The 113,490-nt window shown below is 71.3% G+C and carries 104 protein-coding genes (2 of these 104 only partly in view); 51 read left to right on the top strand and 53 right to left on the bottom strand.

Annotated features, from left to right (window positions below; genetic code table 11):
- Both DK427_RS02400 and DK427_RS02395 read left to right on the top strand, forming a co-directional pair.
- On the top strand, positions 1–418 hold the end of the coding sequence (locus DK427_RS02400; protein WP_109949865.1) for an ABC transporter ATP-binding protein. The gene continues 599 nt to the left of window position 1, outside the view; the window shows 418 of its 1,017 coding nt (coding positions 600–1,017); its start codon lies off the left edge, out of view; it ends in the stop codon at positions 416–418.
- Positions 415–1,326, top strand: coding sequence for an ABC transporter ATP-binding protein (locus DK427_RS02395; RefSeq protein ID WP_109949864.1), 912 nt, complete (start codon positions 415–417; stop codon positions 1,324–1,326). The genes DK427_RS02400 and DK427_RS02395 overlap by 4 nt, the downstream gene beginning before the upstream one ends.
- An 85-nt stretch (positions 1,327–1,411) precedes the next feature.
- Here the strand turns inward: DK427_RS02395 and katG are convergent, their stop codons facing one another.
- The 11 genes from katG to DK427_RS02340 all read right to left on the bottom strand — a co-directional run bounded on the left by katG (position 1,412) and on the right by DK427_RS02340 (position 13,462).
- On the bottom strand, positions 1,412–3,733 hold the full coding sequence (gene katG / locus DK427_RS02390; RefSeq protein WP_109949863.1) for a catalase/peroxidase HPI: 2,322 nt from the start codon (positions 3,731–3,733) through the stop codon (positions 1,412–1,414).
- Positions 3,734–3,940: 207 nt separating this feature from the next.
- Positions 3,941–4,918 (bottom strand): NAD(P)/FAD-dependent oxidoreductase, encoded by a 978-nt coding sequence (locus DK427_RS02385; RefSeq protein ID WP_109949862.1) that lies wholly within the window; start codon positions 4,916–4,918, stop codon positions 3,941–3,943.
- 214 nt (positions 4,919–5,132) lie between these two features.
- Entirely contained in the window at positions 5,133–6,317 is a 1,185-nt protein-coding gene (locus DK427_RS02380; RefSeq protein ID WP_109949861.1) for a CaiB/BaiF CoA transferase family protein, read from the bottom strand.
- Between the two features lie 127 nt (positions 6,318–6,444).
- On the bottom strand, positions 6,445–7,266 hold the full coding sequence (locus DK427_RS02375; protein WP_245930767.1) for an IclR family transcriptional regulator: 822 nt from the start codon (positions 7,264–7,266) through the stop codon (positions 6,445–6,447).
- A gap of 8 nt (positions 7,267–7,274) precedes the next feature.
- Positions 7,275–8,036: an enoyl-CoA hydratase-related protein gene (locus DK427_RS02370; protein WP_109949859.1), complete on the bottom strand. Its 762-nt coding sequence runs from the start codon at positions 8,034–8,036 to the stop codon at positions 7,275–7,277.
- A 14-nt stretch (positions 8,037–8,050) separates the two neighbouring features.
- On the bottom strand, positions 8,051–9,007 hold the full coding sequence (locus DK427_RS02365; protein ID WP_109949858.1) for an NAD(P)H-dependent flavin oxidoreductase: 957 nt from the start codon (positions 9,005–9,007) through the stop codon (positions 8,051–8,053).
- Positions 9,004–9,714, bottom strand: a complete 711-nt coding sequence (locus DK427_RS02360) for an ABC transporter ATP-binding protein (RefSeq protein ID WP_109949857.1) — start codon at positions 9,712–9,714, stop codon at positions 9,004–9,006. Before DK427_RS02360 ends, DK427_RS02365 begins: the two co-directional genes overlap by 4 nt.
- The gene (locus tag DK427_RS02355; protein ID WP_109949856.1) at positions 9,707–10,417 is read right to left on the bottom strand and encodes an ABC transporter ATP-binding protein; all 711 of its coding nucleotides are present in this window, start codon (positions 10,415–10,417) and stop codon (positions 9,707–9,709) included. The genes DK427_RS02360 and DK427_RS02355 overlap by 8 nt, the downstream gene beginning before the upstream one ends.
- Entirely contained in the window at positions 10,410–11,408 is a 999-nt protein-coding gene (locus DK427_RS02350; RefSeq protein WP_109949855.1) for a branched-chain amino acid ABC transporter permease, read from the bottom strand. The genes DK427_RS02355 and DK427_RS02350 overlap by 8 nt, the downstream gene beginning before the upstream one ends.
- A 10-nt stretch (positions 11,409–11,418) precedes the next feature.
- Positions 11,419–12,291, bottom strand: a complete 873-nt coding sequence (locus DK427_RS02345) for a branched-chain amino acid ABC transporter permease (protein ID WP_109949854.1) — start codon at positions 12,289–12,291, stop codon at positions 11,419–11,421.
- 7 nt (positions 12,292–12,298) lie between these two features.
- Complete coding sequence (locus tag DK427_RS02340; protein WP_109949853.1) at positions 12,299–13,462, bottom strand: ABC transporter substrate-binding protein; 1,164 nt, start codon at positions 13,460–13,462, stop codon at positions 12,299–12,301.
- A gap of 301 nt (positions 13,463–13,763) precedes the next feature.
- Between DK427_RS02340 and DK427_RS02335 the strand changes: the two genes are divergently transcribed.
- The 5 genes from DK427_RS02335 to DK427_RS02315 all read left to right on the top strand — a co-directional run bounded on the left by DK427_RS02335 (position 13,764) and on the right by DK427_RS02315 (position 20,714).
- Positions 13,764–15,833, top strand: coding sequence for a 3-hydroxyacyl-CoA dehydrogenase NAD-binding domain-containing protein (locus DK427_RS02335; protein WP_109949852.1), 2,070 nt, complete (start codon positions 13,764–13,766; stop codon positions 15,831–15,833).
- Between the two features lie 64 nt (positions 15,834–15,897).
- Positions 15,898–17,085 (top strand): acetyl-CoA C-acyltransferase, encoded by a 1,188-nt coding sequence (locus DK427_RS02330; protein ID WP_109949851.1) that lies wholly within the window; start codon positions 15,898–15,900, stop codon positions 17,083–17,085.
- 5 nt (positions 17,086–17,090) lie between these two features.
- Positions 17,091–18,272 (top strand): acyl-CoA dehydrogenase family protein, encoded by a 1,182-nt coding sequence (locus tag DK427_RS02325; protein WP_109949850.1) that lies wholly within the window; start codon positions 17,091–17,093, stop codon positions 18,270–18,272.
- A gap of 33 nt (positions 18,273–18,305) precedes the next feature.
- A complete protein-coding gene (locus tag DK427_RS02320; protein WP_109949849.1) occupies positions 18,306–19,460 on the top strand; it encodes an acyl-CoA dehydrogenase family protein in 1,155 nt (384 codons plus the stop codon).
- Between the two features lie 24 nt (positions 19,461–19,484).
- Positions 19,485–20,714, top strand: coding sequence for an acyl-CoA dehydrogenase (locus DK427_RS02315; RefSeq protein WP_109949848.1), 1,230 nt, complete (start codon positions 19,485–19,487; stop codon positions 20,712–20,714).
- Positions 20,715–20,732: 18 nt separating this feature from the next.
- Here DK427_RS02315 and DK427_RS02310 read toward each other — a convergent pair whose 3' ends face one another.
- Positions 20,733–23,003, bottom strand: a complete 2,271-nt coding sequence (locus tag DK427_RS02310) for a CDC48 family AAA ATPase (RefSeq protein WP_109953949.1) — start codon at positions 23,001–23,003, stop codon at positions 20,733–20,735.
- 322 nt (positions 23,004–23,325) lie between these two features.
- Between DK427_RS02310 and DK427_RS02305 the strand changes: the two genes are divergently transcribed.
- A complete protein-coding gene (locus DK427_RS02305) occupies positions 23,326–24,021 on the top strand; it encodes a GNAT family N-acetyltransferase (RefSeq protein WP_109949847.1) in 696 nt (231 codons plus the stop codon).
- 96 nt (positions 24,022–24,117) lie between these two features.
- Here DK427_RS02305 and DK427_RS02300 read toward each other — a convergent pair whose 3' ends face one another.
- Complete coding sequence (locus DK427_RS02300) at positions 24,118–24,339, bottom strand: hypothetical protein (protein ID WP_109949846.1); 222 nt, start codon at positions 24,337–24,339, stop codon at positions 24,118–24,120.
- Between the two features lie 751 nt (positions 24,340–25,090).
- On the opposite strand from DK427_RS02300, the gene DK427_RS02295 reads away from it, so the two are divergent.
- Both DK427_RS02295 and DK427_RS02290 read left to right on the top strand, forming a co-directional pair.
- Positions 25,091–26,200 (top strand): HlyD family efflux transporter periplasmic adaptor subunit, encoded by a 1,110-nt coding sequence (locus DK427_RS02295; protein WP_245930766.1) that lies wholly within the window; start codon positions 25,091–25,093, stop codon positions 26,198–26,200.
- Positions 26,201–26,205: 5 nt separating this feature from the next.
- On the top strand, positions 26,206–28,359 hold the full coding sequence (locus DK427_RS02290) for a peptidase domain-containing ABC transporter (RefSeq protein ID WP_245930765.1): 2,154 nt from the start codon (positions 26,206–26,208) through the stop codon (positions 28,357–28,359).
- Positions 28,360–28,574: 215 nt separating this feature from the next.
- Here the strand turns inward: DK427_RS02290 and DK427_RS02285 are convergent, their stop codons facing one another.
- Positions 28,575–29,771, bottom strand: a complete 1,197-nt coding sequence (locus DK427_RS02285; RefSeq protein ID WP_109949845.1) for an MFS transporter — start codon at positions 29,769–29,771, stop codon at positions 28,575–28,577.
- 103 nt (positions 29,772–29,874) lie between these two features.
- On the opposite strand from DK427_RS02285, the gene DK427_RS02280 reads away from it, so the two are divergent.
- On the top strand, positions 29,875–30,666 hold the full coding sequence (locus DK427_RS02280) for a helix-turn-helix domain-containing protein (RefSeq protein WP_109953947.1): 792 nt from the start codon (positions 29,875–29,877) through the stop codon (positions 30,664–30,666).
- Positions 30,667–30,876: 210 nt separating this feature from the next.
- Here DK427_RS02280 and DK427_RS02275 read toward each other — a convergent pair whose 3' ends face one another.
- The gene (locus DK427_RS02275) at positions 30,877–31,530 is read right to left on the bottom strand and encodes a PepSY domain-containing protein (RefSeq protein ID WP_109949844.1); all 654 of its coding nucleotides are present in this window, start codon (positions 31,528–31,530) and stop codon (positions 30,877–30,879) included.
- Positions 31,531–31,780: 250 nt separating this feature from the next.
- On the opposite strand from DK427_RS02275, the gene ydiJ reads away from it, so the two are divergent.
- Entirely contained in the window at positions 31,781–34,849 is a 3,069-nt protein-coding gene (gene ydiJ / locus DK427_RS02270; protein ID WP_109949843.1) for a D-2-hydroxyglutarate dehydrogenase YdiJ, read from the top strand.
- An 11-nt stretch (positions 34,850–34,860) separates the two neighbouring features.
- Positions 34,861–35,259, top strand: a complete 399-nt coding sequence (locus DK427_RS02265; protein ID WP_109949842.1) for a VOC family protein — start codon at positions 34,861–34,863, stop codon at positions 35,257–35,259.
- Positions 35,260–35,586: 327 nt separating this feature from the next.
- On the opposite strand, the gene DK427_RS02260 is transcribed toward DK427_RS02265, so the two are convergent.
- Both DK427_RS02260 and DK427_RS02255 read right to left on the bottom strand, forming a co-directional pair.
- Entirely contained in the window at positions 35,587–36,801 is a 1,215-nt protein-coding gene (locus tag DK427_RS02260; RefSeq protein ID WP_109949841.1) for an NADP-dependent isocitrate dehydrogenase, read from the bottom strand.
- Positions 36,802–36,974: 173 nt separating this feature from the next.
- Positions 36,975–37,994 (bottom strand): gamma carbonic anhydrase family protein, encoded by a 1,020-nt coding sequence (locus DK427_RS02255; protein ID WP_109949840.1) that lies wholly within the window; start codon positions 37,992–37,994, stop codon positions 36,975–36,977.
- 168 nt (positions 37,995–38,162) lie between these two features.
- Between DK427_RS02255 and DK427_RS02250 the strand changes: the two genes are divergently transcribed.
- The 10 genes from DK427_RS02250 (at position 38,163) to DK427_RS02205 (ending at position 45,714) form a co-directional block, all read left to right on the top strand.
- On the top strand, positions 38,163–38,660 hold the full coding sequence (locus DK427_RS02250; RefSeq protein WP_109949839.1) for a molybdenum cofactor biosynthesis protein MoaE: 498 nt from the start codon (positions 38,163–38,165) through the stop codon (positions 38,658–38,660).
- A gap of 35 nt (positions 38,661–38,695) precedes the next feature.
- Entirely contained in the window at positions 38,696–39,850 is a 1,155-nt protein-coding gene (locus DK427_RS02245) for an AI-2E family transporter (protein ID WP_109949838.1), read from the top strand.
- A gap of 154 nt (positions 39,851–40,004) precedes the next feature.
- Positions 40,005–40,799, top strand: coding sequence for an inositol monophosphatase family protein (locus tag DK427_RS02240; protein WP_109949837.1), 795 nt, complete (start codon positions 40,005–40,007; stop codon positions 40,797–40,799).
- 81 nt (positions 40,800–40,880) lie between these two features.
- Entirely contained in the window at positions 40,881–41,426 is a 546-nt protein-coding gene (locus DK427_RS02235) for an adenine phosphoribosyltransferase (RefSeq protein WP_109949836.1), read from the top strand.
- Positions 41,427–41,660: 234 nt separating this feature from the next.
- Positions 41,661–41,915 carry a hypothetical protein gene (locus tag DK427_RS02230; RefSeq protein WP_109949835.1) on the top strand — a complete coding sequence of 85 codons (255 nt, stop codon included), beginning with the start codon at positions 41,661–41,663 and terminating at the stop codon, positions 41,913–41,915.
- Between the two features lie 180 nt (positions 41,916–42,095).
- Complete coding sequence (gene rpmH / locus DK427_RS02225) at positions 42,096–42,230, top strand: 50S ribosomal protein L34 (protein ID WP_007558110.1); 135 nt, start codon at positions 42,096–42,098, stop codon at positions 42,228–42,230.
- 67 nt (positions 42,231–42,297) lie between these two features.
- Positions 42,298–42,810 carry a ribonuclease P protein component gene (gene rnpA / locus DK427_RS02220; protein ID WP_109949834.1) on the top strand — a complete coding sequence of 171 codons (513 nt, stop codon included), beginning with the start codon at positions 42,298–42,300 and terminating at the stop codon, positions 42,808–42,810.
- Positions 42,800–44,647: a membrane protein insertase YidC gene (gene yidC, locus DK427_RS02215; protein WP_109949833.1), complete on the top strand. Its 1,848-nt coding sequence runs from the start codon at positions 42,800–42,802 to the stop codon at positions 44,645–44,647. The genes rnpA and yidC overlap by 11 nt, the downstream gene beginning before the upstream one ends.
- Before the next feature lie 42 nt (positions 44,648–44,689).
- Positions 44,690–45,346: a ribosome biogenesis GTP-binding protein YihA/YsxC gene (gene yihA, locus DK427_RS02210; RefSeq protein ID WP_109949832.1), complete on the top strand. Its 657-nt coding sequence runs from the start codon at positions 44,690–44,692 to the stop codon at positions 45,344–45,346.
- Entirely contained in the window at positions 45,343–45,714 is a 372-nt protein-coding gene (locus DK427_RS02205; protein ID WP_109949831.1) for a DUF423 domain-containing protein, read from the top strand. The genes yihA and DK427_RS02205 overlap by 4 nt, the downstream gene beginning before the upstream one ends.
- Here the strand turns inward: DK427_RS02205 and DK427_RS02200 are convergent.
- Both DK427_RS02200 and DK427_RS02195 read right to left on the bottom strand, forming a co-directional pair.
- On the bottom strand, positions 45,695–46,726 hold the full coding sequence (locus DK427_RS02200; protein WP_109949830.1) for a D-cysteine desulfhydrase family protein: 1,032 nt from the start codon (positions 46,724–46,726) through the stop codon (positions 45,695–45,697). The genes DK427_RS02205 and DK427_RS02200 overlap by 20 nt on opposite strands.
- A gap of 46 nt (positions 46,727–46,772) precedes the next feature.
- The gene (locus DK427_RS02195) at positions 46,773–48,614 is read right to left on the bottom strand and encodes an ABC transporter transmembrane domain-containing protein (protein WP_109949829.1); all 1,842 of its coding nucleotides are present in this window, start codon (positions 48,612–48,614) and stop codon (positions 46,773–46,775) included.
- A 244-nt stretch (positions 48,615–48,858) separates the two neighbouring features.
- On the opposite strand from DK427_RS02195, the gene rpmE reads away from it, so the two are divergent.
- Both rpmE and DK427_RS02185 read left to right on the top strand, forming a co-directional pair.
- Positions 48,859–49,110: a 50S ribosomal protein L31 gene (gene rpmE / locus DK427_RS02190; protein WP_066924693.1), complete on the top strand. Its 252-nt coding sequence runs from the start codon at positions 48,859–48,861 to the stop codon at positions 49,108–49,110.
- A 242-nt stretch (positions 49,111–49,352) separates the two neighbouring features.
- Positions 49,353–52,658 (top strand): DEAD/DEAH box helicase, encoded by a 3,306-nt coding sequence (locus DK427_RS02185; protein ID WP_109949828.1) that lies wholly within the window; start codon positions 49,353–49,355, stop codon positions 52,656–52,658.
- Positions 52,659–52,674: 16 nt separating this feature from the next.
- Here the strand turns inward: DK427_RS02185 and DK427_RS02180 are convergent, their stop codons facing one another.
- The 4 genes from DK427_RS02180 to DK427_RS02165 all read right to left on the bottom strand — a co-directional run bounded on the left by DK427_RS02180 (position 52,675) and on the right by DK427_RS02165 (position 55,861).
- Positions 52,675–53,283 carry a nitroreductase family protein gene (locus DK427_RS02180; protein ID WP_109949827.1) on the bottom strand — a complete coding sequence of 203 codons (609 nt, stop codon included), beginning with the start codon at positions 53,281–53,283 and terminating at the stop codon, positions 52,675–52,677.
- 82 nt (positions 53,284–53,365) lie between these two features.
- Positions 53,366–54,289: a penicillin-insensitive murein endopeptidase gene (mepA, locus tag DK427_RS02175; RefSeq protein ID WP_109949826.1), complete on the bottom strand. Its 924-nt coding sequence runs from the start codon at positions 54,287–54,289 to the stop codon at positions 53,366–53,368.
- 125 nt (positions 54,290–54,414) lie between these two features.
- A complete protein-coding gene (locus DK427_RS02170; RefSeq protein ID WP_109949825.1) occupies positions 54,415–55,032 on the bottom strand; it encodes a ParB-like protein in 618 nt (205 codons plus the stop codon).
- A gap of 109 nt (positions 55,033–55,141) precedes the next feature.
- A complete protein-coding gene (locus tag DK427_RS02165) occupies positions 55,142–55,861 on the bottom strand; it encodes a cytochrome c biogenesis CcdA family protein (protein ID WP_109949824.1) in 720 nt (239 codons plus the stop codon).
- A gap of 296 nt (positions 55,862–56,157) precedes the next feature.
- Here DK427_RS02165 and DK427_RS02160 point away from each other — a divergent pair, with 296 nt between their 5' ends.
- Positions 56,158–57,915, top strand: coding sequence for a carbamoyltransferase family protein (locus DK427_RS02160; protein ID WP_109949823.1), 1,758 nt, complete (start codon positions 56,158–56,160; stop codon positions 57,913–57,915).
- Between the two features lie 39 nt (positions 57,916–57,954).
- Here DK427_RS02160 and DK427_RS02155 read toward each other — a convergent pair whose 3' ends face one another.
- The gene (locus DK427_RS02155) at positions 57,955–58,317 is read right to left on the bottom strand and encodes a hypothetical protein (protein ID WP_109949822.1); all 363 of its coding nucleotides are present in this window, start codon (positions 58,315–58,317) and stop codon (positions 57,955–57,957) included.
- 176 nt (positions 58,318–58,493) lie between these two features.
- Positions 58,494–59,237, bottom strand: coding sequence for a sulfite exporter TauE/SafE family protein (locus DK427_RS02150; protein ID WP_109949821.1), 744 nt, complete (start codon positions 59,235–59,237; stop codon positions 58,494–58,496).
- Between the two features lie 388 nt (positions 59,238–59,625).
- Between DK427_RS02150 and DK427_RS02145 the strand changes: the two genes are divergently transcribed.
- The 8 genes from DK427_RS02145 to sorB all read left to right on the top strand — a co-directional run bounded on the left by DK427_RS02145 (position 59,626) and on the right by sorB (position 67,254).
- Entirely contained in the window at positions 59,626–59,943 is a 318-nt protein-coding gene (locus DK427_RS02145) for a UxaA family hydrolase (RefSeq protein WP_109949820.1), read from the top strand.
- A 7-nt stretch (positions 59,944–59,950) separates the two neighbouring features.
- Complete coding sequence (locus DK427_RS02140) at positions 59,951–61,231, top strand: UxaA family hydrolase (RefSeq protein ID WP_109953946.1); 1,281 nt, start codon at positions 59,951–59,953, stop codon at positions 61,229–61,231.
- Positions 61,232–61,369: 138 nt separating this feature from the next.
- A complete protein-coding gene (locus tag DK427_RS02135) occupies positions 61,370–62,725 on the top strand; it encodes a cation:dicarboxylate symporter family transporter (RefSeq protein ID WP_109949819.1) in 1,356 nt (451 codons plus the stop codon).
- Positions 62,726–62,738: 13 nt separating this feature from the next.
- Entirely contained in the window at positions 62,739–63,695 is a 957-nt protein-coding gene (locus DK427_RS02130; protein ID WP_109949818.1) for an NAD(P)-dependent oxidoreductase, read from the top strand.
- A gap of 4 nt (positions 63,696–63,699) precedes the next feature.
- On the top strand, positions 63,700–64,689 hold the full coding sequence (locus DK427_RS02125; RefSeq protein ID WP_109949817.1) for an Ldh family oxidoreductase: 990 nt from the start codon (positions 63,700–63,702) through the stop codon (positions 64,687–64,689).
- A gap of 75 nt (positions 64,690–64,764) precedes the next feature.
- On the top strand, positions 64,765–65,583 hold the full coding sequence (locus DK427_RS02120) for a GntR family transcriptional regulator (RefSeq protein ID WP_109949816.1): 819 nt from the start codon (positions 64,765–64,767) through the stop codon (positions 65,581–65,583).
- 124 nt (positions 65,584–65,707) lie between these two features.
- A complete protein-coding gene (sorA, locus tag DK427_RS02115; protein WP_109949815.1) occupies positions 65,708–66,910 on the top strand; it encodes a SorA family sulfite dehydrogenase catalytic subunit in 1,203 nt (400 codons plus the stop codon).
- 11 nt (positions 66,911–66,921) lie between these two features.
- The gene (sorB, locus tag DK427_RS02110; RefSeq protein ID WP_109949814.1) at positions 66,922–67,254 is read left to right on the top strand and encodes a SorB family sulfite dehydrogenase c-type cytochrome subunit; all 333 of its coding nucleotides are present in this window, start codon (positions 66,922–66,924) and stop codon (positions 67,252–67,254) included.
- Positions 67,255–67,316: 62 nt separating this feature from the next.
- Here the strand turns inward: sorB and DK427_RS02105 are convergent, their stop codons facing one another.
- The gene (locus tag DK427_RS02105; protein ID WP_109949813.1) at positions 67,317–67,556 is read right to left on the bottom strand and encodes a hypothetical protein; all 240 of its coding nucleotides are present in this window, start codon (positions 67,554–67,556) and stop codon (positions 67,317–67,319) included.
- 134 nt (positions 67,557–67,690) lie between these two features.
- On the opposite strand from DK427_RS02105, the gene DK427_RS02100 reads away from it, so the two are divergent.
- Complete coding sequence (locus DK427_RS02100) at positions 67,691–68,776, top strand: YeiH family protein (RefSeq protein WP_109953945.1); 1,086 nt, start codon at positions 67,691–67,693, stop codon at positions 68,774–68,776.
- Between the two features lie 31 nt (positions 68,777–68,807).
- Here the strand turns inward: DK427_RS02100 and DK427_RS02095 are convergent, their stop codons facing one another.
- The 5 genes from DK427_RS02095 to DK427_RS02075 form a co-directional block, all read right to left on the bottom strand.
- Complete coding sequence (locus DK427_RS02095; RefSeq protein WP_109949812.1) at positions 68,808–69,146, bottom strand: hypothetical protein; 339 nt, start codon at positions 69,144–69,146, stop codon at positions 68,808–68,810.
- A gap of 115 nt (positions 69,147–69,261) precedes the next feature.
- Positions 69,262–70,617 (bottom strand): S8 family serine peptidase, encoded by a 1,356-nt coding sequence (locus DK427_RS02090; RefSeq protein WP_109949811.1) that lies wholly within the window; start codon positions 70,615–70,617, stop codon positions 69,262–69,264.
- A 28-nt stretch (positions 70,618–70,645) separates the two neighbouring features.
- Complete coding sequence (locus DK427_RS02085) at positions 70,646–72,226, bottom strand: Dyp-type peroxidase (RefSeq protein WP_109949810.1); 1,581 nt, start codon at positions 72,224–72,226, stop codon at positions 70,646–70,648.
- Positions 72,227–72,230: 4 nt separating this feature from the next.
- Positions 72,231–73,544: a hypothetical protein gene (locus DK427_RS02080; protein WP_109949809.1), complete on the bottom strand. Its 1,314-nt coding sequence runs from the start codon at positions 73,542–73,544 to the stop codon at positions 72,231–72,233.
- A 723-nt stretch (positions 73,545–74,267) separates the two neighbouring features.
- Positions 74,268–75,641: a TAXI family TRAP transporter solute-binding subunit gene (locus DK427_RS02075; protein ID WP_109949808.1), complete on the bottom strand. Its 1,374-nt coding sequence runs from the start codon at positions 75,639–75,641 to the stop codon at positions 74,268–74,270.
- Between the two features lie 211 nt (positions 75,642–75,852).
- Here DK427_RS02075 and DK427_RS02070 point away from each other — a divergent pair, with 211 nt between their 5' ends.
- Positions 75,853–76,140, top strand: coding sequence for a hypothetical protein (locus tag DK427_RS02070; protein WP_245930764.1), 288 nt, complete (start codon positions 75,853–75,855; stop codon positions 76,138–76,140).
- A gap of 164 nt (positions 76,141–76,304) precedes the next feature.
- Here DK427_RS02070 and DK427_RS02065 read toward each other — a convergent pair whose 3' ends face one another.
- Positions 76,305–76,724 carry a tellurite resistance TerB family protein gene (locus DK427_RS02065; RefSeq protein WP_109949806.1) on the bottom strand — a complete coding sequence of 140 codons (420 nt, stop codon included), beginning with the start codon at positions 76,722–76,724 and terminating at the stop codon, positions 76,305–76,307.
- A 375-nt stretch (positions 76,725–77,099) separates the two neighbouring features.
- On the opposite strand from DK427_RS02065, the gene DK427_RS02060 reads away from it, so the two are divergent.
- The 3 genes from DK427_RS02060 to DK427_RS02050 all read left to right on the top strand — a co-directional run bounded on the left by DK427_RS02060 (position 77,100) and on the right by DK427_RS02050 (position 79,578).
- On the top strand, positions 77,100–77,636 hold the full coding sequence (locus DK427_RS02060; protein WP_109949805.1) for an Hsp20 family protein: 537 nt from the start codon (positions 77,100–77,102) through the stop codon (positions 77,634–77,636).
- A gap of 168 nt (positions 77,637–77,804) precedes the next feature.
- A complete protein-coding gene (locus tag DK427_RS02055; protein ID WP_245930763.1) occupies positions 77,805–78,269 on the top strand; it encodes a hypothetical protein in 465 nt (154 codons plus the stop codon).
- Positions 78,270–78,387: 118 nt separating this feature from the next.
- Positions 78,388–79,578 carry an FAD-dependent monooxygenase gene (locus tag DK427_RS02050; RefSeq protein WP_109953943.1) on the top strand — a complete coding sequence of 397 codons (1,191 nt, stop codon included), beginning with the start codon at positions 78,388–78,390 and terminating at the stop codon, positions 79,576–79,578.
- Between the two features lie 14 nt (positions 79,579–79,592).
- On the opposite strand, the gene rutD is transcribed toward DK427_RS02050, so the two are convergent.
- From rutD to DK427_RS02005, 9 genes are all read right to left on the bottom strand, one after another.
- Entirely contained in the window at positions 79,593–80,375 is a 783-nt protein-coding gene (gene rutD, locus DK427_RS02045; RefSeq protein WP_109949804.1) for a pyrimidine utilization protein D, read from the bottom strand.
- A gap of 4 nt (positions 80,376–80,379) precedes the next feature.
- Positions 80,380–80,772, bottom strand: a complete 393-nt coding sequence (gene rutC / locus DK427_RS02040) for a pyrimidine utilization protein C (protein ID WP_109949803.1) — start codon at positions 80,770–80,772, stop codon at positions 80,380–80,382.
- A 19-nt stretch (positions 80,773–80,791) separates the two neighbouring features.
- Entirely contained in the window at positions 80,792–81,541 is a 750-nt protein-coding gene (rutB, locus tag DK427_RS02035; RefSeq protein ID WP_109949802.1) for a pyrimidine utilization protein B, read from the bottom strand.
- Positions 81,541–82,638 carry a pyrimidine utilization protein A gene (rutA, locus tag DK427_RS02030; protein ID WP_109953942.1) on the bottom strand — a complete coding sequence of 366 codons (1,098 nt, stop codon included), beginning with the start codon at positions 82,636–82,638 and terminating at the stop codon, positions 81,541–81,543. The genes rutB and rutA overlap by 1 nt, the downstream gene beginning before the upstream one ends.
- 258 nt (positions 82,639–82,896) lie before the next feature.
- Positions 82,897–83,550 carry an HTH-type transcriptional regulator RutR gene (gene rutR, locus DK427_RS02025; RefSeq protein WP_245930762.1) on the bottom strand — a complete coding sequence of 218 codons (654 nt, stop codon included), beginning with the start codon at positions 83,548–83,550 and terminating at the stop codon, positions 82,897–82,899.
- A 106-nt stretch (positions 83,551–83,656) separates the two neighbouring features.
- Positions 83,657–84,547 carry an ABC transporter permease gene (locus tag DK427_RS02020; protein ID WP_109949801.1) on the bottom strand — a complete coding sequence of 297 codons (891 nt, stop codon included), beginning with the start codon at positions 84,545–84,547 and terminating at the stop codon, positions 83,657–83,659.
- A 19-nt stretch (positions 84,548–84,566) separates the two neighbouring features.
- The gene (locus tag DK427_RS02015; protein WP_109949800.1) at positions 84,567–85,514 is read right to left on the bottom strand and encodes an ABC transporter permease; all 948 of its coding nucleotides are present in this window, start codon (positions 85,512–85,514) and stop codon (positions 84,567–84,569) included.
- 31 nt (positions 85,515–85,545) lie between these two features.
- Positions 85,546–86,820 carry an ABC transporter substrate-binding protein gene (locus DK427_RS02010; protein ID WP_109949799.1) on the bottom strand — a complete coding sequence of 425 codons (1,275 nt, stop codon included), beginning with the start codon at positions 86,818–86,820 and terminating at the stop codon, positions 85,546–85,548.
- Between the two features lie 29 nt (positions 86,821–86,849).
- Positions 86,850–87,842 (bottom strand): ABC transporter ATP-binding protein, encoded by a 993-nt coding sequence (locus tag DK427_RS02005; RefSeq protein WP_109949798.1) that lies wholly within the window; start codon positions 87,840–87,842, stop codon positions 86,850–86,852.
- A 194-nt stretch (positions 87,843–88,036) separates the two neighbouring features.
- On the opposite strand from DK427_RS02005, the gene DK427_RS02000 reads away from it, so the two are divergent.
- On the top strand, positions 88,037–89,098 hold the full coding sequence (locus DK427_RS02000; RefSeq protein WP_109949797.1) for an SDR family oxidoreductase: 1,062 nt from the start codon (positions 88,037–88,039) through the stop codon (positions 89,096–89,098).
- 180 nt (positions 89,099–89,278) lie between these two features.
- On the top strand, positions 89,279–89,437 hold the full coding sequence (locus DK427_RS25950) for a hypothetical protein (RefSeq protein ID WP_162559640.1): 159 nt from the start codon (positions 89,279–89,281) through the stop codon (positions 89,435–89,437).
- 58 nt (positions 89,438–89,495) lie between these two features.
- On the opposite strand, the gene DK427_RS01995 is transcribed toward DK427_RS25950, so the two are convergent.
- Positions 89,496–90,332: an FTR1 family iron permease gene (locus DK427_RS01995; protein WP_109949796.1), complete on the bottom strand. Its 837-nt coding sequence runs from the start codon at positions 90,330–90,332 to the stop codon at positions 89,496–89,498.
- Positions 90,333–90,734: 402 nt separating this feature from the next.
- Between DK427_RS01995 and DK427_RS01990 the strand changes: the two genes are divergently transcribed.
- Positions 90,735–90,977 carry a hypothetical protein gene (locus DK427_RS01990; RefSeq protein WP_109949795.1) on the top strand — a complete coding sequence of 81 codons (243 nt, stop codon included), beginning with the start codon at positions 90,735–90,737 and terminating at the stop codon, positions 90,975–90,977.
- 191 nt (positions 90,978–91,168) lie between these two features.
- Complete coding sequence (locus DK427_RS01985; protein ID WP_109949794.1) at positions 91,169–91,633, top strand: hypothetical protein; 465 nt, start codon at positions 91,169–91,171, stop codon at positions 91,631–91,633.
- Positions 91,634–91,655: 22 nt separating this feature from the next.
- On the opposite strand, the gene DK427_RS01980 is transcribed toward DK427_RS01985, so the two are convergent.
- The gene (locus tag DK427_RS01980; RefSeq protein ID WP_109953940.1) at positions 91,656–92,006 is read right to left on the bottom strand and encodes a hypothetical protein; all 351 of its coding nucleotides are present in this window, start codon (positions 92,004–92,006) and stop codon (positions 91,656–91,658) included.
- Between the two features lie 86 nt (positions 92,007–92,092).
- Here DK427_RS01980 and DK427_RS01975 point away from each other — a divergent pair, with 86 nt between their 5' ends.
- Positions 92,093–92,989, top strand: a complete 897-nt coding sequence (locus tag DK427_RS01975; protein WP_109949793.1) for a diguanylate cyclase — start codon at positions 92,093–92,095, stop codon at positions 92,987–92,989.
- A 208-nt stretch (positions 92,990–93,197) separates the two neighbouring features.
- Positions 93,198–93,833 carry a response regulator transcription factor gene (locus tag DK427_RS01970; protein ID WP_109949792.1) on the top strand — a complete coding sequence of 212 codons (636 nt, stop codon included), beginning with the start codon at positions 93,198–93,200 and terminating at the stop codon, positions 93,831–93,833.
- A gap of 57 nt (positions 93,834–93,890) precedes the next feature.
- Here the strand turns inward: DK427_RS01970 and lpdA are convergent, their stop codons facing one another.
- The 9 genes from lpdA to gloB form a co-directional block, all read right to left on the bottom strand.
- Positions 93,891–95,291, bottom strand: coding sequence for a dihydrolipoyl dehydrogenase (gene lpdA, locus DK427_RS01965; RefSeq protein ID WP_109949791.1), 1,401 nt, complete (start codon positions 95,289–95,291; stop codon positions 93,891–93,893).
- Between the two features lie 195 nt (positions 95,292–95,486).
- Entirely contained in the window at positions 95,487–96,803 is a 1,317-nt protein-coding gene (gene odhB / locus DK427_RS01955; protein WP_109949789.1) for a 2-oxoglutarate dehydrogenase complex dihydrolipoyllysine-residue succinyltransferase, read from the bottom strand.
- Positions 96,804–96,851: 48 nt separating this feature from the next.
- Positions 96,852–97,151: a YciI family protein gene (locus tag DK427_RS01950; RefSeq protein WP_109949788.1), complete on the bottom strand. Its 300-nt coding sequence runs from the start codon at positions 97,149–97,151 to the stop codon at positions 96,852–96,854.
- A 10-nt stretch (positions 97,152–97,161) separates the two neighbouring features.
- Entirely contained in the window at positions 97,162–100,146 is a 2,985-nt protein-coding gene (locus tag DK427_RS01945) for a 2-oxoglutarate dehydrogenase E1 component (protein WP_109949787.1), read from the bottom strand.
- A 185-nt stretch (positions 100,147–100,331) separates the two neighbouring features.
- Entirely contained in the window at positions 100,332–101,216 is an 885-nt protein-coding gene (gene sucD / locus DK427_RS01940) for a succinate--CoA ligase subunit alpha (RefSeq protein WP_109949786.1), read from the bottom strand.
- Between the two features lie 4 nt (positions 101,217–101,220).
- Positions 101,221–102,417 (bottom strand): ADP-forming succinate--CoA ligase subunit beta, encoded by a 1,197-nt coding sequence (sucC, locus tag DK427_RS01935; RefSeq protein ID WP_109949785.1) that lies wholly within the window; start codon positions 102,415–102,417, stop codon positions 101,221–101,223.
- 95 nt (positions 102,418–102,512) lie between these two features.
- Complete coding sequence (gene mdh, locus DK427_RS01930; RefSeq protein WP_109949784.1) at positions 102,513–103,475, bottom strand: malate dehydrogenase; 963 nt, start codon at positions 103,473–103,475, stop codon at positions 102,513–102,515.
- A 383-nt stretch (positions 103,476–103,858) separates the two neighbouring features.
- Positions 103,859–104,434, bottom strand: a complete 576-nt coding sequence (locus DK427_RS01925) for a TetR family transcriptional regulator (protein ID WP_066921490.1) — start codon at positions 104,432–104,434, stop codon at positions 103,859–103,861.
- A gap of 359 nt (positions 104,435–104,793) precedes the next feature.
- Positions 104,794–105,564 carry a hydroxyacylglutathione hydrolase gene (gene gloB / locus DK427_RS01920; RefSeq protein WP_109949783.1) on the bottom strand — a complete coding sequence of 257 codons (771 nt, stop codon included), beginning with the start codon at positions 105,562–105,564 and terminating at the stop codon, positions 104,794–104,796.
- A gap of 172 nt (positions 105,565–105,736) precedes the next feature.
- On the opposite strand from gloB, the gene DK427_RS01915 reads away from it, so the two are divergent.
- Positions 105,737–106,471 (top strand): class I SAM-dependent methyltransferase, encoded by a 735-nt coding sequence (locus tag DK427_RS01915; protein WP_109949782.1) that lies wholly within the window; start codon positions 105,737–105,739, stop codon positions 106,469–106,471.
- 392 nt (positions 106,472–106,863) lie between these two features.
- The gene (locus DK427_RS01910; RefSeq protein ID WP_245930926.1) at positions 106,864–108,786 is read left to right on the top strand and encodes a putative bifunctional diguanylate cyclase/phosphodiesterase; all 1,923 of its coding nucleotides are present in this window, start codon (positions 106,864–106,866) and stop codon (positions 108,784–108,786) included.
- Between the two features lie 13 nt (positions 108,787–108,799).
- On the opposite strand, the gene DK427_RS01905 is transcribed toward DK427_RS01910, so the two are convergent.
- Positions 108,800–110,026, bottom strand: coding sequence for a DNA topoisomerase IB (locus tag DK427_RS01905; protein WP_109949781.1), 1,227 nt, complete (start codon positions 110,024–110,026; stop codon positions 108,800–108,802).
- Positions 110,027–110,169: 143 nt separating this feature from the next.
- Here DK427_RS01905 and DK427_RS01900 point away from each other — a divergent pair, with 143 nt between their 5' ends.
- The 4 genes from DK427_RS01900 to DK427_RS01885 all read left to right on the top strand — a co-directional run.
- Positions 110,170–111,321, top strand: coding sequence for a glycosyltransferase family 4 protein (locus DK427_RS01900; protein ID WP_109949780.1), 1,152 nt, complete (start codon positions 110,170–110,172; stop codon positions 111,319–111,321).
- Positions 111,318–111,992 (top strand): class I SAM-dependent methyltransferase, encoded by a 675-nt coding sequence (locus DK427_RS01895; RefSeq protein WP_109949779.1) that lies wholly within the window; start codon positions 111,318–111,320, stop codon positions 111,990–111,992. Before DK427_RS01900 ends, DK427_RS01895 begins: the two co-directional genes overlap by 4 nt.
- A 208-nt stretch (positions 111,993–112,200) precedes the next feature.
- Positions 112,201–112,785, top strand: coding sequence for an NAD(P)H-dependent oxidoreductase (locus DK427_RS01890; RefSeq protein ID WP_425452525.1), 585 nt, complete (start codon positions 112,201–112,203; stop codon positions 112,783–112,785).
- Positions 112,786–112,888: 103 nt separating this feature from the next.
- Positions 112,889–113,490: the 5' portion of a thioredoxin domain-containing protein gene (locus tag DK427_RS01885; protein WP_109949778.1), read on the top strand. It continues 43 nt past the right edge of the window; 602 of the gene's 645 nt are visible here — the first part of the coding sequence; the start codon lies at positions 112,889–112,891; its stop codon lies off the right edge, out of view.

Raw genomic sequence — 113,490 nt, 5'->3', positions numbered from 1 at the left:
GGAGCTGAAGCGCGAGCTCGGCATGGCGATCATCTGGATCACCCACGATCTCGGCGTGGTCGCCGGCATCAGCGACACCGTGCAGGTGATGTATGCCGGGCGCATCCTGGAGCGGGGACCCGTGGACGACATCTTCGGCGACCCGCGCAACGCCTACACACTCGGCCTGCTGCGCTCCCTGCCGGACCTGAGCAGGGGCCGCGCCGGCCGCCGCCGCCTGCACCAGATCGACGGCAGCCCGCCCGACATGCGCCGCCCGCCCCAGGGCGACCCCTTCGCCCCGCGCAACGCCTACGCCACCGCGCGCTGCCGCGCCGAGATGCCGCCCCTCGTCCAGGCCGCGGGCGCGGCGCCCGGCCATCTCGTGGCCGCCTGGTACGACCTGCCGGCCCGGCTCGCCGAGGAGGGCGCCCGATGAGCGTGTCAGCAGCCCCCATCCTGTCGGTGCGCAACCTCTCGAAGGCCTATCCCCTGCGGGCATGGTGGGGGGGTAAGGCCAACGTGTTCCGTGCCGTCCACGACGTCAGCTTCGACATCGCGCCCGGCGAGACGCTGGGCCTCGTCGGCGAATCCGGCTCCGGCAAGTCCACGATCGGCCGGGCGGTGACGATGCTGAACCCGCCGACCTCCGGCACCGTCGCCTTCGAGGGCACCGACCTCGCCACGCTCCCGCCCCGGGCGATGCGGCGCATGCGCGGGCGCATCCAGACCGTGTTCCAAGACCCCTACGCCGCGCTCAACCCGCGCATGAGCGTGGGCGCCTACGTCGCCGAGGCCTTCCGGCTGCACCGGCCCGGGATGACGAGCGGCGAGCGCCGCGAGGCCGTCGAGCACCTGTTCGAGCGCGTCGGGCTTGATCCCGCCTTCCTGGGGCGGTTCCCGCACCAGTTCTCCGGCGGCCAGCGCCAGCGCATCTGCATCGCCCGCGCCATCGCGCTCAGGCCGAGCTTCATCGTGGCCGACGAGCCGATCGCCGCGCTCGACGTCTCGATCCAGGCGCAGGTGGTGAACCTGCTGCAGGACCTCCAATCCGAACTCGGCCTCTCCTACCTGTTCATCTCCCACGATCTGCGCATGGTGCGCTACCTCTGCCACCGGGTCGCGGTGCTCTGGCGCGGGCGCATCGTGGAGCTTGCCGAGAGCGACCGGCTGTACGAGGACCCGCGCCATCCCTACACCCGGCGCCTGCTCTCGGCGGTGCCGCTGCCCAACCCGGTCGCGGAGCGGGCCCGGCTCGCCGCCGCCGGCCCGCAGATGCCGGAGGAGGGCCAGCCCGGAGACCTCGTCGAGGTCGCCCCCGGCCACTGGGTCGCCGCGGTGACCTGACGCAGGTCTGTATCGCGCCGCAGGGGCTGTTCCCGCCGCGGCCGAGAGGGGACAGGAGCCCGCACCGGGCTCCTGTCGGATGCGCTCAGGCCGCCATGGGGGCGTGGCGCCTGTGGCCCTTCACGTCGAAGCGGTCGAGCATCATCACCTTGTCCCACGCCTTCACGAAGTCACCGACGAAGCGCCGGTGGCCGTCGCTTCCCGCATAGGCGTCGGCGATCGCGCGGAGCTGGGCGTTCGCCCCGAAGACGAGGTCGCTGCGCGTCGCCTCGAACCGCGTCGCCCCGCTCGCCCGGTCCTTCAGCACGAAGGCCATCCCGTCCGCGTCGGCCTTCTCCCAGACGAGGTCCGTGGAGGTCAGGTTGCGGAAGAAGTCGGTCGTCAGCACCCCGACCCGATCCGTGAAGACGCCCCGGCTCGAGCCGTCGTGGTTGACGTTGAGCGCGCGCAGCCCCCCGGTCAGAGCGGTCCATTCCGGCGCGGTCAGCGTCATCAGGTTGGCCCGGTCGAGGAAGAGTTCCTCCGGCGAGACCTGCCGCGTCATCTCCCCGAACCCTTCGTCCACGTAGTTGCGGAAGCCGTCCACGACGGGCTTCAGCCACGTGAACATCTCGATGTCCGTCAGCTCCTGCGTGGTGTCGACGCGGCCGGGCGTGAACGGCACCGCGATCTCGACGCCCGCGTCCCGGGCGGCCTGCTCAACCGCGCTGCACCCGGCCAGCACGATGAGGTCGGCCAGCGAGATCCGCTTCCCGTCGCTCCGCCCATCGTTGAACGCGGACATCACGTCGCCGAGCGCCGCGATCACCGGCGCCGCGCGGCGGTTGACCGCCCAGTCCTTCTGCGGGGCAAGGGCGAGGCGGCCGCCGTTGGCGCCGCCGCGCTTGTCGCTGTCGCGGTAGGTCGAGGCCGCCGAGAAGGCCGTGAAGGCGAGATCGGAGACCGAGAGCCCCGTGGCGGCGATCGTCTGCTTCAGTGCCGCGATCTCCGCCTCGCCGACGAGTTCGTAGTCGCGCTCCGGCAGCGGGTCCTGCCACAGCAGTCCGTCCTCGATCACCGCCTCCGGGCCCAGGTAGCGGTGCTTCGGGCCCATGTCGCGATGGGTGAGCTTGTACCACGCCTTCGAGAAGGCCTGCGTGAAGGCGTCGAAGTCGCCGAGGAACTTCTCGCAGACCTTGCGGTACTCCGGATCGACCTTGAGGGCGATGTCGGAGGTCATCATCATCAGGTCGTGCATCTGCCCGGCCACATGCGCGTCGGGCGTCTTGGGGGCGTCCGCGGCCTTCGGCTTCCATTGCAGCGCGCCCGCGGGGCTCCGCGTCTGCTCCCAGTCGAACCGGAAGAGGTTCTCCAGATAGGCGTTGTCCCACCGGGTCGGATCGGGGGTCCAGCTGCCCTCGATGCCGTTCGTCATCGTGTCCGCCCCAGCGCCCGTGCCCTTCGGGTTGTGCCAGCCGAGGCCCATCGCCTCCATCGGCGCCATCTCGGGCGGCGGCCCGATCTCCTTGGCCGGCACCATGCCGTGGCTCTTGCCGAAGGCGTGGCCGCCCGCGATCAGCGCCACCGTCTCCTCGTCGTTCATCGCCATGCGGGTGAAGGTGATCCGGATGTCGCGCGCCGAGGCCAGCGGGTCGCCGCTGGCGTAGGGGCCCTCCGGGTTCACGTAGATGAGCGCCTGGTGGGAGGCGGCGAGCGGGTTCTCCAGGTCGTACTCGGCCTCGCCGTTCTTCCCCCGCCAGCGCTTGTCGCGGTTGACCATGTCGTCGAAGCTCGACACCGTCCCCATGTCCACGACCTCGGGGCCCCAGTAGGTCGCGTTGTCGGCCTCCCAGGCGTCGAGCCGGCCGGCCGCGAAGCCGTAGGTCGGGAAGCCCATGATCTCGAGCGCGCAATTGCCGCTGAGCACCATGAGGTCTGCCCAGGACAGGGCGTTGCCGTATTTGTGCTTGATCGGCTGCAGCAGGCGGCGCGACTTGTCGGTGTTGCCGTTGTCCCACCAGCTCGAGATCGGGGCGAAGCGCTGCATCCCGGTGCCGGCGCCCCCGCGCCCGTCGGCGATGCGGTACGTGCCGGCCGAGTGCCAGGCCATGCGGATCATCTGCGGGCCGTAATTGCCGTAATCGGACGGCCACCACCCGACCGACGAGGTCAGGAATTCCTTGATGTCGCGCTTGAGCGCCTCGTAGTCGATCGCCGCGAAGGCGGCGGCGTAGTCGAAGTCCGGGCCGAGCGGGTCGGCCGCCAGCCCGTTCTGGTGGAGAAGCTCGACCCTGAGGCGGTGCGGGTACCAGTTCTCCAGGGTCGGCCGGCTGCCGAGGGCGCCGCCGATCCGGTCGCCGCCGAACGGGCAGCGCCCTTCCATCCGGAAGGTCTCGGTGTTGGTCTTGTCCGCCGTCATCCCGCTCATCGTCTTCCCCCCTTCGATGCCCCTGCGACACCGGCCCCGGCCGAGCGCGTCCGGGGATCCTCCTCCTAGGAGTAGCGACCCATCCGCTCGACGCCGGCGACATCTGGCGGTCGGCGCGGAAATCAAGGACCGGCCGGTTCACAGCCATGCGTGGCGGATGCACGCATGGCGGCGCGTCGGCGGCGCGTCGGTTCCCGGGGTGGGCCGTTAGGGTCCCGGCTGGGAGGCCGCGCTGGCCCGCGTCGCGGCCACGGCTGATGCGAGGCGGCGGCCTGACAGCCAAGCATGCTCGGCCCGGGGCCCGAGCAGCCAGTCGCCGCAGGCCCCGATCCCGCGAGTGGGGTCCCACAGGGTGTTGCGGCCGGCCGCGCCCGACGCCGCGTATCGCCAGCGGTGCCCGGCGAGGTGGACGGGCTGCACGGCCGCGACGCCCGCCGCGGCGAAGAAGCGGCCGAGCAGGTCGGCCGCGACATCCGCGGCCGCGCGCTCGAGGTTGCGGCGGGACCAGTCCGGCCCGGCCTGGATCACCCAGGACTCGGGCCCGGAGCGACCGGGCTTGGCCGCCTCGCGCGCAGCCCAAGCGAAAGTGTCGCCTGGCCCACCGCGCTCGGACAGAAGGTCCGGGACGCCGTCCAGCCGCCGCGCGAAGGCGGCCATCGCGGTCCAGCAGGGTGCCGAGGGGAGCGCGGCGGCCACGGCGGCGAGGTCCGGGGCAGCGGGCCGCAGGAGGGTCGCGGTCTGCTCGGCCGGCAGGGCGGTCAGGACGACGTCGAACCCGCCCGCATCGAGGTCCGCCCCCTGAAGGCGCCAGCCCCCGGCCTCGGCCGCGACGGCCTCGACGCGGGTGCTCCAGCGGACCGGGAGCCCGCGGCCCATCGCCCGCAGCGGCGCGTCCATGCCGGGGATGCCGACCCAGGCCCGGGCGCCCGCGGCCGGCCAGCGCGCGACCGTTCCCTCGGCCTGCCAGACGGCGAGCTCGGCGCCGAAAGCCGGGTCGTCGGCGGTGATGAAGGGAGCGCCGAGATCGAAGGCGACGGGTCCGAGCGACGTGTCGGTGCGGCGCGTCGACAGGCGGCCGCCCGGAGCCCGCCCCTTGTCGAAGAGCGCCACCGGGCAGCCCTCGGCGGCCAGCGCCCTGCCGCAGGTCAGCCCCGCCAAGCCCGCCCCGACGATCGCGATCCGCACGATCCTGCCCTCCTGCCCCGCGCCGGCGGACGAGACGGACGGCCTCCGCGCCCGACGACGGCACCCGCGTGCCGGGCCGTGGCCGTCGAAGCGCCCGCGCCGGTGCGGGAGCCCTCCGGGGAGGTTAGCATTGTCGGAAGCGCTTCGGCCAAGAGCATCTTCCCAGGACACCGTACCCGTTTGCCGTGCCCGAGCGCTCCCGTGCCCGGCGCGATCAGGCCGTCCGCGGTGGGGCACGCTCCGGCAGTGCGGACCGGATCTCGGCGCCCGATCCGTCGAGCGGCGGCGGCATCCGCCGCACCGGCAGGCGCTGTCCGTCGAGCCGGTAGGGCGGGGCCAGCACGTGCGCCGCTTCCTCCGCCTCCGCGCCCTGCGGCAGGACGAGGCCGGCGGAGCGGGCGCGCTCCGAGGTCAGGGCCTCGTGCAGGCCCAGCACCTCGCCGCAGGGAATACCGGCAGCCTGGAGACGGACGAGCAGGTCCGCGCGCTTCCACTTGGCGAGTTCAGCCTCCAGCACCGGCACGAAGGCGGCGCGGTTCCGCGAGCGGTCGAGGTTGCTGGCGAAGCGCGGGTCGGTGCAGAGGTCGGGCCGTTCCAGCACCTGCTCGCAGAAGCGCCGGTACTGGGCGTTGTTGCCCACCGTCAGCACGATCGGCCCGTCGCCCGCCTCGAACACGCCGTAGGGCACGATCGAGGGGTGGGCGTTGCCGTAGCGGGGCGGATCGCTCGCCTGCACCATGGCCTCCAGGCCGTAATAGGAGGTCAGCGCCACGCCGCAATCGAACAGGGCGAGTTCCACGAGCCGCCCGCGACCGGTGCGCTCGCGCTGGTAGAGGGCGGCGAGCACGGCTTGGGCGGCGAACTGGCCGGTGAAGAGATCGACCGCCGCGAGCCCGAACTTGAGGGGCGGGCGCCCGGCCTCGCCGTTCAGCGCCATCAGCCCGGCCTCGCCCTGGATCACGAGGTCGTAGCCCGGCCGCGTCGCCTCCGCGCCGTCCGAACTGTACCCCGAGACCGAGCAGTAGATCAGCCGCGGGTTCTCGGCTGAGAGCGCCGCGTAGCCGAGGCCGAGCCGGTCGGCGCCGCCGGTCTTGAAGTTCTGCACCACCACGTCGCTCTGCCGGGCGATGTCGCGCACCAGTGCCAGCCCCTCGGGGTCGGCGAGATCGACGCCGATCGAGCGCTTGTTGCGGTTCACGCTGTCGAAATACGAGGTGTTGCTCGGGCCGGTCCGCAGGCCCCAGTCGCGGGTGTCGTCGCCGCGCTCGGGATGCTCGACCTTGATCACGTCGGCGCCGAGATCGCCCAGCACCTGCGCGCACCAGGGCCCGGCGAGCACGCGGGAGAGATCCAGCACACGGATGCCGGCGAGCGGCAGGTCGTCGGGATCGAACAGCATCGGGTCACTCCTCAATCAGGCCTCGCCGCGTCCTCGCGGCGAGGCCTGCCCGCGCGACGGCGCGGCTGCGGTCGTCCGCCGGACCTCATCGATGCCGGCCATGGGCCGGGATCGATGAGACCAGCAATCAAGCGCCCATGACACCTTCGAGGCCGCGCACGGCCTCGATCAGCTTCGGGCGGGCGACGTCCATCAGGAAGCGGCCGTCGGTGATGATGGTCGGCGCGCCGCAATTGACCGACATCGGCGGCAGTCCGCCGCCGGGGCGGAAGCCCACCGCGATGGCCGAGACCGTGTCCTGCCACTCGCCGAAGGAGGTGCAGCAACCGATCTCGCGGTGCTCCTGCACCGCGTGGTCGAGGCCGGCCCGCAGCGCCGGCCAGGCCAGCGGGTCGTAGGCCTGCAACTCCTCGTAGAGCGCCGCGCGCTCCCGGTCCGAGCAGACCGCGATATAGGCCCGGCCCATCGCCGAGCGGGCGAGCGAGATGCGCGAGCCCGTGTCGAGGTTGAGCGAGATCGCGGCGGGACCGCGCTGGCAGTCGATGTAGCGCATGCTCAGCCGGTCGCGCACGCCGAGACCCACGGAGGCGTTGGCCGCCTGCGCCACGGCCCGCAGCGCCGGCCGGGCGATCTGGCGCACGTCGAGGCCGCCCAGCGCCATCGAGCCCAGCGCAATCGTCTGGGTGCCGAGGCGGTATTTCCCCGATTCCTCGACGAGGTGCAGGTAGCCGAGCTTGGTCAGCGTGTAGGTCAGCCGCGACACGGTGGAGCGCGGCAGGCCGCAGGCCTCGGCGATGTCGTGGTTGGCGAGCATTCGCCGGTCGCGTCCGAAGCAGGCGAGCACCGCGAGGCCGCGGGCGAGCGCCGTGACGAAGTGCCGGTCCTCCTTCGGGCCGGCTCCTTCCTCGGTCTCGGGATCGGCGAGGGGATCGAGGGCGGTCTCGCTCATGATCGCGCTCATCGTGCGAAGAAGGCCGCGAAGGCGGCCTGGGCGGCGGGGCCGCGCCGCAGCGCGTGGAAGGTCTCGGCCTCAGCAGCCAGCGTGCGCGCCACGATCTCGGCGTGGCCCGCCCGCAGCGCCCGCTTGGTGGCGGCGACCGAGACCGGGGGGAGCGCGGCCAGCGCCCGGGCTCGCTCCAGCGCCGCGTTGAGGGCCTCGCCCGCCGGCACCACGGCGTTGACGAGGCCGGCCGCCTCGGCCGTCTCGGGCCCGAAGGGCTCGCCCAGCATCAGCAGCTCGGCGGCGCGCTTCGTGCCGGCGACGAGGGGCAGCAGGTAGCTCGACGCACCCTCGGGGCTGAGGCCGAGGCTGGTGAAGGGCAGCCGGAAGCGGGCGCCCGCCCCCGCATAGGCGAGGTCGCAGTGCAGGAGCAGCGTCGTGCCGATGCCGACCGCGTGACCCTCCACCGCCGCCAGGACGGGCTTCGGGCAGGCGGCGAGCACCTTGAGGAGTGCGAGGCCGGGGCTGTCCTCAAGGGTTTCGGCGGTGTCGCGAAAATCCGCGAGGTCGTTGCCGGCGGTGAAGCAGCCGCCCGCGCCCGTGAGCACCACGGCGCGCACGGCCTCGTCCGTGCCGGCCCGCGCGATCGCCTCCCGGATGGCCCCGTAGGTCGCCCGGTCGAGGGCGTTGCGCCGAGACGTCCGGTCGATGGTGAGGAGGCGCACACCCGCGGCCGGCTCGGAGGTCCGCAGGGTCTCGGTCGAGGCGGTCTCGGTCATGGCTCGGATCCTCCTCAGGCCGCGAGGCCGGCGCGGGCCGCGCGGTACTCCCGTGCCAGCCCCGCCACGATCTCGGCGACCGGCCGCACATCGGGGATCGTGCCGACCCCCTGGCCCGCGCCCCAGACGTCGCGCCAGGGCTTCGCCCGGTCGCTGGCGAAGCTCATCGCGGTCTTGTCGGCGGTCGGCAGGGCGTCCGGATCCAGGCCTGCGGCGCGGATGCTGGGCGCCAGGTAGTTGCCGGGCACGCCGGTGAAGAAGGGCGTGTACAGGATGTCCGCAGCGCTCGCGCCCGCGATCATGTCCTTGTAGGCGGGGGCCGCGTTCGCCTCCGCGGAGGCGATGAAGCGGGTGCCCATATAGGCGAGGTCGGCACCCATCGCCTGCGCGGCCAGGATCGCGGATCCGGTGGTGATTGCCCCCGAGAGGATCAGCGGCCCGTCGTAGAAGCGGCGCACCTCGCCCACCAGCGCGAAGGGCGAGAGCGTGCCCGCGTGTCCGCCCGCCCCGGCGCAGACCAGGATCAGCCCGTCGACGCCCGCCTCGAGCGCCTTCTCGGCGTGGCGCACCGTGGTGACGTCGTGGAAGACGAGGCCGCCGTAGCCGTGCACCGGCCGCACCACGGCGTCGGGCGCGCGCAAGCTGGTGATGACGATCGGCACGCGGTGGCGCGCGCAGGTCTCGACATCCTCCGCCAGCCGGTCGTTCGAGGCGTGGACGATCTGGTTGACCGCGAAGGGCGCGATCCGGGCCGCGGGGTCGGCCGCCCGCGCGGCAGCGAGCTCCTCCGTGATGCGGGTGAGCCAGGTGTCGAGCATCGCGGCGGGCCGCGCGTTCAGCGCCGGGAAGGACCCGACGATGCCGGCGCGGCACTGGGCGATCACCAGGTCCGGCCCCGAGACGATGAACATCGGCGAGGCGATGACCGGCAGGGCGAGGTTGTCGCGCAGGATCGGGGGCAGACGGTTCACGCGCTCTGCGCCTCCCGCGCGAAGTAGAGGTCGTGCAGCCGGTCGAGGTCGACCTGCGCCGCCGGCTCGCTGAGCCGCACCTGCCCGCCGCGCAGGAGGTGCACGTCGTCGGCCACCGAGAGGGCGACGCGGGTGTTCTGCTCGACGAGCAGGATCGTGGTCCCAGCCTCCTTCAGGCGCGCGATGATGTCGAACACCTCGTTGACGATCACCGGCGCGAGGCCGAGGCTCGGCTCGTCGATCAGCAGGATCTTCGGCTGCGACATCAGCCCCCGTCCCATGGCGAGCATCTGCGCCTCGCCGCCGGAGAGCGAGCCCGCCGCCTGGCCGCGCCGCTCGCGCAGGCGCGGGAACAGGCCGTAGACCCGGTCGAGGCCGGAGGAGAGGTCGCCGCGGCAGCGCTTCGGGTAGGCGCCGAGGCAGAGATTCTCCTCCACGCTCATGTCGCGGAAGACGAGGCGGCCTTCCGGCACCATCACGATGCCCTGGCCGGCCAGATCCCAGGTCTTGCCCGCCAGACGCTTCCCGCCGAGGCGGATCTCGCCGCCGTGCGGGATCAGGCCGGTGAGCGCGCGCAGCAGCGTGGTCTTGCCGGCCCCGTTCGGGCCGACGATGGCGGTCAGCGCGCCCTCGCGGAAGGAGAGCGAGAGGTCCCACAGCACCGTGATGTGGCCGTAGCCGGCCCGGAGGTTCTGGGTCTCAAGCATGGGCCGTCCCGGTGTAGCTCTCGATCACGCGCGGATCGCGGAAGACCTGGGCCGGGGTGCCGTCGGCGATGATCTCGCCGAAGTTCAGCACCACGGCGCGCGAGCAGAGGCCCGAGATCGTCTCGATGTCGTGCTCGACGATGACGATGGTCAGGTCGAAGCGGCGGTGCAGCTCCTTGAGCTTGGCCGCGAACTGGCGCTTGGCCTGGCTCTCCAGTCCCGCCAGCACCTCGTCGAGGAGGAGGAGCTTCGGCTCGGTGGCGAGCGCCTTGGCGATCTCCAGCCGCTTCAGCTCCTGCAGCGCCAGCGCGCTCTCGGCCGGGCGGTCGCCCTGGGCCTGGAGCTCCATGACGGAGAGGATCTCCTCGATCCGCGCGGGGTCGTGGCGGCCGGCGCCGAAGACCTGGGCGACCGCGAGGTTCTCGCGCACGGTCAGGTGCTTCATCGGCTGCGGGATCTGGAAGGTGCGGCCGATCCCGAGGCGGGCGCGGCGGTGCAGCGGCAGCCGCGTGACGTCGCGGCCCCCGAACAGGATCTTCCCGCGCACCCGGGTCAGCCCCGAAATGCCGTTGAAGAGCGTGGTCTTGCCGGCCCCGTTCGGGCCGACGAGGCCCAGGATCTCGCCCGGCTGCACCGTGAAGGTGACGTCGCGCAGGGCGACCAACCCGCCGAAGCGGACCGTGACGGCGTCGAGCTCAAGCATCGCGGGTCCCCTTTCGGACGAGGCCGAGCAGCCCGTTCGGCGCGGCCAGCACCATCACGACGAGGACGAAGCCCAGAATGATCTGGTGGCCGACCGCGATCAGGCTTTTGGCCACCACTTGGTCGAACAGGTAGATGATCACCGCGCCGCCGATCGGGCCGACGATCGTGCGGTAGCCGCCGAAGATCGCCGCGATGATCGGCATCAGGCTCCAGACGCCCGAGAAGGCGTAGTCGGGCTCAAGGAAGCCGATGATGTGGGCGTTGAGCGCGCCGAACACGCCGGTGATGAAGGCCGAGAGCAGCAGCATCAGGGACTTCAGGAACGTGCTGTTGACGCCGACCACCCGGGTCGCGTCCTCGCTCTCGGCGATGGCCCGCAGGGCAAGGCCGACGTGGCTGCGCCGCACCGCGAGGTAGGCCAGCGCGCAGAGGGTGACCACCGCGACGAGGAGCAGGTAGCTGCCGGTGCGGCTCGCCAGATCCAGCCCGAACACGGTCGGCAGGCCGGGGTAGCGCTGGAAGCCCGCGCCGCCGCCGGTGAGCCAGGAGGCTTCCGTCGCCAGGATGCGGAAGATCTGCGCGTAGGCGAGGATGGCGAGCGCGAAGTAGGGGCCCGACAGCCGGAGCGCGGGCAGCATCGCGAGCGAGGCCACCACGGCGACGAAACCGCCCAGCGGCACGGTGAGCAGCACCGGCAGGCCGAGCTTGGCCGAGAGCAGCGCCGAGGCGTAGGCCCCGACCCCGAAAAAGGCGGCGTGGCCGAACGAGACCATCCCGCCGAGATTGCCGAGCAGCGCCCAGGCGAGCGCGACGCCCGAGAGGATGAGCGCCGAGATCAGCAGGCCCAGCATGTAGTTGCTGGCGCCCATGAGCACCGGCAGCAGGGCCAGGACGAGGAGGCCGAGGCCGAGGGCCGCGCCGCCCGGCACCCGCGAGCGGGCAGGGGCGGCCTTGAGCGCGACGGCGGGGGCGGAATCGAGGGAAGCCATGCGGGTCACCTCAGCCGCGGCGGGCGCGCGCGCCGAACAGGCCGTTCGGCAGCAGGAAGAGGACGAGGAGGAACAGCACCATGCCGGCGAGTTCCTGCAGGGCGGAACTGGCGAGCGTGACGGTGAGCGCCTCGGTGACGCCGAGCAGGATCGCCGCCAGGAACACCCCGGGGATCGAGCCGACGCCGGCCAGCACCGTGACGATGAAGGCCTTGACGGTGAGCGCGTGGCCGAGCGCCGGCTGCACCACGCTCATCGTGTAGAGCGCCACCCCCGCGAAGCTCGCGAGCGCGCCCGCGACGAGGAAGGAGACGAGTTCCGTCCGCACCGGGCTGATGCCCATGAGGGTCGCGGCCGCCCGGTTCGACGAGACGGCGCGCACCGCCCGCCCGTACCAGCTCTTCTTCAGCCACCACCACAGGGCGACCATCAGCGCGAGGCTGACCCCGAAGGCGACGATCTCGCCGTTCATGGCGTAGACGGGACCGATCGACGTCGCGTCCTGGAGCCGTGGCGAGGCGGTGGTGCGCACGTCGCTGGCGAAGACCAGCAGGATCGCGTTCGTCAGGACGATGCCGATCCCGAAGGTGAGGATCAGCGAGTTCAGCTCCCGGTGCTCGCGGATGCGGTCGATCATCAGGAAGAGCGCGGCGCAGACCACCGACACCACGACGAGCGCGAGCGGGATCGCGAGGTAGGGGTCGAGGCCGGCGCGGGCCTCGACCACGTAGGCGCAGTAGGCGGCGAGCAGCACCAGCTCGCCGTGCGCGAGGTTGATGATCCGCATCGCCCCGAAGGAGAGGGCGAGGCCGAGCGCCACGAGGGCGTAGACGCTGCCGACGAGGAGCCCGGAGAACAGGGCCTGGAGGATCAGATCGGTCACGCCGGCCTCACCAGGGCAGGGCCGGGAAGGCGATCTCGCCCGTCGCCGCACTGGCCGGCGAGACCAGCACGATCTTGCCCGCCCGGTGCTGGCCCATCGCCACGGTGAAGCGCGGGTTGTCGCCGGTGGCGTCGAACTGGACGGGGCCGAGCAGGGTCTCGCGCTCGGTCCGGCGCATGGCGTCGGGCAGGCCGCCGGTCTTGAGCGTGCCGGCATCCGCCGCGCGCGCGATGGCCTCGGCCAGGATCGTCGTCTCGACGAAGCTCAGGGTCGAGAGGTACTCGACCTCCTTGTTGTAGGTCTTCTTGTAGGTCTCGGCGAAGCGCTTGCCCTCCTCGTCCTTCATCTCGACCGGGAAGGGCAGGAAGGAGGTCCCGACGACGTTGTTCATCAGGTCGGGGAACTCGGCGTGCATCTTCGGGGTGGCGAGCGACCACGCGCCGACGATGAGCTTGACCGGAGGCTTCAGCACCTTGGCGGCCCGGATGATGCCGACATAGTCGTTCTCGTAGGCCGACATCACCAGGATGTCTGACTTATCCTGCAGCTTCACCTTGTTGATGACCGGCTTGAAGTCGGTGATCGCCGGGTCGAACTCGTGCACCGTGACCTTCACGCCCTTGGCGGCGAGGTCCTTCTGCAGGCCCTTGGCGAGCAGCGCCGGCGCCTCCTTGGTCGAGGCCAGGATCGAGACGGAGGTCGGCTTCAGGCTCTCCAGCAGGGTGCCCATGCCGCGCTGGTAGCCGGCGTTGTTGTTGATGCGGAAGAAGGTCTTGAGACCGCGCGCCGTCAGCTCGTCGCTCACCGCGCCGGCCGTGATGTAGGTGGTCTTCAGCCGGTTCGAGGCATCCGAGGCCGGTCCGATGATGTTCGAGCCGTAGCCGCCGATCACCGCGACCGCGCCGTCCGAGACGAGCTTCTCCACCGCCGACACCGCCTTGGCGGGCGTGCTCTCGTCGTCGATCACCTGGAGGCGGATCTTGTGCTTCTGGGGGCCGGCGTTGAACATCTGGATCGCCACCCGCATGCCCTCGTCGAAGGCCTGACCCGAGCGGGCGAGCGAGCCGGTCAGCGGCATGTGGGCGCCGACCAGGATCTCGTCGGCGCGGGCGGGTCCTCCGGACAATGTGGCGAGGGCGATCGACGCGGCCGCGACGGCTCTGCGAAGCATGCGGGTTCCTCCTTGGGCGCGGGCCGGAGGGCGGCGCGCTTCGTGTTTCGTCCCATGCGCGGAGTCTGCTGCTCCGCGTGGCCCGGCGATCCGCAGGGCGGTCCGAGGCGGCGCCTGGATGGCATACGGTTTCCGGATCTGTCAATTTTTTGCAGATCGATCGTCTGCATGACGGATCGGATCTGTCATTTTGATGCCGGTCTGCACGATCCTGCCTTGACATGCATCCGCCCAAAGCGCGACATCCGCGTGAATTTGCAGATTTTCATTCTGCATTGCAGAACAATAGGAGGAAGCGAGCGTGGTCCGCCAGGAACTTCGCGACGCCGTCGCCGTGCTCACGCTGTCGAACCCGCCGGTGAACGCGCTGGGATACGACCTGCGCGCCGCCCTGGACGCTGCGCTGGCGCGAGCGCTCGCCGACGAAGCGGTGCGGGCGGTCGTGCTCGCGGCCGAGGGCAAGGTCTTCGTCGGCGGCGCCGACATCTCGGAATTCGGCACGCCGCCGCGCCCGCCGCTGCTGCCGGATCTGATCGAGCACCTCGACGGGGCGGGAAAGCCGGTGGTCGCGGCGATCCACGGGGCGGCGCTCGGCGGAGGGCTCGAACTCGCGATGGCCTGCCACGCCCGGGTGGTGGGTCCGGCGGCCAAGCTCGGCCTGCCGGAGGTGAAGCTCGGCCTGATCCCGGGCGCGGGCGGCACCCAGCGCCTGCCGCGCCTGATCGGGGCGGAGGCCGCTTTCGGGATGATGCTCGGCGGCGAGCCGGTCGATGCGGAGCGGGCGGTCCGGCAGGGCCTCGCCGAGGCGCTGGAGCCGGGCGATCTCGTCGCGGCGGCCCGCGCGCTCGCCCTGCGGCTCGCCGCGGAGGGGCGTCCGCCCCGGGCCCGGGACCGCGCCGAGCGCATGGACGAGGCGGCGCGCGAGGCCTTCGAGGCGCGCGCGGCCGAGGCCCTCAAGAAGGCGCCGGGCCAGCCGAACGTGGCGGCCCTGGTCGATGCCGTGCGGGCCGGGTTCGAGCAGCCCTTCGACGAGGCCGTGAAGACCGAGCGCGCCCGCTTCCTCGCCCTGGTGGACGATCCGCGCTCGAAGGCGCTGCGCTACGCCTTCTTCGCCGAGCGCGAGACCGCGCGGGTGCCGGGCCTCTCCAAGGACACGCCGCGCCGGGACATCGCCTCCGCGGCGGTGATCGGCGCCGGCACGATGGGCGGCGGCATCGCGCTCTGCTTCGCCAACGCGGGCATTCCCGTCACGGTGATCGAGACCGAACAGGACGCCCTCGACCGCGGCTTGGCGCGGATGCGCGCCACCTACGCCTCGTCGGTCAAGCGCGGCTCGCTCAGCGAGGCGGCGATGGCCGAGCGGCTCGCCCGCATCACCGGCGCGGTCGGGCTGGAGAGCGCTGCGCAGGCCGACATCGTGGTCGAGGCGGCCTTCGAGGAGATGGGCGTCAAGGAGGAGATCTTCTCCGCGCTTTCCCGGATCGCCAAGCCCGGCGCGATCCTTGCCACCAACACCTCCTATCTCGACGTGAACCGGATCGCCGCGGCCACCGACCGGCCCGCCGACGTGCTCGGCCTGCACTTCTTCAGCCCCGCCAACGTGATGCGCCTCGTCGAGGTGGTGCGGGCGGAGCGCACGGCGCCCGACGCACTTGCCACCGCCAACGACCTCACGCGGCGGCTGGCCAAGCTGCCGGTGACGGTCGGCGTCTGCTTCGGCTTCGTCGGCAACCGCATGCTGGCCCGCCGCTCGGCGGCAGGCGAGCGCCTGCTGCTCGCGGGCGCACTGCCGCACCAGATCGACGCCGCGGTCACCGATTTCGGTTTCCGCATGGGGCCCTTCGCGATGGCGGACCTCGCCGGCCTCGACATCGGCTGGCGCACCCGCAAGGCCACCGGCGGCAAGGCCCCGATCGCCGACGCGCTCTGCGAGCAGGGCCGCCTCGGCCAGAAGACGGGACGCGGCTTCTACCTCTACCCGGAGGGCGCCCGGACGGGTTCGCGCGATCCCGAGGTCGAGGCCCTGATCGCCGCCGAGTCCGAGCGCCGGGGCATCGCGCGGCGGGATTTCACGCCCGAGGAGATCGTCGTCCGGCTGATGCTGCCGATGGTCAACGAGGGCGCCCGCATCCTGGAGGAGGGTGTCGCGGCCCGCCCCGGCGACATCGATACGATCTGGCTCAACGGCTACAACTGGCCGGCCTGGCGCGGTGGCCCGATGCACTGGGCGGACGGGCTCGGGCTGGCCAAGGTCGCGGCCGATCTGGAACGCTTCGCCGAGGAATCCGGGGACGAGACCCTGCGCCCCGCGCCGCTGGTGGCCCGCCTCGCCGAGACGGGCAGGGGGTTCTCAGCCTGGGACGCCCCGTGAGCGCCGCGCCCTTCCTTCCCCAAAGCGGGGGAGATTGCCTGCATCAACCCGTAGAGAGCATCCGATGACCGACGCCGTGATCGTCGCCACCGCCCGCACGCCCATCGGCCGGGCGCATCGCGGGGCGCTGAACCTGACCAACGGGGCGGATCTCGCCGCCCACGCCATCCGTCACGCGCTCGACCGCGCCGGCGTCGAGCCGGAGGCCGTCGAGGAGGTCGTGATGGGCTGCGGCTACCCGGAGGCCGCCACCGGCGGCAACGTCGCCCGCCACGCGAGCCTGGTCGCCGGCATCCCCGTGCAGTCGGCCGGTGCCACGGTCTCACGCTTCTGCGCCTCGGGCCTGCAGGCGATCGCGGACGCGGCCAAGCGCGTCCGCCTCGACGGCGTGCCGGTCGCGGTCGCGGGCGGCGTCGAGTCGATCAGCCTCGTCCAGCCGCAGGTGCGGCGCGAGCTCACCCGCAACGCCTGGCTCGAGCAGCACCTGCCCGAGATCTACATGCCGATGATCGAGACCGCCGACATCGTGGCGGAGCGCTATCGTATCTCCCGCGAGGCGCAGGACGCGTTCGCCTTGCTGAGCCAGCAGCGCACGGCCGCGGCACAGGCGGCCGGCCTGTTCGATGCCGAGATCGTGCCGATCACCGCGACCATGGCGGTGACCGACAAGGCGACCGGCGAGACCCGCAACGTCGAGACCCGGCTCGCGAAGGACGAGGGCAACCGGCCCGACACCACGCTGGAGGGCCTCGCCAAGCTGAAGCCCGTGCGCGGCGAGGGCGCCTTCATCACCGCGGGCAACGCGAGCCAGCTCTCGGACGGCGCCTCGGCCTCGGTGCTGATGTCGGCCGAGGAGGCGGCGCGGCGCGGCCTGAAGCCGCTCGGGATCGTGCGCGGCTTCGCGGCCGCCGGCTGCGGGCCGGAGGAGATGGGCATCGGCCCGGTCTTCGCGGTGCCGCGGCTCTTGGAGCGCAACGGGCTGACCGTGGACGATATCGGCCTGTGGGAGCTGAACGAGGCCTTCGCCTCGCAGTCGATCTACTGCCGCGACCGGCTCGGGCTCGACCCGGAGAAGGTCAACGTCAACGGCGGCGCGATCAGCGTCGGACACCCGTTCGGCATGTCGGGCGCCCGCCTCGTCGGCCACGCCCTGCTGGAGGGGCGCCGCCGCGGGGTGCGCTACGCCGTCGTCACCATGTGCGTGGCCGGCGGCCAGGGCTGCGCGGGCCTCTTCGAGATCGAGCGGGAGTAAGAGCCATGGACCTGCGCTTCACCCCCGAGGAGAGTGCCTTCCGCCAGGAGGTGCGCGCCTTCTTCCGCAGCGAGATCCCGGAGGAGATCCGCCGCAAGGTCTCGGAGGGCCGCTCGCTCGCCCGCGAGGACTACGTCACCTCCCAGCGCATCCTGAACGCCCGGGGCTGGGCGGTGCCGCACTGGCCGAAGGAATGGGGCGGCCAGGACTGGGATCCGATCCGGCGCTACATCTTCATGGAGGAGCTGATGCAGGCGGCGGTGCCGCTGCCGCTGCAGTTCAACTGCTTCATGGTAGGGCCCGTGATCGCGGCCTTCGGCAACGATGAGCAGAAGAAGCGCTTCCTGCCGCGCATCGCCAATCTCGACGACTGGTGGTGCCAGGGCTTCTCCGAGCCCGGCGCCGGCTCGGACCTCGCCTCGCTCAAGACCCGCGCCGTGCGGGACGGCGACCACTACATCGTCGACGGCCAGAAGACCTGGACCACGCTCGGCCAGTACGCCGACTGGATCTTCTGCCTCGTGCGCACCGATCCGTCCGCGAAGAAGCAGGCCGGCATCTCCTTCCTGCTCATCGACATGAAGAGCCCCGGCATCGCGGTGCGCCCGATCATCACGATCGACGGCCGCCACGAGGTCAACGAGGTTTTTTTCGACTCTGTACGGGTGCCTGCTGAAAACCTCGTTGGGGAAGAAAATAAGGGCTGGGACTACGCCAAGTTCCTGCTCGCCAACGAGCGCACCGGCATCGCCCGCATCGGGCTGACCAAGGAGCGCGTCGCCCGGGTCAAACGGCTCGCGCGCGAGACCCCGGCGGGCGCCGGCACGATGTGGGACGACGCCGATTTCCGGGCGCGCATCGCTACCATCGAGATCGAGCTGAAGGCGCTGGAGATCACCCAGATGCGGGTGGTGGCGGCGCAGTCGCGGCGCGACGCCTCGAAGCCGGACCCCGCCTCCTCGATCCTCAAGATCAAGGGCTCGGAGCTGCAGCAGGCGGCGACGGAGCTTCTGGTGGAGCTCGCCGGCCCCCTGAGCCTGCCGGCCCCGGTGGCGAACGACGTCGACGCCCTCGGCTGGGAGGCGTTCGCGGCACCCACCTACCTCAACACCCGCAAGGTCTCGATCTACGGCGGCTCGAACGAGATCCAGCGCAACGTGATCGCCAAAGCGATCTTGGGTCTCTGAGACGATCCTGGGGCTCGGAAGGATTTTTTGGCGATGGATTTCGATCTCACCGACGAGCAGAGCCTGCTGAAGGACTCGGTGACCCGCTGGGCCGCCGACCGCTACGGCAGCCTCGAGCAGGTCGAGGCCGCGCGCCGCCGGCCGCTCGGCTTCGACGAGGCGGCCTGGGCGCAGCTCGCCGAGCTGGGGCTGCTGGGGCTGCCCTTCGCGGAGGAGGATGGCGGCTTCGGCGGCGGCCCGGTCGAGACCCTGATCGCCGTCGAGGCGCTCGGCCGGCACCTCGCGCCCGAGCCCTATCTGGCGAGCGTGGTGCTCGGCGGCGGCGCCCTGCGTCTCGCCGGCAGCGCCGCGCAGCGGGAGGCCCTGATCCCCGGCCTCGCCGAGGGCAGCCACCGCCTCGCTCTGGCGCACGGCGAGCGGCAGGCCCGCTACGACCGCGCCGATGTGGCGACGACGGCCCGACGCGAGGGCGGCGGCTACCGGCTCGACGGCGCCAAATGCGTGGTGCTGAACGCCGACGCGGCCCGGACCCTGGTGGTCAGCGCGCGCACGGCCGGCGGCCGGCGCGACGCGGACGGGATCAGCCTGTTCCTCGTGCCCGCCGACGCGCCGGGCCTCGCCCTCAAGCCCTACCCGACGCAGGACGGCGGCCGTGCCGCGGATCTCGTGCTGGAGGGCGTCGCCGTCCCGGCCGACGCGCTCCTCGGCGAGGCCGATGCGGGGCTGCCGGTGATCGAGCGGGTGCTCGACGAGGGGATCGCGGCTCTGAGCGCCGAGGCGGTCGGCGTGATGGAGGCGCTGCACGCGCTCACCGTCGACTACCTCAAGACCCGCAAGCAGTTCGGCACCGCGATCGGCGGCTTCCAGGCGCTCCAGCACCGGGCCGTCGACATGTTCGTGGCCCTGGAGCAGGCCCGCTCCATGGCCCTCTACGCCACCATGATGGCGGCCTCGGAGGACGCCGCCGAGCGCGGCCCCGCCGTCTCGGCCGCGAAGGTGCAGGTCAACCGCTCGGCCCGCTTCGTCGGGCAGGAGGCGGTGCAACTCCACGGCGGCATCGGCATGACGCTCGAATATCTCGGCGCCCACCTGTTCCGGCGCCTCACCGCGATCGAGTACCTGTTCGGCGACACGCCCCACCACCTGCGCCGCGTCAGCGACGCGGGCGGCCTGCTCGGCGCCGCCTGAGACGAAGAATCGGAGGACACGCCCATGAACGCCCCGACCCGTCCGCCCGGCTCCGCCGCCCCCGAGGCCAAGCCCTCGGCGTCCTTCGTCTGGGACGACCCCTTCCTGCTCGACGACCAGCTCACCGAGGACGAGCGCGCCATCCGTGACGTGGCCCAGTCCTTCGCGGAGGAGCGGCTGCGGCCCGGCATCGTGGAAGCCTATGCCGAGGAGAAGACCGACCCGGACCTGTTCCGGCAGATGGGCGAACTCGGGCTCCTCGGCGTGACCCTCCCGGAGGAGTACGGCTGCGCAGGCGCCTCTTACGTCGCCTACGGGCTCGTGGCGCGCGCCGTCGAGGCGGTCGATTCGGGCTACCGCTCGATGATGAGCGTGCAATCCTCGCTCGTCATGTACCCGATCCACGCCTACGGCACCGAGGAGCAACGCCGGAAGTTCCTGCCGAAGCTCGCGAGCGGCGAGTGGATCGGCTGTTTCGGCCTGACCGAGCCGGATGCCGGCTCGGATCCCGCCGGCATGAAGACCCGGGCCGAGAAGATCGAGGGCGGCTACCGGATCTCGGGCGCCAAGATGTGGATCTCGAACGCCCCCTTCGCCGACGTCTTCGTGGTCTGGGCGAAGTCCGACGCGCATGAGGGCGCGATCCGCGGCTTCGTGCTGGAGAAGGGCATGAAGGGCCTCTCCGCCCCGGCGCTCAAGGGCAAGCTCTCGCTTCGCGCCTCGCTCACCGGCGAGATCGTGATGGAGGGTGTCGAGGTCGGCGAGGACGCGCTGCTGCCCAACGTCTCCGGGCTGAAAGGTCCGTTCGGCTGCCTCAACCGGGCGCGCTACGGCATCTCCTGGGGCGCGATGGGCGCGGCCGAGGATTGCTGGCGCCGGGCGCGCGACTACACGCTGGAGCGCAAGCAGTTCGGCCGCCCGCTCGCCCAGACCCAGCTCGTCCAGAAGAAGCTCGCCGACATGCAGACCGAGATCGCGCTCGGGCTCCAGGCGTCCTTGCGGGTCGGCCGCCTGATGGATGCGGGCCGGATGGCGCCCGAGATGATCAGCCTGATCAAGCGCAACAATTGCGGCAAGGCGCTCGACATCGCCCGGGTCGCCCGCGACATGCACGGCGGCAACGGCATCATGGGCGAGTACCACGTGATGCGCCACGCCCAGAACCTCGAGACGGTCAACACCTACGAGGGCACGCACGACGTGCACGCGCTGATCCTCGGACGCGCCCAGACGGGGCTCCAGGCGTTCTTCTGAGCGCCCGGAGCAGCGCTGTCACCGCGGCGCCAGGAAGCCGATCGGCTGGCGCTGCGGGCCCTCCTGCTTGAGGGTGCGCAGCATCTCCTCGTAGTCCCGCTCCATCTCGACCGTCACCGAGGGCCGGGTCTCGCGGGCGGCCTGCTCGAAATGGGCGCGGCCGACCGTCGCCGCCTCCAGGGATTCCCGCAGCGCCAGGAGGCCGGCGCGGCGGGTGAGGTCCTCGAGATCCGCGCCGGTGAAGCGGGCGGTGCGCTCGGCGATCAGGTCGAGATCGACGTCCTCGCCGAGCGGCATGTTCCGGGTGTGGATCGCCAGGATCCGGCGGCGCCCAGCCGCGTCCGGCACCGGCACGTAGACGAGCTCATCGAAGCGCCCGGGGCGCAGCAGGGCCGGGTCGAGCAGGTTCGGCCGGTTGGTCGCCGCCATCACCACGACGCCCTGCAATTCCTCCAGCCCGTCCATCTCGGCCAGGATCGTGTTGACCACGCGCTCGGTCACGGCGGGCTCGCCGAGGCCGCCGCCGCGGGCAGGGGCGAGGCTGTCGATCTCGTCGATGAAGATCACGGTGGGCGCGACTTGGCGCGCCCGCTGGAACAGGCGCGAGACCTGCTGCTCGGACTCGCCGTACCATTTGGACAGAAGGTCGGAGGATTTCGTCGCCACGAAGTTCGCCTCCGCCTCCCGCGCCACCGCCTTGGCGAGCAGCGTCTTGCCGGTGCCGGGCGGCCCGAAGAGCAGGAAGCCCTTGGCCGGCCGGATGCCGATGCGCCGGAAGGCCTGCGGCGAGCGCAGGGGCAGCTCGACGCCCTCGCGCAGGCGCATCTGCGCCTCGGCCAAGCCGCCCACGTCGTCCCAGGTCACGTCCGGCACCTGGATCATGATCTCGCGCAGCGCCGAGGGCTGGATGCGCTTCAGCGCCGACAGGAAGTCGTCGCGCCGGACGCTCAACTCCTCCAGAACCTCGGCCGGGATGCCCTCGCGCAGGTTCACCTCCGGCAGGATGCGGCGCACCGCATCCATCGCGGCCTCGCGCACCAGCGCGCCGAGATCGGCGCCGACGAAGCCGTAGGTGGTGCGCGCGACCGCGTCGAGATCGACGTCCTCGGCGAGCGGCATGCCGCGGGTGTGGATGCCCAGGATCTCGCGCCGCCCCGGTTGGTCGGGCACGCCGATGATGATCTCGCGGTCGAAGCGGCCGGGTCGGCGCAGGGCCTCGTCGATCGCGTCGCGCCGGTTGGTGGCGCCGATCACCACGATGTTCTGGCGCGGCTCCAGCCCATCCATCAGCGTGAGGAGCTGGGCCACGATCCGGCGCTCGACCTCGCCGGTGACCTGCTCGCGCTTCGGGGCGATCGAGTCGATCTCGTCGATGAAGATGATCGAGGGCGCGTTCTGGGCAGCCTCCTGGAAGACCTCGCGCAGGCGCTGCTCGGACTCGCCGTAGCGGCTGCCCATGATCTCGGGGCCGGCGATGTGGAAGAAGCGCGCCTCGGTCTCGTTGGCCACCGCGCGGGCGAGTCGCGTCTTGCCGGTGCCCGGCGGGCCGTGCAGCAGCACGCCCTTCGGCGGGTCGATGCCCAGCCGCTGGAACAGCTCGGGATAGCGCAGCGGCAGCTCGACCATCTCGCGGATCTGGTCGACCGTGTCGCCGAGCCCGCCGATATCGTCGTAGGTGACGTCGGCACGCCGCCCGTCCTTCGGCTCCTCGAAGAGCGGGCGCAGCTCGATCTCGGTGCCCTCGGCCACGTAGACGATGCCGCGCGGCTGCGTCGAGACCACGACGAGGCGGATCTCCTGCAGCCCGTAGGTCGGGCCCTCGAGGTAGGGGCGCAGCTCCGGCGGGATGCGCGGATCGGGCGCCGCGCGCGACTGCGTCGAGGTCGAGATCACGTCGCCCGCCACCAGCGGCCGGCGGAACAGGGTGCGCCGCAGCGCCTCGCCCGAGCCCTGGAGCCGGACGTTCTTCTGGGCCGGCGCCACCACCACGCGTCCGGCCGGCCGGATCTCGGGCGCGGCGCGGATCTCCACATGGTCGCCGCTCGCCGCGCCGGCATTGACGCGCTGGAGGCCGTCGAGGCGGACGAGGTTCAGCCCCTCGTCCTCCTCGTAGGGGCCGACCGCGATCGCCGCGGTGTGGCGCTTGCCGACGATCTCGACGACGTCGCCCTCCCGTAGGCCGAGCTGCGCCAGGGCCGCGTGGCCGAGCCGGGCGATGCCGCGCCCCGCATCCTGCGGGCGCGCGTTGGCGACCTGCAGCCGGAGGGTCTGCGCCTCGGTCTCGGCCATCATGCCTCCCGTCGGTCCTATGCTGCGCGCCGGTCGGCGCACCCGGTCAACCGGTGGTGCCCGGGATGGTTCTGGCGCGCAGCAGGGTGCCACGAGGGCGGCGCTCAGCCGCCGATCCGGCTGCCGGACGGTGACGGGGCGGTTTCGTCGGCGGCCCCGCGGCACCGGGTCGAGCCGGAGGGGCTCACCTGGATCCGCGGATCGACCCGCAGGAGGTAGTTCCTCCGCGCGGGCAGGGCCTGCTCACGATCGCTTGATCCAACGGCCTCGGCCCCGCACGCTCCCTCCTTCGCGCCGTCCCACCGGGAACAGGGAGGTTGCCGTGCTTGCCTTTCGGAACGCCGCGGGCGTAGCCCGGGAGCTGTGGAGCGAGCGCAGGTTCGCCGAGATGGCGCGGCGTGGGGCGGGGCTGCTCTACGCGACGCGTGTCACGATCGGGCTGCGACGCGACCTCGACGCGCCCTCTCCGGCCCCGGCCGCCAAGATCCCGATCGAGGTCCGCCCGCTCCACGACGCGGACCTGCCCCATCTCTTTCCCGAGGACCGGGGCGGCCTGAACCGGAAGGAGCGGCTGGAGCTTGGCACCCGCCGGTTCCACCTGAGGTCCGGCATCCCGACCTGCTGGGTCGCCCTCGACCGTCGCACAGGCATTCCCTGCTACATGCAGTGGCTGATGGGCGCGAGCCACAACCGGCTGATCCAGCAGACCTTTCCGCCGCGCTGGTTCCCCGAGCTGGCGCCCGACGAGGCTCTCTTGGAAAACGCCTATACGCCCGCCGCCTATCGCGGCCAGGGCATCATGTCCTGCGCCATGGCACTCATCGCCGAGCGGGCCGCCGGGATCGGGGCACGCAGCGTGATCACTTTCGTGGAGAACGCCAACGTGGCGTCCCTGCGCGGCTGCGCCAAGGCCGGATTCGCGCCCTATCTCGCCCGCGTCGAGCGCCGGGCCCTGCTCGATACGGTGCGCCTGCGCCGCTTCGAGCCCTTCGAGGCCGCGCGGCACGCGCACGCGTGAGGCGGGGCCGGGCGGCCTCGCCGCCCAACCCCGCCATCCGCGGACACACGGGCCTGCAAGCCGCTGTCTGCAGGCTCGCGGGCCGCTACCGACTCGCTACTTGCCGAGAAGACCCGTCACGCCGCCGAGCAGGCCGCCCACCGTCCCCAGCAAGCCGCCCACGAGACCGCCGACCTGATCGATCGTGCCCGAGACAGCCCCGAGTTCCTGGCTGAGGTCGAGGCTCACGCCGAGACCGACACCCAGGTCCAGCCCGCCGCCGACCGCGTCCAGCTCCGAAGCGTTCAGCTCGCGGATCGTGTCGAAGTTCTGCGTCATGCGAAAATCTCCTAGGTTTCAGTCGCTTCTTTGGAAATTTCTTCCATGTATTCGTGGGGCGATCTGAGTAACAACCCCACGGTTAAGAGAGCATAGTCCTGTATCCCGCGCAAGTCGGGGTCATTTCGCGCCGCAAAATAGAATTTTGTACGAGAATGTATTGTGAGCGACCGATTCAGAGCGGGCGTGCCGCAACCGCCTGGAGGATCGGCATTTTTTCGCACTTCATAGAATCTTGCAAACAGCCAAGCATTCCGCATTCCGCACCGCGCGAAAATCCGGATCAAATTCTGCAAGTCGCGCAGAAGAAAGTACTAAATCGCGTTAATGCGACGTGCTGCCGCAGGCCATTTTCACCGAAGATTTGGACGTATACGGCCCAGGGGCATCAGATCTACGCAAGCGCCTGAGACAAAAAGCTTATTCCGGACCCTGCGTACGATTGTGGACATTCTGGTCGACCAGCCCGTTCGTCCTTCATGCTGCGCTGCAGCAAAAAAGCTTGCGGCCGTGTATTCGTCGCTCTCGGGCGACGAACCCCTTGATTTCATGGGCCGGACGCCGGCATTTTCCGCGCGATGAATGCTCCGCTCTTCCGCCGCGAAGTCGTCGCGGCGCGGCGCGGCGCGATGCTTGGCTCGGCGAGGCCCAGATCGCGCAGCCCCTGCCGGTCCGCCTCACGGTCGGCGTCTGCGTCGTTCTTGTCCTGGGTATCTTGGCCTATGCGGTCTTCGGCACCTATACTCGTCGCGTGCACGCTCAGGGTCTGCTGACGCCCGATATCGGCCTGATCACTCTGACGAGCCCGGCGGCGGGCCGCATCGGCAGCGCGGCCGTGCGCGAGGGCGACCGGGTCGAGCGCGGCCGGCTGCTCTACACGATCGACCTCGACGCGGTCTCGGCGAGCGGGCCGACCCAGACCCGCGTCCTCGACGAGCTGGCCAACCAGCGCGACGCCGTGCAGCGCCAACGGGAGCTGCGCGCCACCACCGCCGAGGCCGAGAAGCGCGCGCTCGCCGAGCAGATCGAGAACTTCGAGGCACAAGGCCAGCAGCTCGCCGAGCAGATCGCCCTGCAGGAGAAGCTGGTGCCCCCCTTGCGCGAGCGGGTCGAGGTCCTGGCCAAGGCCGTGTCGAGCGGCTTTGCCCGCTCCGCCGACCTCCAGAGCCAGAACTACCTCTACATGCAAGCGACCTCGCAGCTCGCCTCGTTCAAGCAGTCGGGCCTGCAGATCGCCGGCAAGGTCGGCGATCTGAAATCTCAGCTCGCCACCTTCGACGACCGGCTGGCGCGCGACCTCGCCGATCTCGACCGCACCGCGGCCCAGCTCGCGCAGCAGCGGGCCGAGAGCGAGGCGCGCCGCGCCATCGAGGTGCGGGCGCCGGAGGCCGGCATCCTCACCTCGATCCGCGCGCAGGGCGGCCAGAGCGTCCAGGCGGGCGCGACCCTGCTGACCCTGCTGCCGAGCGACGGCCGGCTCCAGGCCAGCCTCTTCGTCGATTCCGCCTCGATCGGCTTCATCGAGGCGGGCGCGGGCGTGATGCTGCGCTACGCCGCCTTCCCGTTCCAGCGCTTCGGCCTCTACCGCGGCATCGTCACGGAGGTGACGCGCGCGCCGCTCAAGGGCGAGGACGTGCCGGAGGCCGGTGGAGCCCGGACGGACCCCGCCGGCGGCCTCTACCGCGTGGTGGTGCGGCCGGACGAGGACGGCGTGATGGCCTACGGCGAGCGGCGGCGGCTGGAGGCCGGCATGCGCGTCGAGGCCGACATCGCGCTGGAGCGGCGCCCCCTCTACCGCTGGCTGCTCGACCCGCTGTTCCGGGTCCGGCGCAGCGTCGATCTCGTGACGAAGGGCGGCTGACGCGCGTGGCTCTCGGTTCCCTCCAGTTCGGCTTCCGGCGCCGCCTGCCGGTGGTGCTCCAGGCGGAGGCCGCCGAGTGCGGCATGGCCTGCCTCGCCATGCTGCTCGGCCATCATGGCCGCCACGTCGATCTCGGGGCCTTGCGCCGCCGCCACCCGCTCTCGCTCAAGGGCATGACCCTGCGCAACCTCGTCGACCTCGCCGGGACGATGGGGCTCACCACGCGCGCGCTCCGGATCGAGCTGACGGATCTCGCCCGGCTCAAGACGCCCTGCATCCTGCACTGGGGCCTGAACCACTTCGTGGTCCTGGCCGAGGTGCGGGCTCGGGGTATCGTGGTGCACGATCCGGCCCGCGGCCGGCGCACGGTGGGCCTCGCGGAGGTCTCGCGCTCCTTCACGGGCGTGGCGCTCGAGGCGCTGCCGAACCAGAGCTTCGTGCGCGAGGCCAGGCCGCCCGGCTTTCGCCTGCGCGACCTCTTCCGCAACATCGGCGGCGTGCGCGCGACGCTGGCGCAGGTCCTCGCCCTCTCGCTCGGGATCGAGCTCGTCGCGATCCTCATGCCGATCGCCTCGCAGATCGTGATCGACGAGGTCATCGTGAACGCCGACCTCGACCTGCTGCTCGTGGTGGCGCTCGGCGTCGTGCTGATGCTGCTGGTCCAGCTCGCGCTGGCGGTGGCGCGCACCTGGGCCATCATGGTGGCGGGCTCGACGCTCAACGTGCAATGGTCGGGCGGCCTGTTCGACCATCTCTCGCGCCTGCCGCTCGACTGGTACGAGAAGCGCCATGTCGGCGACGTGATCTCGCGCTTCGGCTCGCTCTCGACCATCCAGAAGGGGCTGACCACGGACCTCGTCCAGGCAATCCTCGACGGGATCATGGCGGTCGGCATGCTGGTCATGCTGGCGGTCTACGGCGGCTGGCTGGTTCTGGTGGTGCTGGCCGCGACCCTGGTCACCGTCGCCCTGCGGATCCTCGCCTTCCGGGCCTACCGGGAGGGCAGCGAGGAGGCGCTGGTGGCCGAGGCCCGCCAGCAGACGCACTTCATCGAGACCGTGCGCGGCATGGCGAGCGTGAAGCTCCTCGACCTGCGCGAGCGCCGCCGGGCCGCCTGGATGAACCAGTTCGTCACGGCGCTCAACGCCCGCCTGCGCCTCCAGCGGCTCGACCTCGTCTTCGGGCGGGCGAACGAGCTGATGTTCGGCGCCGACCGGCTGATCCTGCTGGTGCTCGGCGCCCGCGCGGTGATCGACGGTGCGATGACGCTCGGCATGCTGGTGGCCTTCCTGGCCTATCGCGACCAGTTCGCGGCCCGCATCGGCAACCTCGTGGAGGCGGGCTTCAAGCTGCGCCTCCTCGACGTGCAGACCGACCGCCTCGCCGACATCGTGCTGACCGAGCCGGAGGCGGACGCCGCCGCATTGCCGGAGCCCTTCCGGCCGGAGCCCGTCCGGCCAGCCGCCCCCGCGCTCGCGGGCCGGGCCGCCGGCGCCCTGGAGGCCAGGGGTCTCGCGCTCCGCTACGGGGCCGACGAGCCCTGGATCTTCCGCGACCTCTCGTTCGAAGTCCCGGCCGGCACGAGCTTCGCCGTCACGGGACCGTCCGGCTGCGGCAAGACCACGATGCTGAAGATCCTGATGGGCCTCCTGCCGGCGAGCGAGGGCACGCTGCTGGTCGACGGGCAGGAGGTGCGGGCGCAGGGCGCGGCCGCCTACCGGCGCCGGATCGCGGGCGTGCTGCAGAACGACGGTCTCTTCGCCGGCTCGATCGCCGAGAACATCGCGGCCTTCGACGAGCGGCCGGACCCGGGCTGGATCGAGGAATGCGCCGCCCGCGCGGCGATCCTCGACGACGTCCGCCGCATGCCGATGGGCTTCGAGACGCTGGTCGGCGACATGGGCTCGACGCTCTCAGGGGGACAGAAGCAGCGGGTGATCCTGGCCCGCGCCCTCTACCGGCGCCCGCAGATCCTGTTCCTCGACGAGGCCACGAGCCATCTCGACGAGCCGACCGAGGCAGTCATCGCGGAGGCTTTGCGCGACCTCGACATGACCCGGATCATCGTGGCCCACCGCCCGGCGACCATCGCGCATGCGGATCAGGTGCTGGGCCTCGGCACGCCGGCGCGGGAGCCGGCGCGGGAGCCGGTGGCGTGACCGATATCGACCCTGAGCAGTCCCTGGGAAGGCCCGCTTCCAGGCGCTTGCTGAGACAGAGCCGGAGGACCGGGTTGGGTTGGATTTCTGCCGGTCTGCTTTGGAAGGAGCAACGCGTGGGCGCGGACGCTTGCCCGAGCACGTGCATAACCTCACAGCACTATGTGTCCGGCAAGATCAACGGTTGATCCGCACCCTGGTGACGTACCACGTTGCTACGCGGCTGGGACGAGGGGACGCTTTGCCGCCACTCGCGTCAGCGCGAAGAAGCCAAAAGCCGAGGCGAAGATGACCGCGCCAAAGCTCGCCGCAATGCCAAGCACAAGTCCGAAACCGCCGCGATCGTGCAGGACTGCGATCATCGGTACGACGAAGCCACTCACGGTAAATCCCAGGAAGTAGCGCACGCTGTAGGCCCTCGTCCGGTAGGCCGCTGGCACGTAGCGCGCCACCATCGCGTCGTTGATTACCACCTGCCCGTAGAGCGCCGCCATCGTCAGCACTAGGCCGGCCAGCATCGGCAGGCCCGTGCTCACAGCGGCGATGCCGAGCCCGACCGGCTGCAGGATCGACAGACCGAGGAAGAGTGTCGGCAGGCTGTAGCGATCGATCAGCCGACCCATCGCCAGCTGGGTTAGAGCGCCGAAGGCGAAGACGAGGGTCGCGACCGAGCCGATCAGGGCAAGGGGAAGCGCCGCACCGACCCGCTCGTCCACGACCTTCGGCAGAGCGATGGTGGTGATGTTGAATGTCATCCCGCCCGCGATGATAGCAAAGGCGAAGACGATGAGGAGGGGGATCGGACGCGCCACGGCGATGACCGGAGCGCCCTCTCCCTTACCACGGCTGCCCTCCCCGTCCCCGGGCACCAGGGCGAGGAAGGCCGCGCCGCAGCCGAGACAGAGCAGGCCGGGCACGATGAAGGCCGCCTGCCAGCCGAGGCCGGAGGCGAGCAACGCCGTCACCCCGGAAGCGGTGGCGGCCCCGGCATTGCCCCAGACCCCGTTCATGCCGAGATCGCGGCCGAGGCGGGTCGCATGGGTGACAAGCATCGCCGAGCCGACCGGATGGTAGATCGCCGAGGCGAGCCCCAGCACGCAGAGCCAGAACGCAAAGGCGGTCGGGCTGCCCGCGCTCGCCACCCCTAGGCAGGACAGGCCGTAGCCGAAGAAGAAGATCGCCAGCATGGTGCGGCGGCCGAACCGGTCGGCGAGCCAGCCCATCGGCAGCGAGCAGAGCCCGAAGGCGACGAAAGCGCCGGTCGCGAGCCCAATCAGTTCACCGTAGCCGAGGCCCGTCTGGGCCGCGATGGCGATGACGGCGGTCGGGTAGATGAGGAGCACGAAATGGTCGAGGGCGTGCGCAACGTTGACGAAGCGCAGGGTCCGGCGGGAGAGGATCTCGGCGTTCATGGGTCAGGCATCTCTAGTGAGCCTGCCCGCCTATACCTGACCCGTTGCAAGCGGTCGGGCCGAAGTTGTACGCGATCGGGCCAAAGTGGACGGGGCGGGCACCATGCGGTCGACGCGGGCGGAGGATTATCAGGACGTCCCCCGCGCCGTCGCGGTGATGCCCAAGGCCTACGCCGCCAGCAGCCGCATCGATCCCCACTGCCACAAGCGGGCGCAACTGCTCTACGCCACCGCGGGCTTGATGATGGCCAGCGCTGAGGACGGGACTTGGGTCGTCCCCGAGGGCCATGCCCTCTGGATACCTCCACAGTTGACGCATTCGGTGGCCATGCACGGGGCGGTCTCGATGTGCACAGCCTATCTGGCCGCGGAGGCGGTGCGAGATTTCCCCGCCAAGGCCCGCGTCATCGAAGTCTCGTCCTTGCTCGCCGCCGCTCTCGCGTCCCTCGGGGCCGAACCGGTCCTGTACAATGAAGCGGGTCGCGGCGGGCATCTCGCGGCCCTGGTGCTCGACGAGATACAGCTGGCACCAGAGACGCAGCTGACCTTGCCCCTGCCGAAGGACAGCCGCCTACGCCGGATCTGCCTCGGCCTCATTAAGGCCCCCGCGACGGACCTCGACCTCGACGCGTGGGCTTATCATTGCGGCCTCAGCCGCCGCACACTGACAAGGAGGTTCCGCAGCGAGACGGGCCTGACCTTCGATCAATGGCGGGCCAGGGCGAGGGTGGTGCGGGCGTTAGCTCTCGCCGCTGATGGATGGTCACCGCGCCAAGTAGCGGCTTCAGTCGGCTACCGCAGCATTCAAGCCCTGCGGGGACGGACAGAGGCTTTACTACCGAAGCAATCTACCGATGCACGACCGCTTCCGAGCATCTCGTTCGTCGATTCCTGATTCTGAGTAGGGTCGGAGGCAGAACGTCCGCTTTGAGGCGATCTGTTGGCTTCCGCTACCCACCCTCAGCAGGCTTTCACAAAGGCCAAGCCGATCTGGCGCACCTCTCCGCGTTTCAACATCCAGCCTGGCCGGCTGGACGCGGGCCCTGACCGAAATGGCAGCGGGCGCCCCGTCTCCGAGGCGCCCGCAACTCCACGACGAAAATAGTCAGTCGTTCTTGACCTTGCCGTCCGGACCGACCTTGATCTCCTGCTCGCGGTCGGTGAGAGCGACCTTGATCTCGTACTCGACGGCGTTGCCCTCGCGCTCGACCTCGGCCTCGTAGGCCTTGCCGCCCGCGGCCTTCTGCTCGGCCAGCGCGATCGCGTCCTTGAGCGAGACCTTGGCGTTCTGGAAATCGCTGACCTTCAGGCGGGTGAAGTAGCGCTCGAACGGCTGGTTCTCCGACTTGTAGAGTTCGCCCGTGTCGGCGTTGACGCCGTGCTCGACCAGCTTGCCGCTCGGGTACACCACCTTGATCGAGTAGTGCGCCGGGTTCTTGCCGTCGGCTTTCTCGAAATCGGCGTCGATGGCCTTGCCCTTCTCGTTGTCCTCGGCCTTGGCCTCGGCGGTGGCGATCGCCTGGGCGAGGCCGATCTTAGCGGACTTGGCGACCTGCCACTCCTTCAGGTTGCCGTCGTTCGACTTGGTGGCCTCGGTCGCGGTGGGCGCGCGGCCGGTATTCTCGGGGTTCTTGGTCAGGTCGGGGTTCGTGGTGGTGGAGGGGGCCGGGGTCGTCGTGGTCGTCTGCGCGGCGGCGAGGCCGGCCGACAGGGCGAGCAGGCCGGCGGCGGCGGTGAGGCGGAACGCGGTGGTCTTCATGGCGGGGCTCCCGTTGTCGGGTTGGTGTTGCGCACCCTGAACGGCCCGCAAGCCCGCTTGGTTGCGGTGCGGAGCCTCAGGAAATTTCTCGTATCCGCCGCGGATCCATGCGGCGCGGGGCGGGGTTGCGTCGGCCCGCGGCGCTTGGCATTGCGGGTCGCCAGAGAGCCGGCCGCGGAACCGAATCGCCGCGCCGGGACCCCGGGCGCGTCCGGGACCCGAACCGGCCGCCCGATCCGATCGCCAGCCCATGATCCCGGTCCTGACCCGCCCCGCCGAGGCCCTGCCGCTCTACACCGCCTTCTGCGCGGAACTCGCGGCCCGCGGCTTCTCGGGCGACCTCTCCCTGACCGAGGCCGACCGCGCGGTCTTCGCCACCGACAACTCGATCTATCAGGTCGAGCCCGGCGCGGTGGCCTTCCCGCGCGACCGCGACGACCTCGTGCGGATCGGCAAGCTGCTGGACGATCCGCGCTTCCGCGAGGTGGTCGTGCGCCCGCGCGGCGGCGGCACCGGCACCAACGGCCAGTCGCTCGGCCCCGGCCTCGTGGTCGATTGCTCGCGCCACATGACCCGCATCCTGGAGATCGACCCGGAGCGGCGCACCGTGCGCGTCGAGCCCGGCGTGGTGAAGGACCAGCTCAACGCGGCGCTCAAGGCCCACGGCCTGTTCTTCGCCCCGGAGCTCTCGACCTCGAACCGGGCGACGATCGGCGGCATGATCTCGACCGATGCCTGCGGCCAGGGCTCCTGCCTCTACGGGAAGACCCGCGACCACGTCCTCGGACTCACCTGCGTGCTCGCCGACGGCACGGTGCTGGAGGCGCGCGACCTCGACGCGCAGGCGCTGGCCGCCGCGAAGGCCCGCGACGACCGGGCCGGCGCGATCCACCGGGCGGTCGATGCGGTCGTCACCGAGAACGCCGCGCTCATCGCCGAGCGCTTTCCGAAGCTCAACCGTTGCCTCACGGGCTACGACCTCGCCCACGCGCGAGGCGAGGCCGGCGGGCTCGACCTGAAGAGCCTCGTCTGCGGCTCGGAAGGGACGCTGGCGCTGATCGCCGAGGCCCGGCTCAACGTCCTGCCGATCCCGCGGGCCGCCGCGCTCGTCGCGCTCAGCTACGTCGATTTCGACGCGGCGCTCCGCGACGCCCGCGCGCTGCTGCCCTTCGGTGCGGCCTCCGTCGAGACCATCGACTCGACTGTGCTGGGTCTGGCCCGGAACGATCCGGGCTGGGCCGGCGTGCAGGCCTTCTTCCCCGAGGATCCGGCGGGCCGCCGGGTCGACGGCATCAACCTCGTCGAGTTCGTCGGCGCCGCCGACGAGGAGGTCGAGGCCGCGCTCGGCCGCCTCGTCGCCATGCTCGGATCCGACGCGAGCCCGGTCCGGATCGGCTTCACGGTCGCGCGGGGGCCAGCGATCGAGCGGCTCTGGACCATGCGCAAGAAGGCGGTCGGCCTCCTCGGCGCGGTCAAGGGCGACGCGCGCCCGATCCCCTTCGTGGAGGACACCGCCGTTCCCCCTGAGCGGCTCGCCGACTACATCGCCGAGTTCCGCGCGCTCCTCGACGGCCGGGGCCTGCGCTACGGCATGTTCGGCCACGTCGATGCGGGCGTGCTGCACGTGCGCCCGGCGATCGACCTGAAGGACGAAGGACAGGAGCGGCTGATCCGCGAGGTCACCGAGGGCGTGGTCGCGCTCACCGCCAAGTACGGCGGCCTGCTCTGGGGCGAGCACGGCAAGGGGTTCCGCTCGGAGTTCGTGCCTGGCGTGTTCGGGCCGCTGGTGCCGGCGCTGGAAGCGGTCAAGCGCGCCTTCGACCCGGGCGATCGGCTCAACCCCGGCAAGATCGCCTCGGCGCGGGGCGCCGCGCTCACCGCGATCGATGCCGTGCCGCTGCGGGGCGAATTGGACCGCACCATCCCGCGCGACGTGCGGGCGGCCTTCGACGAGGCGCTCCACTGCAACGGCAACGGCGCCTGCTTCAGCTACGACGCGGACGAGGCGATGTGCCCGTCCTGGAAGGCGACGCGCGAGCGGCGCCACTCGCCGAAGGGCCGCGCCTCGCTGATGCGCGAGTGGCTGCGCCGGACCGCGGCCGCGGGCATCGACCCGGCCGCGTCCTTGCGCGACGAGCGGCCCGGCTGGCTCGCACCGCTCGCCGCCACCCTGCGGGGCGCTCTCCGGCCCCGGTCGCAGGGGGAGGACTTCTCGCACGCCGTGAAGGAGGCGATGGATGGCTGCCTCGCCTGCAAGTCCTGCACGGGCTCCTGCCCGATCAAGGTCGACGTGCCGAGCTTCCGGGCGAAGTTCCTGGCGCTCTACCATCAGCGCTACCCGCGGCCGCTGAAGGACCACGTCGTGGCCGCGCTGGAGCCGCTGCTGCCGCTGGCGGGGCGGGCGCCCGCCTTGAGCAACCTGCTCTCCCGCAACCCGTTTGGCCAAGCGGTGCTGCGCCGGATCGGGCTCGTGGCGATCCCGGCCTTCTCGAGTCCGCTCGCCCCGGCGCTCGCCGGGCTCGGCGTGCGGACCGCGACGCCCGAGGCCCTGCGCGCCCTGTCCGAGGCCGAGCGGACGCGCGCGGTCGTGGTGGTGCAGGACGCCTTCACCAGTCATTTCGAGGCGCCGGTCGTCGCCGATCTCTGCGCGCTGCTGATCGAATTGGGCTTCCGGCCCTGGCTCGCCCCGTTCCGCCCGAACGGCAAGCCGGCCCATGTCCACGGCTTCCTGGCCCGCTTCCGCGAGATCGCTGCGGCCAACGCCCGGATGCTGCGGGCGCTTGAGGCGACCGGCGTGCCGCTCGTCGGCGTCGATCCCTCGATGACGCTGACCTATCGCTCGGAATATGCCGGGGCGCTGGGGCCCGAGGAGGTTCCGAAGGTCCGGCTGGTGCAGGAATGGCTCGCCGCCCGGCTCGACGCGATCGTGCCGCGCCCGGCAGGCTGCCCCTTGCGGCTCCTGCCCCACTGCACCGAGCGCACGAACGCGCCGGCCGCCGTGAAGGACTGGCAGGCCCTGTTCGCGCATCTGGGCCTGCCCCTGGAGGTCCCGGCCGCCGGCTGCTGCGGCATGGCCGGCACCTACGGGCACGAGGCCGCCAACCGCGCCACCTCCGAGCTGATCTACGGCCAAAGCTGGGCCCGGCACGTCGCCGAGAGCCCCGAGGGCACCCTGCTGGCCGACGGCTATTCCTGCCGCTGTCAGGCCAAGCTCATCGACGGCCGCGCCCTGCCGCACCCGGTGCAGGCGCTGCTCGCCCATGTGCGGGCGCACGCGCCCGTCGCCGCGGCCGACCAGGCGCCGAAGCGCGCCGCCTGAACGAGGACACGATGGACGCCACCCGCCTCAGCTACAGCATCGACCACGTGCACCTGCGCAGCCGCGATCCGGTGGCGGCGGCGGGCTTCTACGTCGCGGTCTTCGGCGCGCGGGAGGAGGGGCGCGTCGGCGACCCGGTGAGCCGGGTGGTGCTCGATCTCGGCGGCCTGCGGGTCTTCATCGAGCAGGCCCCCGCCGATATCGCCTCGGCGGCGGTGCCGCCGCATCGCGGCATCGAGCATATCGGGCTGCGGGTGGCCGACATCGACGCGGCTCTGGCGGATCTGGAGGCGCGTGGCGTCCCGCTGGCGATCCCGCTCACGCAGGTGAACCCGGCTCTGCGCACCGCCTTCCTCGACGGTCCGGACGGCGTGCGGATCGAACTCTTGGAGCGCGGCGGCAAGGCCTGAACGGCGGCCGTCTCGGTCGTTCGGCCACCGCGAATTCCCTCTCCCCGCTGTGAGGGGAAAGGGCTTCGGCGACCTTGTCGTCGCTGGAGCGAGCCGGCAGGCGACGGTGAGGGAGCGGTTCCGGAAGAGCCTCCTCCGTTCAAGCCCCCTCACCGCCGCTCCGGCTTCGCCTGCGCTTCCCGCGGGCACGACAAGGTGCCCGCGGGCCTCTCCCCGCACAGCGGGGAGGGGGGAGCCGCCGCTGCCGCAGCGTCCAAAAACTCCGGCAACGAGAAAGGGCCGGCGGATCGCTCCGCCGGCCCTTCTCCGTTCGCGTGGTGCCTGGGATCAGGCGCCCATCGCGGTCTTGAGGTTCTGGTCGACCTTGTCGAGGAAGCCGGTGGTGGAGAGCCACCGCTGGTCCGGGCCGACGAGAAGCGCGAGGTCCTTCGTCATGAAGCCCGCCTCGACCGTGTCGATGCAGACCTTCTCCAGCGTGTCGGCGAAGGTGGCGAGTTCGGCGTTGCCGTCGAGCTTGGCCCGGTGCGCGAGGCCGCGCGACCACGCGAAGATCGACGCGATCGAGTTCGTCGAGGTCTCCTTGCCCTTCTGGTGCTCGCGGTAGTGGCGGGTCACCGTGCCGTGGGCGGCCTCGGCCTCCACTGTCTGGCCGTCGGGGGTCAGCAGCACCGAGGTCATCAGGCCGAGCGAACCGAAGCCCTGCGCCACCGTGTCCGACTGCACGTCGCCGTCGTAGTTCTTGCAGGCCCAGACGTAGCCGCCCGACCACTTCAGCGCCGAGGCGACCATGTCGTCGATCAGGCGGTGCTCGTAGACGATGCCGAGCGCGTCGAAGCGCGACTTGAACTCGTTCTGGTAGACCTCCTCGAACAGGTCCTTGAAGCGGCCGTCATAGGCCTTCAGGATGGTGTTCTTGGTGGACAGGTAGACCGGGTACTTGCGGTTGAGACCGTAGTTCAGCGAGGCGCGGGCGAAGTCGCGGATCGACTCGTCGAGGTTGTACATCGACAGCGCGACGCCGGCGTCCGGGAACTTGAACACCTCCTTCTCGATCACCGTGCCGTCGTCGCCCTCGAACTTGATGGACAGGCGGCCCTTGCCCGGGACCTTGAAATCGGTGGCGCGGTACTGGTCACCGAAGGCGTGGCGGCCGACGACGATCGGCTGGGTCCAGCCGGGGACGAGGCGCGGCACGTTCTTGCAGATGATCGGCTCGCGGAAGATCACGCCGCCGAGGATGTTGCGGATCGTGCCGTTGGGCGACTTCCACATCTCCTTGAGGCCGAACTCCTTCACCCGGGCCTCGTCCGGGGTGATGGTGGCGCACTTCACGCCCACGCCGTGGCGCTTGATCGCGTTGGCGGCATCGACCGTGACCTGGTCGTTCGTCGCGTCGCGGTGCTCGACGCCCAGGTCGTAGTACTCGAGATCGACGTCGAGATAGGGGTGGATCAGCTTGTTCTTGATCTCGGACCAGATGATCCGGGTCATCTCGTCGCCGTCGAGTTCGACGACGGGGTTCGCCACCTTGATCTTCGCCATGATCCGAGCGCCTTCCTGAGCCTCAGGCCTCTCCAACGGGCCTTCCGGGCGGCCTCCAGGCAAGCCGGATGCCGCGAACGGGGCCGTGCATAGCGTGCGCCGCAACAGGGGGAAAGGCGCGGGGGCAGGCCCGATGACAGGCTCGGGGGGATGTCAGGTGGTGCCTCCCACGGTCACTCCGCCTCCACCTGCGCCACCCGGTACTCCCGTCCGTGCCGGCAGTAGCCCTCGACGATGCGGGCCATCATGGCGCGCTTCTCGGCGTCGAGGGGCCCCAGGATGCGCGCCGGCCGGCCGCCCCAGAGGTGGCCGCCCTCGAGCAGCTGGCCCGGATCCGTGGTGGCGCCGGCCGCCAGCATCACCTCGTCGGCGATGACCGTGCCGGGCGCGACCGCGGCGCCGATGCCGATCAGGCAGCGGGCGCCGATGCGGCTGTCACTGACGCGCACGTTGTGGCCGATCGTGGTGTCGCGCCCGATCACCACGCCCTCGCCGCGGGTGCGGATCACGGTGTTGTCCTGGATGTTGGTGTCGGCCCCCACCACGATCGGGCCGACCTCGGCGTCGAGCGCGCAGGAGAACAGCACGCTCGCCCCCGCCCCGAGTCCGACACGCCCGCGCAGGCGCGCCGTGCGGGCGACGAAGACCGTCTCGTCGGCCTCGTGCGGCTCGGGCGCCGGGCTCGGCGGATTGTCGCTCATCGATTCGCGCAGGCGCTCGGCCCGCTCGGCGACGCCCGCCCGGTCGATCGGCCGGCGGGACTTGGCTGGACTGCCGCCGTAGACGAAGCCGGATTCGAGGCTCGCGCGCGGGAACACGGTCGTGCCCGCCTCGATCACCACGCCGTCGCCGATCGTGGCGCCGTCGAGGATCACCACGTCGTCCTCGATCACCACGTCGGAGCCCACGGTGCAGGCGTGGACCACGCTGTTGCGCCCCACCGTCACCCGGTCGCCGCAGACCGTGCCGTGCGTGAAGGTCGCGATGTGCACGGTCGAGCGCGGCCCGAGCCAGAAGCGCTCGCCCACCGTGACGCTCTGCCCGTCCGCCCGGATCACGCCGTCGTCGCCGATCCAGGCCTGGGCGCCGATCCGCGCGGCGCCGATCACGGTGCTGCCCCGGCCGCACCAGACCGGGCGGCTCGCGAAGTCCGGCAGGACACCCTCGTAGGGCAGGATCAGGTCGGGGCTCACGGGCTCGTCCTCACGGGCTGGTCCGCGCAGGCCGGTCCACGGCGGCGAACGATTCGTCAGATGATGGGGCGGCGGGCCTGCACCGGGGCGCCCGCCGTGCCATATAGCCGCCCGCGCCCCGGGTGTCAGGCTCGGGGCCGGACAGCCCCCGCCGCGCGTTGAGTGTGCATGCCTGCGTCTCCCCCGCTCGATCTCTTGCCTGATCCCGCGCCCGATCCCGTCAGCATCCAGGCCGAGCCCTTCTGCGTGGCCGCCGAGATCGCCCGGGTCGAGGCGGAGCACGGCGGCCGGGCCGGCGCCGTCGTCACCTTCACGGGTCTGTGCCGGGACGAGGGCGGGCGGCTGAAGGGGCTGGAGCTGGAGCACTATCCGGGCATGGCCGAGGCGGAGATCGGCCGGGTGGTGGAGGAGGCCCGCGCGCGCTGGCCGCTCCAGGCGGTGCGGGTGGTGCACCGGCACGGGCTCGTGGCGCCCGGCGACGGGATCGTGCTGGTGATCACCGCGTCGAGCCACCGGGTCGCCGCCTTCGAGGCCGCGACCTTCCTGATGGATTACCTGAAGACCCGCGCGCCCTTCTGGAAGCGCGAGCATCTCGCCGACGGCACCACGGGCGGCTGGGTCGAGGCGACCGAGGCCGACGACGCGGCGGCGGAGCGCTGGGCATGAGCGCGGGCACGACGGGGCGACGGGAGCGGAGCACGATGGCGCAGGACGGGACGGAGGCCCTGCGCGGGCCGGTCGGGCCCTGGCGGGGGGCGGGCCCGCTGGCGCTCTCGGGCATCGGCGTGGTCTGCTTCTGCGTCGCCCTGGCGCTCGCCTGGATGGCCGCCGACACGCTGCTCCTGATCTTCGCCGGGATGCTGCTCGGGGTCTTCCTCGACGGGCTGACGCGCGGCCTCGGCCACGTCCTGCCGATCGCGCGCGGTCTGCGGCTCGCGCTCGCCAGCCTCGTGCTGGCCGCCGCGGTCGCGGGCTTCGCGGGCCTGGGCGGCGCGACTATCGCGCAGCAGGGGCGCGAGCTCGGCCAGACGGTCGGTGCTCAGGCGGGCACCGTGAAGGACTGGCTGCAGCAGCGGGGCATCGACGTGCCGTTCCCGGGCGAGGGCGCCGCCGCGGACCAGGATCGATCCGACAAGGACCAGAGGGAGCCTGGCAAGGGCGGCCTCGGCGGCTTCGCCAGCAGCATCCTGAAGAATTCCGGCTCGCTGATCTCCGATGCTGGCAGTTTCCTGGGTCCCGCCGCCACAGTGGTGCTGGGCCTGTTCAACGCGCTCGGCAACGTCGCGGTGATCGCGTTCCTCGGCCTCGCCTTCGCGGCCGATCCCCGCAGCTACCGCGACGGGCTGCTGCGCTTCGTGCCGCCGCGCAAGCGCCCGCGGGGCACGGCCGTCCTCGACGGCGCGGGCGAGACCCTGCGGCACTGGCTGTTCGGCCAGCTCCTCACCATGGCGGTGATCTTCCTCTGCACGTGGGCCGGGCTCACCGTCCTGGGGATCGGCGGCGCGCTGATCCTCGGGCTGCAGGCGGGGCTGCTCGCCTTCGTGCCGACCATCGGCCCGCTGGTGGCGGGCGTCATCATCCTGCTGGCGAGCCTCGGCTCGGGCCTCAACGGGGTGCTCGGCGCGATGGGCGTCTACCTCGCGGTGCAGTGCCTGGAGAGCTACGGGCTGACGCCCTTCATCCAGAAGCGGGCGCTGGACATCCCGCCGGCCACGATCTTCGCCGGGCAGCTGCTCCTCGGCGTGATCTTCGGCCTCTGGGGCATCGCCCTGGCGCTGCCCCTGATGGCGGTGATCAAGGTGCTGTTGGAGCAGCTCTACGTGGAGGACACGCTGGGCGAGCCGGCCGACGGCTGAGGCCGGCGCCGCCCGCCCGCTCCAAGTCGCTCCGGCCGCGCGATGGCTCCCGCGATGGCTCCCGCGATGGCTCCCATGCGGGCCGGGGGCTCGATTCCGTGCGCGTGAGCGTTTAACGGGCGGCCAACGCTCTTTGCACAACCGGACGTCCGCGATGATCTCGTCTCCCCTGATGACCGTGATGGTCGATGCCGTGCGCAAGGCCTCCCGCGGCCTGCGCCGCGACTTCGGCGAGGTCGAGAACCTTCAGGTCTCGCGCAAGGGGCCCGGTGACTTCGTCTCTGCGGCCGACCGCAAGGCCGAGGAGGTCCTGCGCGACGCCCTGATGAAGGCGCGCCCCGGCTACAGCCTGGTTCTGGAGGAGAACGGGCTGATCGAGGGCACCGACAAGAGCCACACCTGGCACGTCGATCCGCTCGACGGCACCTCGAACTTCCTGCACGGCATCCCGCATTTCGCGATCTCGGTGGGGCTGGAGCGCGAGGGCCAGATCGTGGCCGGCGTGATCTACGATCCGGTCAAGGACGAGCTGTTCGTGGCCGAGCGCGGCAAGGGCGCTTACCTCAACAACCGGCGCCTGCGCGTCTCGGGCCGCATCGACATGGCGGACGGACTCGTGGGCTACGGCACGCCCTATCTCGGGCGCGGTAACCATCCGCGGCTCCTGCGCGAGATCGCGGCCGTGATGGCGGTCTCGGGCGGCACCCGCCGCATGGGCTCGGCGGCGCTCGACCTCGCCTACGTGGCCTGCGGGCGCCTCGACGCCTACTGGGAGCGCGACCTCCAGACCTACGATTTCGCGGCCGGCGTGATCCTGGTGCGCGAGGCCGGCGGCTTCGTCACCGCGGCGGACGGGGCGGCCGAGCCGCTCGCCTCCCGCTCTGTCTGCGCCGGCAACGAGACGCTCCAGCGCGAGTTGCTCACCATCCTGCGCAAGGCTCAGGGCTGAGCGCTCTCCGATTCGCCAGCCGGCGCGGTCTGCTCTATGGCCGTCGCCGCAACAGGATGCCTTGAGGAGAGTCCTCGCCCCATGGAAGCCCGCCGCCACGCCGCGCTGAAGGACTCGATCCGCTCGATTCCGGACTATCCGAAGCCCGGCATCATCTTCCGGGACATCACGACGCTGCTCAGCGATCCGCGCTCCTTCCGCCGGGCCGTCGATTCGCTGGTCCATCCCTTCGCAGGCGGGCGCATCGATCAGGTCGCGGGCATCGAGGCACGCGGCTTCATCCTGGGGGGCGCGGTCGCCCACCAGCTCTCCTCGGGCTTCGTGCCGATCCGCAAGCGGGGCAAGCTCCCGCACAAGACCGTCTCGATGGCCTACGCGCTGGAATACGGCACCGACGAGATCGAGATCCACGTCGACGCCGTGAAGCCCGGCGACCGGGTGCTGCTTGTGGACGACCTCATCGCGACCGGCGGCACCGCGACTGCGGCGATCAACCTGCTGCGCGGCATGGGCGCCGAGATCGTGGCCGCGTGCTTCGTCATCGACCTGCCGGAGATCGGGGGGGGGCAGCGCCTGCGCGACCTCGGCGTGCCGGTCCGAACCCTGATGGAGTTCGAGGGGCATTGAGGAACGCCTGACCATTTCCCGCAGGGCTCCGGCGCGGGGCCGGCGGCGCGTCGTCGCTTCGCAGGTTGCGAGACGGAATTGCCACCCGAGGTTGTTGAGTTGAGTTCTCTTCCAGCTCGGAATCGATAACCTGCCGGGGTATGCGCAGTTTGACAGGTTTGAGAATTTAACAGAGGCTTTTCATCTCTTCCGCTGGCGCGCGGAGATTGGGGCGCGCGCTGCGGGTTCGGTTCGATGTCTCACCTCACTGCGGTCGCCCTGCCCAGCGGCGTCGTCACGATCGGCCTCGGCTGGAGCCAGCTCGGCGCCAGGGTCCTTGTCCTGGCGCCGCTCGTGGCCAGCCTGAGCACGCTTGCCTGCGCCGTGCTTCTCAGCCGGCGCGAGAGCCCTGCCGCCGCCGGGCGCCGGATCCGCGACATCCGGGCCGGATCGCCCGAGGTCGATGACCGCCGCGCCGGACCGGTCGACCTGTGCCGCCGCCGCGCCTGAGGCCGGCAGCGCGCCGCGAAACGTTGACTTCGCCGCACCCTTCCGCCATAAGCCCGCCAGTCGCGTGGAGGCGCCCTGTTCGGGCGCCCTTCGCGTTTGCAGACACTCTCCAGGACGCGTGAAGGTCGGGCACACGGCAGCAGCCGTCCGCGAACGCGCCTCGACCCTGAAGGCATCGCCATGAAGAGAACCTACCAGCCGAGCAAGCTCGTCCGTAAGCGCCGTCACGGCTTCCGCGCCCGCATGGCGACCGCCGGCGGCCGCAAGGTGATCGCGCGCCGTCGCGCCCACGGCCGCAAGCGCCTGTCCGCGTAAGGCGGACCCCCTCGCGGCACCCGCCCGGGTGCCCGCGACCATCGAGGCCAGCGGGGTCGGATCGGCGATGTCGACGATCGAGCGGCTCAGGCGGCGGCCCGATTTCCTGGCGGCGGCCGACGGGCGCCGCTTCCATACCGAGCGCATGACCGGGCAGGGACGACTGCGCGACGCCGCGGACCCTGACGACCCGAAGGCTCTGCGCGTCGGCTTCACCATCACCAAGCGCGTCGGGCACGCCACGGAGCGCAACCGCATCCGGCGGCGCCTGCGCGCGGCCGTGGCGGCGGTGGCGGCCGATCTGCCCACAGTCCGGGCCGACGTCGTGCTGATCGCCCGGCGCCCGGCGCTCGACGCCGCCTTCGACACCTTGAAGGACGACCTGCGCCGCGCCGTCTCCGCGGTGGTCAAGCCGCGCGGACCCGACGCGCGCCCGCGTCGATCGGGTAAGCGCCCGGGCTCTGGCGCTCAGCCGAATCAACCCACACCTCACGGTCGCGCGGCGGGTTCACCCGCTCCGGCCGCGTCTCTCCCGCAACCCCTTCCGAACGCGTGCGGCGGTGTCCCAGATGGGCAATGACAAGACGAACATGATCGTGGCGATCGCCCTGTCGCTCGTCGTGCTCCTCGGCTGGAACTACTTCGTCGCCGCGCCGCGGGTCGAGCAGCAGCGGCAGGCCGCGCTGCAGAACCAGCAGGCGCAGACGCAGGCGCAACCTCCGGGCGTGAGCCCGGACGGCGTGCCCTCGCCCGCGCCGAAGGAGGGCGGCCCGGCCGCGCCCGTGCCCGGCACGAACCCGTCCTCCCCCGAGCCGCGCGACGCGGTGCTCGCCCGCTCGCCCCGCATCCGCATCGAGACCCCGGCGCTGTCGGGCTCGGTCGCGCTCAAGGGCGGCCGCATCGACGACGTGAAGCTCAAGGGCTACCACGAGACGGTGAGCGACAAGAGCCCGGAGATCGTGCTGTTCTCGCCCGCCGGCACCGAGACGCCGTACTACGCCGAGTTCGGCTGGGTCGGCCAGAACGCCGGCCCGCTGCCCACCAACGACACGCTCTGGACGGCGAGCGGCGAGACGCTCTCGCCCGGCATGCCGATCACGCTGAGCTGGGACAACGGCGCCGGCCTCGTCTTCCGCCGTATCCTGGCGGTCGACGACAAGTTCATGTTCACGGTCCGCGACGAGGTCGAGAACAAGGGCTCGGGCGCGGTGACGCTCTTTCCCTACAGCCTCGTCTCGCGCTGGGGTAAGCCGCACACGCAGGGATACTACGTCCTGCACGAGGGCATGATCGGCGTCCTCGGCAACGACGGCCTGCAGGAATACACCTACGACCACCTCGCCAAGGAGGGCGCCTACGGCGGCGCCAACACCAAGGGCAAGGCGTGGCAGAACGTGACCGGCGGCTTCGTCGGCATCACCGACAAGTACTGGGCCGCGGCCGCGATCCCGGACCAGCAGACCCCCTACACGGGTGCCTTCACCGAGCGCACGGACGGCCGCACCCAGGTCTATCAGGCCAGCGTGCGCGCCGACGGCCGCAGCGTCGAGCCCGGCGCCACCGTGGCCTCGACTCAGCGCCTGTTCGCGGGCGCCAAGGAGGTCAACACCATCAACGCCTACGAGAAGAACCTCGGCATCAAGCAGTTCGATCTGATGATCGACTGGGGCTGGTTCCACTTCATCACCAAGCCGATGTTCCGGGCGCTGGACTTCTTCTATCACCTGTTCGGCAATTTCGGCGTCTCGATCCTCGTCGTGACGGCGATCCTGAAGCTCTTCTTCCTGCCCATCGCCAACCGCTCCTACGTCTCCATGGCCAAGATGAAGGCCGTGCAGCCCGAGATGACCTCCATCCGGGAGCGGTACAAAGACGATAAGATGAAGCAGCAACAGGCGATGATGGAGCTGTACAAGAAGGAGAAGATCAATCCGGTCGCCGGCTGCTGGCCGGTGCTGATCCAGATCCCGGTCTTCTTCGCGCTCTACAAGGTGCTGTTCATCACTATCGAGATGCGGCACGCGCCCTTCTTCGGCTGGATCCAGGATCTGGCCGCGCCCGATCCGACCAGCATCCTCAACCTGTTCGGCCTGCTGCCGTTCGCGGCGCCCGACATCGTGCACCTCGGCATCTGGCCGATCATCATGGGCATCACGATGTTCGTGCAGATGAAGATGAATCCCGCGCCGCCGGACCCGGTCCAGGCGCAGGTCTTCACCTTCATGCCGATCATCTTCACTTTCATGCTCGGCTCGTTCCCGGCGGGTCTGGTGATCTACTGGGCCTGGAACAACACCCTCTCGGTGATCCAGCAATACGTCATCATGCGCCGCAACGGCGTGAAGGTGGAGCTGTGGGACAACCTCAGGGGCACGTTCCGTCGCGGCGCGTCGAAGAGCGCCGCCGCCAAGAGCTGACCCGCCAAGAGCTGAGACACACCAAGAGCTGAGACACGCTTCGTGACCCAGACGGACGATGACAAGGAGGCCGGCCTCGTCGAGGCCGGCCGCCTGCTGTTCGCGGGCAGTGCCGATTTCTACGCGGCCGCCCAGACCCTTGACCGGCTGCCGCCGATGGAGGATGTCGAGATCGCCTTCGCGGGCCGCTCGAACGTCGGTAAGTCGAGCCTGATCAACGCGCTCACCGGCCGCAACACCCTGGCGCGCACCTCGCACACGCCGGGCCGGACGCAGCAGCTGAACTTCTTCAAGGTCGGCCCGCGGCTCAGCCTCGTCGACATGCCGGGCTACGGCTACGCCGCGGTCGAGAAGGCGAAGGTCGAGGCCTGGACCCGGCTGATCCACGACTACCTCAAGGGCCGGGCCAACCTCGCCCGCGTCTTCGTGCTGATCGACGCCCGGCACGGCCTGAAGAGCCTCGACACCGACGTGCTCGACGGCCTCGACAAGGCCGCGGTGAGCTACCAGATCGTGCTGACCAAGGCGGATGCCTTGAAGAAATCCGAGGTCGCGAGCCGGCTCGCGGGCATCGAGGCCGCGCTCGCCCGCCGCCCGGCGGCCTTCCCGCAGGTCATCCTGACCTCGAGCCGCGACGACAGCGGCGTGCCGGAGCTGCGCGCGGCGATCGCCCGCCTGCTCTCGGAGCGCGCCGCGTGAGCCTCGCAGACCGCCTGATCGTGGCGCTCGCCGCGCTGGCGGGCGGGCTCGGCGTCGCGGCCTCCGCGGCGGCGGCCCACGGGACGGGCACCGACGCGCTGAAGACCGCGGCGCAGTTCCTGCTCTTCCACGCACCCGCGATCCTGGCGCTCGCCGCCCTCGGCGGCGCCGGGCTGACGCGGGCGCTGCCGACGCGGCTCGCCGCCCTCCTGCTCCTCGCCGGCCTCTGCCTGTTCAGCGGCGACCTCGCGCTGCGGGCGCTCTACACGAGGCCGCTCTTCCCGATGGCCGCGCCGATCGGCGGCACGGCCCTGATGGCGGGCTGGCTCGCCGCCGCGCTCGCCGCGCTCATTCCGACGCGTCGCTGAACGCGTCCGGATAGGCGAACAGTCCCGGCACGCCGCCGGTCATCACGAACAGCACTGCCGAGCCCGCGGGGTAGAGCCCGGCGCGGATGTCGTGCAGCAGGCCCGCGAAGGCCTTGCCGCTGTAGACGGGGTCGAGCAGCATCCCCTCTGTGCGCGCCATCAGCCGCACGGCCTCCCGCATCGCGTCGGTCGGAATGCCGTAGCCGGGGCCGCGATGCGCGCCGTCGAGCACGATGCCGTCCGCCGCGATCCTGGCGCCGGGCTTGATCAGGTCGAGCGTGGCGTTGGCCTTCTCCAGCGTCTCGGCGAAGGCCTGCTCCGCTTCCGCCAGCACGGCGTAGGACTTGGCGAGCCGCGGGTTCCGGCCCGTGGCGGCGAGGCCGGCCGCGAGGCCCGCATGGGTGCCGGCGCTGCCGTTCGGCACCACGATCTGCGCGAGATCGAGCCCCATCGCCTCCGCCTGCCCGAGGAGTTCGGCCGCGCAAGCGGCGTAGCCGAGGCAGCCGACCGGGCTCGACCCGCCCGCCGGGAAGACGTAGGCGCGCCGTCCCTCCGCCTTCAGCGCCTCGGCCCGCGCCTGCGCCGCCGCGAGGTTGTCGGCCTCGCGCGGCAGCTCGTGGACGCTCGCTCCGAACAGGTCGTCGAGCAGGCGGTTGCCATTGCGCCGGTAGGCCTCCTGCTCGCGCGGCACGCTGCGGGTCAGGAACAGCTCGCAGGCGAGGCCGCTGCGCGCCGAGGCCGCCGCGGTGAGGCGGGCATGGTTCGACTGCAGGGCGCCCACCGTGATCGCGGTGTCGGCGCCCTCCTGGCGGGCGGCGCCGAGGAGGAATTCGAGCTTGCGCAGCTTGTTGCCGCCGCCGCCGAAGCCCGCCAGGTCATCCCGCTTCACGAACAGGCGCACGCCGTTCAGCGCGTCGCCGAGTTGGCGCGTCAGCCCGGCCAGCGGCTCGATCGGCGTGGGAAGGCCGAGGAGCGGCAGGCGGGGGAAGCGGGCGAGGTCGAGATCGGCCATGGCCGAGCTGCGCCGCTCCGCGCTCGCCTGTCAACGCCGACGACGCTCATTCGGCCGCCGAGAGCGGCTCCGTCCGCGTCCGCTGACCCTTGCCCCGGGCGGTCTCGTCGAGCGCGTCGGTGAACTGGAGGGCGGCGAGCTGGGCGTAGAGCGCACCCTGGGCGAGCAGGCTCTCGTGCGTGCCCTCTTCGACGATCCGGCCCTCGTCCAGCACGAGGATGCGGTCGGCGGCGCGGATCGTGGCGAGCCGGTGGGCGATGACGAGGGTGGTGCGGCCCCGCATCAGGGTGTCGAGCGCCTGCTGCACGGCGCGCTCCGATTCGGCGTCGAGCGCCGAGGTCGCCTCGTCGAGGAGCAGGATCGGCGCGTCCTTCAGGATCGCCCGCGCGATCGCGATGCGCTGGCGCTGGCCGCCCGACAGCGTCACCCCGCGCTCGCCGATCTGAGTGTGGTAGCCCTGGGGCAGGGCGTCGATGAAGCCGGCGGCGTGGGCGAGTTCGGCCGCGCGCCGCACCTCCGCCTCGCCGGCCTCGGTGCGGCCGTAGCGGATGTTCTCCATCACGGTTCCGGAGAACACGGTCGGGTCCTGCGGCACCAGCGCCATGCGGGCGCGAAGTGCCTCCGGATCGACGCGCGACACGTCGATTCCGTCGACCAGCACGCGCCCGCCCTGCGGGTCGTAGAAGCGCAGCAGCAGCTGCAGCACCGTGCTCTTGCCGGCGCCCGAGGGCCCGACCAGGGCGATGCGCTCGCCGGGCGCCGCCCGGAAGTCGAGGCCGTCCAGCGCAGGGCGCTCCTCGCGGGTCGGGTAGGCGAAGCGCACGGCCTCGAAGGTCACGGCGCCGCGGGCCGGCGCGGGGAGGGCGGCAGGCTCGGCGGGGCGCCCGATCGCCGGCTCGGCGGCCAGGATCTCGGCGAGCCGCTCGGCGGCGCCGGCCGACTGCGCCATCTCGCCGTAGACCTCTGAGAGCTGGCCGAGCGCGCCCGCGCCGAACACCGCGTAGAGCACGAATTGCGAGAGCTGGCCGGCGCTCATCTGGTGGCTGAGCACGCCTTGCGCCCCGTACCACATCACCCCGACGACGCTGGTCGAGATCAGAAATATGGCGACGCCGGTGAGGAGCGCGCGGGCCCGGATCGAGTCTCGGGCGGCCCCGTAGGCCTCCTCGGAGGCCTCGGCGAAGCGGGCGGCGGTGGCTTCCGAGCGGCCGAAGGCCTGCATGGTGCGAACCGCGCCGACGGCTTCCGCCGCGTAGGCGGAGGCGTCGGCCAGCCGGTCCTGCGCGGCGCGCGAGCGGCGGCGCACGCCGCGGCCCGAGACGATCAGCGGGAAGACGATGAGCGGGATGGCGGCCAGCACCATCACCGAGAGCTTCGGGCTCGTCACCACCATCATGACGACCGCACCGATGAACAGGAACAGGTTGCGCAGGAGGATCGAGATCGAGACCCCGAACACCGCCTTCACCTGCGTGGCGTCGGCGGTGAGCCGCGAGACGATCTCGCCGGACTGCGTGCGGTCGAAGAAGGCCGGGTCGAGCACCGTGAGGCGCCGGAAGACGGCGCTGCGCAGGTCCGCCACCACGCGCTCGCCGAGCGTCGTCACCGTGTAGGTGCGCGCGGCCGAGGCCAGGGCCAGCACCGTGACGACGCCCATCAGCGCCAGGAAGTAGGCGTCGATGACGGCCGAGCCCTCCGCCGAGAAGCCGTGGTCGATCACCCGGCGCATGGCGATCGGCACCACCAGGGTGGCGGCGGAGGCGGCCATCAGCGCGACGAGGGCCGCGACCATGCGGCCGCGATAGCGCGCAGCGTAGGGGAGGAGGGGGCGCAGGGCGCTGAGCGATGCCTTGCCGCGGCCCTCGGCCCCGCGTGTTGTCTTACCCATGGCGTTCCGTTCGGATCCCACCCTGTACGAGTGCGCTTGTTCGCGGACGGAGCCTGGGATATACGCGCGGCTTCATCCGATTGCGCGTGTTGAATGGCCGCGGGCCTCTGAGACGGGCCGGTCGGCGTTGCACGAGCCGTTGCCATGAACCCCGGGTTCATTGCAACAATTCCAAGAACTCCAGGTCAACCCGGCGGGACGGGGCGAGCCCCCGATCCCGGACGGCACTGCAGGGACAAAGGTCATGGCGAAGGACGCGGCCGCGAAGGCCAAGGGTACCGAGCACCCCGACTACCACTTCATCAAGGTCGTGATGACCGACGGCAGCGACTACCGGACGCGCTCGACCTACGGCAAGGAAGGCGACACGCTGAACCTCGACATCGATCCGCTCACCCACCCGGCCTGGACCGGCGGCGAGCAGAAGATGCTCGACCGCGGCGGCCGCGTGTCGCGCTTCAACTCGCGCTTCGGCAACCTCGTCGGCCGCCGCTGAGGGCGGCGCACCGGTCCTCGGACCGGGCGCGGACGGGACGGATCAGGGGGCGGCTCCGCAAGGAGCCGCCCCTTTTTCGTGTCCGGACGAGGATCCTGGGGAGCGCGGCGATCGGGCCGGGACCCGGGACCGGGGATCGCGGGTTCTGAAGGGACGGTCGCCGAGGGGCCGCCGCCGCGTGCCGCGGCGGATGCCTCTTGCGCCGCGTCCCGTCTCCATCGCGCGTTCACCCCTGAGCATCCATGGCCAAGCGGAAGACCAGAGCCGAGACCCAGACCGAGTCGGAGGCGCCGCTCGTGCCGACCGGCGCCCTGGCGGTGGCCCTGCTGGGGCTCGCCGGGCAGGGTGCGCCGCTGGTCCACGTCGCCCGCGACGAGCGGCGGCTCGAGGCGATCGCCGCTATCCTGCGGGCGCTCGATCCGGGGATCGGCATCGCGATCCTGCCGGGCTGGGACTGCCTGCCCTACGACCGCGCCTCGCCCTCGCGGGGCGTGATGGGCGCGCGGGCCGGCGTGCTGCGCTGGCTCACCGATGCGGCGAACCGCCCCCACATCGTGCTGACCACGCCGCCCGCCCTGATCCAGCGGGTGCCCCCGCCCGCCACCTGGGCCGACGCCCGCGTGGTGATCCGCGTCGGAGACAGTCTCGACGCGGAGGCGATGACGGAGGCCCTCCGGCGCCTCGGCTACATCCTCGACGACCGGGTCGACGAGCCCGGCGAGTTCGCGATCCGCGGGCGCACCCTCGACGTCTTTCCGGCCGCCTCCCCGCTGCCCTGCCGGGTCGAGCACGACGGCACCCGGGTCGCCCAGATCCGCGCCTACGACCCGCTCACGCAGCGCTCGCACGCGCAGACCGAGGAGCTGGTGATCGACCCGGCCACTGAGATCATCCTGCCCCCGGGCTCGGAGGAGCGCCTGCAGCCCTTCACGGGCCAGGAGCACGGGCTGGCCCGGTTCTACCCGGCCCTCGCCTCCCTGCTCGACACGCTGCCCGAGGCCCGCCTCGTGGTCGAGGCGGGGGCCGAGGCGCGGACGCAAGCCTTCTTCGAGCAGATCGCCGACGGGCGCGAGAGCGGCGGCGCGGGGAGGGGCAAGGACACGGGCAAGGACAGGGGCAAGGACAAGGACAAGGACAAGCCGGGCGCCGACCCGCTCTACCTCGCCCCGAAGGAGTGGGCGCGGCTCCTCCGGGAGCGCGCACTGGCCGCGGCGACCGAGGCGGCGGACGTCTCCCTGCCCGCCTTCATCCGCCAGGCCCGCCCGACCGCGGCCTTCGCCAAGACCCTGCGGGAGCGGCTCAAGGCCGGCGACCGGATCGTGCTGGCCGGGCCGGAGCGGGCGCTCCGCCGCCTGGTCCGGCAGGCCGAGCGCTCGGGCGAGCGGCGGGTGCGGCCCGTCGCGGACTGGGCCGCAGCCGAGGGCGCCAAGCCGGGCGAGATCGTGGCGCTCGAAGCGCCCCTCGATGCCGGCTTCCGGGTGCCCGAGGCGGGGCTCAGCGTGTTCGCGGCGGCCGACCTCTACGGCCATCATGCCGGCGGCTCCGGGCCGCGGGCGGCCAGCCTGCCGCTCGGCGAGGTGGAACTGCGCACCGGCGACGTCGCGGTCGACCGCGACAACGGGCTCTGCGTGTTCGAGGGGCTGGAGCGCGTCGGCGCGGGGGAGGCCCTGCGCCTGCGCTTTGCCGGCGACGACGTGCTGATGCTGCCCGTGGATCAGGCCGACCGGGTCTGGCGCTACGGCTCGGACCCGGAGGCGGTCGGCCTCGACAAGCTTTCTTCCGCGTCCTGGCGCCGGCGCCACAGCGAGGCCGAGGCCACGATCGCCCGCACCGCCCGCGCCATGGTGGCGCTGGCCGGCGAGCGCGCCGAGGCGCGGGCCCCGGTCCTGCGCCCGCCGGAGCGCGAGATGGAGCGTTTCGGCGCGGGCTTCGGCTTCAGCCTGACGCCGGACCAGGCCGCCGCCACCGACGCCGTGCTCGCCGACCTCGCGTCCGGCCGGCCGATGGACCGGCTGGTCTGCGGCGATGTCGGCTTCGGCAAGACCGAGGTGGCGCTCCGCGCCATCGCGGCGGCGGTCTTCGCCGGCAAGCAGGTCGCGCTGGTGGCGCCGACCACGGTGCTGGTGCGCCAGCACATGCAGACGCTGGAGCGGCGGTTCGGTCGCTTCGGCATCGCGGTCGCGCAACTCTCGCGCCTCGTCGGCCCGGCGGAGGCCCGGCGCGTGAAGGCGGGGCTCGCCGACGGCTCGATCCGGATCGTGGTCGGCACGAACGCGCTCGCGGGCAAGGGCGTCGCCTTCGCGGATCTCGGCTTGACCGTCATCGACGAGGAGCAGCGCTTCGGCGCCAAGATGAAGGAGTCCCTGCGGGCGCTCGCGGGCGGCGGCCACGTGCTGACGCTCACCGCCACGCCGATCCCCCGCACCCTGCAATCGGCGCTGGTGGGCCTGCGCGCCCTCAGCGTGATCGCCACGCCCCCCGCGGTGCGCCAGCCGATCCGCACGGTGATCGCGCCCTTCGAGGCCGAGACGGTGCGGGCCGCGCTGATGCGCGAGCACCGCCGCGGCGGCCAGAGCTTCGTGGTCTGCCCGCGCATCGAGGACCTGGAGCCGATGGCGGAGCGCCTGAAGGCGATCGTGCCGGACCTCGCGATCACCCTGGCGCACGGGGCGATGAAGCCGGCCGAGATGGACGCCGCGATGATCGATTTCGCGGATGGCACGGGCGACGTGCTGCTCGCCACCTCGATCATCGAGAGCGGGCTCGACGTGCCGCGGGCCAACACGATGCTGGTCTGGAACGCCGAGCGCTTCGGGCTCGCTCAGCTGCACCAGCTGCGCGGCCGGGTCGGGCGCGGCCAGCGCCGGGGCGCGGCCTACCTGCTGAACGATCCCGAGCGCCCCCTCTCGGCCGGCGCCGAGAAGCGCCTGCGGACGCTGGAGGCGCTCGACCGGCTTGGCGCCGGCTTTACCATCTCGGCGCGCGACCTCGACCACCGCGGCGCGGGCGACCTCGTGGGCGACGCCCAGGCCGGCCATGTCCGGCTGATCGGGCTCGGCCTCTACCAGCACGTGCTGCAGCTGGCGCTGCGCGCCGCCAAGGGCGAGCCGGCGGAGGATTGGCGGCCGGAGATCAACCTGGGGCTGGAGGGCGCGATTCCCCCCGACTACATGCCCGAGCCCGAGATCCGGCTCGGCCTCTACACCCGCCTGCTGCGGGTGGGCTCGCCGCAGGAGATCGACGCGCTCTGCGCCGAGACCGACGACCGCTTCGGCCGGATGCCCGAGAGTGTCGAGACCCTGGTGACCCTGGCGCGGCTGCGGGTGCAGTGCGGGGTCCTCGGGATCAGCCGGCTCAGCGGCGGCCCGCAGGGCGTGGCGGCCGATTTCCGGGACGGTCGCCGCGCGCGGGCGCTGGCGCTCGACGGCGACCTGACCGTGCGGGACGGCCGGGTGATCCTGAAGCGCCCGGCGGCGGACGCGGCCGAGCGCGGCCGCCTCGCCGTGGAGCTCCTGGAGCGCGTCGCAGAGGCCTGCGAGGCGGCGTGAGGGCCCCGAGACCCGCCTAACCGGCCTTGGGGAAGGGCCCCGCATGGGTGAAGTCGCCGATCGGGCGGCGGCCGTTCGGGGTCTCGCGGGTCCGCTCCTCCTCGGTGAGGTCGTCCCACGCCACCGCGCGGCCGACCGCGTAGGCCGCCTCGATCCGATGGTGCTCGGGCAGGTTCAGCGCCTCGGGCGCCCGGGCATGGTCGAAGCCGCCCATGCCGTGGACGTGCCAGCCCTGGCGGATCGCCTGGAGCTGGAAGGCGAGCGAGGCCGCGCCCGCGTCGAGCGAGTGGCTCCACGAGGGCTTCAGCTCGTCGCCGACCTTCATGCGCGCGCTCGAGACCAGGAACAGGATCGCGCCCGTGTCCTTGGCCCATTTCTGGTTGCCGGGCACGAGAAGCCCCAGGAACGCCTCCCAGTTGGCGTCGCCGCGCAGCGCGTAGAGGAAGCGCCAGGGCTGCGAATTGTAGGAAGAGGGCGCCCAGCGCGCCGCCTCGATCATCCGCTTCAGCTCGGCTTCCGGCAGGGCCTCGCCGGTGAAGCGGCGCGGCGAGCGGCGCGCCAGGAAGAGCGGGTCGATGTCGTGGTCGGGCTGGCGGGGCGTCGGCCCGGTCGTCGCGTCGGTCAAGGTCGGTCTCCAGTGGCAATCGATTTCGATCGGAGACCGATCCGTTGCGCCGCGCAAGATGGCGGCGGCCCGCCGGCCCCGCCTACGGCGCCTTCAGCACGGCCCGGCAGGCGGCGGGCAGGGCGGCCATCGTCATCGGGGGCCTCGGCTTCGGCTTCACCTTCGGGGGCTTGGGGTTCAGCACCGCGTCGCTGAACCAGTAGGCCAGCTCCTCGCCGCAGCCGTCGCCGGGCGGGGGCGGCGCCTGGTCGTCGCAGGCCCCCTGGCCGGCCGGGCAGGCGAGCCGGATGTGGAAATGGTAGTTGTGCCCGTACATCGGGCGCACCTTCGAGAGCCAACGGCTGCCCCCGGCCTCGCGGCAGAGCGCCCGCTTGATCGCCGGGTTGACGAAGATGCGCGCCACCTCGGGCTGCTCGGCGGCGAGCCGGATGATGCGGTGGTGCTGCTGGGTCCAGACCGCCGGGTCGATGTCGAGTCGGTCGTCCCGCACCACGTTCGTGGCCGACATCTCCTCGCGCTCGGCCCGGGTGAGGCGGCGGTTCGGCATCGGGGTCAGCCAGATGTCGGCATCGAGGCCGAGCTGGTGCGAGGCGTGGCCGGTCAGCATCGGGCCGCCGCGGGGCTGGGACATGTCGCCGACGAGGAGCCCCGGCCAGCCGACCCGCGGGGCCTGGTTCGCCAGCCGTTCCAGGAAATCCACGAGCGGCGGGGTGCCCCACATGCGGTTGCGTGAGAGCCGCATCACCTGCCAGGTCGCCCCGTCCACGGGCAGCGCCTCGCCGCCCGAGAAGCAGCCCTTGGCGTAGGAGCCGTAGGCGTGGGCCGGACCGCCGGTCGGCCCGGTGGCGCGCCCGAACAGGGCCTTGGCGGGGGTCGCGGGATCGTCCGGGTTGGCGAGGGGCGGCAGCGGCTTCGGGGTGAGGGTGCCCCGGTCCTGCGCCTGGAGCGGGCCGCCCGCCAGGAGGATCAGGGCGGCGGCGAGAGCGAGGCGCGGCGTGATCGGCATCGAGGCTCCGTCTAGCGCGTCGAGCGGGCGGGCGTCGAGAGCCCGCGCGGCAGACAAGTCTGCCGGCGCAAGCTTGCCGGGCCCTGGTGCCGCGGCGGGGCAACCCTCTGGCGGCCCGCCGGACCTCAGCCCGAGACCGGCCCGCACCAGCCCGGCAGGTAGCCCGCGTCCTGCGACTTAGCGAGCTGCAGCGCGTTCTCCAGCGCCTCCGAGAAATCGGCCTCGACGCGCTTGGCCTTCATGTTCCGGCGCAGGAAGTCGGCCCAGAGGAACTCGCTGAAGGGCGTGGTGTCCTTGGCGAAACCCCCGGCCCGGCGCAGCTCGCCCGCGAGGCTGCGGAACGGGTCGTCGACCAGATCCGCCACCGCCTTGGGGATCTCCTTGAAATGCTGCCGGACTCCGTCCGCGTCGTAGGGGTGCGCCCAGGACTTATGGTCGCACACCGTCCAGAAGGCGTCCTTGTCGAGCTTGTGCAGGTCGGCGACCACCGTGACGAGCACCGCCTCGACGCCCTCCAGCTGGAGCGCGCGAGAGAGGTGGTGGTGGTCGATGACGTAGTGGCGCTTCTTCGGTCCCAGCAGCGTCGGGATCATGTGCGAGCCGAGGAACTTCTCCTTCTTCTCGGAATCGTGCTCGCGCCAGCGGCGGCGCTTCTCCTCCACCTCGCGGTGGCCCACGGTCATCTGCGTCGGGCGCAGCTCCGCGATCGGCACGAGAGTGAGGATCGGTTCGCGCGGTGCCATGATGCTCTCGGAAACCCCGGTTTGTGTGACCGGGGCGCATCTGTCACGCGCGTCCCTCCCCGGCCAAGCCGCGGTCGTTCACGTTCGCGGGAGTCCGCGCGCGACTCCGTCAGTACCGGACCGTCAGGGCGGTGAGCCAATCGGGCGAGGCCGCGACAGCCCAGGCCTCCGCCCGCTTGTCGAGCCCGCTCAGCACGAGGAATCCGAGAGCCGCCAGCAGGGCGCCGAGCGCCGTCCGCGCGCTTTGCCCGAAGGCCGCGAGCCCGCCCCGGCGGCGCGCCAGCGCCCCGTGCGAGAGAAGGCCGAGCAGCAGCAGGGGCGCAGCGGCTCCGAGCCCGAAGCCGAGCATCGTCAGCGCCACCGCGCCGAGGTTCTCGCCCCGCGCCGCCAGCAGCGAGGCGGCCCCAAGGGTCGGCCCGACGCAGGGGCTCCAGGCCGCGCCGAGCAGGAGGCCGACGCCGAACTGCCCGGCGAGGCCGCGGCCCGCCACGGTGCCGAGCCGCGCCGCCGCCCAGGCGCCCGCGGGCCCGAGCGCCGCGGAGAGGCGGGCCTGCAGCGGCGGCAGCATCAGCACGAGGCCGAGCGCGACGAGGAGCACCGCCCCGAGGCTGCGGAAGACGTCCCCGTCGAGCCCGATCGCGAAGCCGATCGTGGCGACGAACAGGCCGATCCCCGTGAAGGCCAGCGCCAGCCCGGCCGCCAGCGCGAGGGGCCCGAGCCGGTGCTCCGAGGCGGCGGCGGCCAGTACGATCGGCACCAGCGGCAGCACGCAGGGCGAGAGCGTCGAGAGGAGACCGGCCAGGACGGCGAGGCCGAGGGTCGTCAGCATGGGAGTTCCTGGTGCGGCCGGGCGCGGCCGCCTCGGGTCTTCGCCCGCGGGGCACGCCGGGTTTCGTCGGCCGGGGGACTCGGATCCTGCGGGATTGCCCTGCGCCCCGGTCCTGGGCAACCGGGCCCCGGGAGTCAGCGCTCGTCGGCGCGGCCCTACTGGCGCCGGCGCGGCCCTACTGGCGCCGGCGCGGCCCTACTGGCGCCGGCGCGGCCCTACTGGCGCCGGCGCGGCCCTGCCGGCGCCGGGGCAGCCCCGCGTTGCGGCGCGGGCCGGGGCGGAATAACCCGGAACCCATGCGCTACTATCTCGGCCTCGCCACCACCTTCCACGATCCCGCCCTCGCCCTGGTCGGGCCGGACGGCGACGTGCTGTTCGCCGAAGGGGCCGAGCGCTTCCTGCAGTACAAGCGCGCCCCGAACTGCGAGCCCGACCCCGCGGGCCGGATGATCGGCCTGCTCGAACGCTACGTGCCGCGCGGCTCCGAGATCGTGGTGGCGTCGAGCTGGGGCGAGCAGTTCTCGGACTTCCTGCGCGGGCAGCAGGCGAGCGGCGCCTTCGACCTGATGGCTTTGGCCGCCCATCCGACCGCGCTCAACCGCTCCTTCGTGCCCGAGCGGGCCGAGCGCATCTTCATCGCCGACCTCGCGCTCGCGCAGGCGCGGGCGGGCTACGGCACGCTTCTCGCCCTCAACCAGGAGACCCGCGGCACGGGCGCCGCGCCGCGGGCCGAGATCGTGGCGCAGGCGCGCTATCCCCACCACCTGGCGCATGCCGCCTACGCCCTCTGGGGCAGCCCCTTCCGCGACGCCACGGCGCTCGTCGTCGACGGCATGGGCGAGACCGGGGCGGCGGCGATCTACACCCTGGAGGACGGGCGCATCCGCGAGGTGCGGCGCCAGCGCGGGCGCGGCTCGGTCGGCTTCCTGTACGGCCTCGTCACCGATCTCGCCGGCTTCGATCAGGTGAAGGGCGAGGAGTGGAAGATCATGGGGCTCGCCCCCTACGGCCGGCCGGACCCCGACCTGATGGCGCAGCTGCGCCGCCTCTACGCGGTCGAGAACGGGCGCCTCAAGTTCGCCGACGACGCCACCGTCCAGGCTGTCGCGGCCGAGATCCGGGAGCGCCGCCCGGCCGATGTCGGGGAGGGCGGCTGGGCCGACCTCGCCCGCTCAGGCCAGGAGATCTTCTGCGAGCTGATGGATGTGCTGGTGGCCGAAGCCCACGCGCTCGCGCCGCACGACAACCTCGTCATCGCGGGCGGCTGCGGGCTGAACTCCTCCTACAACGGCCGGGTGCTCGGGCGCTCGCCCTTCCGCAACCTCCACGTCCCCTCGGCGCCGGGCGACGACGGCAACGCGGTGGGCGCCGCCTGGCTGGCCTACGCCGCCGACCATCCGGACTGGACCGGACCGGCGCAGGTGTCGCGCCCGCTCACGCCCTATCTCGGCTCGCGCGTCTCGACCGAGCCGATGGAGCGCCTGGCCGAGCAGGAGCCCCGCGCCCGCCGCCTCGATCCGGCGGGCGTCACCCGCGAGGCGGCCCGCGTGCTGGCCGCGGGCGGACTCGTCGGCTGGGTGCAGGGCCGGGCGGAGTTCGGCCCCCGGGCGCTCGGCAACCGCTCGATCCTGGCCGATCCGCGGCCGGCCGACGCCAAGGACGCGCTCAACGCCAAGGTGAAGTACCGCGAGGCTTTCCGGCCCTTCGCGCCCTCGATCCTGGCCGAGGCGGGGCCGGACTGGTTCGAGGATTACGCCGACAGCCCCTACATGGAGCGCACGCTGGTCTGGCGCGAGGCGGTGCGCGACCGGGTGCCGGCGGTGGTCCACGCCGACGGCACGGGCCGGCTCCAGAGCGTGACGCCGGAGCGCAACCCGGCCTATGCCGGCCTGATCGCGGCATTCGCCGAGATCACCGGCGTGCCGATCCTGCTCAACACCAGCTTCAACGTGATGGGCAAGCCGATCCTCCACACCGCGGAGGACGCCATCCTGATGTTCTACACCACGGGCCTCGACGCGCTGGTGGTCGAGGACTGGATCGTGGTGAAGTAGCGGAGCCCTCCCCCGCGATAGGGGGAGGGAGATCGCGCGCTACTCGCAGACCTCGACGCGCTTGTAGGTGAAGTCTTCCTCGTTCAGCCACACCTTGCGGCGCTCGTAGTGGCAGACGGGGCCGCGGGGGCGGCGGACGACGACCTCCTCGGGCTCCTCGACCACGACCCGGCGCGGGCGGTACTCCTCGACCGGAGGCGGGGGCGGAGGCTGGTTGACGGCGCCGCTCAGCAGGGCGCCGGCGGCGACGCCGCCGACCACGCCGGCCGCGAGCCCGCCGATGAGGGCGCCGTTGCGGCCGTCGCGGGCCTGGCCCGGCGCGGCTGCGGCGATGAGGAGGGCCCCGACGAGCGCGGCGCGCGCCCCGTGACGGATCGGCCCGGAGGACAGGATGGTGCGCACGCTGACATGATCTCCCGCTGGTGCGGGACGAGTTCAGCGCCCGGATGCTTAAGAATCCGCCAACAGGCGGGGCACAATCGTGTTGTGCTCGCGTGTTGTGCGTAGGACCGTCCGCGCGGCGCGGTCAGGCCTGTCCCGACGCGGGAGGGAGGCGGGGCCGCGAGGGCCGGCCTTCCTCATCCCAGCAAGCCCGGCAGCGCGAGCGCGGTGGTGGTCAGCCCGATCGCGGCGAGCAGCGCCAGGACGATGGTGCGGAAACGCCGCTGGTCGATCCGGGCGAAGAGCGAGAGGCCGGCCAACACGCTTACCAGCACCACCGGCAGCGCGAGCGCGAGGTCGCCGACGAGGTCGGGCGGGACCGGGTCGAGCCAGAGCAGGATCGCGAGCGCCCAGACTTGCATCACCAGGGTGAAGCTCTGGTAGACCGCCCGCTGGGTGCGCGGCTCCCAGCCCCGCACGAGGCTCCAGGCGGTGGGCAGGGCGCCGGACAACCCGGCGATGCCGCCGAGCACGCCGCCGAGGAAGCCGACCGCCCCGTCGCTCCATGGGTTGCCGAACGCCACCCGGTAATCGGCGCGCAGCAGGGCGACGGTGCCGCTGTAGAGGATCAGGAAGGCGCCGATCGCCACCTTGATCAGTTGCGGGTCGAGGTCGTGCAGCAGGTGGATGCCGATCGGCGCGCCGACCAGCCCCGGCAGGATCATCGCGAAGGCGGTGTTCCGCGGTGGCCAAGCCCGCAGGCGCAGGATCGAGATCACCTGCGAGACGGTGCTGCAGACCAGCACCAGAGCGGTCGCCTCGACGGGCGAGCGGATCGACAGCAGGGTGCCCGAGGCGATCAGCGCGAAGGCAAAACCGGTCAGCCCGGAGATCAGGCCGGCGCAGCCGATGCACAGGACGAGGAGCAGCGTCTCGTTCACCGGAGAGGGTCTCTCCGGCCGCTCGTTTGCCAACCCATCGCGCGCCTCTCCTCGTGCCGCACCGTGCAGCTCACCGTCTTTTGAATATAACTTATATAAGACTTGCGTAGTGGCAAGGCAGAAGGCCGACGCACCGTAGTCGCTGGGCGTATCGTCTGGCAACGTGGAGCCCATCATGCCCCCAGCGGCGGTCCCGCGTCGCCGTCGCAAGAGCCGTTGACCCCGAACGCCCCGCCTCCCCTGCGGGGAGCGGAGCACGGAGCGGCGACCAGTTCCTCGACCGGATGCGCACCGCCCCGCAGATCAGGCATTGACGCCACTCAACATATACGTCTTATATAAGACCAGTCGCCGTCAAGAAGCCGACGACAGCCAGCAGGAGGACCGCATGAGCAGCCACGCCGCAGCCGGCGAGGGGCGCCGCAAGCCGCATCTTCTCGCCCACTCCCCCGACGACAACGTCGCCGTCGCGGTGATCGAGGGCCTCTCGGCCGATACCGACGCCTTCGGCGTAATCACCGAGAACGACAGCACCTTCGAGGTGCATGTGCGCCACGACATCCCGATCGGCCACAAGGTCGCGCTCACCGACCTGAAGGCCGGCGACACGGCGATCAAGTACGGCCAGGACATCGGCAAGGTCATCAAGGACGTCGCCAAGGGCGAGCACGTCCACGTCCACAACGTCAAGACGAAGCGCTGGTGAGGTGATCATGTTCAAGGAAGCCGCTCAGCTCGAACACGAGATCGCCACCCCCTTCGTGGGCGGGGCCCCCGACCAGTTCGCCACGAAGGCGCTCCAATCCAAGCGCGCCTCGGAGGATTACCGCGCCGCCACGTTCATGGGCTGGCGCCGCGAGAACGGCCGCGTCGGCGTGCGCAACCACGTCGTCCTGCTGCCGCTCGACGACCTCTCCAACGCCGCCTGCGAGGCGGTGGCCAACAACGTGAAGGGCACGATGGCGCTGCCCCACGCCTACGGCCGGCTCCAGTTCGGCGAGGATCTGGAGCTGCACTTCCGCACCCTCATCGGCATCGGCTCGAACCCGAACGTCGCCGCCGTGGTGGTGATCGGCATCGAGGACCAGTGGACGAACCGGGTCGTCGAGGGCATCGCCCGGACCGGCAAGCCCGTGATCGGCTTCGGCATCGAGGGCCACGGCGACATCGCCACGGTCGCCAAGGCCAGCTACCAGGCCAAGCGCTTCGTGCAGTGGGCGACCGAGCTTGCCCGCGAGGAATGCCCGATCTCGGACCTCTGGGTCTCGACGAAGTGCGGCGAGTCCGACACCACCACGGGTCTGGCCTCCTGCCCGACGGTCGGCAACATGTACGACAAGCTGATCCCGCACGGCATCTACGGCGTGTTCGGCGAGACCTCGGAGATCACCGGCGCGGAGCACCTCTGCCGGGAGCGGGCGGCGAGCCCGGAAATCTCCGACAAGTGGTACGCCATGTGGAAGTCCTACCAGGACGACGTGATCGAGGCCCACAAGACCGACGATCTTTCGGACTCGCAGCCGACCAAGGGCAACATCGCGGGCGGCCTGACCACGATCGAGGAGAAGGCGCTCGGCAACCTCGAGAAGATCGGCCACGAGTGCCGCTACATCGACGCGCTGCAGCCGGCGGAGGCGCCCGCCAAGGGTCCCGGCCTCTACTTCATGGACACCTCCTCGGCGGCGGCCGAGTGCGTGACCCTGATGGCGGCGGCGGGCTACGTGGTGCACACCTTCCCCACCGGCCAGGGCAACGTGATCGGCAATCCGATCGTCCCGGTGATCAAGATCACCGGCAACCCCCGCACGGTGCGCACCATGGGCGAGCACATCGACGTCGATGTCTCGGGCGTGCTCACCCGTGAGATGACGATCCCGCAGGCCGGCGACGCGCTGATCGACATGGTGGTGCGCACCGCCAACGGCCGGCTCACCGCGGCCGAGTCCCTCGGCCACCGCGAGTTCGTGATGACGAAGCTCTACCGCAGCGCCTGAGACAGCTGCCCAGGGGGGCCGCGGAAAGATACAGGGTCCGCGGCCCCCGCCCCGACGCCATGGGGCACGACACGCGAGAGGAAGCGCGACCGCGGGGATACATCGCGGCGGTTTTCGTCCCGTCACAAGGAGGAACGCATGCGGTTGTTGCGGTCGATCTACGGCCAGGTCCTGCTTGGCATCGCGCTCGGCATCGCCGTCGGGGTCGTCGCCCCCGAATTCGCGGTCGGCTGCAAGATCCTCGGCGACATGTTCATCAACCTGATCAAGATGATCGTCGCCCCCGTCATCTTCTGCACCGTCGTGGTCGGCATCGCGCATGTCGGCGACATGAAGGCCGTTGGGCGGATGGGCCTGAAGACCATCGTGTATTTCGAACTCGCCACCACGGTGGCGCTCGCGGCGGGCCTCATCTTCGTCAACGTCCTGCGTCCCGGTGACGGGGTGAACGCCACGGTCGAGAGCCTCGACGCGAAGCTCGTGGCGGGCATTGCCGGCAAGGCGCACGCCCAGTCGCCGATGGAGATCGTCGCCAACATCATCCCGCACAGCGCGGTCGATGCCTTCGCCAAGGGCGACCTGATCCAGGTGATGTTCTTCTCCGTCCTCGTCGGGATGGGACTGGCCATGCTCGGCCGCAAGGGCGAGTTCCCGCTGCGCGTGGTCCACGCCTTCGGCGACGTGCTGATGAAGGTGGTGGGCATCATCATGCACTTCGCCCCCGTCGGCGCCTTCGGCGCGATGGCCTTCACCATCGGCAAGTTCGGCCTCGGCATCCTGGCCCAGTACGGGATGCTGATCGTCTCGCTCTACCTGACCTTCATCGTCTTTATCGTGTTCTTCCTCGGCGGGGTGATGCGATTCTACGTGGGCCTCAGTCTGTGGAAGCTGTTCCGCTACAGCCGCGAAGAGATGTTCATCCTGCTCGGCACCACCAGTTCGGAATCGGTGCTGCCGCGGATCATGGCCAAGCTCAACGGGCTCGGCGTGGACAAGAGCGTGACGGGCCTCGTGATGCCGGCCGGCCTCTCCTTCAACATGGACGGCTCGTGCATCTACCTGACCATGGCGGTCGGCTTCATCGCCCAGGCGCTCAACATCCCGCTGACCTGGGAGCAGGAACTCGGCATCCTGGCGATCGCGCTCGTCACCTCGAAGGGCGTGGCGGGGGTCGCGGGCGCCATCCTGTTCGTGCTGGCCGCGACCCTTCAGGCCTCGCAGCTCCTGCCGGTGGCCGGCATCGCGCTGATCATCGGCGTGGACCGCATCCTGAACGAGCTGCGCTGCGTGACGAACGCGGTCGGCAACATGGTGGCGACCCTCGTGATCGCCCGCTGGGAGGGCAAGATCGACCTCGCCCACGCCCGCGCGGTGCTCGACGGCCGCATCACCCCGAACCTCGACACCCTGGACGACGAGAGCGACGCCGACCTGCCCGCGCAAGAGCCGGCCACGCTCCGGGGTCCCCTGCCGGCCGCCGTGCCGGCGACCTGAGGAAGAGAGTCTCATGCCCGAAGGATCCACCCCCAAGGTCGTCATCAGCGAGTTCATGGACGAGGCGGCGATCGCCGCCGAACTCCAGGGCTTCGACACCCTCTACGATCCCGGCCTCGTCGACCGCCCCGACGCGCTGGCCGCCGCGCTGAAAGGGGCCGACGCGCTCATCGTGCGCAATCGGACGCAGGTGCGCGGCGCTCTGCTGGAGGGCGCCCCCGACCTCAAGGTGGTGGGCCGCCTCGGGGTCGGCCTCGACAACATCGACGTCGCGGCCTGCCGCGCGCGCAACATCGCGGTCTACCCTGCGACCGGCGCCAATGACGGGTCGGTGGCCGAGTACGTGATCGGCACCGCGATGCTGCTCCTGCGCGGCGCCTACGGGGCCACCGCGGCGGTCGCGGCCGGTACGTGGCCGCGCAACGCCCTGATGGGCCGCGAGATCGCCGGCAAGCGCCTCGGCCTCGTCGGATTCGGCGCCATCGCCCGCGAGACGGCCCGCCGCGCCGCAGCCCTCGACATGACGGTCTCCGCGCACGACCCCTTCGTCGCCCCCGACGACCCGGCGTGGAACCCGGCTTACGGCCCGGTCGCGCTAAGCAGCCTCGACGCGCTGATCGCCGAGAGCGACGTGCTCTCGCTGCACGTGCCGCTCACCGACGGCACCCGCGGCCTGATCGGCGCGGAGGCGATCGCCCGGATGCCGAAGGGCGCCGTGCTGATCAACGCGGCCCGCGGCGGCGTGGTGGACGAGGCGGCGGTCGCCGCCGCGCTCCGCGCCGGTCATCTCGGCGGCGCGGCCCTCGACGTGTTCGAGCGCGAGCCGCTCGACGCCGGGGCCGGCGCGGTCTTCGCCGACGTGCCGAACCTCGTCCTCACCCCGCACATCGCGGGCGTGACAAGCGAATCGAATGTGCGCGTCTCGGCCGTCACCGCGCGGGCCGTGCGCCGCCACCTCACGGAGCGCTAGAGCGATGGCGACCCTCACCCTCACGGAAGCCGAGGCGCTGGCGGCGGAGGCGCTGATCCGCTGCGGCACGGCAGAGCCCGCCGCCCGCAGCGTCGCCCGCGCGCTCGTCGGCGCGGAAGCCGACGGGCTCAAGGGCCACGGCCTCTCGCGCGTCGCGCCCTACGCGGCGCAGGTGCGCGCCGGCAAGGTGGTGGGCGACGCGGTCCCGCGCGCCGAGCAGCCGCGGCCGGGGCTGCTTGCCATCGATGCGGCCCACGGCTTCGCCTACCCGGCGATCGACCTCGCCCTCGAGGCGCTGCCGGGGATGGCCCGCCAGCAGGGGATCGCGGCGGCCGGCATCCGGCGCTCGCACCATTGCGGCGCGGCCGGCCGCCCGGTCGAGGCGCTGGCCGAGGGGGCTTGCGTCGCCCTTCTCTTCGCCAACACGCCAGCCGCCATGGCGCCCTGGGGCGGGCGGCGGGCCGTGTTCGGCACCAACCCGCTCGCCTTCGCCTGCCCGCTACCAGGCCGCGCGCCGATCGTGGTCGATCTCGCCCTCTCGAAGGTGGCCCGCGCCAACATCGTCGGCGCAGCCAAGCGCGGCGAGTCCATTCCGGAGGGCTGGGCCCTCGATGCGGAGGGACGCGCCACCACCGACGCCAAGGCCGCGCTCGCCGGCACGATGGTGCCGCTCGGCGACGCCAAGGGCACGGCGCTCGCCCTGATGGTGGAGTTGCTCGCCGCCGGCCTCGTCGGGGCACGCTTCGCGGACGAGGCCTCCTCGTTCCTCGACGCCGAGGGCGATCCGCCCGGCACCGGCCAGCTGATCATCGCCATCGACGCCGCCGCGCTGAGCCCCGACGCACCGGAGCGGTTCGCCGCGCTCGCCGGGGCGATCGCGGGCCAGGACGGCGCGCGTCTGCCGGGCACCCGTCGGCTCGCCCTGCGGCAGCGCGCGGCGGAGGCCGGCCTCGACCTGCCCGACGCGCTGCTGGCGGAGATCCGGGCCCTGTGAGTGGATCGCCTGTGCGGCGCGGCAAACCTGTGATTGCCCCGGCCGGTGGGCCGACGTAAGCGAGAGGAGGGAGAGGTGCTGGACACATCCTTCGACGCTCTGCCCGCGGGTGGGGCACAGCGTCGTCACGAGATGGAACGGTCAGGCGGAGGTCAGGCGGGTTCGGGGCGCGGTGCCGCAGGCGGCGCGGTCGGCTTCCGGCCGCTGTACCGGCAGGTCTACGACACGCTCCTGAAGCGCCTCGCCGACGCGGTCTGGCAGCCCGGCCAGATCCTGCCGAGCGAGGGGCAGCTCGCCGCCGAGCTCGGGGTCAGCCAGGGCACGGTGCGCAAGGCGCTCGACGCGCTCACCGCCGACAGCCTGCTGGTGCGCCGCCAGGGCCGCGGCACCTTCGTGGCCGATCACGACGACAAGCAGAGCGTCTTCCGCTTCTTCAAGCTGCGGCCGGACGGCGAGGGCACCGGCATGCCCACCAGCCGGGTCACGGCGATCGCGGAGGCCGCCGCCAGCGCCGACGAGCGCGGCCGCCTCGACCTCGCGCGCGCCGCTCGCGTCGTGCGGATCGAGCGCGTCCGCCTCATCGATGCCAGGCTCTGCCTGATCGAGACGATCAGCGTGCCGGCCGCCCTCTTCCCCGGCATCGCCGAACTGGCGCTGCCCAACACCCTCTACAGCCTCTACGCGACGCGCTTCGGCATCACGATCGCGACCGCCAACGAGCGCCTGAAGGCGGTGGCCCTCGGGCCCCGCGAGGCGGGGTTGCTGGAGGTGGCGGAGGGCACGCCGGCCCTGGAGATCGACCGCGTCGCGATCGATCTGGAGGACCGCCCGGTCGAGTGGCGTCTCTCCACCTGCCTGACCCAGGACATCCACTACCTCTCGGTCCTGCGCTGACCGGCGCTTGCGCCGGCAAGAAGCCGGCGGCGGGACGCATCATGGCGGATACCCGGGACCCTCTGTCGCGAGAGGCTCCGGAGCACGAAAGACTCGCTGCAACAGCCTGCACGGGGAGCGCGCGATGACGGATCGCGGACGACGGGACGTTCTGAGGATGGGTGCGCTCGGCGCCCTCGCGCTGGCGGGCGGCGCCCCGCGCGCCCGGGCGGAATCGGTCGCGCTGCCCTTCGGCAACGGCGAGCGCCCGCTGGTGGCCTATCCGGGCAAGCGCCCGCTCCTGCAGATGACGGCGCGCCCGCCCCAGCTCGAGACGCCGTTCTCGGTCTTCGACGCGGGCGCCATCACGCCGAACGACGCCTTCTTCGTGCGCTACCACCTCGCCGACATCCCGACCGAGATCGACCCGGAGACCTACCGGCTGACGATCCAGGGCCATGTCGAGCGCCCGCTGACCCTCTCGCTCGCCGAGCTGAAGGCGATGCCCGGCACGGAGGTCGTCGCGGTCAACCAGTGCTCGGGCAACTCGCGCGGCTTCTTCGAGCCGCGGGTGGCCGGCGGGCAGCTCGCCAACGGCGCCATGGGCTGCGCCCGCTGGACCGGCGTGCCTTTGAAGGCCGTGCTCGACAGGGCCGGCCTCCGGCCCGGGGCGGTCGAGGTCGCCTTCGAGGGGCTCGACGGGCCGGTCGTCCCCGAGACGCCGGACTTCGCCAAGTCGCTCGGCGTCGATCACGCCCGCGACGGCACGGTCATGCTCGCCTTCGCGATGAACGGCGAGGACCTGCCCTGGCTCAACGGCTATCCCCTGCGCCTCGTCGTGCCGGGCTATTACGGGACCTACTGGGTCAAGCACCTCGACAGTGTCCGGGTGCTCGACAAGCCGTTCGACAATTTCTGGATGAAGACGGCCTACCGGATCCCGGACAATCCTTGCGCCTGCACCGAGCCGGGCCAGGCGCCGAAGGCCACCGTGCCGATCAACCGCTTCACCATCCGCTCCTTCCTCACGAACCTCCAGGACGGTGCCGCGGTGAAGGCCGGGCGCACCCCGTTGCGCGGCATCGCCTTCGACGGCGGCTCAGGCATTCGCTCCGTTTCCGTCTCGGCCGACGACGGAAGGAGTTGGACAGAGGCGCGGCTCGGGCAGGATCTCGGCCCCTACGCCTTCCGGCCCTGGACCCTGGACCTCGATCTCGCCCCCGGCGCGCACGCGATCCGGGTGCGGGCGACGGGCAATGACGGGGCGAGCCAGCCGATGGAGCCGCTCTGGAACCCGGCCGGCTACCTGCGCAACGTGGTCGAGACCACGCGGGTGCGCGCCTCGTGAGGGAGAGAACCATGCCCCGGCGCTTGTCCCGGTCGCGTGCCTGTCTGGCCGCGCTGGTCGCCCTGTCGGCGGGCGCCGCCCTGGCGGCCCCGCGCAGCTACGCGGTTCCGGAGCCGACCGCCGAGTTGCGCCCGCCCGCGGACGGCGCACACGCGGCGGGTTTCGCGGCCGCGCAAGCAAATTGCATGACCTGCCACTCGGTCGACTACATCGCGATGCAGCCGCCGGGCAAAGGCCGTGCCTTCTGGGAGGCGGAGGTGACGAAGATGATCAAGGTCTATCGCGCCCCCATCGACGAGGCGGACGGCCGGGCCATCGCCGCCTACCTGAGCGCGCAGTATTGACACCGTCGATCGCCCCACGATGCTGCGCTGTGCCAGCCGGCGCTCAGGAGCCGGCCCCGGCGTCACGAGCCCAGCTGGCCGGCGGCGACCTGAACCGAGGCGTGCGCGGCGGGCGGGGACGCCGCATGCGCGTCGAGATGAACGCGGCCCACGACGAGGAGGAGCGCGACGCTCCAGAACAGCGCGACGGCGAGGTTGCGCGCCCGGGAGCCGTCCGGCACCGCCACGCGGAGGCAGGCGCCGTCGATGCGCTCGCCGAACGGATCGAAGGCGGGATGCCGCGGACGGATATCGGTGGGCATGGGCCGATTATCGCGCCCGGCTTCGGAGCAGACAATGGTTGTGCAACTTCGATTTTTGAAGTCGTAGGAGAAATTTGTTCTGCCATCAGCTCAGCATGGAGAGCCTCCTTCCCTTGCCCCGTGAGGATGAGATCATGAGCGCCAAGGCACCCGCGAAGGAGGTCGCGAAGGCGGGCCCGTCCGGTACGGCCGTCGGCGCGGTGCCCTCGCTCCTGCCGGGCCTCCTGGTATGCCTCGCGATCACCGCGGCGGCGGTCGCCGTGCAGGCGGTGGAGGAGCACCTCACCGGCCATCCCTATGTCGAGGCGCTGGTCATCGCGATCCTCGCGGGCATCGCGCTGCGCACCGTCTGGGTGCCGGGCGAGCGCTACCGGGCCGGCATCGCCTTCTCGGCCAAGCAGGTGCTGGAGGTCGCGGTCACGCTGCTCGGCGCCTCGATCAGCCTCGGGGCGATCGTGGCCTCCGGCCCGGCGCTGCTGGCCGGCATCGCCGGCACGGTGATCCTGGCTATCACGGCGAGCTACGGCATCTGCCGGGCGCTCGGCCTGCCCGCCCGCATGGCAATCCTGGTGGCGTCCGGCAACGCGATCTGCGGCAACTCGGCGATCGCGGCGGTCGCCCCGGTGATCGGCGCCGACAGCAAGGACGTGGCCGCCGCCATCGCCTTCACGGCGGTGCTCGGCGTGCTGATGGTGCTGGGCCTGCCGCTCTTCGTGCCGCTGGCGGGCCTTAGCGAGCACCAGTACGGCGTGCTGGCCGGGCTCACCGTCTACGCGGTGCCGCAGGTTCTCGCCGCCACCGTGCCGATCAGCCTGCTCGCCACGCAGGTGGGCACGCTGGTCAAGCTCGTGCGCGTGCTGATGCTCGGCCCGGTCGTGGTCGTCTTCGCGCTCATCGCCCCGCATCTTCCGCCGGAAGGGGCTTCGGTCCGGGGCAGCCCGCAGCGGCTCGGCTTCTTCAAGCTGGTGCCCTGGTTCATCCTCGGCTTCCTGGCGCTCGCGAGCCTGCGCTCGCTCGGGCTGGTGCCGGAATCCCTGGTGCCGTCGGTGACGCGGCTCGCAGGCCTGCTGACCGTGGTCTCGATGGCCGCCCTCGGCCTCGGCGTCGACGTGCGGGTACTCGCCCGGGTGGGGGCGCGGGTGACGCTCGCGGTCACCGGATCGCTCCTCGTGCTCCTGGCCGTCAGCCTCGTGCTGATCCGGGGCTTCGGCCTCGGCTGAGCCCGACACGCTGACGAAGCGCCCGGGTCCGTCAGCCGCCGACGCCCTCGCGGGGGACGACGAGGTCGACCCGGACATTGTCGGTCTTCAGCGCGGTGGCGAGTGCGTCGAGCTGCGCCGTCGGGACCAGAGCCTCGACGGTCTGGGCCGACAGCGACAGGCTGTCGGGCACGAGCTCGGCGCCGTGCTGGGCCAGCGTCCCGTCGAGGTTCTGCTGCCAGGCCTCCATCTCCGCCCGCCAGGCGTTCCTGTCGCTCGAAGCGGGCGATCCGCGATACTGCGCGGTGACCGTGACCGCTTCGGCGCCGTCGGCCGTCTGGTGGACGAGCCCGAGGCGGCGCAACTTCTCCAACGCGTTCTGATCCGGCATGGCCAACTCCCACGGCAGCGAGGGCACGGTGCGGACGGGCGGAACCCGGCTCACCGCAGCGTGCGACCACAACACCACGGAGCAAGCTGCCGGTTCCACCGAGCGGCAGCCTGCCCTAGGACGTCAGCGCCTCGACGCCCAAAGCCCCCAGATCGACGCGCCCCTTGCCGACGACGTTCTCGGGGAGAGAGATTGGCGCAACCGCCGCGTCGAGCAAGGCCTTCCTCATGGCGGCGGGGGTGACTGCGAGACCCTTTTGCCGCCGCTCCTGCAGGATCAGCGCGAGTGAACCCGCGACGATCGGTGTCGCCATCGAGGTTCCGCTGATGCGGCCGAAGAGATCGACCCGGGCGGGGTCCGCCACGAGCTCTCCGTTCGCGAGGCGCGGGGCCGGCACCGTCGACATGATGTTGACGCCCGGCGCGCAGAGATCCGGCTTCGACAGGCCGAACGACGCGGGGCCCCGGCTCGAGAAATCGGCCGGCAGGAAGGTTCGCTTGGTGATCGCGCCCACGGTGATGGCGCCCCGGGATTGCCCGGGGCATCCCAGCTCGGTGTCGAAGGAGGCGCCGTGGCCGAAGCGCCGCAACGCGTCCGCGCGCTGATGCTCGTTGCCGGCCGCGACGCAGACGATCGCCCCGAACCGCACCGCGTTCTCGACGGCCGTGCAGAGCGGGCACCGCCCGTCGGTGCAGCTCCATCCGTGCCCCCCGTCGGACCATGTCGGCAGGTGATTGAAGCCGAGGCTCATCGACAGGATGTCGGCGTTCAGGTCCAGAGCCGCATCGACGCCCCGCGCGATGTTGGTGTGGGTTCCGCTGCCGTCGCTCTTGAGGACCTTCACGTTGAGAAGGGCGACGTCGGGCGCGATGCCCGGGAATATGGTGTCGCGCGAGGCGATGGAGCCGGCGCAATGCGTGCCGTGCCGGCCGGGGATGGCCACGTCCTCGCCGCAGGTCGAGATCGACCTCTCCACCGCGAGGCAGGGGTGCCGCTCGTCGACGCCGGAATCGAGCACCGCGACTCGTACCCCCTGGCCGGTGAGCGCACCGAACCGGTTCCGGAACGCGTCGAGCCGCAGGTCCACGACGGCGTCGTCCATGCAGGTCGGATAGACGACCGGGTCGAGTTCGATCCGGTCGATGTCGTCGAGGTCGGCGAGGCCGCCGACCCGTTCGGTGGCGACCGTCGTCGCGAGCGCGTTGGCGAGGAAGAGGGGCTCTGCCCGCCCGCCCGCCAGCACAGCGTTCCTGGGTTCGAGCTCCGCGCCGACCCGGTGCTTGAACTCCTCCCAGGTCTCGCCGCGGGCTGGCTTGGCCGGCTTGAACTGCAAGACGAGCGGCAGGTGGTCGCCCGTGTCCGAGCCGCCGATATGGGACGCGATCAGACGCATCTCCCGGCCGCGCAGATCGTCCCCGGCCTTCTCGACCTTGTCGATCACGCTCCGCAGCAGCGGTCCGATCTTCGCCATGGCGGCCCCTCCCCTCGTTCGGGTCCCCTCAGACCTCGGCCCGGATGCCCGCGAACGCCGCGAGCGCGGCGATCGACGGCGCGAAGAAGTAGCCGCCGCCGGTCGGCGTGATCCAATCCGCCAGGGTCGCGACCCGGACCGGGGCGGCGGTGGCGGATGCCCGGAAGGCGGCGGTGCGGCCCGACCGCGATGTCGGCGCCTGCCCGACGAGCACGTCGTGGCCGCCATCCGCTTCCGGCTTGATGTCGGAGTTCATCCAGTCCTGGGCGAGCTTCTCGAACTGCTCCCGGATGCTGCGCTGGTAGCTCAGGAAGAGCAGGCCGCGGTCGACGCCGTCCTCCCCGGTCGCATCGTCGGCGATCGGAGGTCCGTAGGGGATGCCCCGCCGGAGCAGGCGGAGCTTCTGGGTCTGGGAGGGCGGCCCGAGATTGGTGCCGAGATCGCGCGGGTTCACCTTCCGGATATGCGCGTGGAGCGGGCAGACGAGGCCCGCGGGATCGGACGGCGCGGGCGGGATCGGCTCGCCCGCCGTCGTCGTCACGGCCGGCATCGGTTCGCGGAACCCGAAATGGTTGAACGCGCCGAGGGAGCCCGGCGGCTCGCCCGGATCGGCGTCGGGGTACAGGAGGATCGGAGCGCCCGAGGGCCAGCGCCCGACCAGGCGGGAGCGCAGCCACGCGTCCGTGACGTCGGCGAAGGCCGCCGCCTTTCGCAGATCCGCCGCGAGGGCCTGCGTGGCCTGGCGGAAGGTCCCGACATGCTGCCGCAGCCTGCGGAAGACGAGGTACGATCCGCCATCCATGAACGGATCGACCGCCGGCTCCGCCGCGGGCCGCCTGAAATCGTGGGCGTCCTGCCCCGGATAGCCGAAGATGAACTCTCCGGGCCAGAGCAGGACTTCGCCGGGCGCGGAGAATTCGGGCCCATCGGACGCCCCGTCCGGCGGAAGCCGCCGCGGCGTCAGGAGGTCGTCGGAATCCGCGCTCAGCCGGCCGCGCAGGCCCGGCTGCGAGATGCCGTCCCGGAAGCCGAAATGCTCGATGTCGTTCTCGAGCCGCTCGCCGGCATCCGTGTGGAGGATCGCGGCGCCCGCCGCGCGGCAATCGGCCTCGACCGCCGCGACGAACCCCGCGAGCGCCTCGGGATCGTCCGAGCCGAGGATCAGCAGCAGGGCGATCGGCGCCGACGGTGCGCCGACGACCCATCCGTCCCGGTGGCCCGGCGTGCCCGGGGCGGAGGGGTCGCCGAGCAGGCTCGAACGCTTCGCGAGGCCGAGGGCGAAGGAGCGGTCCAGCCGCGCCGGTCCGTCGAAGCCCGCCCCGGCCAGGGGCTCCGCCCCGATCGCGACGTTGAGCCACTGGAGCGGGGCCCCGTCCGCGAGCCGGAAGCTCTCCTTGCCGAAGACGCGGAGTTCCTTGGCCTTCTCGATCCGCCTGCCGTGATAGGCGGCCGCCTCCGAGGCCGCGGTGACCCGCGGCAGCAGGCGCCGCACGATCTCCTGTGCCTGCCGCGTGTCGGCGCCGACGGCGACGATCCGCTGGAAGGGCAGCCTGAACCCGGGCGCGATGTTGGCCTGGATCCCGGCTCCCGGAAGGATCGGATCGGACACGGCCTCAGATCCTTCCGACCGTCCGCGGCAGGGCGTCGGCCGACACGACGTCGGCGACCGAGGCGGTCAGGGACGGCAGCACCGACCCTTCCGCCTGCACCTCCATCGTCAGCGGAACCTCCGGGCAGGGCTTGTCGATCTCGACGATCGAGACCAGCCGCGGGCTCGCGGGGACGCGGCAGCACTTGTAATCGCAGCCCTGTCGGGGCGCGTCCCCCGCGCTCGCCACGCCGACGCCGTGGATGACGATCGTTATGAGCTCCGCGAGCTGTCCGCCGTACCGCAGTGGCTCGCCGCCGACGAGGACGTCCGCGAGCTCGAAATCGGCGCCCTCGGGCGGCGAGAACTCGGCGCGCAGGATCAGCCGGTCGTCCTGGCGGCCGCGCAGGACCTTCCAGCAATCGGCCGCCGTGGCGCCGCCCGGAACCTCGATCGGCGCCAAGTCCAGCTCGCCGATATAGAGCCCGACCGGGTCGGCGATCGTGACCTTCAGGCCGTTGCGCACCAGTTCGTTGACCTTGCCGCCGATCGTGGGGTCGCTCGACCGATTGGGGCTGCCGTAGGCCGCGCAGCAGATCAGGCGGGCGTCGTCGGTCAGGACCTGCCCCGTCCCGTCCGTCCGCAGCACCGTCGCGTCGGCCGCGAGATAGATCTCCGCCTGCAGCGAGTTGGCCGGATGGGTCAGGTGGACCAGACCGTCGGTGGTGTTCCACTTGTTGAGGGGATTGTAGCGGCCCCGCAGGTTGACCGGTCCCTGTTCGCCGCTGACGAAGATGTCCGTCTGGAAGAACAGGTCCTCTGGCTGGACCTGCTCGCCGACGAGCTGCCGGTAGAGCTTCAGCAGCTTGTCCCGGTCCTGCTCGGCGAGCGTCGTCCAGTATTCCGGATTCTCGCAGGTGAACACGATGCTCTTGAGGCGGCCCGTGCCGGGATCGCGGATGCACCGCCACTCGCAATACTCGTCCTGATCGCGGAAGGGCAGGTTGGCGTTGCGGAACTTGCCGTCCCCGGCGGGCTCGTAGTAGCCGGCCCTGCGATCGTTCATGTCGCGGCTGACGACGGTCTCCGCCGTCCGCCAGCGGGTCTCGACGTCGTCCGGCCAGCGCAGCGTGAACTTCCTCGGGAAGGCGTTCCACGGGATGAGGGCCGTCGGCGAACCGGCCGGCGCCGGATCGTCGACCACGTTGAAGAAGCGATGTCCCTCCGGCAGCCGTCCGGCCGCGTCCTGGAACCAGCTGTGAAGCGCCTCGGCCCAGGCGGCACGGCCCGCCTCGTCGAGGTCGTCGACGAAGGCGGGCGTCGAGAATTTCGTCGTCATGGCGTCACCCTCTCAACAACGGGAAGCTGGTGGAACAGGTCGGGCCACGGGCCACGGGTGCGCGCAGCGCGTCCGGCACAGTGCCGCCCTCGCGGCTGCGCGCGCCGATGCGGGACGAACGGAGGGACACGAGGACAGATCGAGGAACGCGCCGGACCGGGTTCATCCGAGTGCGCGTATTCCCGAACGCGAGAACGGCAATCCCGCTGCCGTCCGGCACCACTCTTCCCACGTCCTGGAACAATTATCGATCCATTATTCGATTCTGGTCCGATTCGCAATGATCGTTCAAGGGTCCATGACGCGTTGCGGTGAAAAAAATCAGTAAGCGACGATCATGGCGTACAACATTACTTATAACCTTCACGGGCTTCTCTGCTGTGTCGGGCGTGCATGAAGATGCGGTGCGTTTCCCGCCTTGCACGACGTTCTGCTCTGATCGAGGATCAAGTATTAGTCCTTCGGTACTAGAGCAGGAATTGCGTATAGGTTTGCCGATCCGCCCGCCGATCTGTTCAGTGCTTGTGACGACGCTGCCGCGTCGGATTCCGCATCGGCCAGGGCGTCGCGGGCCCGGCCTCAGGCGTCCGCGGCCGGCAGGCGGACCGCCTGAGCGGCTGATCGGAAGCGGCGCCGGGACGCCTTGCCGCCGGAGGGGGATCTGGGACTTGCAGGTCCCGACCGCGCCTCCGGACGGTGCGCGTAGATGCGCCCGCGATCCGGTCAGGACTCCGTCGGACGGGAGGTCGGCGAGCCGGCACGGGACAAGGCCCGCTTGACCGTCGAGCGCGCGGCGTCGATGGCCACGGTGGCGGCGCCCAGCGTGCGCGGCTCGGTCGGCCGGTTCAGGGCGTGGCGGGCGATGCTGCCCGCGAGGTCGTCCACCTCGCCCGCCAGCGCGTCCAGGCGTGCGCGGTCGGTCTCGCGGCGCGCCTCCGTCCGGAGTTCCAGCAGGCGCGCCGTCGCCACCTCGATCCGTTCGCGGCGGATGCGCCCAAGACGCCGCCGCAGCCAAGCGAGCGTGGAGCCGACGCCGCCGGCCAGGATGGCCACGAGGTAGATCCAACTCTCGTAGCGCTCGATGAAGGTCTCCTGCTCGCGCTCGTAGTAGTCGATCGCGCCCGGGTGAATGGGCAGGCGGGCGCTGGTGGCGTCGGCCGTGTCCTCGTAGTCCGGATGGCTCACCTCCTCGGCGGCCGGCACGGTCTCGGCGAGCGCCGCGCGCATCTCGAACAGGTGCTGCGTCACCTCCGAGGCGACGCTGCGCGACAGGTCGGCGCGCGCCATCAGACGATAGGACGAGCCTACCGTCGCCACGTCCTCGGCCGGCAGCCGTGGGCTGCCGCCGAACAGCGTGGCCGGCACCGTCACCGGTTGCAGGCGGGGCCAGCGCGCCAGCACCGCCGCGGCGTCGGGCGCACCGAACAGCGCGACGTCATCCGCACTTGCCTCGCGCACGAGGCCCACCACCCGGCGCGCGGCCGGCGAGGTGGGGGTCGTCACCAGCGCCATCGCGTCGATGCGCCCGTCCCGGAGCGCGGCCGGGATGTCGGCTTCCTCGACGGGGGCCAAAGCCACGGCCTTCGTCGGCACGGTGCCGACCGCCGCTTCTGTCGGGAGGTCCAGCCCGTGCTGGGCGACGAGGTTGCCGACCAGGGTCCGGTCGGCGGTCCGGCTCGCCAGCATGCCCAGTCGCTTGCCCGCGAGGTCCGGGATGCTCCTGATGCCGGAGGCGCCGGGCGCGACGACGAGGACGGCCAGTTCCCGCAAAACCGCGAGGGTGAGGCCGTTGCCCGGCATCGCCACGTCCGGCCGGACCACCGCGAGATCGGCCCTGCCGGCTTTCAGCGCCTCCGCGCTCTCGCGCACCCCGCCAAACGGGACCACCTTGAGCCGGATGCCGAGCTTCCGCCGGGCGAGCTCGTCGGCGTAGGCCCGCAGCAGCGCCGGCTCGGTGCCGCCGCTCGGGGCGACCGCGAGGGTCAGGGTCGTGGGCCGCGTCAGGTGGTAGGCCGCGGCGGCCCCGAGCAGGAGCAGGGCCGCCAATCCGAGGGCGAGCCACGCCTCGCGGCCGCCTGGAAACCCCAGCTTGCCCACGCGCCCACCCCCTCGCTGCCGGTGCTCCCGGCCGTGCGGCCCAGGTGGGTACCGGGAGGCCGGTTTGCGAGGGCGCGCCGATGATCGAGCCGGATCGCAATCCTAACGGGACACTTATGGAATCGGCCCCGCTTCCCGCTCGAACCCTAACGCGGCCGGGCCCAGCTCAGGAGCGCGGTCCCCAGAGGATCGCGTGAGACCAGGACACAGGATGTCTCTCGCCGTCCAAGTCGCCGTCCAAGTCGCCGTCCAAGTCGCCGTCCAAGTCGCCGTCCAAGCCGAGGTCGCCCCGGCCCCTGGCGGCGCCACCACCGCTGAGGCTGCCCGCTTCGTCGTCGGTCAGGATCCGACGGGCCACTGGGTCGCCATCGAGCTTCACGGGCGTGCCGGCGGCCTGTTCCGGAGCCGGGAGGACGCGATCGCCTACGCCGAGGACGAGACCGGCCATCGCCCCAACGCCGTGCTCCTGTCGACGGCGCGCGTCGCGCTGCGACTCTGAGGCCCGTGGCCGCCTGCCGACCGGCCAAGCCCTGCCGGGTGCGGCCAAGCCCTGCCGGGTGCGGCCAAGCTCTGCCGGGTGCGGCCAAGCCCTGCCGGGGCCGGCGAGCGCGGATCCCCGCCGCGCTCAACCGTCTTCAAATGCCTGGCCCGCGGCCGGCCCGGTCAGCGGTCCAGGACGGCGCGGTCGTTCTTGACCACGAGCGTGCGGAAGTGCGGCGTCAGCTCGCTCTCCGAGAGCCCGAAAGCCTGCGCGAACTGCATGATCAGCCGTTCCTCGCCAGGCTCGGCCTCGCCGTCCGACATGGCGCTGTCGATCATGTTCAGCACGATGCAGAGCTTCTGCTCCGGCCGCAGCCGGGGGGCGGCCTCGGCGAGGAACCGGGCCGGCTCGGTGGATCGGGCGTAGCGCAGCACTGCGTCGAGTTGCTGGCGCGTCGCGTTGCGGCCCATGACCGAGACGAGGTGGCCGATCTCCTCGGGGTCGATCTCGCCGTCGGAGGCCATGCAGTAGATCAGGGAGGCGGCCAGACAATTCCGGGGTGTCAGGTCGAGCGACGCCTGCGACTTGAACATGTTGAACATTATCAGGTCTCTCCACGCGGCGCTGAGCCTGAACGCCGGCGAACCGGGCTCATAGAGAAAGCATTTGTCGCCGTCCAGGGCGACGGTATCAATACAGGATGAATTTAAATTGTCTCAATCCGGATGATTGCTTGTCTTTGCACGTAGTCGCGGAGTCTGAGAGGACGCCGGGTGCCGGTACCTCGCCCATGCAGGGCGCGACAAGGATAGGTCCGGCCGGATCTGCCCGCAGCCAATGAAAAATTCGAGGCTCCCGGAACCGAGGCCGCGTCCCGGCGTTACGCGCGTGCGAGGCCCAAACGGGCTCGCATGTTGGGCGCCGGACCGGGTGTCCGGCGGCCCTCGTCATCACGTTGCTCCAAGGAGGATGTGGTCATGAGGACCTACGACTTCGCGCCGCTCTATCGTTCCACGGTCGGCTTCGACCGCCTGTTCTCGATGCTCGACCAAGCCGCCCGGGTCGAACCCTCGACCCAGTGGCCGCCCTACGACATCGAGAAGGTCGCCGACGACGCCTACCGCATCACCATGGCGGTCGCCGGCTTCTCGCGGGACGAGATCGAGCTGACGCAGCACGACACCGCGCTCATCGTCACCGGCCAGAAAGCCGACAAGGACGGGGAGCGCGCCTACCTGCACCGCGGCATCGCGGCCCGCGCCTTCCGCCAGACCTTCAGTCTCGCCGACCACGTGCGGGTTACGGGCGCCAGCCTGGAGCACGGCCTGCTGACCGTGGAGCTCAAGCGCGAGGTGCCGGAGGCTCTGAAGCCCCGCCGCATCGCCATCGGCGGCACGCAGGCGGCCCTCGGGCAGGACAACGCGCCGGCCCAGGTCGAGGCGCCTGACAAAGTCGAGGTGTCTGGCAAAGTCGAGGTGTCTGGCAAAGTCGAGGCGCCCGCCAGGGCCGCCTGAGCCCCGGCGCTCCCCTGACAAACAGATAGTCCCGGGGGCCTGCGGCCCCCGGGGCCCGAACCCTTTTCGTGCACCAACCCGCACCATCAGGGAGGATGACCCGTGCCGACGATGGAGACGCACCTCACGCATGACGGCCCGCATCAGGGCCCGATGAGCCACGGCCCCATGAGCCACGGCCCTATGAACCCGCAGGGCGCGCGGCCCGCCTCCTTCGAGGCGTGGCAGGCGCTCGTGGCGCCCGGCGACGTGTTCCGGCAGCCGCGCGAGGTTCTGGAGCACCCGCAGCTGACCCTGGGGGAGAAGCGCGCGATCCTGGCCTCCTGGGCCTCGGACGCCTGCGCCCTGGAGAACGCGCCCGGCCTGCGCTGCCTCTCCGGCTGCCGGGCCGAGCCGGTGCCGGTGGACGCCGTGCTGGCGGCCCTGGCCCGGCTCGACTGCGCGGCCGCCGCGCCGCCCGCGCGGCGGGAGCCCCCGCGTAGGCGGCTGCGCGGTTTCTCGAAGCTGCACCGGACCCTGCGCCCGCGCCGCCGGGACGACGACGACGACCCGCCGCCGTGCCCGGCCGCCGCGATGCCGCGCCCGCGCACGCCGCCCGGCCCCGCGACGCTCGCCCTCTGCCTGCCGGCCTGAGGGCCGCCGCCTCGCGCAGGGGCTGAGTCGATGCGGGCGTGAGAGGCCACGCCCGCCCCCTCGACGATCGCGCGCCGCACACTCTCTTACGGGCGTGCGGCACGCCTGGGGGCGCCCTTTGACTCGTCGTATCCTGATCACCGGCGCGAGCGTCGCCGCCAACACCGCTGCCTGGTGGCTGGGCCGGCACGGGTTCGACGTCACGGTGGTCGAGCGGGCGCCCGCCTTCCGCGATGGCGGGCAGAACGTCGACGTGCGCGGCGTCGGGCGCGAGGTGCTGCGGCGGATGGGCCTTGAGCGGGCCGCCCTGGCGAACGGCACCGGCGAGCTGGGAACCGTCTGGGTCGACGGGCAGGGCCGGGTCGCGGTGCGGGCCATCACCGAGGAACTCGGTCGGGACGGGCCGACCGCCGAGATGGAGATCCTGCGCGGAGACCTGGCGCGGCTCCTCTACGAGCAGGCGCGCGAGCGCGCGGCCTACCGCTTCGGCGACAGCGTGCGGCGCATCGACGAGGACGGGGGTCTGGCCGAGGTCGCGTTCGCGAGCGGTCGCTCGGAGCGCTACGACGCGGTGATCGTCGCAGAAGGCGTCGGCTCCTCCACGCGCGATCTGGTCTTTCCGGGCGAGAACGCGCCGCGCTGGATGAACCTGACGATCGCGTACTTCACGATCCCGCGCACCTCGACGGATGACCGGATGTGGCGCTGGTACAACGCGACCGGCGGGCGGAGCGTGTCATTGCGGCCCGACCGGCACGGCACCACGCGGGCGATGCTGACCCTCTGGGGAGCGCCGGGCGGCGAGCAGGACTGGGATCGCGACCGGCAGCAGGTCTTTCTGCGCCAGCGGTTCGGGGATGCGGGCTGGGAGGCACCGCGCGTGCTGGCCGCGATGGAGGACAGCGCGGACTTCTATCTCGACGTGCTGCGCCAGGTGCGGATGAAGCGGTGGTCGAAGGGCAGCATCGTGCTCACCGGCGACGCCGCCTGGTGCGCGACGCCGCTCGCCGGGATCGGCACGACGCTCGCCGTCACGGGCGCCTACGTCCTGGCCGAAGAGATGGCGCGCGCCGAGCGCCTCCCCGACGCCTTCGCCGCCTACGCGCGGGCGATGCGTCCGATGGTCGGGCAGGCGCACGGCATACCGAAGCTTGTTCCGCGCCTGATGCATCCGCGCAGCCCCGCGGGCATCCGCCTGCTCCATGCCGCGCTGCGCTTGGCCAACGCCCCCCTGATCCGCGGGCCGGCCACCCGGCTTTTCGGCCGCCCGTCCGCCGAGCCCGACCTGTCCCGGTACGCGACGGGGTGACGCCCCGCCGCTGCTCAGGGCCGATCGAGGAACCTCAGCAGCGTGCCCGTGACGGCCTCGGCCCGCGTCACGCTGTGGGCGTGGCCGCCCTCGGGCATCAGGTCGAGCCGCGCGTTCGGCAGGCCCGCGGCGAGCCGCTCCGAGGCCGTGTAGGGCACCAGCACGTCGTCGCGCGCGGCCATCAGAAGCGTCTCGTGGGGGATCGCGCCGAGGCGATCCGTCAGGTCGAAGGCCTCCAGGGCGGCGATGCGGGCCAGAACGGTGTCGTCCCCGGGGAAATGCGCGAGGGCGTGCGCCTCGTCCGCGCCGAGGCGCTCCGCATGGGCCGAGATCCAGGGGGCCGGATACAGGAAGATCGCCTGCGCCCGGACGAAGGCCTCGGGGCCGGCCCGGGTCAGCAGCGCCTTGCGGGCGGCGAAGCAGCGCCGGGTCGCCGGGGCCATGGCGTCCCAGCCGTTCATGACGACGATGCGTCCCACCCGCTCCGGGCAGGTCAGCGCCAGCTGCAGGGCGATCAGCCCGCCCAAAGCGTGCCCGACGATGTCGGCCGTCCCGATGTCGAGCCGGTCGAGGAGGGCGCGCACGTCCTCGGCCATTGCCGGGATGTCGTGGCCGGGCTCCAGTGGACCGGCCGAGCGGCCGGTCCCGCGGTGGTCGTAGGCGACGACGCGGAAGCGCTCGGCGAGCGCCGGCAGTTGCGGCGCGAAATAGCCCGCCGACCCGCCGAGCCCTGGCGAGAGCAGGATTGTCCGCCCCTCCGCCCGGCCGTGGATCTCGTGATGGACCGGCGCGGCCATCGGCTCAGGCGGCCTTGCCGACATGGGCGACGGAGGCGATCTCGACGAGCGCCTCCGGCTTCACCAGCCCGCACTGGATGCAGTAGCGCGCCGGCTTCTCGCCCGGGAAATAGGCCGCGTAGACCGCGTTGATCGCGGCGTAGTCGGCCCAGTCCTTCAGGAAGATGTGATTGAAGGTGACGTCCTCCATGGTGCCGCCCGCGGCCTCGACGACGCCCTTGATCGTCTCCAGCACGTGGCGGGTCTGCGCGCCCGCGTCCCCCACATGGACGACGTTGGCCTCGGCATCGAGCGGCAGGGTGCCCGAGACGTAGAGCACGCCGTCGGCGAGGGTCCCGGGCACGTAGGGCGCGAGCGGCTTGCCGGTGCCGGGCGGGATCACGACGGTCTTGGGCATGGTCTCGAAATTCCCCTGTTCAGGCCCGTTCGGGCGCGTCGCTGCGTTCGGGGCCGAGCGCCGCCGCCAGGGCGTCGACGTCGGAGACCCAGCCGAAGAACGTCTCGATGTTGCGGAGCGCGCCCTCCTGCAGGCTCGGCGGCCCGGCCTGATGCGTGGCGTCGGCGAGCACGATGCCGAAATACTCGCGGTGGTAGCCGTCGCGCAGGGTCGATTCCACGCAGACGTTGGTGGCGATGCCGGTGAAGATCAGGGTGCGGATGCCGCGCGCCCTGAGCATGCTGTCGAGCGGGGTGTTGTAGAAGCCGCTGTAGCGGGGCTTGGGCAGGACGATGTCGCCCGGCTCCGGCCGCAGCGCGTCGACGAGTTCGTAGTCCCAGCTTCCCCGAGCGAGCAGCCGCTGGTTCATCTCGGGGCGTCGGCGCATGGTCTTGAGGGCGTTCGACTTGTGCCAGTTCGGCGAGCCCGGGCCCCCGGCCTCGACATAGTCGGGGTCCCAGCCGTTCTGGAACCAGATCACCAGGATCCCCGCCGCCCGGGCGGCCGCGACGGCCCGGGCGATCCGCGCGATGACCGGGCCGGTCTGCGAGACGTCGAAGCCGGCGAGATCGAGATAGCCGCCCGCGCTCGCGTAGGCGTTCTGCATATCGACGACGATGAGCGCGCTGGTAGCCGGGTCGAGGGCGACCGGCTCGGGCCGCGCGGGCAGGACCACGCCGCCGCAGCGGCCCTGCGCGTCGCGGTACCCGGCGGGTGTCTCAGCCTCCATCACGCCACCTGCGCCATCGGTGCGGCGGGCGCGACGTGCCGGCGCGTCTCCATCAGCGGCTGGATCCGCTGTCCGAACGCGTCGAGCCCTGCGAGGAAGTCGTCGAAGACGAGGAGCACGCCGCCGGTGCCGGGCACCGTCATCACCGCATCGAGGAGCCGCGCCACGGTGGCGTAGGAGCCGACGAGCGTGCCCATGTTGATGTTAACCGCGGAGGTCGGGTCCGCCATCTGGCGCACGTTGGTGTCCGCGCCGGACTTCGTGTCGGCTTGGCCCTGAAGGCCGAGCCAGGCGATCGCCTCCGCGTCGGCGCCGGCCTTGTAGTGCTCCCACTTCGCCTCGGCCGCCGCGTCCGTCTCGTCGGCGATGATCATGAAGAGCACGTAGGACGACACCGCCCGGCCGGTCTTCGCCTTGGCTTCCTCCAGCCGGGCCACGGTCGGCGCGAAGGCCGTCGGCGTGTTGACGCCCTTGCCGAAGCAGAAATTGTAGTCCGCATGGGTCGCGGCGAAGGCCATGCCGGCGCCGCTCTGTCCGGCGCAGATCAGCTTCATCGGCGCCTGCGGGCGCGGACTCAGCCGGCAATCCTCCATCTGGAAGAATTCGCTCTTGCGGTCGCTGCGGCCCGTCTCCCAGAGGTCGCGCAGGATCTGCGCGTACTCGGACAGGTACTCGTACCGGCGGGCGAAATATTCGTCGCCCGGCCAGAGGCCCATCTGAGAATATTCCGGCTTCTGCCAGCCGGTGATCAGGTTGAGGCCGAAGCGGCCGTTCGAGATCGAATCGATGGTGGAGGCCATCCGGGCGACGATGGCCGGCGGCAGGCACAGGGTCGGCGCGGTCGCGTAGAGCTTGATCCGGCTGGTGACGGCGGCGAGCCCCGACATCAGCGTGAAGGATTCGAGGTTGTGGTCCCAGAACTCGGTCTTGCCGCCGAAGCCGCGCAGCTTGATCATCGAGAGGGCGAAGTCGAGCCCGTATCCCTCCGCCTTCAGCGTCACCTGCTTGTTCAGCTCGAAGGTCGGCTTGTATTGCGGCGCGTTCTCCGAGAGGAGCCAGCCGTTATTGCCGATCGGGATGAAGACGCCGATCTCCATGGGCTCGGTCATGGTCGCCTCGCGCTCTGGTGCCGCCCCGTTCCGGGGCGCCGTCCGAAGACTTGCCGTGTAGGCTTGCCGTGAAGACTTGCCTTTACGCGATAGTGGCTTTTCAGACCGGATGGTCAAACTTCAAATCGCGACGTTTGACCATCTGCACAAACTCTCCGCGGATTGCCCGCGCGGCGGGCCGGTCCTGCCTAGGAGGCGAGCGGAAAATCCCGTGCTCACGCCCCGGGCCGCGGCGCGGGCCGCGAATCAGGCGAGGCCGAGGCCCGCCAGGACCAGCCTCTGGGTGCTCGCGACGGTCGCCTCGAAGAAGTCCGGGTCGGACAGGTCGCGTCCGGTCACCGCCTCCACCTGCACGGCGAAATCGGCGTAGTGCTGGGTGATCGCCCAGATCGAGAAGATCAGGTGACGGGGGTCGTGGGGCCCGATCCGTCCCTGCGCGATCCAGCTGCCGAGCACGGCCGCCTTGGCATCGACCAGCGCCCGCAGGGGGCCCGCGAGTTCGGCCCGCAGAAGCGGCGCGCCCTGGACGATCTCCAGGCAGAACAGGCGGGATGCCTGCGGCGCGTCGCGCGACAGCGTCATCTTCGCGCGGATATAGGCCTTGAGGGCGTCGGCCGGCTCGCTGCCCGCGTCGAGCGCCTGGAGCGGATCGAGCCAGACCGTGAGCACCCGTTGCAGCACGGCGAGGTAGAGCGCCTCCTTCGAGGCGAAGTAGTAGAGCAGGTTGGTCTTCGAGAGGCCGGCGCGCTCGGCGATCTGGTCGAGGCTCGCCCCGTGCAGGCCGAGAGTCGAGAAGACCGCGAGCCCGGCATCGAGCACCGCGTCGCGCCGCAGGGCGCCGTCCCGCCGCCGACGCCGCCCGGGCCCTGCGGCCGCCTCGCCAGCCCTGTCGATCGCCACGTCGCCGCCCCCCGAAGCCGCTGCGCGGATTGCCCGGCGCGCCCTTCCTAGCCGATCGCGCGGGGCGGCGACAAAGCGGGGATCGGGCAGCGGAGGGTTCCGCCGCTCACCCGAGCCGCAGGCCCCGCCGGGCCCTGCGCCGCTGCAGGTAGAGGCTCGCGCCGAGGGCGGCCCCGATCACCGCGAGCGACAGGCCGGTGGTGAGCGTGCCGAGCGCGTAGATCTCCGGCGTCGTCACGGTGGTGGTCAGGCCCTGCAATTCCAGCGGCAGGGTGTTGCGGCCGCCGATGGCTTGGCTGGTGCGGGCGAGCTCGTCGAAGGACAGCGTGAAGCCGAAGAGCGCGACGCCGACGAGCGAGGGCCCGAGGATCGGTACCACGACGTGGCGCAGGGTCTGGGGCCCGGTGGCGCCGAGGTCGCGCGCGGCCTCCTCGTAGGCCGGGTCGAAGCGGTTGAAGACCGCGAACATGATGAGGAGGCCGAAGGGTAGCGTCCAGGTGAGGTGGGCGCCCAGCGCCGAGGTGTAGAGACCCATCAGCGTGCCGTGCTCCTGCAGCCAGCCCCAGCCGGTCTCGGCGGCCAGCCACTTCACCGCGTCGTCGAGGAGCCGGAACTCCAGCCCGATGCCGAGCGACACGACGATGGAGGGCACGATCAGGCTCGCCACCGCGACCGTGAACAGCGCGCCCTCGCCGACGAAGCGCTTGCGGAAGGCGAGGCCTGCGAAGAACGCGATCCCCACGGTGAGCACCATCACCACGAGCCCGAGGCGGAGCGAGCGCCAGAGCGCGCCCCAGATGTCGACGATGCCGCCGCCCGCCCAGAGCTTGCCGAACCAGTGCGTCGAGACTCCGTTCATCGGGAAGGTCAGGCCGCCCTGCGGGCCCTGGAAGCTGAGGACCAGGATGGTCAGCGTCGGCCCGTACAGGAAGGCGACGAACAGGGCGAAGAAAGCCGCGAGCGCGTAGAAGGCGGGGGTGCGGGGCCGGTCGCTCATCGGGGTGCTCTCACGGCGCTCACAGCTCCTTGCGCAGGTCGATGAGCCGCGTCATCGCGACGATCATCAGCATCACGGCGCCGAGCAGCACCACGGCGTTCGCCGCCGCTGCGGGCAGCTGGAGCGCCGACATCTGCACCTGGATGACCTTGCCGACCGAGGCGATCTGCTGGCCGCCCATGACGCCGACGGTGACGAAATCCCCCATCACCAGGGTGACCACGAAGATCGACCCGATGGCGATGCCGGGCTTGGAGAGCGGGATCACCACGTTCCACAGGGTCTGCCAGCCGCTGGCGCCGGCGTCGTAGGCCGCCTCGATCAGCGCGCGGTCGATGCGCGCCATGCTGTTGAAGATCGGCACGATCATGAAGACCGTGTTGAGGTGCACGAAGGCCAGCACCACCGAGAAGTCTGAGTAGAGCAGCCCCTCGATGGGCCGCGCGATCAGCCCCAGCCCCATCAGCGTGTCGTTGACGAGGCCGTTGCGGCCGAGCAGCGGGATCCACGAGATCATGCGGATCACGTTCGAGGTCCAGAACGGGATGGTGCAGACGAGGAAGAGCACCATCTGCAGGTTACGCGATCGGACGTGGAAGGCGACGAAATACGCCACCGTGAAGCCGATCAGCAGAGTGAAGACCCAGGTGAGCGCGCAGAACTTCAGCGTCGAGAGGTAGGTCCGCAGGGTCGTGCAGGCGTTGCCCGTGTCGAGGCAGCCCTCGAACACGTCGACGTAGTTCTGCAGCGTGAAGGACGGGATGATCTCGTACTCGTTGTACTCCCAGAAGCTGACCATCAGGGTCAGGAGGAGCGGCACGAGGAAGAAGACCGCGAAGACCAGCGCCATCGGCGCCGCCTGGACATAGGCCAGCGCCTGCCGTCTGCGGGTCTTCGCGGCGAGGCTCGCGGCGGCGGCCGGCGCGATGGGCGCCTCCGCGAGGGCGGGCAGGGCGGCGTCGGTCATGGCCGCGCTCCCGCGGGACACCGGAACGCCCTCACGCCGCGATGAACTCGTTCCACTTGCGGACCATGTAGGTGTTCTCGTCCATCACCGCGTTCCAGCAGGCGACGCCGCCCATGCGCGCCTCGAAGGAGCCGCCGTCGCGGGTGGCGCCGGCCTTCTCCAGCACGCTCCCGTCCGGGCCCTTGATGTCCCGCTCGGCGGGCTTGCCCTCCATCCAGTAGGCCCACTCGTAGGGCTCCATCTGCGCCTTGGCGGTCTCCAGCACCGCCGAGTAGTAGCCCTGGCGGTTGAGGTAGGCCCCGGCCCAGCCGGAGAGGAACCAGTTGATGAAGTCGTAGGCCGCGTCGAGCTTGCGGCCCGTCAGCGTCTTGGGCAGGCCGAAGCCGGAGGCCCAGGCCCGGTAGCCCTCCTTGAGCGGCTGGTAGGTGCAGGCCACGCCCTGAGAGCGCACCTTGGTGACGGCGGGCGACCACATGGACTGGATCACCGTCTCGCCCGACGCCATCAGGTTCACGGACTCGTTGAAGTCCTGCCAGAAGGCGCGGAACTGGCCGGCGCGCTTGGCCTCGATCAGCACCTTGATGGTGCGGTCGATCTCGGCCTTCGTCATGTTGCCCTTGTCGGGATAGGCGTAGTCGCCCGTGGCCTCGATCACCATGGCGGCGTCCATGATGCCGATGGAGGGGATGTTGAGGATCGAGGCCTTGCCCTTGAACTCGGGGTTCAGAAGCTCCCGCCAACTCGTGACAGGGCGCTTGATCAGGTCCGGCCGGATGCCGAGGGTGTCGGCGTTGTAGGTGGTGGGGATCAGGGTGATCCACTCGGTGGCCGAGCCCGCGAAGGTCTTGGCGTTCTGGCCCTCCAGGTAAAACACCTTCTTGGGCGCCGTACCCTGGTCGCCGATCTTCCTTCCGCCCACCTCGCCCCGGGTGAAGACCGGCGTGATGTTGTCGGCCTGCTTGATCCGGCGGGCGTCCATGCCCTGGATGTTGCCCGAGGGGATGAGTTTTCTCAGGCTGAAATACTCGGTGTCGAGGAGGTCGAAGGAGTTCGGCTGCGTTACCACGCGCTTGGTCACCTCGTCGGTGACGACCGGGATGTACTCGATGGTGATCCCGAGATCCTCCTTGACCTTGCGGGCGATGTCGCCGGACTGGTTCACGGCGGTGCCGAGGTAGCGCAGGGTCACGGGCTCGGCGGCGATCACGCTGGGAAAGCCGGTGATCGGGCCGGCACCGAGCGTCAGCCCGGCGGCACCCGCTCCCTTGAGCAGGGTGCGGCGGCTGAGCTTGATCGTGGTGGTCATGCAGGGTCCTCGACGCTGGAAGAAGGAAATCAGGCGCTCAGGCGGTGGGCGGCGGCCGCGTCCCAGCCGAGCGGCACGGTCTGGCCGAGGGCGAGCGGCCGGGCGGCGTAGGCGCCGTCGTCGATGATGGCGGTGAGCGCGGCGGGCTCCCGGCCGCCGAGACCCTCCGCCTCCAGGCCGACATGCACGCTGGTGCCCTGGTACTCGATGGACACGACCCGGGCCGGCACGGCCTCGGCGCCCGCCTCCGGACCGAGGCGCATCCGGTCGGCGCGCACGGCGATCGCGCCGGCATCAGGCAGGCGGACGACGTTGTGGCCGCCGATGAAGCGGGCGACGAAGGCGGTGGCGGGCCGCTCGAACACCGTGCGCGGGTCGGCGGCCTGCTCGATGCGGCCGCCGTTCATCACCACCACGAGGTCGGAGAGCGCCATCGCCTCCTCCTGGCTGTGGGTGACGTGGATGAAGGTGAGGCCGAGCTCGGCCTGGATCCGCTTCAGCTCGGTCCGCATCCGCACGCGCAGGAAGGGGTCGAGGGCCGAGAGCGGCTCGTCGAGGAGCAGGACCTTCGGGCCGGTCACGAGGGCGCGGGCGAGCGCCACGCGCTGCTGCTGGCCACCCGACAGCTGGGCCGGCATCCGTTCGGCCAAGTGGGCCATCTGCACGAGGTCGAGCATGGCCAGCGCCCGGGCGCGGCGCTCGGCCTTGCCGACGCCGCGCATCTTCAGGCTGAAGGCGACGTTGTCGCGGCAATCGAGGTGGGGGAACAGGGCGTAGCTCTGGAACATCATGGCGGTGCCGCGCTCGGCGGGCGCCGCGTCGCCCACGGCGCGGGGGCCGATGACCACGTCGCCGGAGGACACCGTCTCGTGCCCGCCGATCATCCGCAGGGTCGTGGTCTTGCCGCAGCCGGAGGGGCCGAGCAGGCAGCAATAAGCGCCGGAGCGGACCTTCAGGTCGATCCCGTCCACGGCGACCGTGCTGCCGTAGCGCTTCGTCAGGCGGATCAGTTCGACATCCATGCGTCTCTCCCGCCCATCGCAGAGCAAGGGGCGGGCCAGTCGAGGGCCGGATCGGCGGGGCCCGCGGCCGGATCGAGGCGCGCGACGGATGGCGGGCGGGGCCGGAGAATCCGCCCACCGCCGGAACCCGGCGCCCCCACTCCTCGGTTCATCGGCGGGGTCTGATCGGCCAACAGGCCCGAAGGAGCCAGAACATGACCGGTACGGTACTGATCGTCGGCGCGAGCGGCATCGTCGGGAGCGCGACAGCGTCCCTGATGGCGGCGGAGGGGTGGCCGGTCTACGGGCTCGCCCGAAACCCGCCCGCGCAGCCGGGCATCCACCCGGTGCCGGCCGACCTGCACGACGCGGAGGCGCTGCGGCGGGCGCTCTCCGAGATCCGGCCGAGCCACGTCGTGCTCGCCACCTGGACGCGGCGGCCGACCGAGGCCGAGATGATCCGCCTCAACGGTCAGGCGGTCGCCGACGTGCTCGACGCCCTGCGGCCGGGCGGCTCGGTGCGCCACGTCGCCCTGGTGACGGGGCTGAAGCACTATCTCGGGCCGTTCGAGAACTACGGCAAAGGCAGCCTGCCGCAGACGCCGTTCCGCGAGGAGCAGGGGCGGCTCGACGTCGAGAACTTCTACTACGCGCAGGAAGACGCGGTCTTCGCGGCGGCCCGCCGCGACGGCTTCACCTGGAGCGTGCACCGCCCGCACTCGATCGTCGGCAAGGCGGTCGGCAACGCCATGAACATGGGCACCACGCTCGCCGTCTACGCCACGCTTTGCCGCGAGACCGGGCGGCCCTTCCGCTTCCCGGGCTCGGCCGCGCAGTGGAACGGCCTCGTGGACGTCACCGACGCGCGCCAGCTCGCCCACCACATCCTCTGGGCCTCGACCGCCCGGGCCGCGGAGAACGAGGATTTCAACGTCGTCAACGGCGACGTCTTCCGCTGGAGCTGGATGTGGGAGCGCATCGCCGGGTGGTTCGGCCTGGAGCCCGCCCCCTTCGACGGCACGGTGCGGCCCCTGGAGGAGCAGATGGCGCAGGACGCGCCCGTCTGGGCGGAGATCGCCCGGCGCCACGGCCTCGCGGAGCCCGATCTCGACCGCCTCGCCTCCCCCTGGCACACCGACGCCGATCTCGGCCGGCCGATCGAGGTGGTGACCGACATGGGCAAGAGCCGCCGCCTCGGCTTCCTGCGCTACCAGGCATCCGACGACGCCTTCTTCGACCTGTTCGGGCGGCTGCGCGCGGACCGGCTGATTCCCTGAAGGCGGCCGGATGACGAGCGACCGGCTCTCTCCTTCGCGCGCCTCCTGACTCGCCTCCTGGCTGCCCGGGCGCTGCTCGCTCGCGCTGATCGCGGCAGGGTCAGTGCCGATCGACTGGGGCGGCTGAGAGGCCGTTAACCTGCTGTCCCGATGATGGGCGCCTCGGATGGAGGTCTCCCGATGGACAGGTTCTACCGCGGCGTGGAGACCGGGGTTCTCGGTCTCTCCTTCTGCCTCGGCCTCGCGGCCTTCGCGGTGCTCGCGGGGCCGCCGCGCGAGGCCGACGCGCTCGCCGTGACCCTGCCGATGCTCTCGGTCACGACGGGCGCGACGCCCTGACGGGGACGACCCGCCGCGCGGCGCGGCGGGCCCGTCCCGGAACGGGTTCGACCGCTCCTTACGAGGCCGCGCGCGCGGGCTTGCCCTGCGGGGCCGCCGGGGGCAGCGTCCCGTGGCTCCGGTTGCGGACCAGATAGGTGGCGAGGCAGGCGAGCGCGATCGCCAGCAGCACGGCCTGCGTGCCGATCGCCTCCCAGGTCCCGTTGAAGCCGATCTGGGTCACGAAGGCCGGGACGCCCTCGTCGTGGACCGGGATGAGCGTCTGCTCCTGGAACTCCTGGAAAGCCTCGCCGACGAGCTTGAGGCCCATCACGAACAGGAAGGCCGAGGTGATCACGAACATCGGCCGCAGCGGGAGGCGGAGCGCCAGCCACTGCATGGCCACGAACATCGCGCCGAGCGCGAGCGCCGCCACCGCGAGTCCCCCGAAGAGCGAGCCGTCGAAGCCGTTGTTGCTCTTGGCGAGCGCGTGCAGGAACAGGACCGTCTCGGCGCCCTCGCGGAACACGGCCAGGAAGGCGATGCCGGCGAGCGACAGCACGGTGCCGGCGCCAAGCGCCCGCTCGGCGAGGCGGTTCAGGTCGGCCTGCCACGCCTTCGGGTCCTGCCGGACGAAGAGCCAGCCGCTCATGTAGAACATCAGAGCGGCTGCCGCGAGCATCACCCCGGCCTCCATCAGGTCGTTGTGGTTGCCGTCGAAATAGGTCTCGAACACCCAGGCCATGGCGAGGCTCGCCAGCGCCGCGGCCCCGGCCCCGGCATAGACCGGGGCAATCCGATCGGCCGCACCCGCCCGGCGCAGAAAGGCGACAAGCGCCGCGATGATCAGAAGCGCTTCCAGGCCTTCCCGAAACAGGATCGTGAAGGCCTGAACGAACGTCGAGCCGTCCGCCATGTCGTTCTCCAGATTGGAATTGTTAAAACATGAGGATCGATCGGGCCGTCAGTGCTTCCGCTGTCTGGAAGCATTCTGAACAGGCCAAATCGATCGTCGAGATCTTGGCGTATCGTCCCGATCTGTTTGCGCGGGCATGACTAGGGCCTGAGCCGGACGGCGGCAAGGTGCGGGCCGCCGCGCTGCGCTGAAATGGCCGCGTGCGGACCGCGGCGTGGGATCGGATCCGGACGTGCGTCCTGGGGAGAATCATGGCGATTGCGTGGGTAAATCCTGTCCTCCCGGTGCAACCGGAAGGCTCAGCCGTGCATTGAGCAAACGACAGATCGCGCGGGCCCGAACGGCCGGTCGAACCAGGCGGACGGCCGCGGCACGGACCGGCGGCGAACGAACGGACATCCCATGCTCAAGCTATCCGCCGCCGGCCTCGCCGCGGCCTCTCTCCTTGCCCTCGCCACCCCCGCCTCAGCCGCGCCGGCGGCCTCCGACCGCAGCATCGCGAAGGTCGCCGAGGCGAGCCCCGTGCGCCCGGCAGCCGCCTCCGCGGGCGAGACCGAGGAGGACGCCAATTGCAGCCGCACCCGCCGCCGGCTCTGGATCGAGGGCGAGGGCTGGATCGTCCGCCGGATCACGACCTGCCGCTGAGCCCGGCACCGGCCGGCACCGGCCCCGGTCAGGACAAGACTTGGCCAAAACCAGCCCCGGCCCCGCCGGGGCTTTCTCGTTTCCGGATGGCCGGTTACGCAGTCTGCGCGGCTGGCGCGCCGTCCGGTCCCGGAACGACACCGGACGGCGTGACGTTCCCCGAGAACGGATAGGCGCGCCGGAGGATCAGCATGTCGGCACACGTGACCCGAGCGGCGCTCGCCGCGCTCGCCCTGGCGGTCGGGATCGGGGGCGCGGGCGCGGTCGAGCCGTACCGGTACGGCCACGGCGCCGGGTACGGGACCGCCTACGCGCCGGCTTACGGATACGGGGCGCCCCGGTACGGCTTCGCCGACGAAGCGGTGCGCGGGGCCTATATCGGCGCGCCGCTCACACGCTTCCCGCGGCCCAGCGAGATCGTGCCGCCGGCCTGGAGCTACGGCACCTACGGCGTGCCGACCGTCTCCGGGATCCCGCCGGCCCCCGTGGGCGAGCCGACGCTCACCGTGATCAACGCCCGCGAGCCGGCGCGCCGGCCCGCGCCCGGCCCCCGCATTCTCGCGCGCGACGCGGGCGGCGGCTGGTCGTCTGCAGAGGCGGGCGGCTACCGCCCCGCGGGCGTGCGTGTCATCGAGGTTCAGGTCCCGCGGCGCTGATTCGGGCCCACGGGGGCCCGGCTCACCCTTCCTCCGCGCCCGCGAGGCCGGCGAACCACGTGGCGTAGCGCGTGTTGCGCGCGAGCCGCCGGGTCTCGTCCGGGGCGCCGTCGTCCCACCAGACCGGGCCGCGCTCGCCGAGCGCCTCCTTGGCCCCCTGCACGGCGGCCCGCGCCGCGCGGAGCGCTTCGAACGCTCCCGGGTCACCGGCCCGCTCCGCGGCCTTGGCGACGCGCACGGCCCGCCGCGCCGTCATCAGCGCCGCGACCGCCCGCGCCCGCGCGGCCTCCGTCAGCCCGGGATCGGCGCGCCGCCACAGCCGCCCCCGCACCACGATGTAGCGCCCGTCCGGCGTGACCGGAGGCGCGCTCACGGCCGGCCCCACCGAGCCGTGGAGAGGCCATTAATCATTCTGCGCCACACTCCACCGCAGGGCCGATCGCTGCCGGAAGGCTGTCCATGAACATCGTCATCGTCGATTCCAGCCGTGTCGTCCTGAAGATCGTGGCGGGGCTGCTCGAACCGCGCGGGCACAGCGTCCACTGCTTCACGGACTCGGCGGAGGCGCTCACCTTCCTGACCGAGCGGCCCGAGATCCGCGTGCTCATCACCAGCCTGCAGGTGCGGCCCTTGAGCGGCCTCGAACTGTGCTGGTCCGCGCGACTGCTCGCCGACGAGCGCCGCCCCCTCTACGTCATCACCATGTCGTCGGCCCGCAACGAGCGCACGCTGGCCGAAGCCCTCGATAGCGGTGCCGACGACTTCATCGACAAGCCGCCCTGCGCCGAGGAGTTGCACGCGCGCCTGCGCGCCGCCGAGCGCCTGACCACGCTGCAGGACCACCTGATCCGCCTTGCCGAGACCGACCCGCTGAGCGGCCTCCTGAACCGGCGCGCCTTCTTTGCCGAGGCCAACCAGAGCGCGGACCGGGCGGGCAACCACGGCCGCCTCTCGATGATCCTGGCCGACATCGACCATTTCAAGCGCATCAACGACGAGCACGGCCACGATATCGGCGACCGGGCGATCCAGGCGGTGGCCAAGCTGATCGCCGAGGAGGGCCGGGCGGGCCGGCTCGGCGGCGAGGAATTCGCCCTCGCGCTCGCCGATACGGGACTGGAGGCCGCCGAGGCGGTCGCCCGGCGGCTCTGTCTGAAGGCGCGCGACCTGCGCATCCGCGGCAATCGCGGCCCGGTGCGGCTCACCTGCAGCTTCGGCGTCAGCACCTGGACGGAGGGCGACTCGGTCGAGGCACTGGTGAAGCGGGCCGACATCGCCCTCTACGAGGCCAAGACCGGCGGCCGCGACCGCGTGGTCTCGGCGGCAACCGACCTGATCCTCGCCCGCGCAGGCTGACTTCGGATCGTATCGGCACAGACTTCCCCGGGGGGTCGACTCGCTTGTCCGAACCCGGGACAGTCCTTAACCAACCGTTGCGGCACGCTCCTTCGGAATAGCCCTGCGTAAACCTTAACAGATCCAGAATTCACTTGGACTCGATCTTGAACCCTGTCCCCCGGGAACGGCGAAGCCGTCTCATAGCGGGAAGAGAGGGCGAGGGGTCATGAGTGCTGCGGTGGGCGTGCTGATCGTGGATGAGCCGCAGGATCTGTGTCCGACCGTTCGGGCGACGCTCGAACACCTGCCCGAACTCCAGACCGTGCAGGAGGCGGATCTCGAGGAGGCCGGTCCCGAGCGCCTCGTCGCGCTGGTCTTCATCGACGAGCGGCGCATCGCCGACGGGCTCTCCCGCATCGGCGCCCTGAGGGAGCGGCAGCCGCGGCTGCGGATCCTCGCCGCGTTCCAGGCGCTCTCCGGCGCCGAGCTCGGGGCCCTGCTCGCGGCCGGAACGGACGCCGTGATCGCCCGCTCGGGCCACCCGCGCGAGCTCAGCGCGGCGATCCTGGCGCTCGCCGCCGGACAGGCCTGCCTCTCGGGCCCGGGCGCCGAGCCGGCGGCGGAATCCGGCGAGGCGCTCGGCCTGACCCCGCGGGAGGCGGAGGTGCTGCGCTTCCTCAGCGCGGGCTTCAGCAACAAGGAGGTCGCCCGCCGCCTCGCGCTCAGCGTGCGCACGGTCGAGACCCACCGGCTGAACCTGCGCCGGAAGACCCAGACCGGGCGCCTGAAGGACCTCGTCTCGCTGGCCCGCCAGCTCGGCCTCGCGCCGGTGCTGGAGGAGCCCCGCCCGGCGCGGCACTGACCCGGGGCGTGGCCCCGGATTCCACCGAAGGGCCCGAGGTCCTTCGGGATTCCAACCTCAGACGTGGATCGCGCGCTTGGAGACCGCGAGGGCGGCCTCCTTCACGGCTTCCGTGAGGGTCGGGTGGGCGTGGCAGGTGCGGGCGATGTCCTCCGAGGATGCGCCGAACTCCATCGCCACCGCGACCTCGGCGATCAGGTTGCCGGCATCCGCCCCGACGATGTGTACGCCGAGCACCCGGTCGCTTGCCGCATCCGCCAGCACCTTCACGAAGCCGTCCGTGGTCCCGTTGGCCTTGGCGCGGCCGTTGGCCGTGAAGGGGAACTTGCCGGCGTTGTAACTGATGCCGTCCTTTTTCAGCTCCTCCTCGGTCTTGCCGACCGAGGCGACCTCCGGGAAGGTGTAGACCACGTTCGGGATCACCGCGTAGTTCACGTGGCCCGACTGGCCGGCCAGGATCTCGGCCACCGCCACGCCCTCGTCCTCGGCCTTGTGGGCGAGCATCGGGCCGGCGATCACGTCGCCGATCGCGTAGATGCCGGTGACGTTGGTGGCGAAGTGCTCGTCCGTCTGGATGCGGCCCCGGTCGTCGGTCTGCACGCCGACCGTCTCCAGGCCGAGGCCCTGCGTGTAGGGCACGCGGCCGATGGCGACCAGAACCACGTCGGCCTCCAGCGTCTCGGCCGCGCCGCCCTGCGCCGGCTCGACCGTGACCTTCGCGCCCTTCTTAGCCACCTCGACGCCCGTGACCTTGGTGGAGAGCCGGAAGGCGAGGCCCTGCTTGGTCAGGATGCGCTGGAACTGCTTGCCGACCTCGCCGTCCATGCCCGGCAGCACCCGGTCGAGATACTCGACCACGGTGACGTCGGCGCCGAGGCGCCGCCAGACCGAGCCGAGTTCGAGCCCGATCACGCCCGCGCCGATGACGAGGAGCTTCTTCGGCACCTTGTCCAGTTCGAGCGCGCCGGTGGAGGAGACCACCACCTGCTCGTCGATCTCGATGCCCGGAAGCTTGGCGACATCCGAGCCCGTGGCGATGACGATGTTCTTCGTCTCCAGCATCTGGTTGCCGCCGTCCTCGGAGACGACCTCGACGCGCCCGGCCCCGGCGATGCGGCCGGTGCCGTGGTAGGTGTCGACCTTGTTCTTCTTGAGCAGGAACTCGACGCCCTTGGTGTTGCCGGCGACCCCTTCCGACTTGAAGCTCATCATCTTCTTGAGGTCGAGCTTCACCCCGCTCACCTCGATGCCGAGATCGGCGAAGTGGTGGTTGGCCTCGTCGAAGGCTTCCGAGGCGTGCAGCAGAGCCTTGGACGGGATGCAGCCCACGTTGAGGCAGGTGCCGCCATGGGTCGCCCGCTTCTCGACCACCGCGGTCTTCAGCCCGAGCTGGGCCGCCCGGATGGCGCAGACATAGCCCCCGGGGCCGGTGCCGATGACGACGAGATCGTAGGACATGCGGTCTACCTGATGCGGCGGAGAAGGAGGTGGATCAGCCAGCGTGTCGAATAGAAGATGGCGATCAACACGAGGCAGAGCGCCGCCAGGAACGACGCCGAGGATAGGGTCCCAGAGAACCATTGCAGCGGTTCGACATCGCCCGCCGCGGAGGCGGGCCCGCTCGCGAGAGCGGGCACCGCGAGACGACCGACCTTAGAGGTCGAGAACAAGGCGCGCCGGATCCTCCAGGGCCTCCTTCACGCGCACCAGGAAGGTCACGGCCTCCTTCCCGTCCACGATCCGGTGATCGTAGGAGAGGGCGAGGTACATCATCGGCCGCGCCTCGATCTTGCCGCCCCGCACGACCGGACGCTCCTCGATCCGGTGCATGCCGAGGATGCCCGATTGCGGCGCGTTGAGGATCGGCGTCGACATCAGCGAGCCGTAGATGCCGCCGTTGGTGATCGTGAAGGTGCCGCCCTGCATCTCCTCGATGGAGAGCTTGCCGTCGCGCGCCTTCTTGCCGAAGCCCGCGATCTTCTTCTCGATGCCGGCGATCGAGAGGTCGTCGGCGTCGCGCACCACCGGCACGACGAGGCCCTTGTCGGTGCCGACCGCGATGCCGATGTGGTAGTAGTTCTTGTAGACGAGATCCTGCCCGTCGATCTCGGCGTTGACCGCCGGCACGTCCTTGAGCGCGCCGATCACCGCCTTGGTGAAGAAGCCCATGAAGCCGAGCTTTGTGCCGTGCTTCTTCTCGAAGATATCCTTGTACTGCGCGCGCATCGCCATCACGGCCGACATGTCGACGTCGTTGAACGTCGTCAGCATCGCGGCAGTGTCCTGCGCGTCCTTGAGGCGGCGCGCGATGGTCTGGCGCAGCTTCGTCATGCGCACGCGCTCCTCGCGCGCGGCATCGTCCGGCGCGGACGGGGCGCGGGGCAGGGTGGGCCGGGCCTCTTTGGCCGGCGCCGCCTGCGACGGCCCCTTCGCGATGGCGCCGAGCATGTCGCCCTTGGTGACGCGGCCGTCCTTGCCGCTGCCGTTCACGCCCGAGGGATCGACGCCCGACTCGCGGGCGAGCTTGGCGACCGCCGGGCCGTTGTCGCCGACCGGGCGGCCGGCCTGCGGCGGAGCACCCTCGCCGTGGCTGCCGTAGCCGGCCGAGGATTCCTTCGGGGGTTCTGCCTTAGCGGAGCCGCCCTGCTTCGGGGCCTCGCTGCGGCTCTCGGCCTTGGTCTCGGCGGCCTCCTTCGGGGCGGCTTTCGCCTCGCTCTTGGCCCCACCGGCGCCCGCCTCGACGATCGAACCGAGCAACGCGCCGGGCTCCACCGTCTCGCCGTCCTTCACCAAGATCTCGCCGAGCTGGCCGGCTGCCGGGGCGTTGACCTCCAGGGTGACCTTGTCGGTCTCCAGCTCCACCAGGGGCTCGTCGGCCGCGACCGTGTCGCCGGGCTTCTTGAACCAGCGGCCGATCGTGGCCTCGCTCACGGATTCGCCGAGCGTCGGGACGAGGATGTCGGTTGCCATGCTCTCACTGCCCCGCGGGGGGCCTCCTGTGGCTGTCGGTTCGCGGCCTCAACGCCGCAGAATCAGGTTTGGAACGGCCGAGAGGGTGTAGGCGAAGCCGGCTCCCGCCCGGATGACGGGGTCGTCGGCCCCGAGCGCGCGGGCGCCCGCGTCGTCGGCCGCCTCCACCAGGGCGAGGCCCCAGGTGCCGGCGGCGTCGAAGACGGGCCCGACCGCCACGGCCTGCCCCCGCTCCGCGCGGTCGATCCAGTAGGCCGCGTGCTCGGAGAACAGGGCCTTCTCGGCGTCCGTCGCATCGAACGGGAAGCTCGGACGCGGCGGCTCGAGGCGGAGCAGGAAATAGGGCATCGGGGTTCGGTCAGACCGCCAGGGCCTCGTTGAGGAAGGCCTGGAGCTGCGCCTGGTGCTTCGACATCAGGCCGACCGCCGTGGAGGCCGAGGCCGGACGCCCGACATAGCGCGGGCGCTTCACGGCGGAGCCCGCCTGGCCCAGCACCCACTCGAGATAGGGCTCGACGAAGGACCACGCGCCCATGTTCTTGGGCTCCTCCTGGCACCAGATCACCTCCGCGTTGCGGAAGCGGCCCATCTCGTGGGCAAGCGCCTTGAGCGGGAACGGGTAGAGCTGCTCGACGCGCAGCAGGTAGACGTCGTTGACGCCCCGCTTCTCGCGCTCTTCAAGCAAGTCGTAATAGACCTTGCCCGAGCAGAGCACGACGCGGCGGATCTTGTCGTCGCGCACGAGCTTCAGCTCGCTCGACTCGTGCTCGGCGTCGTCCCAGAGGATGCGGTGGAAGGTCGAGCCCTCCGCCAGCATGTCGAGCGACGAGACCGCCCGCTTGTGGCGCAGGAGCGACTTCGGCGTCATCAGCACGAGCGGCTTGCGGAAGTCGCGCTTCAGCTGCCGGCGCAGGATGTGGAAGTAGTTCGCCGGCGTGGTGCAGTTGGCGACCTGCATGTTGTCCTCGGCGCAGCCCTGCAGGTAGCGCTCCAGGCGGGCCGAGGAGTGCTCCGGCCCCTGACCCTCGTAGCCGTGCGGCAGCAGCATCACGAGGCCGGACATGCGCAGCCACTTGCGCTCGCCGCTCGCGATGAACTGGTCGATCACGACCTGCGCGCCGTTGGCGAAGTCGCCGAACTGCGCCTCCCAGAGCACCAGGGCGTTCGGCTCGGCCAGCGAGTAGCCGTACTCGAAGCCGAGCACCGCCTCCTCCGAGAGCATCGAGTTGATGATCTCGATGTTGGCCTGCCCCTCGCGGATCGAGTTCAGGGCGGTGAAGCGCTGCTCGTTCTCCTGGTCGATCACCACGGCGTGGCGCTGCGAGAAGGTGCCGCGCTCGACATCCTGGCCCGAGAGGCGGACCCGGTTGCCGTCGAGGAGGATCGAGCCGAAGGCCAGCGCCTCGGCGGTTGCCCAGTCGATGCCCTGGCCGGTCTCGACCGCCTTGGCGCGGTTGTCGAGGAAGCGCTGGATCGTGCGGTGCAGCTGGAAGCCGGGGGGCGCCTGAGTGATCCGCTGCCCGATCTCCCGCAGGGTCTCGGCCGGCACGGCGGTGCGGCCGCGGCGCGGATCGTCCACGTCCTCGTGCACGGCCTTGAAGCCGGACCAGCGGCCGTCGAGCCAGTCGGCCTTGTTGGCCTTGTAGTTCGTGGCGGTGTCGAGCTCCTGATCGAGCATGCCGCGGAACTCGGCCTTGCGGGCGTCGAGCGCTTCCTGGGTCAGCACGCCGCTCTCGACGAGCTTGCGGCCGTAGGTCTCCAGCGCGGTCGGGTGCTTGCGGATGCGCTGGTACATCTTCGGCTGGGTGAAGGCCGGCTCGTCGCCCTCGTTGTGACCGAAGCGGCGGTAGCAGAGCATGTCGATCACGACCGGCTTGCCGAACTTCTGCCGGTACTCGACCGCGACCTTGGCGGCGAAGGTCACCGCCTCCGGATCGTCGCCGTTGCAGTGGAAGATCGGGGCCTCCACCATCTTCGCCACGTCCGACGGGTAGGGCGAGGAGCGCGAGAAGCGCGGATCGGTGGTGAAGCCGATCTGGTTGTTGATGATGAAGTGCACCGAGCCGCCGGTGCGGTGGCCCTTGAGGCCCGAGAGGCCCAGGCACTCGGCCACAACGCCCTGGCCGGCGAAGGCCGCGTCGCCGTGGATCAGGAGCGGCAGCACCGTGCGGCGCTCGACATTGGGTTTGGCCCACTGATCCTGCTTGGCGCGCACCTTACCGAGCACGACGGGATCGACGATCTCGAGGTGGGACGGGTTGGCGGTGAGCGAGAGGTGGACGTTGTTGCCGTCGAAGGAGCGGTCCGAGGATGCGCCCAGATGGTACTTAACGTCGCCCGAGCCCTCGACCTCCGCCGGCGAGGCAGAGCCGCCCTTGAACTCGTGGAAGACCGCCCGGAAGGGCTTGGCCATCACGTTGGTGAGCACGTTGAGGCGGCCGCGGTGGGCCATGCCGAGCACGATCTCGCGCACGCCGAGCGCGCCGCCGCGCTTGATGATCTGCTCCAGCGCCGGGATCATCGCCTCGCCGCCGTCGAGGCCGAAGCGCTTGGTGCCGGTGTACTTGAGGTCGAGGAACTTCTCGAAGCCCTCGGCCTCGATGAGCTTGTTCAGGATGGCGCGGCGGCCCTCGGGGGTGAAGGAGATCTCCTTGTCCTTGCCCTCGATGCGCTCCTGCAGCCACGCCTTCTCGGCCGGGTCCGAGATGTGCATGAACTCGACGCCGAGCGTCTGGCAGTAGGTGCGCTCCAGGATGTCGACGATCTCGCGGATCGTGCCGAATTCCAGGCCCAGCACGTTGTCGAGGAAGATCTGGCGGTCCCAGTCGGCTTCCGTGAAGCCGTAATGCTGCGGGTGCAGCTCCTCGTGGTCGCCGCGCGGGGCGAGCCCCAGCGGGTCGAGCTTGGCGTGCAGGTGGCCGCGCATGCGGTAGGCGCGGATCAGCATGATCGCGCGCACCGAATCCTTCGTGGCCTGCTCGACCGAAACGCCGGTCCGGGCCACCACCGCGGCGCCGTCCGCCGGCTTGCCGGGCTTGGCGTCCTTGGCCAGGATCTTCTCGCCCAGGCCCTTCTCCAGGGCCGACCAGTTGCCGTCGAGCGCCGAGACGATCTCGCCGTTGAGCGGCACCGGCCAGTTGGGCTTCGTCCAGGAGGCGCCCTTGGCGTTCTTCTCGACGAGCGTCTCGTCCTCGCCGAGCGCCTTGAAGAAGTTCTGCCACTCGGGATCGACCGAGGCGGGGTTGCGCGCGTAGGCCGCCTGCAGCTCCTCGATATAGGCGGCGTTGCCGCCGTAGAGGAACGAGGTTTCGAGGAGCGCTTCGTTCAGGTCCTGGCGTGCCATGGTCCGTCCATCCTGCTCGGGGGTGCGGACCGCGCCGGGCGGACCGCCCTCAACCGTTCGGATGCGCCCGCGCGAGGGCGGCGGGCGCATCCGTCAATGAATTCCGGTCGGGCCGCGCGTCAGCCAAGCGGTCCGGTCCGTCCGATATGGGCCTCGCCCCCTTGCGTGTGGCGCAAGGCAGCGTCCTAGCCCTTCAGCACCTCGACCAGCGTCGAGCCGAGGCGGGCCGGGGACGGAGAGACGCGGATGCCCGCCTCCTCCATCGCGGCGATCTTGTCCTCGGCGCCGCCCTTGCCGCCCGAGATGATCGCGCCGGCATGGCCCATCCGGCGGCCCGGAGGCGCCGTGCGGCCGGCGATGAAGCCGACCATGGGCTTCTTGCGCCCGCGCTTGGCCTCGTCCTTGAGGAACTGCGCGGCCTCCTCCTCGGCCGAGCCGCCGATCTCGCCGATCATCACGATCGACTCGGTCTTCGGGTCGGAGAGGAACAGCTCCAGCACGTCGATGAACTCGGTGCCCTTCACGGGGTCGCCGCCGATGCCGACCGCGGTCGTCTGGCCGAGGCCCGCGTTCGTGGTCTGGAACACCGCCTCGTAGGTCAGCGTACCGGAGCGCGACACGATGCCGACCGAGCCGGGACGGAAGATGTTGGCCGGCATGATGCCGATCTTCGACGCGCCCGCGGTGACGATGCCGGGGCAGTTCGGGCCGACGAGGCGCGACTTCGAGCCCACGAGCGCGCGCTTCACCCGCACCATGTCGAGCACCGGGATGCCCTCCGTGATGCAGACGATGAGCGGGATCTCGGCCGCGATCGCCTCGCAGATGGCGTCGGCCGCGCCCGGCGGCGGCACGTAGACGACGGAGGCGTCGGCTCCGGTCTTCTCACGCGCTTCGGCGACCGTATCGAACACCGGGAGACCCAGATGCTGCGAGCCGCCTTTGCCCGGCGAGGTGCCGCCGACCATCTTGGTGCCGTAGGCGATGGCCTGCTCGGAGTGGAAGGTGCCGTTCTTGCCGGTGAAGCCCTGGCAGATGACCTTGGTGTTGGCGTCGATCATGACGGACATCGGATCAGGCTCCCTTCACCGCGGCGACGATCTTCTGGGCGGCGTCGTCGAGGTCGTCCGCCGGGATGACGTTGAGGCCGGACGAGCGGATGATCTCCTTGCCCTCCTCGACGTTGGTGCCCTCCAGGCGCACCACCAGCGGCACTTCCAGGCCCACCGCCTTCACCGCCGCGATCACGCCGCGGGCGATGACGTCGCACTTCATGATCCCGCCGAAGATGTTGACGAGGATGCCCTTCACCTGCGGGTCGGCGGTGATGATCTTGAAGGCCGCCGTGACCTTCTCCTCCGAGGCGCCGCCGCCGACATCGAGGAAGTTCGCCGGCTCCTCGCCGTAGAGCTTGATGATGTCGAGCGTCGCCATCGCGAGGCCGGCGCCGTTGACCATGCAGCCGATCGTGCCGTCGAGCGCGATGTAGGCGAGGTCGTACTTCGAGGCCTCGATCTCCTTGGCGTCCTCCTCGGTCTCGTCGCGGAGCGCGACGATGTCCGGGTGGCGGTAGAGGGCGTTCGAGTCGAAGGAGATCTTGGCGTCGAGGCACTTGAGATGGCCGTCGCCGGTGAGCACCAGCGGGTTGATCTCCAGCATGCTCATGTCCTTGGCCGTGAAGGCCCGGTAGAGCTTTTCCGTCAGCTCGCCGGCTTCCTTGGCCTGCGCGCCCGAGAGGCCGAGCGCCTTGGCGACCGCGCGGCCGTGATGGGGCATGATGCCGGTGGCCGGATCGACCGAGAAGGTGACGATCTTCTCAGGGGTGTCGTGGGCGACCTGCTCGATGTCCATGCCACCCTCGGTCGAGACCACGAAGGCGACCTGCCCGGTCTCGCGGTCGACGAGCATCGACAGGTAGAACTCGGCCGCAATCTGCGCGCCTTCCTCGATGTAGAGGCGGTTGACCTGCTTGCCGGCCTCGCCGGTCTGCACGGTCACCAGCGTCTGGCCCAGCATCTCGCGGGCGAACTGCACCACCTCGTCCTTCGACTTGGTGACGCGCACGCCGCCCTTGGCGCCGGCCGGCGCGCCCTTGAAGGTGCCCTTGCCGCGGCCACCCGCGTGGATCTGGCTCTTCACCACCCAGACCGGGCCGCCGAGTTCGTCGGCGGCAGCGGCCGCCTCCTCGGGCTTGAAGATCGCGACACCGCGCGAGACCGGCAGGCCGAACTCGCGCAGCACTCCCTTGGCTTGATATTCGTGGATGTTCATAGGCGTCCTCCTCGCGTCCACCGCTGGGCTTGAGAGTCCCGGTCAGGGCACGCGCGGCGCTGGCATACCAGAGGCCGGCGCCGCACGCGAACGGCTCAGGCGAGCGCGCCGTTGATGGACTTGCAGGCCTCGATCAGGCCCTTCACGGAGGCGACCGACTTGTCGAACATCGCCTTCTCGTCGGCGTTGAACTCGACCTCGAGCACGCGCTCGACGCCGTTCTCGCCGATCACGATCGGCACGCCGATGAACAGGCCGTCGATGCCGTACTGGCCCGACAGGTGGGCGGCGCAGGGCAGGACCCGCTTCTTGTCCTTGAGGTAGCTCTCGGCCATCGCGATGGCCGAGGCCGCCGGGGCGTAGAAGGCCGAGCCGGTCTTCAGGAGGTTGACGATCTCGCCGCCGCCCTTGCGGGTGCGCTCGACCATGGCGTCGAGCTTCTCCTGGGTGGTCCAGCCGAGCTTGACCAGATCGGTCAGCGGCACGCCGGCCACCGTCGAGTAGCGCACCAGCGGGACCATGTCGTCGCCGTGGCCGCCGAGCACGAAGGCGGTGACGTCCTCGACCGAGACCTTGAACTCGTCGGCCAGGAAGTGACGGAAGCGGGCGGAGTCGAGCACGCCCGCCATGCCGACGATCTTGTTGGCCGGCAGGCCCGAGAACTTCTGGAGCGCCCAAACCATCGCGTCGAGCGGGTTGGTGATGCAGATGACGAAGGCGTTCGGGGCGTACTGCTTGATGCCGTTGCCGACCGCCTCCATCACCTTGAGGTTGATGCCGATGAGGTCGTCGCGGCTCATGCCGGGCTTGCGCGGCACGCCGGCGGTCACGATTACCACGTCCGCGCCCTCAATCGCCGCGTAGTCGCTGGCGCCGGAATACTTGGCGTCGAAGCCGTCGACCGGCGCGGACTCGGCGATGTCGAGACCCTTGCCCTGGGGCACGCCGTCCGCGATGTCGAACAGAACGACGTCGCCGAGCTCCTTCAGGCCCGCGAGGTGGGCGAGCGTGCCGCCGATCTGGCCGGCGCCGATGAGCGCGATCTTGCTGCGTGCCATGATGCGATAAAACCTCTGCTGTGCCTGGTTCGACAGGGTGAAGCATTGGGTCGGCGCGCCGCGCCTCGCGCTGGCTGCACCGGTCTTGTCCGGGCGGCTGTGTGGCGGAAAAGCACCCCTGCTTCAACCCGACCAAGGTCGGGCAAGCAGGCATCGGGCCAGAAGCGGGCGCTGGACGACATGGGAAGCAGCTTGAAAAAATCCTTCCGGCTGAGCAGTTTATTGCTGCATCGCGGCAGAGGCTTCGGCGGCAAAGCTCCGATGACAGGATTTAAAATCTGTCATTTCGTCTTCTGCGGCGGGTCGATCCGACCCAAATGCGAAGGGCCGCGGATCTTTCGATCCGCGGCCCCCGTCACACGTTGCTCGGCTCGAATCGAGGCTCAGAGCACGCCCGCGCGCAGCACCCGCTGGATCGCATGGATCACGGCTCCGAAGCGGGCCTCGACGAGGTCGCGCGGCACGTCGGCGTCGTGCTGGATCGCCAGGGGGTGCGTGAAGCGGTAGCTGGCGTCGAAGATGTAGGCGATCGCCCGCTCCCTGTCGCGCGCCGAGAAGGTGCCGGCAATCAGGCCCTCCTCGACCACCCGCTCGACGAGGCTGCGCAGGCGCACCCGGTGGCGCCGGGCGATCGGCCGAGCCGCGACGGTGGCGTCGAGATGGACGGCGAACAGGTTCGGCTCGCTCGCCAGCGCATCGCGCTGCAAGGTTGCGAGCGCGGTGAGTAGGCGCTCGATCTTGTCGTCGGCCGGGTCCGGCGCATCGGCGATGCCTGCCAGATGCGCCTCGATGTCGCGCAGCCAGCGCCCCGCCACAGCGTCGAGCAGCGCGTCCTTCGACGGGAAATAGCGGTAGACGTTGGCGTGCGTCATGCCGGCTTCCGCCGCCACCGCGACCACCGTCACGCGTTTCGGACCGAGTCTTGCGAGATGCTCGGTAGCGATCCCGAGCAGGCGCACGTCGGCGGAGACGGGGGCCGGGCGGTTGCGGAGACCCGGCGCCGGGCGTCCCGCCCGGCTCTCGGCCCGTACCGCCTGCGGGTCGTCGCCCTCGGTCCGCGAGATCCGGCCAGGCGCCTCGGACGAGGTGCCGGAGGTCAGGTCCGAATCCGGTTGGACGAAGGGAAGAGGCAGGCGTGAAGAGGAAAGGTGGTAGGGCGAGACGGACCCCCATCTGACCGGGAAGCGTTCCGACGCTTCCGTGAACCTTGTAGTCTCCCCCCTGGGAGGCAGTTCGGAGGGTGCAGCGCTCCCCCCTTCCGATGTCCTATGTTCATTTTGGTTTGTGAACGCAACAAATTTTTCTTGTTGTAGCTCGTCTAGAAGCGGTTCTTCCACGCCCGCAGTGCGACGAAGACCGCGGTCGAATCGCCTGAAGGCAGATCGACGGCGCGCGCGAGCGCCGGCTCGCGCGCCCGAAGGAAGGGGTTGGTGTCCCGTTCAACGCCCATGGTCGAGGGCACGAGGAAGCGCCCCTCCGCCTTCGCCCGCTCGGCTTCGGCCGCGCGGGCCTGCAGGGCCGCGTTGTCGGGCTCCGCGGCGAGCGCGAAGCGGGCGTTGGAGATTACGTAGTCGTGACCGCTGAACACCTGCGTGGCGTCGGGCAGCACCTCGAAGCGCTGGAGCGAGCGCCACAGGGTCTCGGGTGGGCTCTCCATCACGCGGCCGCAGCCGAGGGTGAACAGGGTGTCGCCCGCGAACACGATCTCGGCCCCCGAGAACCAGTAGGCGACGTGGTCGAGGCAGTGGCCCGGCGTCTCCCAGACCTCCGCCTCCAGATCGCCCACCCGGACCCGGTCGCCCTCCCGCACGTAGGCGTCGGCGTCGGGCACGGCCTCGCGCGCCTTCTCCGGGGCGGTGAGACGGGCGCCGGTGGCGCGGCGCACCTCCGGGATGCCCTCGATGTGGTCGCCGTGCCGGTGGGTGACGAGGATGTCGGTGAGCCGCCAGCCGGTCTCGTCGAGGGCGCGCAGCACGGGTGCCGCCTCCGGCACGTCGATCGCCGCGCAGGCGCCCGTGCGGGGATCGCGGATCAGCACCCCGATATTGTCGCTGCGGCAGAGGAAGGTGCGGGTCTCGGCGGCGCTCATGGTCTCCTCCGGGTGGCGGCGCTCGGTCGTGGGACAGAACCGTAACCGGAACCGGCCTGTTCCGCGCCCCCGGGACGGCCGCGCCGCTTGTCGTCGCGTCGCCGGGCCCCCATTGAAGGCGTCGCGTCCGCGCGCCTCCCCAAGCGCGCCCTGAGTTCCGCCGCGACCGACCATGCGCCTCGACGTCACCGACCTGCGGGCCTTCTACGCCACGCCGCTGGGCCAGGTGACGCACCGCGTCGTGGGGCGGACAGTGCACGCCTTCCTCGGCTCGGTCTCCGGCCTGCGGGTGCTCGGGATCGGCTACGCGACGCCCTATCTCGGGCCGGTCCACTGCATCGCCGAGCGGACGCTGGCCTTCATGCCGGCGACGCAGGGGGTGGTGAACTGGCCGGGCACCGGGCGCTCCTGCTCGGCGCTGGCCGATCCCACCATGATGCCGCTGCCCGAGGCGTCAGTGGACCGGGTGATCCTCGTCCACGCCCTCGAGTCGGTGGAGAGCCCGACGGAGCTGCTGCAGGAGGTCTGGCGCACGCTGACGCCGGGCGGGCGGATGATCCTGGTGGTGCCGAACCGCCGCGGCGTTTGGGCCCGGCGCGAGGCGACGCCCTTCGGCCACGGCCAGCCCTACAGCCGCTCGCAGCTCGGCCGGCTGATGCGCGACACGCTGTTCTCGCCGGAGGCCTGGGCCGAGACGCTCTACATGCCGCCGGTGCGCTCGCGCCTGATGCTGCAGACCGGCCCTGCCTGGGAGCGGCTGGGCACCGGCCTCGCCTTGCCCTTCGCGGGGCTGCACGTGGTCGATGCCACGAAGCAGCTCTACCGACCGATCGCGGTGCAGCAGGTGCGCCGCGCCCGCCGCCTCGCTCCGGCCCGGGTGCTGGTGCCCGCGCCCTCGCCAGGGTGAGGCCGTGCTGGATCGCCGGGACGGCATCGGAGGCCCGCGAGCGGCCGCGGACGTGGCGGCCGGAGGAGGAGCGGGCAGGGGAGGCGGCGGGGCGCACCACCGTGTCGCGCTGTCGCACTATGATTTTGGAAGGCTGGCGTCTGCTCTCGTGGGGCGCGTCCAGGCATCGAGAGCGCTTCGCACGCCGATGTGCGAGCCGTTTCGAAGCGCGGAACTACGTTCCACTGTAGAACGGCGGGGCGGGTATGCTCGACTTCGCGCGCATATCGGAACGATCGCGCCGCAGATCTGAGGAGCCTTAGCCGGGCGCAAGCGGTCTTTAATAAATCTACGTTATGGTTTCAGGGCGAGCAATGCTGGAAGCCATGCGCCTCTCGACCCGCCTCTACGCGATGCTGACGATGGCTCTGGCCGGCCCTGCGGAGGGTCTGTCGGCGGTGCGCCAGCTCGTGGAGCTGCGCAAGCAGATGCCGACGCTCTACGGGCTGCTCGCCGTCAACGCCTGCGCACTCGCCGCGACGCACTTTTCCTTGGCCCCCCTCGTGCTGACGCCCGTGCTACCGGGCGCGTTGAGCACGCTCTGCGCCGCCCGCGCAGTGCATTGGTGGCGCATGCGCCCCGAGGAGATGAGCGAGGTCGAGGCGGGCCGTCAGCTCCACCGATCCACCGTGCTGACGGCCATCTTCTCCATCGCCTTCGTGGGCTGGGCGATGGTCCTGAACAGCTACGGCGGGCCCTACGAGCAGGGCCACGTGGCGTTCTTCGTGGCCATCACGGTCATCGCCTGCATCTTCTGCCTGACCCACCTGCCGGCCGCGGCCTTCATCGTGACGGGCATCGTCATGGGCGTCTTCCTGGTCTGCTGCGTCACGAGCCAGAACCGCGTCTTCCTGGCCATCGCGGTCAACAGCGTCCTGGTGACGGCGGTGATGGTGCGCGTGCTGGCCAACAACTTCCGCGCCTTCGTCCAACTCGTCGCCTCCCAGGCCGAGGCCTGTCGGCTCTCGGAGGAGAACGCCCGGCTCGCGCACACCGACAGCCTGACCGGTCTGCCCAACCGGCGCTACTTCCTTCAGCGGCTCGGCGACCTGATCGAGGGTTCCGCCGGACGGGACGCGCGCTTCGCGCTGGCGATCTTCGACCTCGACCGCTTCAAGCCGATCAACGACACCTACGGTCACACCGTCGGCGACCAAGTACTGGCGGAGACGGGCCGGCGCCTCGCGGCCTTCGCGAGCGCCGACGTCGTCGTCACGCGGCTCGGCGGGGACGAGTTCGGCGTGCTCGTGCGCGATCCCGGCTCCGACGCAGAGGTCGTCGCCTTCTGCGACGTCATCTGCGCCGACCTGCAGAGGCCGATCCGCATCGGCAGCATCCTCGCCGAGACCGGATGTTCCGGGGGCCTGGCGGTATGCCGGGGAGCCGGACGCGAGGCCGACGCCCTGTTCGACCACGCCGACTACGCGCTCTACCACTCGAAGGAGCACAGGCGCGGCGCGACGACGCTCTTCTCTCAGGTGCACGAGGACGCGATCCGGACCGAGCGGGCGGTGGAGGCGGCCCTGCGCACGGCCGATCTCGCCGCCGAGATGACCTTGCACTATCAGCCGATCCTGGACACCCGGACGGGCGCGATCGCGATGGTCGAGGGGCTGGCGCGCTGGACCAGTCCGGTCCTCGGCCCGGTCTCGCCGGACCGCTTCATCGCCGCGGCGGAGCGCTGCGGCATGATCCACACCGTGACCCTGCTGCTGCTGCGCAAGGCGCTTGCCGATTGCGCGCGGCTGCCGCCGACGGTCGGCCTGTCCTTCAACCTCTCGGCCCACGACCTCGCTTCTCCCGAGACCGTGGTGGCGATCCTCGCCGCGGTCCGCGGCAGCGGCCTCGACCCGCGCCGGCTGACGCTGGAACTCACCGAAACCGCCCTGATGCGCGACTTCGACCAGGCGAAGGAGGCGATCACGGCGCTGCGCTCCCTGGGTGTCAAGATCGCCCTGGACGATTTCGGGACCGGCTACTCGAGCCTCGGCTACGTTCACCGCCTGCCGTTGGACAAGATCAAGATCGACCGCAGCTTCATGGCCGACATCGGCACGGATCTCGGCCGCAGCCTGGTCTCCACCATCCTGAACCTCTGCCAGAACCTCGGCCTCGACGGGATCGCGGAGGGAGTCGAGACCGTCGAGCAGCTGGAGGCGGCCCAGCGCTACGGGTGCCGCTACGTCCAGGGCTACCTCATCGGCAGGCCGATGCCGATCGGCGACGTCCTCGGCCGGCTCCGCCGCGAGGAAGGGGCGCAGCGCCTGAGGGCGTGAGGCGCTAAGGCCTTCAGGACGCCGCTTGGAGCCCGGACTCCGCCGAGCCGGCGCGGCCGCGGGGCTTGCCGGCCGCCGGCTTCGTCCGGCGGGCCGCGTTGCCGCCGCCCCCGGCCTTCCGACCACCCTTGTTCCGCGCCGATCGCCGCTTCGGCTCGACGGGCGGGGCGGTCTCCAGCCGCTGGCGCAGGAGCGTGAGCACCGCCGCCTCCTCGGGCCGGAGCGCGGCCAGATCCTCCGCCAGCTCGGTCTCGACCGCCTCCTTCACCTGGAGCAGCAGGCCGCCCTCGAGGTAGCAGTCGAGCACCTGCGGGTGGATGTAGCACTTGCGGCAGATGGTCGGCGTGTTGCCGAGCCGCGCCGCAACACCCTCGATCGCCGCCCGCACGTTGGTCTTGGCCTTGGCCTGGCTGTCGAAGGCCTCGAACTCCCTGAGCGCCAGGGCGGCCAGCACCGTGCCGGCCCAGGTGCGGAAATCCTTGGCGGTGAAATCCTGGCCGGTGATCTCGCGCAGGTAGGCGTTCACGTCCTGCGAGGTGACGTCGCGCCGCGCGCCGTCGTCGTCGAGATACTGGAACAGCTCCTGGCCCGGCAGGTCCTGGCAGGCCTTGACGATCCGGGCCACGCGCCGGTCCCGCACGGAGAGGTCCCAGGTCTTGCCGCTCTTGCCCTTGAAGCGGAACGTCATCTCGGCGCCCGCGACCTTGACGTGCGGGTCGCGCAGGGTGGTCAGCCCGTAGCTCTTGTTGGTGCGGGCGTAGTCGTCGTTGCCGACGCGGATCAGCGTGGTCTCGAGGAGGTGGACCACGGTGGCCAGCACCTTCTCGCGAGGCAGGCCGGTGCGGCGCATGTCGGCATCCACCCGCTGGCGGATGCCCGGCAGCGCCTCGGCGAAGGCCATGATCCGGCTGAACTTCGTGGATTCCCGCGCGGCCCGGAAGTCGGGGTGGTAGCGGTACTGCTTGCGCCCCTTGGCGTCGCGGCCCGTGGCCTGGATGTGGCCGTTGGCGCGCGGGCAGATCCAGACGTCGGTGTAGGCCGGCGGGATCGCGAGCTTGCGGATGCGCTCCAGGGTCGCCCGGTCGCGCACCGGCTCGCCTCGAGCGTCGCGGTAGCTGAATCCCTTGCCGCTCTTCCGGCGCGTCAGGCCGGGCCGGCCGTCGTCCACGTAGGCGAGGCCGGCCTCCGCGGCGGCGTCGCGCGGATCCACCACGCTGGTGTCGCAGGCCGGCTCAGCCATCGGATGCACTCCCTCGAACTGGTATGCCGACAACCGAGGCGTGCGGGGCCCCGTTCCGGAGCGCACCCATCGGCCGCAGGGGCTTGCCGCACGGCCTCGCGGGCCCTGGTACGGTGCCTCGCGGGGCGTGCTACAGGCCCTGCATGGACGTCCCGAACCTCGCCCCCGCGCCGATGCGCAGCCTCGTCTTCGTGGTCACCGAGGACTGGTTCTTTGCCTCGCACTTCCTGCCGCTCGCCCGCGCGGCCGTGGCGATGGGCCTCTCGGTCGCGGTGGTGACGCGGGTACGCGCGCACCGCGCGGCCATCGAGGCGACGGGCGCGCGGGTGGTGCCGCTGGAGGCCGAGCGCTCCAGCCTCAACCCGATGGCGGCGGGCTACGCCGCGGGCCAGCTCGCCGCGATCCTGAAGGCGCTGAAGGCCGACATCGTGCACTGCATCGCGCTGCGGGCGATCCTCGTCGGCGGCACCGCGGCCGCGATGGCGAACGTGCCGGCCCGCGTCTACGCGCTGACCGGCCTCGGCCTGATCGGCGCGCGCCAGGACCGGGTCGGCGGGCTCGCCCGCACGGCTCTGCGCCACCTGATCCGGGGAGCTCTGGCCTCGCGCCGCACCCGCTTCCTGTTCGAGAACCCGGACGATGCCCGCGCCCTCGGGCTCGACCCGGCCGACACGGCGGTGACGGTCGTCGGCGGGGCGGGCGTCGATCCCGCCGCCTACGCATCCGCGCCGCTGCCGCCGCAGCCGCCGCTCCGGGCGGCGCTCGCCGCCCGCATGCTCTGGTCGAAGGGGGTCGACGTCGCCGTCGAGGCGGTCCGCCTCGCGCGCGGGCGCGGCGTGCCCGTCGAACTCTCCCTCCACGGGGCGCCCGACGCATCCAACCGGCGCGCGATCCCCGAGGAGACGCTGCGCGGCTGGAGCCGGGACGGCGTCACCTGGGAGGGCCAGAGCCGCGACGTCGCGGGCGTCTATGCCGCCTCCCACGTCGCCTGCCTGCCCTCGCGCGGCGGCGAGGGCCTGCCGCGCACGCTCCTAGAGGCCGCCGCCTGCGGGCGTGCGCTCGTCACCACCGACGTGCCGGGCTGCCGCGACCTCGTGCGCGACGGGATCGAGGGGATGGTCGTGCCGCCCGACGATCCCGAGGCGCTGGCGGGCGCGCTCGCCCGTCTCGCGGCCGATCCCGGCCTCGTCGCGGCTCTCGGCGAGGCCGCCCGCGTCCGCATCCGCGACGGCGGCTTCACCGAGGCGGCGGTGACCGCCGCCGTCTGCGCGATCTACCGCGAGCTCCTGGCATGAGCCGCCTCACCCCGGAGAGCGCGGAGGCGTTCATCCGGGCGCACACGGCCCTGCGTCCGGTGCCGCACGCGCCCGAGATCCGGCTCCACGTCGCCGACGAGGCGACCGAACTCTGGCAGAAGACCGAGGAGGAGCTGGAGGCGATCGGCCTGCCGCCACCCTTCTGGGCCTTCGCCTGGGCGGGGGGCCAGGCGCTCGCCCGCTACCTGCTCGACAATCCGGATCTCTGCGCGGGCGCCCGCGTGCTCGACTTCGCCTCGGGTTCCGGGCTCTGCGCGATCGCCGCGGCGCGGGCCGGGGCGGTGCAGGTCCTGGCGAGCGACCTCGACCCCTTCGCCCTGCCGGCGATCGCGTTGAACGCCGCGGCGAACGGCGTGGCGGAGCGGGTTTCGGCGAGCGCGGAGGACCTGATCGGCAGCCGCCCGGAGGCCGACCTCGTTCTGGCCGCCGACATCTTCTACGAGCGCGACCTCGCCGCCCGCGTTGCCGATTGGCTGGCGGGCCTCGCGGCGCGCGGCACCCGCGTGCTCGTGGGTGATCCGGGCCGCTCCTACCTGCCGCGGGAGCGCCTCGACCGGCTCGCGAGCTACCGCGTCCCGGTGACGCGGGCACTGGAGGATGCGGAGATCAAGGAGAGCCATGTCTGGCGCTTTCGCGTCGCGTCTTCGTGATTTCGCCAGCGCTGCTGGACAGATCTCCGGTTTCGGAGCGTGAACCATCTGGCTTAACGCCGCGGCCAGAACCATCTGGCACTGTGCGTGGTGTCGGACGGCCCGGTCCTTGCGCGGTCGAAGCCCGCTCCTCGCGACGGGCGCCCCGCGCCGGCCGCCGCAGCCCTCAAGCCCAGGGATCGTCTCGGGCAGACCGGAGGTTAGCCGAGTGTCCCTGACCCGTGTGTCCCTGCCCCGCGTCGTCGCCTTCTCGGCCAGCGCCAGCCGGCCCTCCCGCACCCGCGGTCTCGTCGAGGCCGTGGCAGCGGATCTCGCGCGCCTGCGCCGCATCGACCTGACGGTCTGCGATCTCGTGGACGCTGGCGCGGGCCTCGTCGTCGCGGGCCGCGAGGAGCTGCCTCTGCCGGCCAGGCGCCTCGTCGAGGCGATCGAGGAAGCCGACGCCCTGATCGTCGGCACACCGGTCTACCAGGGCTCCTACGCGGGCCTGTTCAAGCACGTCTTCGACTTCGTCCGGCCGGAGGCGCTCGCGGGCAAGCCCGTCGCGCTGACAGCGACCGGCGGGGGGCTGCGCCACGCGCTGGTGGTGGAGCACAGCCTGCGCCCGCTCTTCGGCTTCTTCGCCGCCCACATCGCGCCGACCTCGGTCTACGCCTGCACCGCCGAGATGGATCAGTACCGAGTCGCCGACGCCGCCGTGGCCGAGCGCGTGCGCGCCGCGGCGGGCGAGCTCGCCGCCCTGATCGAGGTGGGACAGGCCCAGACCGGGCGCTCCTCGGCCCCGGCGGCGTAGCAGCCCGGATTCCCGCGCCGCGATTCGTCGCCTTGCAAGCGGCGGGATGCCCCGCTACCGCAGGCCGGGAGATCGTCCGACCAGCAGCGGAGCCAGTCACGACATGATCACGCGGCGCGACGCTTTGAAACTCACCGGGCTCGCCGTCGGCGCGGCCGTCATTCTGCCCAAGCTCGGCCTGCCCGCCCTGGCGCAGGGCGTGGACGCCGCCGCGCTGATGCAGCCGGGCCCGCTCGGCGACGTCTGGCTGGGTCCGAAGGACGCGAAGGTCACGATCATCGAGTACGCCTCGATGACCTGCTCGCACTGCGCCGCCTTCCACCGCACCACCTGGCCGGCGCTCAAGGAGCGCTACATCGACACCGGCAAGGTGCGCTTCACCCTGCGCGAGTTTCCGCTCGACCCGCTCGCCACCGCGGCCTTCATGCTGGCGCGCTGCGACGGCGACGCGAAGTACTACCCCATCACCGACCTGCTCTTCGACCAGCAGCCCGCCTGGGCCTTCCAGCAGAAGCCCGTCGACGCCCTGGAGCAGATGCTGCGCCAGGCGGGGATCAACAAGGAGAAGTTCGAAGCCTGCCTCAAGGACCAGAAGCTCTACGACGGCGTGAACGCCACGAAGCAGCGCGGCCTCGACACCTTCAAGGTCGATTCCACCCCGACCTTCTTCATCAACGGCGAGCGCTACAAGGGCGAGATGACGAT

This window comes from Methylobacterium radiodurans (assembly GCF_003173735.1).
Lineage (GTDB): Bacteria > Pseudomonadota > Alphaproteobacteria > Rhizobiales > Beijerinckiaceae > Methylobacterium > Methylobacterium radiodurans.
The sequence above is the reverse complement of the archived record's forward strand: the minus strand, read 5'-3'. Positions and strand labels throughout refer to the sequence as shown.

Coding starts and splice junctions, on each gene's coding strand:
- DK427_RS02010 (WP_109949799.1), bottom strand. CDS start 86,820: ATGACCACCACGATCAAGCTCAGCCGCCGCACCCTGCTCAAGGGAGCG.
- DK427_RS01970 (WP_109949792.1), top strand. CDS start 93,198: ATGAGTGCTGCGGTGGGCGTGCTGATCGTGGATGAGCCGCAGGATCTG.
- DK427_RS02140 (WP_109953946.1), top strand. CDS start 59,951: ATGTTCAAGGAAGCCGCTCAGCTCGAACACGAGATCGCCACCCCCTTC.
- DK427_RS02235 (WP_109949836.1), top strand. CDS start 40,881: ATGGAAGCCCGCCGCCACGCCGCGCTGAAGGACTCGATCCGCTCGATT.
- DK427_RS02260 (WP_109949841.1), bottom strand. CDS start 36,801: ATGGCGAAGATCAAGGTGGCGAACCCCGTCGTCGAACTCGACGGCGAC.
- DK427_RS02230 (WP_109949835.1), top strand. CDS start 41,661: ATGTCTCACCTCACTGCGGTCGCCCTGCCCAGCGGCGTCGTCACGATC.
- DK427_RS02020 (WP_109949801.1), bottom strand. CDS start 84,547: ATGAGCGACCGGCCCCGCACCCCCGCCTTCTACGCGCTCGCGGCTTTC.
- DK427_RS02200 (WP_109949830.1), bottom strand. CDS start 46,726: ATGGCCGATCTCGACCTCGCCCGCTTCCCCCGCCTGCCGCTCCTCGGC.
- DK427_RS01990 (WP_109949795.1), top strand. CDS start 90,735: ATGCTCAAGCTATCCGCCGCCGGCCTCGCCGCGGCCTCTCTCCTTGCC.
- yidC (WP_109949833.1), top strand. CDS start 42,800: ATGGGCAATGACAAGACGAACATGATCGTGGCGATCGCCCTGTCGCTC.
- DK427_RS02195 (WP_109949829.1), bottom strand. CDS start 48,614: ATGGGTAAGACAACACGCGGGGCCGAGGGCCGCGGCAAGGCATCGCTC.
- DK427_RS02095 (WP_109949812.1), bottom strand. CDS start 69,146: ATGCCGGATCAGAACGCGTTGGAGAAGTTGCGCCGCCTCGGGCTCGTC.
- DK427_RS02380 (WP_109949861.1), bottom strand. CDS start 6,317: ATGCTGTTCGATCCCGACGACCTGCCGCTCGCCGGCATCCGTGTGCTG.
- DK427_RS02130 (WP_109949818.1), top strand. CDS start 62,739: ATGCCCGAAGGATCCACCCCCAAGGTCGTCATCAGCGAGTTCATGGAC.
- DK427_RS02395 (WP_109949864.1), top strand. CDS start 415: ATGAGCGTGTCAGCAGCCCCCATCCTGTCGGTGCGCAACCTCTCGAAG.
- rutA (WP_109953942.1), bottom strand. CDS start 82,638: ATGGAGATCGGCGTCTTCATCCCGATCGGCAATAACGGCTGGCTCCTC.
- DK427_RS01945 (WP_109949787.1), bottom strand. CDS start 100,146: ATGGCACGCCAGGACCTGAACGAAGCGCTCCTCGAAACCTCGTTCCTC.
- DK427_RS02060 (WP_109949805.1), top strand. CDS start 77,100: ATGAGGACCTACGACTTCGCGCCGCTCTATCGTTCCACGGTCGGCTTC.
- DK427_RS02275 (WP_109949844.1), bottom strand. CDS start 31,530: ATGAAGACCACCGCGTTCCGCCTCACCGCCGCCGCCGGCCTGCTCGCC.
- DK427_RS02165 (WP_109949824.1), bottom strand. CDS start 55,861: ATGCTGACGACCCTCGGCCTCGCCGTCCTGGCCGGTCTCCTCTCGACG.
- DK427_RS02265 (WP_109949842.1), top strand. CDS start 34,861: ATGGACGCCACCCGCCTCAGCTACAGCATCGACCACGTGCACCTGCGC.
- DK427_RS02170 (WP_109949825.1), bottom strand. CDS start 55,032: ATGGCACCGCGCGAACCGATCCTCACTCTCGTGCCGATCGCGGAGCTG.
- DK427_RS02125 (WP_109949817.1), top strand. CDS start 63,700: ATGGCGACCCTCACCCTCACGGAAGCCGAGGCGCTGGCGGCGGAGGCG.
- DK427_RS02135 (WP_109949819.1), top strand. CDS start 61,370: ATGCGGTTGTTGCGGTCGATCTACGGCCAGGTCCTGCTTGGCATCGCG.
- katG (WP_109949863.1), bottom strand. CDS start 3,733: ATGAGCGGGATGACGGCGGACAAGACCAACACCGAGACCTTCCGGATG.
- DK427_RS02375 (WP_245930767.1), bottom strand. CDS start 7,266: ATGAGCGAGACCGCCCTCGATCCCCTCGCCGATCCCGAGACCGAGGAA.
- DK427_RS02185 (WP_109949828.1), top strand. CDS start 49,353: ATGGCCAAGCGGAAGACCAGAGCCGAGACCCAGACCGAGTCGGAGGCG.
- DK427_RS25950 (WP_162559640.1), top strand. CDS start 89,279: ATGGACAGGTTCTACCGCGGCGTGGAGACCGGGGTTCTCGGTCTCTCC.
- ydiJ (WP_109949843.1), top strand. CDS start 31,781: ATGATCCCGGTCCTGACCCGCCCCGCCGAGGCCCTGCCGCTCTACACC.
- gloB (WP_109949783.1), bottom strand. CDS start 105,564: ATGAGCGCCGCCGAGACCCGCACCTTCCTCTGCCGCAGCGACAATATC.
- mepA (WP_109949826.1), bottom strand. CDS start 54,289: ATGCCGATCACGCCGCGCCTCGCTCTCGCCGCCGCCCTGATCCTCCTG.
- DK427_RS02360 (WP_109949857.1), bottom strand. CDS start 9,714: ATGCTTGAGACCCAGAACCTCCGGGCCGGCTACGGCCACATCACGGTG.
- DK427_RS02350 (WP_109949855.1), bottom strand. CDS start 11,408: ATGGCTTCCCTCGATTCCGCCCCCGCCGTCGCGCTCAAGGCCGCCCCT.
- rpmE (WP_066924693.1), top strand. CDS start 48,859: ATGGCGAAGGACGCGGCCGCGAAGGCCAAGGGTACCGAGCACCCCGAC.
- DK427_RS02315 (WP_109949848.1), top strand. CDS start 19,485: ATGAACGCCCCGACCCGTCCGCCCGGCTCCGCCGCCCCCGAGGCCAAG.
- DK427_RS02355 (WP_109949856.1), bottom strand. CDS start 10,417: ATGCTTGAGCTCGACGCCGTCACGGTCCGCTTCGGCGGGTTGGTCGCC.
- DK427_RS02160 (WP_109949823.1), top strand. CDS start 56,158: ATGCGCTACTATCTCGGCCTCGCCACCACCTTCCACGATCCCGCCCTC.
- rnpA (WP_109949834.1), top strand. CDS start 42,298: ATGTCGACGATCGAGCGGCTCAGGCGGCGGCCCGATTTCCTGGCGGCG.
- DK427_RS02370 (WP_109949859.1), bottom strand. CDS start 8,036: ATGACCGAGACCGCCTCGACCGAGACCCTGCGGACCTCCGAGCCGGCC.
- DK427_RS02070 (WP_245930764.1), top strand. CDS start 75,853: ATGTCTCTCGCCGTCCAAGTCGCCGTCCAAGTCGCCGTCCAAGTCGCC.
- DK427_RS01995 (WP_109949796.1), bottom strand. CDS start 90,332: ATGGCGGACGGCTCGACGTTCGTTCAGGCCTTCACGATCCTGTTTCGG.
- rpmH (WP_007558110.1), top strand. CDS start 42,096: ATGAAGAGAACCTACCAGCCGAGCAAGCTCGTCCGTAAGCGCCGTCAC.
- mdh (WP_109949784.1), bottom strand. CDS start 103,475: ATGGCACGCAGCAAGATCGCGCTCATCGGCGCCGGCCAGATCGGCGGC.
- DK427_RS02330 (WP_109949851.1), top strand. CDS start 15,898: ATGACCGACGCCGTGATCGTCGCCACCGCCCGCACGCCCATCGGCCGG.
- DK427_RS02055 (WP_245930763.1), top strand. CDS start 77,805: ATGAGCCACGGCCCTATGAACCCGCAGGGCGCGCGGCCCGCCTCCTTC.
- DK427_RS02005 (WP_109949798.1), bottom strand. CDS start 87,842: ATGGATGTCGAACTGATCCGCCTGACGAAGCGCTACGGCAGCACGGTC.
- DK427_RS02090 (WP_109949811.1), bottom strand. CDS start 70,617: ATGGCGAAGATCGGACCGCTGCTGCGGAGCGTGATCGACAAGGTCGAG.
- DK427_RS02310 (WP_109953949.1), bottom strand. CDS start 23,003: ATGGCCGAGACCGAGGCGCAGACCCTCCGGCTGCAGGTCGCCAACGCG.
- DK427_RS02000 (WP_109949797.1), top strand. CDS start 88,037: ATGACCGGTACGGTACTGATCGTCGGCGCGAGCGGCATCGTCGGGAGC.
- DK427_RS01975 (WP_109949793.1), top strand. CDS start 92,093: ATGAACATCGTCATCGTCGATTCCAGCCGTGTCGTCCTGAAGATCGTG.
- DK427_RS01985 (WP_109949794.1), top strand. CDS start 91,169: ATGTCGGCACACGTGACCCGAGCGGCGCTCGCCGCGCTCGCCCTGGCG.
- DK427_RS02285 (WP_109949845.1), bottom strand. CDS start 29,771: ATGAACGCCGAGATCCTCTCCCGCCGGACCCTGCGCTTCGTCAACGTT.
- DK427_RS01900 (WP_109949780.1), top strand. CDS start 110,170: ATGGACGTCCCGAACCTCGCCCCCGCGCCGATGCGCAGCCTCGTCTTC.
- DK427_RS02240 (WP_109949837.1), top strand. CDS start 40,005: ATGATCTCGTCTCCCCTGATGACCGTGATGGTCGATGCCGTGCGCAAG.
- DK427_RS01910 (WP_245930926.1), top strand. CDS start 106,864: ATGCTGACGATGGCTCTGGCCGGCCCTGCGGAGGGTCTGTCGGCGGTG.
- DK427_RS02280 (WP_109953947.1), top strand. CDS start 29,875: ATGCGGTCGACGCGGGCGGAGGATTATCAGGACGTCCCCCGCGCCGTC.
- DK427_RS02250 (WP_109949839.1), top strand. CDS start 38,163: ATGCCTGCGTCTCCCCCGCTCGATCTCTTGCCTGATCCCGCGCCCGAT.
- rutD (WP_109949804.1), bottom strand. CDS start 80,375: ATGGCCGCGCCGGTCCATCACGAGATCCACGGCCGGGCGGAGGGGCGG.
- DK427_RS01950 (WP_109949788.1), bottom strand. CDS start 97,151: ATGCCCTATTTCCTGCTCCGCCTCGAGCCGCCGCGTCCGAGCTTCCCG.
- DK427_RS02015 (WP_109949800.1), bottom strand. CDS start 85,514: ATGACCGACGCCGCCCTGCCCGCCCTCGCGGAGGCGCCCATCGCGCCG.
- DK427_RS02325 (WP_109949850.1), top strand. CDS start 17,091: ATGGACCTGCGCTTCACCCCCGAGGAGAGTGCCTTCCGCCAGGAGGTG.
- DK427_RS02340 (WP_109949853.1), bottom strand. CDS start 13,462: ATGCTTCGCAGAGCCGTCGCGGCCGCGTCGATCGCCCTCGCCACATTG.
- rutC (WP_109949803.1), bottom strand. CDS start 80,772: ATGCCCAAGACCGTCGTGATCCCGCCCGGCACCGGCAAGCCGCTCGCG.
- DK427_RS02100 (WP_109953945.1), top strand. CDS start 67,691: ATGAGCGCCAAGGCACCCGCGAAGGAGGTCGCGAAGGCGGGCCCGTCC.
- DK427_RS01905 (WP_109949781.1), bottom strand. CDS start 110,026: ATGGCTGAGCCGGCCTGCGACACCAGCGTGGTGGATCCGCGCGACGCC.
- DK427_RS02300 (WP_109949846.1), bottom strand. CDS start 24,339: ATGACGCAGAACTTCGACACGATCCGCGAGCTGAACGCTTCGGAGCTG.
- sucD (WP_109949786.1), bottom strand. CDS start 101,216: ATGTCCGTCATGATCGACGCCAACACCAAGGTCATCTGCCAGGGCTTC.
- lpdA (WP_109949791.1), bottom strand. CDS start 95,291: ATGTCCTACGATCTCGTCGTCATCGGCACCGGCCCCGGGGGCTATGTC.
- DK427_RS02245 (WP_109949838.1), top strand. CDS start 38,696: ATGGCGCAGGACGGGACGGAGGCCCTGCGCGGGCCGGTCGGGCCCTGG.
- odhB (WP_109949789.1), bottom strand. CDS start 96,803: ATGGCAACCGACATCCTCGTCCCGACGCTCGGCGAATCCGTGAGCGAG.
- rutB (WP_109949802.1), bottom strand. CDS start 81,541: ATGGAGGCTGAGACACCCGCCGGGTACCGCGACGCGCAGGGCCGCTGC.
- DK427_RS02080 (WP_109949809.1), bottom strand. CDS start 73,544: ATGACGACGAAATTCTCGACGCCCGCCTTCGTCGACGACCTCGACGAG.
- DK427_RS02145 (WP_109949820.1), top strand. CDS start 59,626: ATGAGCAGCCACGCCGCAGCCGGCGAGGGGCGCCGCAAGCCGCATCTT.
- sorB (WP_109949814.1), top strand. CDS start 66,922: ATGCCCCGGCGCTTGTCCCGGTCGCGTGCCTGTCTGGCCGCGCTGGTC.
- DK427_RS02105 (WP_109949813.1), bottom strand. CDS start 67,556: ATGCCCACCGATATCCGTCCGCGGCATCCCGCCTTCGATCCGTTCGGC.
- DK427_RS02320 (WP_109949849.1), top strand. CDS start 18,306: ATGGATTTCGATCTCACCGACGAGCAGAGCCTGCTGAAGGACTCGGTG.
- DK427_RS02065 (WP_109949806.1), bottom strand. CDS start 76,724: ATGTTCAACATGTTCAAGTCGCAGGCGTCGCTCGACCTGACACCCCGG.
- sucC (WP_109949785.1), bottom strand. CDS start 102,417: ATGAACATCCACGAATATCAAGCCAAGGGAGTGCTGCGCGAGTTCGGC.
- sorA (WP_109949815.1), top strand. CDS start 65,708: ATGACGGATCGCGGACGACGGGACGTTCTGAGGATGGGTGCGCTCGGC.
- DK427_RS01895 (WP_109949779.1), top strand. CDS start 111,318: ATGAGCCGCCTCACCCCGGAGAGCGCGGAGGCGTTCATCCGGGCGCAC.
- DK427_RS01915 (WP_109949782.1), top strand. CDS start 105,737: ATGCGCCTCGACGTCACCGACCTGCGGGCCTTCTACGCCACGCCGCTG.